Source organism: Ruegeria sp. F5 (genome assembly GCF_056533845.1).
Map to the genome: position 1 here is coordinate 1 of NZ_JBQFOU010000009.1, position 112022 is coordinate 112022.

114 protein-coding genes and 1 tRNA gene (1 of these 115 running past the window's edge) are annotated in these 112022 nt (G+C 61.5%); 68 read left to right on the top strand and 47 right to left on the bottom strand.

All coding sequences use genetic code 11. The annotated features are described in order from the left end of the window. Positions 1-41: 41 nt before the first annotated feature. Positions 42-118 (top strand) — tRNA-Met (locus ACR0K1_RS14555). Positions 119-333: 215 nt separating this feature from the next. Here ACR0K1_RS14555 and ACR0K1_RS14560 read toward each other — a convergent pair. The 3 genes from ACR0K1_RS14560 to ACR0K1_RS14570 all read right to left on the bottom strand — a co-directional run bounded on the left by ACR0K1_RS14560 (position 334) and on the right by ACR0K1_RS14570 (position 3594). After that, positions 334-597 (bottom strand): hypothetical protein, encoded by a 264-nt coding sequence (locus ACR0K1_RS14560; protein WP_480615233.1) that lies wholly within the window; start codon positions 595-597, stop codon positions 334-336. Further along, positions 594-1961, bottom strand: coding sequence for an arylsulfotransferase family protein (locus ACR0K1_RS14565; protein WP_480851141.1), 1368 nt, complete (start codon positions 1959-1961; stop codon positions 594-596). Before ACR0K1_RS14565 ends, ACR0K1_RS14560 begins: the two co-directional genes overlap by 4 nt. Positions 1962-2505: 544 nt before the next feature. Further along, positions 2506-3594 (bottom strand): hypothetical protein, encoded by a 1089-nt coding sequence (locus ACR0K1_RS14570; RefSeq protein ID WP_480615229.1) that lies wholly within the window; start codon positions 3592-3594, stop codon positions 2506-2508. Between the two features lie 182 nt (positions 3595-3776). On the opposite strand from ACR0K1_RS14570, the gene ACR0K1_RS14575 reads away from it, so the two are divergent. The 3 genes from ACR0K1_RS14575 to ACR0K1_RS14585 are packed head-to-tail and all read left to right on the top strand — an operon-like array spanning position 3777 to position 6473. Then, complete coding sequence (locus tag ACR0K1_RS14575) at positions 3777-4433, top strand: PepSY domain-containing protein (protein ID WP_480615227.1); 657 nt, start codon at positions 3777-3779, stop codon at positions 4431-4433. Positions 4434-4467: 34 nt separating this feature from the next. Then, positions 4468-5127 (top strand): response regulator transcription factor, encoded by a 660-nt coding sequence (locus ACR0K1_RS14580; RefSeq protein WP_480851142.1) that lies wholly within the window; start codon positions 4468-4470, stop codon positions 5125-5127. After that, positions 5127-6473 (top strand): ATP-binding protein, encoded by a 1347-nt coding sequence (locus ACR0K1_RS14585; protein ID WP_480851143.1) that lies wholly within the window; start codon positions 5127-5129, stop codon positions 6471-6473. The genes ACR0K1_RS14580 and ACR0K1_RS14585 overlap by 1 nt, the downstream gene beginning before the upstream one ends. A 17-nt stretch (positions 6474-6490) precedes the next feature. Here ACR0K1_RS14585 and ACR0K1_RS14590 read toward each other — a convergent pair whose 3' ends face one another. From ACR0K1_RS14590 to ACR0K1_RS14625, 8 genes are all read right to left on the bottom strand, one after another. Continuing rightward, a complete protein-coding gene (locus tag ACR0K1_RS14590; protein ID WP_480615221.1) occupies positions 6491-8227 on the bottom strand; it encodes a Mur ligase family protein in 1737 nt (578 codons plus the stop codon). A gap of 14 nt (positions 8228-8241) precedes the next feature. Beyond that, the gene (cphA, locus tag ACR0K1_RS14595) at positions 8242-11046 is read right to left on the bottom strand and encodes a cyanophycin synthetase (RefSeq protein WP_480851144.1); all 2805 of its coding nucleotides are present in this window, start codon (positions 11044-11046) and stop codon (positions 8242-8244) included. A gap of 23 nt (positions 11047-11069) precedes the next feature. Continuing rightward, positions 11070-11957: a cyanophycinase gene (locus ACR0K1_RS14600; protein WP_480851145.1), complete on the bottom strand. Its 888-nt coding sequence runs from the start codon at positions 11955-11957 to the stop codon at positions 11070-11072. A 236-nt stretch (positions 11958-12193) separates the two neighbouring features. Next, positions 12194-13204, bottom strand: a complete 1011-nt coding sequence (locus tag ACR0K1_RS14605; RefSeq protein WP_480615217.1) for an Ldh family oxidoreductase — start codon at positions 13202-13204, stop codon at positions 12194-12196. 11 nt (positions 13205-13215) lie between these two features. Further along, positions 13216-13845 (bottom strand): DUF3726 domain-containing protein, encoded by a 630-nt coding sequence (locus ACR0K1_RS14610; protein ID WP_480615215.1) that lies wholly within the window; start codon positions 13843-13845, stop codon positions 13216-13218. Further along, complete coding sequence (locus ACR0K1_RS14615; protein WP_480851146.1) at positions 13842-15527, bottom strand: hypothetical protein; 1686 nt, start codon at positions 15525-15527, stop codon at positions 13842-13844. The genes ACR0K1_RS14610 and ACR0K1_RS14615 overlap by 4 nt, the downstream gene beginning before the upstream one ends. Continuing rightward, positions 15524-16501: a membrane dipeptidase gene (locus ACR0K1_RS14620; protein ID WP_480851147.1), complete on the bottom strand. Its 978-nt coding sequence runs from the start codon at positions 16499-16501 to the stop codon at positions 15524-15526. Before ACR0K1_RS14620 ends, ACR0K1_RS14615 begins: the two co-directional genes overlap by 4 nt. Continuing rightward, the gene (locus ACR0K1_RS14625; protein WP_480851148.1) at positions 16501-17946 is read right to left on the bottom strand and encodes an aldehyde dehydrogenase family protein; all 1446 of its coding nucleotides are present in this window, start codon (positions 17944-17946) and stop codon (positions 16501-16503) included. Before ACR0K1_RS14625 ends, ACR0K1_RS14620 begins: the two co-directional genes overlap by 1 nt. Before the next feature lie 102 nt (positions 17947-18048). On the opposite strand from ACR0K1_RS14625, the gene ACR0K1_RS14630 reads away from it, so the two are divergent. The 11 genes from ACR0K1_RS14630 (at position 18049) to ACR0K1_RS14680 (ending at position 30203) form a co-directional block, all read left to right on the top strand. Further along, positions 18049-18951, top strand: a complete 903-nt coding sequence (locus ACR0K1_RS14630; protein ID WP_480851149.1) for a LysR family transcriptional regulator — start codon at positions 18049-18051, stop codon at positions 18949-18951. 115 nt (positions 18952-19066) lie between these two features. Next, positions 19067-19582, top strand: a complete 516-nt coding sequence (napF, locus tag ACR0K1_RS14635; protein WP_480851150.1) for a ferredoxin-type protein NapF — start codon at positions 19067-19069, stop codon at positions 19580-19582. Next, complete coding sequence (locus ACR0K1_RS14640; RefSeq protein WP_480615203.1) at positions 19579-19869, top strand: chaperone NapD; 291 nt, start codon at positions 19579-19581, stop codon at positions 19867-19869. Before napF ends, ACR0K1_RS14640 begins: the two co-directional genes overlap by 4 nt. Beyond that, positions 19869-22361, top strand: coding sequence for a nitrate reductase catalytic subunit NapA (napA, locus tag ACR0K1_RS14645; protein WP_480615201.1), 2493 nt, complete (start codon positions 19869-19871; stop codon positions 22359-22361). The genes ACR0K1_RS14640 and napA overlap by 1 nt, the downstream gene beginning before the upstream one ends. Positions 22362-22388: 27 nt before the next feature. Next, positions 22389-23210, top strand: coding sequence for a ferredoxin-type protein NapG (gene napG / locus ACR0K1_RS14650; RefSeq protein ID WP_480615199.1), 822 nt, complete (start codon positions 22389-22391; stop codon positions 23208-23210). Continuing rightward, the gene (gene napH / locus ACR0K1_RS14655) at positions 23207-24124 is read left to right on the top strand and encodes a quinol dehydrogenase ferredoxin subunit NapH (protein WP_480615197.1); all 918 of its coding nucleotides are present in this window, start codon (positions 23207-23209) and stop codon (positions 24122-24124) included. The genes napG and napH overlap by 4 nt, the downstream gene beginning before the upstream one ends. Positions 24125-24136: 12 nt before the next feature. Then, positions 24137-24574, top strand: coding sequence for a nitrate reductase cytochrome c-type subunit (locus ACR0K1_RS14660; RefSeq protein WP_480615195.1), 438 nt, complete (start codon positions 24137-24139; stop codon positions 24572-24574). A gap of 29 nt (positions 24575-24603) precedes the next feature. Continuing rightward, complete coding sequence (locus ACR0K1_RS14665; protein WP_480615193.1) at positions 24604-25305, top strand: NapC/NirT family cytochrome c; 702 nt, start codon at positions 24604-24606, stop codon at positions 25303-25305. A gap of 13 nt (positions 25306-25318) precedes the next feature. Next, positions 25319-25576 carry a hypothetical protein gene (locus tag ACR0K1_RS14670; protein WP_480615192.1) on the top strand — a complete coding sequence of 86 codons (258 nt, stop codon included), beginning with the start codon at positions 25319-25321 and terminating at the stop codon, positions 25574-25576. A gap of 159 nt (positions 25577-25735) precedes the next feature. Then, positions 25736-29011 (top strand): adenylate/guanylate cyclase domain-containing protein, encoded by a 3276-nt coding sequence (locus tag ACR0K1_RS14675; protein ID WP_480615190.1) that lies wholly within the window; start codon positions 25736-25738, stop codon positions 29009-29011. Positions 29012-29030: 19 nt separating this feature from the next. Continuing rightward, entirely contained in the window at positions 29031-30203 is a 1173-nt protein-coding gene (locus tag ACR0K1_RS14680; RefSeq protein ID WP_480615188.1) for a hypothetical protein, read from the top strand. Here the strand turns inward: ACR0K1_RS14680 and ACR0K1_RS14685 are convergent. Beyond that, complete coding sequence (locus ACR0K1_RS14685) at positions 30200-33847, bottom strand: flavoprotein (protein WP_480851151.1); 3648 nt, start codon at positions 33845-33847, stop codon at positions 30200-30202. The two genes, ACR0K1_RS14680 and ACR0K1_RS14685, sit on opposite strands and share 4 nt — an antisense overlap. 390 nt (positions 33848-34237) lie before the next feature. Between ACR0K1_RS14685 and ACR0K1_RS14690 the strand changes: the two genes are divergently transcribed. Both ACR0K1_RS14690 and amaB read left to right on the top strand, forming a co-directional pair. Next, complete coding sequence (locus ACR0K1_RS14690) at positions 34238-35344, top strand: saccharopine dehydrogenase family protein (protein WP_480615184.1); 1107 nt, start codon at positions 34238-34240, stop codon at positions 35342-35344. Positions 35345-35362: 18 nt separating this feature from the next. Further along, entirely contained in the window at positions 35363-36859 is a 1497-nt protein-coding gene (amaB, locus tag ACR0K1_RS14695; protein ID WP_480615244.1) for an L-piperidine-6-carboxylate dehydrogenase, read from the top strand. 32 nt (positions 36860-36891) lie between these two features. Here the strand turns inward: amaB and ACR0K1_RS14700 are convergent, their stop codons facing one another. Next, a complete protein-coding gene (locus ACR0K1_RS14700) occupies positions 36892-38469 on the bottom strand; it encodes a DUF5928 domain-containing protein (RefSeq protein ID WP_480851152.1) in 1578 nt (525 codons plus the stop codon). 143 nt (positions 38470-38612) lie between these two features. Here ACR0K1_RS14700 and ACR0K1_RS14705 point away from each other — a divergent pair, with 143 nt between their 5' ends. Together ACR0K1_RS14705 and ACR0K1_RS14710 are read left to right on the top strand one after the other, a co-directional pair. Beyond that, positions 38613-39431 (top strand): sulfotransferase family protein, encoded by an 819-nt coding sequence (locus ACR0K1_RS14705; RefSeq protein WP_480851153.1) that lies wholly within the window; start codon positions 38613-38615, stop codon positions 39429-39431. Between the two features lie 154 nt (positions 39432-39585). Then, the gene (locus ACR0K1_RS14710; RefSeq protein ID WP_480615178.1) at positions 39586-39981 is read left to right on the top strand and encodes a hypothetical protein; all 396 of its coding nucleotides are present in this window, start codon (positions 39586-39588) and stop codon (positions 39979-39981) included. 134 nt (positions 39982-40115) lie between these two features. On the opposite strand, the gene ilvD is transcribed toward ACR0K1_RS14710, so the two are convergent. Beyond that, entirely contained in the window at positions 40116-41948 is a 1833-nt protein-coding gene (ilvD, locus tag ACR0K1_RS14715) for a dihydroxy-acid dehydratase (protein ID WP_480615176.1), read from the bottom strand. Between the two features lie 106 nt (positions 41949-42054). Between ilvD and ACR0K1_RS14720 the strand changes: the two genes are divergently transcribed. The 4 genes from ACR0K1_RS14720 to ACR0K1_RS14735 all read left to right on the top strand — a co-directional run bounded on the left by ACR0K1_RS14720 (position 42055) and on the right by ACR0K1_RS14735 (position 45030). After that, a complete protein-coding gene (locus ACR0K1_RS14720) occupies positions 42055-42609 on the top strand; it encodes a helix-turn-helix domain-containing protein (protein ID WP_480851154.1) in 555 nt (184 codons plus the stop codon). 33 nt (positions 42610-42642) lie between these two features. Further along, the gene (locus ACR0K1_RS14725; RefSeq protein ID WP_480615172.1) at positions 42643-42912 is read left to right on the top strand and encodes a CBU_0592 family membrane protein; all 270 of its coding nucleotides are present in this window, start codon (positions 42643-42645) and stop codon (positions 42910-42912) included. A gap of 79 nt (positions 42913-42991) precedes the next feature. Further along, positions 42992-43846 (top strand): 3-mercaptopyruvate sulfurtransferase, encoded by an 855-nt coding sequence (gene sseA, locus ACR0K1_RS14730; protein ID WP_480851155.1) that lies wholly within the window; start codon positions 42992-42994, stop codon positions 43844-43846. Beyond that, positions 43846-45030: an amino acid aminotransferase gene (locus tag ACR0K1_RS14735; protein WP_480851156.1), complete on the top strand. Its 1185-nt coding sequence runs from the start codon at positions 43846-43848 to the stop codon at positions 45028-45030. Before sseA ends, ACR0K1_RS14735 begins: the two co-directional genes overlap by 1 nt. Positions 45031-45088: 58 nt before the next feature. Here the strand turns inward: ACR0K1_RS14735 and ACR0K1_RS14740 are convergent, their stop codons facing one another. The 4 genes from ACR0K1_RS14740 to ACR0K1_RS14755 form a co-directional block, all read right to left on the bottom strand. Then, on the bottom strand, positions 45089-45475 hold the full coding sequence (locus ACR0K1_RS14740) for a type II toxin-antitoxin system death-on-curing family toxin (protein WP_480851157.1): 387 nt from the start codon (positions 45473-45475) through the stop codon (positions 45089-45091). Further along, positions 45472-45696, bottom strand: a complete 225-nt coding sequence (locus tag ACR0K1_RS14745; RefSeq protein WP_480615164.1) for an AbrB/MazE/SpoVT family DNA-binding domain-containing protein — start codon at positions 45694-45696, stop codon at positions 45472-45474. Before ACR0K1_RS14745 ends, ACR0K1_RS14740 begins: the two co-directional genes overlap by 4 nt. 117 nt (positions 45697-45813) lie before the next feature. Next, positions 45814-47130: an ammonium transporter gene (locus ACR0K1_RS14750; RefSeq protein ID WP_480851158.1), complete on the bottom strand. Its 1317-nt coding sequence runs from the start codon at positions 47128-47130 to the stop codon at positions 45814-45816. A gap of 31 nt (positions 47131-47161) precedes the next feature. Continuing rightward, positions 47162-47500, bottom strand: coding sequence for a P-II family nitrogen regulator (locus tag ACR0K1_RS14755; RefSeq protein WP_170336579.1), 339 nt, complete (start codon positions 47498-47500; stop codon positions 47162-47164). Between the two features lie 260 nt (positions 47501-47760). Here ACR0K1_RS14755 and ACR0K1_RS14760 point away from each other — a divergent pair, with 260 nt between their 5' ends. Continuing rightward, on the top strand, positions 47761-49947 hold the full coding sequence (locus tag ACR0K1_RS14760) for a transglycosylase domain-containing protein (RefSeq protein ID WP_480615159.1): 2187 nt from the start codon (positions 47761-47763) through the stop codon (positions 49945-49947). A gap of 45 nt (positions 49948-49992) precedes the next feature. Here the strand turns inward: ACR0K1_RS14760 and leuB are convergent, their stop codons facing one another. After that, complete coding sequence (gene leuB, locus ACR0K1_RS14765; protein ID WP_480615157.1) at positions 49993-51096, bottom strand: 3-isopropylmalate dehydrogenase; 1104 nt, start codon at positions 51094-51096, stop codon at positions 49993-49995. Between the two features lie 90 nt (positions 51097-51186). Here leuB and ACR0K1_RS14770 point away from each other — a divergent pair, with 90 nt between their 5' ends. After that, positions 51187-51714: a redoxin domain-containing protein gene (locus ACR0K1_RS14770; protein ID WP_480615155.1), complete on the top strand. Its 528-nt coding sequence runs from the start codon at positions 51187-51189 to the stop codon at positions 51712-51714. Positions 51715-51727: 13 nt separating this feature from the next. Here the strand turns inward: ACR0K1_RS14770 and ACR0K1_RS14775 are convergent, their stop codons facing one another. From ACR0K1_RS14775 to ACR0K1_RS14800, 6 genes are all read right to left on the bottom strand, one after another. Next, positions 51728-52759, bottom strand: coding sequence for an endonuclease/exonuclease/phosphatase family protein (locus ACR0K1_RS14775; protein ID WP_480851159.1), 1032 nt, complete (start codon positions 52757-52759; stop codon positions 51728-51730). After that, positions 52756-53586 carry a hypothetical protein gene (locus ACR0K1_RS14780; RefSeq protein ID WP_480615151.1) on the bottom strand — a complete coding sequence of 277 codons (831 nt, stop codon included), beginning with the start codon at positions 53584-53586 and terminating at the stop codon, positions 52756-52758. Before ACR0K1_RS14780 ends, ACR0K1_RS14775 begins: the two co-directional genes overlap by 4 nt. Before the next feature lie 332 nt (positions 53587-53918). Continuing rightward, entirely contained in the window at positions 53919-54524 is a 606-nt protein-coding gene (gene leuD / locus ACR0K1_RS14785; RefSeq protein ID WP_480615150.1) for a 3-isopropylmalate dehydratase small subunit, read from the bottom strand. A 42-nt stretch (positions 54525-54566) separates the two neighbouring features. Further along, entirely contained in the window at positions 54567-55121 is a 555-nt protein-coding gene (locus ACR0K1_RS14790) for an HdeD family acid-resistance protein (RefSeq protein ID WP_480851160.1), read from the bottom strand. A gap of 36 nt (positions 55122-55157) precedes the next feature. Further along, positions 55158-56561 carry a 3-isopropylmalate dehydratase large subunit gene (gene leuC, locus ACR0K1_RS14795; protein ID WP_480615146.1) on the bottom strand — a complete coding sequence of 468 codons (1404 nt, stop codon included), beginning with the start codon at positions 56559-56561 and terminating at the stop codon, positions 55158-55160. A 52-nt stretch (positions 56562-56613) separates the two neighbouring features. Further along, on the bottom strand, positions 56614-56712 hold the full coding sequence (locus ACR0K1_RS14800; protein ID WP_170455888.1) for an isopropylmalate isomerase: 99 nt from the start codon (positions 56710-56712) through the stop codon (positions 56614-56616). Between the two features lie 228 nt (positions 56713-56940). Between ACR0K1_RS14800 and rsfS the strand changes: the two genes are divergently transcribed. From rsfS to ACR0K1_RS14815, 3 genes are read left to right on the top strand one after another with little or no spacing between them, the layout of a single operon-like run. Next, positions 56941-57303 carry a ribosome silencing factor gene (gene rsfS, locus ACR0K1_RS14805; protein WP_171097805.1) on the top strand — a complete coding sequence of 121 codons (363 nt, stop codon included), beginning with the start codon at positions 56941-56943 and terminating at the stop codon, positions 57301-57303. 44 nt (positions 57304-57347) lie between these two features. Next, the gene (rlmH, locus tag ACR0K1_RS14810; protein ID WP_480615144.1) at positions 57348-57818 is read left to right on the top strand and encodes a 23S rRNA (pseudouridine(1915)-N(3))-methyltransferase RlmH; all 471 of its coding nucleotides are present in this window, start codon (positions 57348-57350) and stop codon (positions 57816-57818) included. A gap of 12 nt (positions 57819-57830) precedes the next feature. Beyond that, positions 57831-58316: a flavodoxin family protein gene (locus ACR0K1_RS14815; RefSeq protein ID WP_480615142.1), complete on the top strand. Its 486-nt coding sequence runs from the start codon at positions 57831-57833 to the stop codon at positions 58314-58316. Positions 58317-58318: 2 nt separating this feature from the next. Here the strand turns inward: ACR0K1_RS14815 and ACR0K1_RS14820 are convergent, their stop codons facing one another. Next, complete coding sequence (locus ACR0K1_RS14820) at positions 58319-58666, bottom strand: hypothetical protein (RefSeq protein ID WP_480615140.1); 348 nt, start codon at positions 58664-58666, stop codon at positions 58319-58321. Between the two features lie 35 nt (positions 58667-58701). After that, on the bottom strand, positions 58702-59412 hold the full coding sequence (locus ACR0K1_RS14825) for a DUF599 domain-containing protein (RefSeq protein ID WP_480615138.1): 711 nt from the start codon (positions 59410-59412) through the stop codon (positions 58702-58704). 82 nt (positions 59413-59494) lie between these two features. Between ACR0K1_RS14825 and ACR0K1_RS14830 the strand changes: the two genes are divergently transcribed. From ACR0K1_RS14830 to ACR0K1_RS14855, 6 genes are all read left to right on the top strand, one after another. Beyond that, positions 59495-60934, top strand: a complete 1440-nt coding sequence (locus ACR0K1_RS14830) for an FAD-linked oxidase C-terminal domain-containing protein (protein WP_480615136.1) — start codon at positions 59495-59497, stop codon at positions 60932-60934. A 64-nt stretch (positions 60935-60998) separates the two neighbouring features. Beyond that, positions 60999-62099: a glycolate oxidase subunit GlcE gene (glcE, locus tag ACR0K1_RS14835; protein WP_480851161.1), complete on the top strand. Its 1101-nt coding sequence runs from the start codon at positions 60999-61001 to the stop codon at positions 62097-62099. A 4-nt stretch (positions 62100-62103) separates the two neighbouring features. Further along, positions 62104-63426: a glycolate oxidase subunit GlcF gene (gene glcF / locus ACR0K1_RS14840; RefSeq protein ID WP_480615133.1), complete on the top strand. Its 1323-nt coding sequence runs from the start codon at positions 62104-62106 to the stop codon at positions 63424-63426. A gap of 110 nt (positions 63427-63536) precedes the next feature. Beyond that, a complete protein-coding gene (locus tag ACR0K1_RS14845) occupies positions 63537-64328 on the top strand; it encodes a trypsin-like serine peptidase (RefSeq protein WP_480615132.1) in 792 nt (263 codons plus the stop codon). Next, positions 64325-65140 carry a trypsin-like serine peptidase gene (locus tag ACR0K1_RS14850; RefSeq protein ID WP_480615130.1) on the top strand — a complete coding sequence of 272 codons (816 nt, stop codon included), beginning with the start codon at positions 64325-64327 and terminating at the stop codon, positions 65138-65140. Before ACR0K1_RS14845 ends, ACR0K1_RS14850 begins: the two co-directional genes overlap by 4 nt. Before the next feature lie 124 nt (positions 65141-65264). Continuing rightward, the gene (locus ACR0K1_RS14855; RefSeq protein WP_480615128.1) at positions 65265-65732 is read left to right on the top strand and encodes an Hsp20 family protein; all 468 of its coding nucleotides are present in this window, start codon (positions 65265-65267) and stop codon (positions 65730-65732) included. Between the two features lie 148 nt (positions 65733-65880). On the opposite strand, the gene ACR0K1_RS14860 is transcribed toward ACR0K1_RS14855, so the two are convergent. Both ACR0K1_RS14860 and ACR0K1_RS14865 read right to left on the bottom strand, forming a co-directional pair. Continuing rightward, complete coding sequence (locus tag ACR0K1_RS14860; RefSeq protein ID WP_480615126.1) at positions 65881-67044, bottom strand: SGNH/GDSL hydrolase family protein; 1164 nt, start codon at positions 67042-67044, stop codon at positions 65881-65883. Between the two features lie 301 nt (positions 67045-67345). After that, entirely contained in the window at positions 67346-69529 is a 2184-nt protein-coding gene (locus tag ACR0K1_RS14865) for an esterase-like activity of phytase family protein (RefSeq protein WP_480615124.1), read from the bottom strand. Positions 69530-69796: 267 nt separating this feature from the next. Between ACR0K1_RS14865 and ACR0K1_RS14870 the strand changes: the two genes are divergently transcribed. The 8 genes from ACR0K1_RS14870 to ACR0K1_RS14905 all read left to right on the top strand — a co-directional run bounded on the left by ACR0K1_RS14870 (position 69797) and on the right by ACR0K1_RS14905 (position 77366). Beyond that, on the top strand, positions 69797-70876 hold the full coding sequence (locus ACR0K1_RS14870) for a hypothetical protein (RefSeq protein WP_480851162.1): 1080 nt from the start codon (positions 69797-69799) through the stop codon (positions 70874-70876). After that, positions 70876-71217, top strand: a complete 342-nt coding sequence (locus ACR0K1_RS14875) for a hypothetical protein (RefSeq protein WP_480615120.1) — start codon at positions 70876-70878, stop codon at positions 71215-71217. Before ACR0K1_RS14870 ends, ACR0K1_RS14875 begins: the two co-directional genes overlap by 1 nt. Then, positions 71214-72332 carry a hypothetical protein gene (locus tag ACR0K1_RS14880; protein ID WP_480851163.1) on the top strand — a complete coding sequence of 373 codons (1119 nt, stop codon included), beginning with the start codon at positions 71214-71216 and terminating at the stop codon, positions 72330-72332. Before ACR0K1_RS14875 ends, ACR0K1_RS14880 begins: the two co-directional genes overlap by 4 nt. A 56-nt stretch (positions 72333-72388) precedes the next feature. Continuing rightward, a complete protein-coding gene (locus ACR0K1_RS14885) occupies positions 72389-74323 on the top strand; it encodes an AAA family ATPase (protein WP_480615116.1) in 1935 nt (644 codons plus the stop codon). 417 nt (positions 74324-74740) lie between these two features. Continuing rightward, entirely contained in the window at positions 74741-75109 is a 369-nt protein-coding gene (locus tag ACR0K1_RS14890; protein ID WP_480615114.1) for a hypothetical protein, read from the top strand. Further along, entirely contained in the window at positions 75106-76443 is a 1338-nt protein-coding gene (locus ACR0K1_RS14895) for a DUF6638 family protein (RefSeq protein WP_480851164.1), read from the top strand. Before ACR0K1_RS14890 ends, ACR0K1_RS14895 begins: the two co-directional genes overlap by 4 nt. 1 nt (position 76444) lies before the next feature. Further along, positions 76445-76711: a hypothetical protein gene (locus ACR0K1_RS14900; RefSeq protein ID WP_480851165.1), complete on the top strand. Its 267-nt coding sequence runs from the start codon at positions 76445-76447 to the stop codon at positions 76709-76711. A gap of 10 nt (positions 76712-76721) precedes the next feature. Continuing rightward, positions 76722-77366 carry a DUF1523 family protein gene (locus ACR0K1_RS14905; protein ID WP_480615108.1) on the top strand — a complete coding sequence of 215 codons (645 nt, stop codon included), beginning with the start codon at positions 76722-76724 and terminating at the stop codon, positions 77364-77366. Between the two features lie 33 nt (positions 77367-77399). Here the strand turns inward: ACR0K1_RS14905 and ACR0K1_RS14910 are convergent, their stop codons facing one another. The 6 genes from ACR0K1_RS14910 to ACR0K1_RS14935 form a co-directional block, all read right to left on the bottom strand. Continuing rightward, the gene (locus ACR0K1_RS14910) at positions 77400-78494 is read right to left on the bottom strand and encodes a flagellar basal body P-ring protein FlgI (RefSeq protein ID WP_480851166.1); all 1095 of its coding nucleotides are present in this window, start codon (positions 78492-78494) and stop codon (positions 77400-77402) included. Then, positions 78491-79498, bottom strand: coding sequence for a flagellin (locus tag ACR0K1_RS14915; protein WP_480851167.1), 1008 nt, complete (start codon positions 79496-79498; stop codon positions 78491-78493). The genes ACR0K1_RS14910 and ACR0K1_RS14915 overlap by 4 nt, the downstream gene beginning before the upstream one ends. 2 nt (positions 79499-79500) lie before the next feature. Then, positions 79501-80952, bottom strand: a complete 1452-nt coding sequence (gene flgK / locus ACR0K1_RS14920; protein WP_480851168.1) for a flagellar hook-associated protein FlgK — start codon at positions 80950-80952, stop codon at positions 79501-79503. Positions 80953-80985: 33 nt separating this feature from the next. Further along, positions 80986-82281: a flagellar hook protein FlgE gene (locus ACR0K1_RS14925; protein WP_480615100.1), complete on the bottom strand. Its 1296-nt coding sequence runs from the start codon at positions 82279-82281 to the stop codon at positions 80986-80988. Between the two features lie 91 nt (positions 82282-82372). Continuing rightward, positions 82373-83212, bottom strand: a complete 840-nt coding sequence (locus ACR0K1_RS14930) for a flagellar motor protein MotB (RefSeq protein WP_480615098.1) — start codon at positions 83210-83212, stop codon at positions 82373-82375. Positions 83213-83299: 87 nt separating this feature from the next. Then, entirely contained in the window at positions 83300-84619 is a 1320-nt protein-coding gene (locus ACR0K1_RS14935) for a FliI/YscN family ATPase (RefSeq protein WP_480615242.1), read from the bottom strand. Between the two features lie 106 nt (positions 84620-84725). On the opposite strand from ACR0K1_RS14935, the gene ACR0K1_RS14940 reads away from it, so the two are divergent. Genes ACR0K1_RS14940 through ACR0K1_RS14980 form a run of 9 tightly spaced genes read left to right on the top strand, consistent with a single transcriptional unit; the run spans position 84726 to position 89237 of the window. Further along, entirely contained in the window at positions 84726-85109 is a 384-nt protein-coding gene (locus ACR0K1_RS14940) for a FlgB family protein (RefSeq protein WP_480615096.1), read from the top strand. Next, positions 85109-85495 (top strand): flagellar basal body rod protein FlgC, encoded by a 387-nt coding sequence (gene flgC, locus ACR0K1_RS14945; RefSeq protein ID WP_480615094.1) that lies wholly within the window; start codon positions 85109-85111, stop codon positions 85493-85495. Before ACR0K1_RS14940 ends, flgC begins: the two co-directional genes overlap by 1 nt. A 12-nt stretch (positions 85496-85507) precedes the next feature. After that, on the top strand, positions 85508-85798 hold the full coding sequence (gene fliE / locus ACR0K1_RS14950) for a flagellar hook-basal body complex protein FliE (protein ID WP_480615092.1): 291 nt from the start codon (positions 85508-85510) through the stop codon (positions 85796-85798). A gap of 4 nt (positions 85799-85802) precedes the next feature. Beyond that, a complete protein-coding gene (locus tag ACR0K1_RS14955) occupies positions 85803-86075 on the top strand; it encodes a flagellar biosynthetic protein FliQ (RefSeq protein WP_480818970.1) in 273 nt (90 codons plus the stop codon). Beyond that, positions 86075-86785: a flagellar hook-basal body complex protein gene (locus tag ACR0K1_RS14960; RefSeq protein ID WP_480615088.1), complete on the top strand. Its 711-nt coding sequence runs from the start codon at positions 86075-86077 to the stop codon at positions 86783-86785. Before ACR0K1_RS14955 ends, ACR0K1_RS14960 begins: the two co-directional genes overlap by 1 nt. Before the next feature lie 24 nt (positions 86786-86809). Further along, the gene (gene flgG, locus ACR0K1_RS14965) at positions 86810-87595 is read left to right on the top strand and encodes a flagellar basal-body rod protein FlgG (RefSeq protein ID WP_480851169.1); all 786 of its coding nucleotides are present in this window, start codon (positions 86810-86812) and stop codon (positions 87593-87595) included. Continuing rightward, the gene (flgA, locus tag ACR0K1_RS14970) at positions 87595-88011 is read left to right on the top strand and encodes a flagellar basal body P-ring formation chaperone FlgA (RefSeq protein ID WP_480615084.1); all 417 of its coding nucleotides are present in this window, start codon (positions 87595-87597) and stop codon (positions 88009-88011) included. The genes flgG and flgA overlap by 1 nt, the downstream gene beginning before the upstream one ends. Then, a complete protein-coding gene (gene flgH / locus ACR0K1_RS14975) occupies positions 88011-88742 on the top strand; it encodes a flagellar basal body L-ring protein FlgH (protein WP_480851170.1) in 732 nt (243 codons plus the stop codon). Before flgA ends, flgH begins: the two co-directional genes overlap by 1 nt. Positions 88743-88751: 9 nt before the next feature. After that, positions 88752-89237 (top strand): flagellar basal body-associated protein FliL, encoded by a 486-nt coding sequence (locus ACR0K1_RS14980; RefSeq protein WP_480615080.1) that lies wholly within the window; start codon positions 88752-88754, stop codon positions 89235-89237. Between the two features lie 23 nt (positions 89238-89260). Here ACR0K1_RS14980 and ACR0K1_RS14985 read toward each other — a convergent pair whose 3' ends face one another. The 8 genes from ACR0K1_RS14985 to ACR0K1_RS15020 all read right to left on the bottom strand — a co-directional run bounded on the left by ACR0K1_RS14985 (position 89261) and on the right by ACR0K1_RS15020 (position 96313). Next, a complete protein-coding gene (locus tag ACR0K1_RS14985) occupies positions 89261-89644 on the bottom strand; it encodes a hypothetical protein (RefSeq protein WP_480851171.1) in 384 nt (127 codons plus the stop codon). After that, on the bottom strand, positions 89641-90729 hold the full coding sequence (flhB, locus tag ACR0K1_RS14990) for a flagellar type III secretion system protein FlhB (protein WP_480615076.1): 1089 nt from the start codon (positions 90727-90729) through the stop codon (positions 89641-89643). The genes ACR0K1_RS14985 and flhB overlap by 4 nt, the downstream gene beginning before the upstream one ends. Then, positions 90729-91499, bottom strand: coding sequence for a flagellar biosynthetic protein FliR (locus ACR0K1_RS14995; protein WP_480615074.1), 771 nt, complete (start codon positions 91497-91499; stop codon positions 90729-90731). The genes flhB and ACR0K1_RS14995 overlap by 1 nt, the downstream gene beginning before the upstream one ends. Continuing rightward, positions 91496-93583, bottom strand: coding sequence for a flagellar biosynthesis protein FlhA (flhA, locus tag ACR0K1_RS15000; protein ID WP_480851172.1), 2088 nt, complete (start codon positions 93581-93583; stop codon positions 91496-91498). The genes ACR0K1_RS14995 and flhA overlap by 4 nt, the downstream gene beginning before the upstream one ends. Positions 93584-93592: 9 nt before the next feature. Further along, positions 93593-94285 carry a transglycosylase SLT domain-containing protein gene (locus tag ACR0K1_RS15005; protein ID WP_480615070.1) on the bottom strand — a complete coding sequence of 231 codons (693 nt, stop codon included), beginning with the start codon at positions 94283-94285 and terminating at the stop codon, positions 93593-93595. Between the two features lie 72 nt (positions 94286-94357). Beyond that, positions 94358-94786 (bottom strand): Lrp/AsnC family transcriptional regulator, encoded by a 429-nt coding sequence (locus ACR0K1_RS15010; RefSeq protein ID WP_480615069.1) that lies wholly within the window; start codon positions 94784-94786, stop codon positions 94358-94360. Between the two features lie 51 nt (positions 94787-94837). Continuing rightward, positions 94838-96058, bottom strand: a complete 1221-nt coding sequence (locus ACR0K1_RS15015) for an MFS transporter (RefSeq protein ID WP_480615067.1) — start codon at positions 96056-96058, stop codon at positions 94838-94840. A gap of 3 nt (positions 96059-96061) precedes the next feature. Continuing rightward, complete coding sequence (locus ACR0K1_RS15020; protein WP_480615065.1) at positions 96062-96313, bottom strand: metal-sensing transcriptional repressor; 252 nt, start codon at positions 96311-96313, stop codon at positions 96062-96064. A 132-nt stretch (positions 96314-96445) separates the two neighbouring features. Here ACR0K1_RS15020 and ACR0K1_RS15025 point away from each other — a divergent pair, with 132 nt between their 5' ends. The 7 genes from ACR0K1_RS15025 to ACR0K1_RS15055 all read left to right on the top strand — a co-directional run bounded on the left by ACR0K1_RS15025 (position 96446) and on the right by ACR0K1_RS15055 (position 101227). Further along, on the top strand, positions 96446-97060 hold the full coding sequence (locus tag ACR0K1_RS15025) for a ribonuclease D (RefSeq protein WP_480615063.1): 615 nt from the start codon (positions 96446-96448) through the stop codon (positions 97058-97060). Next, positions 97057-98019, top strand: a complete 963-nt coding sequence (locus tag ACR0K1_RS15030) for a KpsF/GutQ family sugar-phosphate isomerase (RefSeq protein ID WP_480615061.1) — start codon at positions 97057-97059, stop codon at positions 98017-98019. Before ACR0K1_RS15025 ends, ACR0K1_RS15030 begins: the two co-directional genes overlap by 4 nt. A gap of 14 nt (positions 98020-98033) precedes the next feature. Beyond that, the gene (locus tag ACR0K1_RS15035; protein ID WP_480615059.1) at positions 98034-98633 is read left to right on the top strand and encodes an LPS export ABC transporter periplasmic protein LptC; all 600 of its coding nucleotides are present in this window, start codon (positions 98034-98036) and stop codon (positions 98631-98633) included. A 27-nt stretch (positions 98634-98660) separates the two neighbouring features. Further along, on the top strand, positions 98661-99128 hold the full coding sequence (locus ACR0K1_RS15040) for an LptA/OstA family protein (protein WP_480615057.1): 468 nt from the start codon (positions 98661-98663) through the stop codon (positions 99126-99128). Further along, positions 99128-99886, top strand: a complete 759-nt coding sequence (gene lptB, locus ACR0K1_RS15045; RefSeq protein ID WP_480851173.1) for an LPS export ABC transporter ATP-binding protein — start codon at positions 99128-99130, stop codon at positions 99884-99886. The genes ACR0K1_RS15040 and lptB overlap by 1 nt, the downstream gene beginning before the upstream one ends. A gap of 252 nt (positions 99887-100138) precedes the next feature. Further along, complete coding sequence (gene hpf / locus ACR0K1_RS15050) at positions 100139-100702, top strand: ribosome hibernation-promoting factor, HPF/YfiA family (protein WP_480615053.1); 564 nt, start codon at positions 100139-100141, stop codon at positions 100700-100702. Between the two features lie 60 nt (positions 100703-100762). After that, complete coding sequence (locus ACR0K1_RS15055; RefSeq protein WP_480615051.1) at positions 100763-101227, top strand: PTS sugar transporter subunit IIA; 465 nt, start codon at positions 100763-100765, stop codon at positions 101225-101227. 54 nt (positions 101228-101281) lie between these two features. Here ACR0K1_RS15055 and dalA read toward each other — a convergent pair whose 3' ends face one another. Further along, positions 101282-101797 carry a divisome-associated lipoprotein DalA gene (dalA, locus tag ACR0K1_RS15060; RefSeq protein WP_480615050.1) on the bottom strand — a complete coding sequence of 172 codons (516 nt, stop codon included), beginning with the start codon at positions 101795-101797 and terminating at the stop codon, positions 101282-101284. 169 nt (positions 101798-101966) lie between these two features. Here dalA and ACR0K1_RS15065 point away from each other — a divergent pair, with 169 nt between their 5' ends. Further along, positions 101967-102566, top strand: coding sequence for a L,D-transpeptidase (locus ACR0K1_RS15065; RefSeq protein ID WP_480615048.1), 600 nt, complete (start codon positions 101967-101969; stop codon positions 102564-102566). A 139-nt stretch (positions 102567-102705) separates the two neighbouring features. Next, positions 102706-102888: a hypothetical protein gene (locus ACR0K1_RS15070; protein ID WP_010442520.1), complete on the top strand. Its 183-nt coding sequence runs from the start codon at positions 102706-102708 to the stop codon at positions 102886-102888. Positions 102889-102991: 103 nt separating this feature from the next. Here the strand turns inward: ACR0K1_RS15070 and hemH are convergent, their stop codons facing one another. Beyond that, positions 102992-104041, bottom strand: coding sequence for a ferrochelatase (gene hemH, locus ACR0K1_RS15075; RefSeq protein ID WP_480851174.1), 1050 nt, complete (start codon positions 104039-104041; stop codon positions 102992-102994). 56 nt (positions 104042-104097) lie between these two features. Beyond that, positions 104098-104928, bottom strand: coding sequence for a methyltransferase domain-containing protein (locus ACR0K1_RS15080; RefSeq protein WP_480615044.1), 831 nt, complete (start codon positions 104926-104928; stop codon positions 104098-104100). Between ACR0K1_RS15080 and ACR0K1_RS15085 the strand changes: the two genes are divergently transcribed. From ACR0K1_RS15085 to ACR0K1_RS15100, 4 genes are read left to right on the top strand one after another with little or no spacing between them, the layout of a single operon-like run. After that, the gene (locus ACR0K1_RS15085) at positions 104909-105673 is read left to right on the top strand and encodes a double zinc ribbon domain-containing protein (protein ID WP_480615042.1); all 765 of its coding nucleotides are present in this window, start codon (positions 104909-104911) and stop codon (positions 105671-105673) included. The two genes, ACR0K1_RS15080 and ACR0K1_RS15085, sit on opposite strands and share 20 nt — an antisense overlap. Positions 105674-105710: 37 nt before the next feature. Further along, on the top strand, positions 105711-105968 hold the full coding sequence (gene grxC, locus ACR0K1_RS15090; protein WP_480615040.1) for a glutaredoxin 3: 258 nt from the start codon (positions 105711-105713) through the stop codon (positions 105966-105968). Then, positions 105968-106798: a carbon-nitrogen hydrolase family protein gene (locus ACR0K1_RS15095; RefSeq protein ID WP_480615038.1), complete on the top strand. Its 831-nt coding sequence runs from the start codon at positions 105968-105970 to the stop codon at positions 106796-106798. The genes grxC and ACR0K1_RS15095 overlap by 1 nt, the downstream gene beginning before the upstream one ends. 14 nt (positions 106799-106812) lie before the next feature. Further along, positions 106813-107253, top strand: a complete 441-nt coding sequence (locus ACR0K1_RS15100; RefSeq protein WP_010442526.1) for a MarR family winged helix-turn-helix transcriptional regulator — start codon at positions 106813-106815, stop codon at positions 107251-107253. Positions 107254-107255: 2 nt separating this feature from the next. Here the strand turns inward: ACR0K1_RS15100 and ubiG are convergent, their stop codons facing one another. Continuing rightward, a complete protein-coding gene (gene ubiG, locus ACR0K1_RS15105) occupies positions 107256-108002 on the bottom strand; it encodes a bifunctional 2-polyprenyl-6-hydroxyphenol methylase/3-demethylubiquinol 3-O-methyltransferase UbiG (RefSeq protein WP_480615036.1) in 747 nt (248 codons plus the stop codon). A 49-nt stretch (positions 108003-108051) separates the two neighbouring features. On the opposite strand from ubiG, the gene pip reads away from it, so the two are divergent. The 4 genes from pip to nusA all read left to right on the top strand — a co-directional run. Further along, entirely contained in the window at positions 108052-109029 is a 978-nt protein-coding gene (gene pip, locus ACR0K1_RS15110) for a prolyl aminopeptidase (protein ID WP_480615034.1), read from the top strand. Then, positions 109026-109847, top strand: coding sequence for an ABC transporter substrate-binding protein (locus ACR0K1_RS15115; protein WP_480615032.1), 822 nt, complete (start codon positions 109026-109028; stop codon positions 109845-109847). Before pip ends, ACR0K1_RS15115 begins: the two co-directional genes overlap by 4 nt. A gap of 159 nt (positions 109848-110006) precedes the next feature. Continuing rightward, positions 110007-110597, top strand: a complete 591-nt coding sequence (rimP, locus tag ACR0K1_RS15120; protein WP_480851175.1) for a ribosome maturation factor RimP — start codon at positions 110007-110009, stop codon at positions 110595-110597. After that, on the top strand, positions 110597-112022 hold the 5' portion of the coding sequence (nusA, locus tag ACR0K1_RS15125; RefSeq protein WP_480615030.1) for a transcription termination factor NusA. The gene runs 191 nt beyond the window's last position; 1426 of the gene's 1617 nt are visible here — the first part of the coding sequence; the start codon lies at positions 110597-110599; its stop codon lies beyond the right edge, outside the window. The genes rimP and nusA overlap by 1 nt, the downstream gene beginning before the upstream one ends.

The window sequence follows — 112022 nt, forward strand, 5'->3', positions numbered from 1 at the left end:
CACACAAGCTCTCTAACGATATCGCACTTATTCGACCCTGTCGCGGGATGGAGCAGCCCGGTAGCTCGTCAGGCTCATAACCTGAAGGTCGCAGGTTCAAATCCTGCTCCCGCAACCAAACTTCTCAGCAAGATATCAAACACTTAGCACCCAAAGGGGCGATTCACGTGTTTAGGTCTGCAGCTCTTGGTGCTACACCAGTGCTACGCCACGCAGCAAAGATTAGATACATTGCACGCCCGTACGGACGCCCATGTGACCGGACAATTTCAAAGGTCGGGCATTGCAACGCTTAGCCCGACCTGTCGGGCGCAAAACGACCTTCGTTTTTTGTCAATGCGCCGGGTCGGTCTCGTTCCCCGCGTCAGCCCGGCCTTTCTTGCCGCTCAGCAGCCGCTTGAGCGGAAACCAGACCAGTCCGACCAGAAGGAAAAGACCGCCCAGCACCACGGCAATCGTGACCGCTATCGCGCCCAGCCCGGCACCGGGGCCGATATAGGCGTGTGCCGGGTTTGCCAGTGTCAGAAATGGCACCCCTGCGAGCAGCCACAGCGCCATCACACGTCCCGCCACCCGGGCTTTCATGAGCCATTTCATTGCGTGCATTCCTTCCAATCGGTTTCAAAATAGGTCAGGGGGTAGAGCTTCGCATTGGTGATCTCACCCACAAACGCATCGTCGTATTTATTGACAAACTCCCAGACCACATTGCCGGTGCGATCCACTTCCAGCACCCGTCCGGCGTCGAATTCGGTGATCAGAATGCCGCCGTCGTCCAGTATCTCGTGCTGTCCCCGGATAACCGAGAGCATTTCCTGACCGGGCTTGCTGCCGAAAACAACCTCGGTCTGCCGGCTGACCGGGTCGATGGTGATAATGTTGGTATCCCGGGCCGCATCCAGCCGGGTTTTGTCGCTCCGTGTGTAGGAGGTTAGATACGCGTTGTTGTTGAAGACAGAGATTTTGCCATCCGGGCGAAACTCGGGGTCGTGTTGCCGGATCCAGGGGCCGGTCTGATGCCATTTCACTTTCCGGGTGGCGGGGTCCACCACGATGACCAGATTCAGCCCCCGCATTGAAATAACCCAATCCCCGGCCTCGAACAGGGGAAACCTGTCGGCCAGGTGCGATGGCAGCTCATCGATCTTGTTGGCGTGAAGTAATTCGCTGCGGACGACCCCCTTCGTTTCGAAGTCCTGATTGTTGGCGGTCAGCAGCGCGGTCAGGCCGCTGCCGATGATCATGTCGGGGATCGATATCCGTTCCAGAACCTGACCCTGATCATCAAGCCTTAATACCACGTCTTCCCAGATCGGCTGGTCCTTGGCCGCTGTGAAAAACGGCGGGAAGCGGTCGACAACCTCGGCGGCGGTCCAGCTGTCGCGGCCCACGGTCAGATACCCGCCCCGTTCGGATGCAACCATCGAATGATGGGAATTTTCATCAAGCGTCCAGAGCAGGCTGGAACACTGATCCAGCTTGGCCGCCCCACAGTATTCGTAGCTGAACACAAGCTCGCCCTTCGGTGTGAGCAGCGCCCCGTGCACATCTGTTTCTAACGGGGTGACAAGATTGCTGCAGGGGCGTGTCTGAGCGTCGGGGTAATGGTCGAAGTAGTTCAACGACCATTTGCGGATCACACTGCCGTCACGGTTAACCAACCGGGCCTGGTTTTCCCCGTCAAAGAACCCCATCAGCAGGATGGCGTCCTTGCGGTCAGGCCTGTCGTTGATCATGACGCCGTCACCTTGCCCGCGCGCGGGCTGGAGGTGCTTGTGATAGGCCGCGCCTGTCAGGGACTGATCGACAAATATCGCCCTGTAGGCCATTCGAAACTGCGGGGCCGGTGGCCACTGTTTCGTTTGCGCTAGAATTCCGTAAAGGACCGATGCGCAAATGATGGTCAGAAACAGGCAAATCCAGAACAGCCGCTCGGGCAGGTTCTCAAGGGAACGCTTCATTCTTCACTCGTTGAACTCTTTAACACAAAACTAAAAACTACCCTTTCAAATTAAGGGTCTAAGTGGAGGTTCCTGGCTTGAGACAGCTGTTTGTTCCTAAAAATGCTGATGAGCGCTGTTTCGATAGGGGGAAAGCGATTTCCATCCGGTTGCGCGGTGCGCGGCAGCTGGCAGGATGCTGCGGAACCCGATGGCTTTGCCCCTTCTGAACTGTTTCGACGTGCAACCAACGTGGTGGTCTGGTTCATGCCTTTCCCCTTCGGTTTGATCGAACAAAAGTCTTGTTACCCGAAATCTCGACCTTCAGTATGCCCCAGCGTCGTTGAATGCTGAGAGAATGTGCCGTTCACTTTCGGTTAATCTTGTTCTTTGCCGGTGAAACCGGACGCCGCGGAGATTGCACCGGCAGGACACAAGCCAGGCTCAACGCGTATGCGGGCGGAAACAAAAAAGCCCGCTCCCTGGGGGAGCGGACCCGCCCGGACATGAGGGTAGAATCAAGCCGGGCTTGCACCGCCGTAAGTGGTGGCTTCGGTGCTCTTGATCAGTACAGACCCAAAAGCGCTTTGACGGTCGCTTCAACCTCGTCCGTCACCGGTTTGTTCGCCGCATTCTCAAGCGCCTCGCGTTCGGTGAGCGCCTGATCTTCGACCTGGTCTTCCAGATCGGCGACTTCCGTAAGCGCGTCTTCGTATTCGACAGCCTCGCGCCGTTCATCGGCCAGAGCTTCGGCCTCTTCGACCGAGTCCTGCAGATCGGATCTGGCGGCATCCAGTTCAGCCTCGATATCCGGGTCGGTGCCGCCGATATCTTCCAGCGCCTCTTCAAGTTCGGTGACACGGTCCTGGTTGGTCTGAACATCCGACAGGGCGTTTTCAAGATCGGCGTCGATTTCACTTACAGGCCGGTCCGGCCGGTTCAGACCTTCGAGCCGTTCCTTGGCGTCTTCAAAGTCTTCCCGCAGCGCATCCCCGGCCAGAACCGTATCACGATAGGTTGCGATGCGGCCGACCCGGGAATTGGGTGATGCATTCTGCAGCGCGGTTTCGCTGGCATTGGCGGCGTTCAGCGCACCCAGTTCAGACGGGTGAGCGCCCAGAAGCGCGGCGATTTTGTTGCCTTTCGTCCGGGCTGTGGGCCGAACAGATTCCGTTACGTGGGCGGATTTCGTGGATTTGCGCGTCGTAGTTTGGGTTTTGTGCCGCGTTTTCGCGGTTTGGGTGCGGGTCTTTTTGCCACCAAACAGGCCTTTCAGCGAAAACCCTTTGCCTTTCGAAGCCCCGGCCCGCGCGCCGCCGGATTTCGAGCTGCGGCTGCCGGACTTGCCGGCGCGGGACTTGCCTGCGGATTTCTGGCCGTCGTCCTTGGCAGCGGCTGATCCGCCGCCCTTGCTGTTTCCTTTGCCATTGCCGCCGCCATTGCCCTTGCCGTTCCCACCACCTTTGCCGCCATCATTTCCCTTACCGCCGCCGTTCCCGTTCCCGCCGCCATTTCCATTGCCGCCGCCGTTGCCCTTACCTTCTTTCGCGTAGGCGAAATCAGGAACGACGACGGTCGCGACAAATGCGGCGGACCCGAGCAGGGCGATTGCGATGGCAGAGGTTTTCAGAAGGCCGGTTTTCTGGGGTTTCATAACGGTTCTCGCAGATCAAAGGCTGGTTTCATTGACTGGGTTCAAATGGCTTGCATTGCGCTTACACAGCGTCTCTATTTCACCGCATCTTGGTTGAACTCACGCGGAACCGGTTGTTCATCGTCAGTTCATATAGAAATAGGTAGGCTTGTAAGAGGTTTGTGCGGTTCAGAGTGACAGAAATGTGGAAGCTCCTGACGATGGTGATGGTGGCAGGCCTTCTTCTGATCGGAGAAGGGCAGGCTGCCACGCGCGAACTGAACCAATCCGAGCTGCGCAAGGCCACGACCTCAGGCGATGCCATTCGGCTGAACCGGGTGATCCGGGGCGTTGAAAAGGTCTTTGGCGGCACCCCAGTCGATGCGCGCGCGTTCCAGAATGACAAGGTTTACTACCGTATTCTGGTGAAGAAACCGAACGGCAAGATCGTCAGCGTCATCGTCAATGCTCAGACCGGTGTTGTTGTTCCGAACCGGTCCAGTGTTGGCCGTCAGATCACCGAGGCCGCCCGTTCGAAACCGGGCAATTCTTCCAGTTCCAGCTCCCAGGGAAACAGCGCTTCCAAGAGCAACAACAGTAGCAACAGCAACCGCGGTGGGAACGGCGGCGGCAATAGTGGCGGCAATGGCAACAGTGGCGGCAATAGTGGCGGCAACGGGAACGGTGGCGGCAATGGTGGCGGCAACGGAAACAGTGGCGGCAATGGCGGTGGCAACGGGAACAGTGGTGGCAATGGCGGCGGCAACGGAAACAGCGGCGGCAATGGCGGCGGCAACGGGAACGGCGGTGGCAATGGAAATGGCGGCGGGAATGGGAACGGCGGTGGCAAAAATAAGTGATGAACCAACGCCCGAACGCCTGTAGTTTCAAACCATGAGAATACTGCTGGCAGAAGACGAGCCGCACCTGTGCGAGCAGATCAAGAAGCTGTTGAATGCCGAAGGGCGGGTTGTGGATGTCGTCCATAGCGGGGTGGACGCCTTGCATCTGGGATCGACCGAGCCTTACGACATGATCATCCTCGATATCGGCCTGCCGGAACGCGACGGCATTTCCGTTCTGCGTGAATGGCGCAGCGCGGGTGTAAAGACGCCAGTGCTGATCCTCACCGCCCGCGACGGCTGGAGCGAGCGGGTCGATGGGCTGGATGCCGGGGCCGACGACTACATGACCAAGCCTTTTCACATGCCGGAACTTGCCGCGCGCGTACGCGCGAATCTGCGGCGGCAAAGCGGCCAGATGAATACGGTGATCGAGATGGGCAGCGTGGTTCTGGATACCAGAAACGGGCGCGTCACCTCGGACGGCGTTCCGGTCGATCTGACCGCGCAGGAAATCGCCGTGCTGACCTATCTGGCCCATAATCCCGGACGGCTGATTTCACGCACGGAACTGTCCGACCACATCTACGAATATGACGGCGACCGGGATTCGAACACGATTGCCGTTTTCATAGCCCGCCTGCGTAAGAAACTGGGTCCCGATCTGATCACAACGGTGCGGGGCCGCGGATACATGATCGATTCAAACTGATGCTGTCACTCCGACAACGGGCATTGCTGGGGGGGATCGCATCCGGGGCAGTGTCCGTGGCTGTCGGCACGCTTGCGGTTTTTTCCTATATCGATTCCCGCGTATCGGACCGGTTCGACAACACGCTGCGCGACCGTCACACGCAGCTTGTCGTGGGGCTGAGCGTCACCACCGACACCCCCGAGGCGCTGCGTGATCTGATCTTCGATCCGGCCTATGGAACGCCGTATTCCGGGCGATACTGGCAAGTGACCAACAGTGATGGTGAGATTTTCACCTCGGCCTCGCTGTTCGACGAAACGCTGGCCGAGCCAGACGGATCCCCCGATACCCCGACATTCTGGAACACAAGGGGCCCGGAAAACGACCGGGTGCGCAGCATTTTCCAGAAAATCACCTATGAAGACGGGTCTGTCTGGGGCATCAGCGTGGCCGAAAGCCGGGCGCAATTGGTCGGCGAACGGCGCGCGGCGCAGCGAAGCCTGTTGCCGGTCTTCGCGCTGGTCGGGGTGATCGGTGTCGGCGGCTCGCTGCTGCTGATGTCCGCCATCCTGGGCCCGCTGCGAAAGCTGCGATCGGATGTTGCCCATCGATGGGACCGGGACGAGGATCTGAAACCCTCGGACTACCCGGAAGAGGTGGCGCCGCTGGTCGAAGACCTGAATCGGCTTTTAAGCCGAAACCGGGACATCATAGCCGGGTCGCGCCGACAGGCGGCGGATCTGGCCCATGCCCTGAAAACGCCGACCGCCGTTCTGCGAAACGAGCTGACCAGCCTGGCCGCAACCGACGCGGCGACTGAGGCCGCACAGGACGCGCTTGATCGGATCGACGTGCAGATCAGCCGCTCGCTGGCCCGGATGCGGGCCATGAACACCGCAGAACTGACCCATTCCCGGACTGACCTGTCAAACTCCATCGACCGGCTGGCGCGGCTTTTTTCCAACATGTCCGAGCGGGAAGGCAAGTCCTTGACCGTGACACGGGATCCGGGCCTTTGGGTTCGCATGGATGCACAGGATATCGAAGAGGTTCTGGGAAACCTTCTGGACAACGCACTGAAATGGAGCCGCAGGACCGTCACCCTGACGGCCGGCCTCTGGGGTGACGCAATCGAAATCTGCGTCGAGGATGACGGGCCGGGCGTCCCGGAAGACGCGCGTCGCGAGGCGTTGCGATCCGGGGGGCGGCTGGACACCTCGGTCGCGGGCAGCGGATTGGGGCTGACGATTGCCGTCGATCTGCTGACGGCCTATGGCGCAACGCTGGATCTGGGGGCGTCGGAGGCGCTTGGCGGCTTGAAATGCCGGGTCGTGATCCCGCCTGTATCCGGCGCAGACGGCTAGGGCGCCCGACTTGGCCGTCACCCGTCGAGCATGGCGAGCACCGCGTCACGCTCGGAAAGTACCAACAGCAGGGCAAGATCACCGGGCTGCAGCCGTTGCAATATCATCGATGCCGCCTCAGAGGGTGAAGACGCTCTGAGCGCCTGTTGCGGGTCATAGCCCCGATCCGACACCGTTTTTTCGATCAGATCGGGGATTTCTCCCAAAGCGCGGCCCCTCAGATAGCCTTCCAGTTCGGCGGCGACGATGAAGTCGGGTTGGAAATTCAATGCGGTTGCAGTGACGTCTCGGATGTCCTGATCGGACCGGTCGCCGGCATGGCTGAGCATGATGAACCGCCGCTTTGCCGGCAGGCCGGACAGCGCGTCGCAGACTGCCGCAATCGAATGCGGGTTATGGGCGAAATCGACAAAAACCCGCGCGCCGTTATGGCTGAACTCGTTGCACCGGCCCGGATTGTCCTTGGCGTCGGGTTTGAACCCGGCCAGACCAGCGCGAACCGCCTGCTGGGGCAAATCCAGCGCCAGCGCAAGGCACAGGGCTGCCAGCGCGTTCTGGATGTTGTATTTCGCGGCCCCGCCCATGGTCAGGGGTACGTCGGCGACAGGCAGGATCACCTGCTCAGCCGTGCCGTCGAAAAAGACGATATTGCCCTGCTGCACATAGGCGCAGCACCTGCCCGCGTCGCGCGCCTGACAGATCAGATCGTTCTGCGCATCCAGCGAGAACCACCAGATGTTTGCCTCTGTGCGTTCCGCCTCGGCCCGGACATAGGCGTCATCGGCGTTCAGGGCCAGCACGCCGCCCTTGGCCAGCGTGCGGTAGACGGCGAACTTGGCCTGCGCCAGTTCCGGCACCGTGTTGACGCCGAACTGGCCCAGATGATCATTCGCCACGTTGGTCACCGCCGCAGCCGTCGCGGCCCGGGTCGGCAGGCCACGGCGCAGGATGCCGCCACGGGCCACTTCCAGACAGGCGACCTCGAGCCGTTTGTCGCGCAGCAGCATCCGCCCGCCGCCGGGGCCTGAATAGTCGCCCCGGTCCAGAATGTCGTCGCCGACCCGCACAAACTCGGTCGAGGTCAGCCCCGCCACCTTGCCCGAGGCGCGGGCGATTGCTTCAAGCAACCGGGTCGTCGTGGTTTTGCCATTGGTGCCGGTGATGAAGGCGACCGGGATATTGTGAAGGCTGGGCCAGTCCACATCTGCCGGGGCGGGCAGGGCATCGACCGGCCAGACCTGACTGCCGGTGCCGTGCCCGATTGAAATCTCGTCATCATCACACAGGATATCGACGCCATGCGCTTCGGCGGCCGCAATCAGGGCGATCAGAGGGGGGTTGGCCTCTTTGGCCATGACACTTTTGACATCTGCCACCATCTGATCGAAATCGCCGGGGGTGGCCCCCAACAGTTCGGCGGCGCAGAAATGCCAGGCGGTCTGCGCTGCGAAAATCGCGGAATAGAGCTGATCCATCGGGGCCGAGATTGCCAGATTGACGCCGCCGGTGAAGGTGCGGTGGGTCAGGTTCTGATCCTGCCAGCCAAGCGCATCCAGCACCCGGCGGGCATGCACCTGCCACAGTCCGGTAACCTGCGCTGCGTCGATATCGGTGAAAAACACATCCATTACCGCGCCGGGCCTGTCCCATAGCAGGCCGGGGCCGGTCAGGCGTCTGGCATCGCCCACGCGGATATGATCGGCGGTCGCGCTTTCGATGGGCAGCGAGGTTTCAAGCTCTTCGATCCGGTCCATTCCGGTGCCTCCGCCTAGTCCGCGTCTTCGCTGATGTCACGGGCCAGACGCACGCCGCGTTCGTCCCGGATCAGGGTCTGGTCGCTCTCGATCATATCCTCGAACGAGGTCTCGGCCGGGCGGGCCGCTGGTGTCGGCTCGGCCTTTGGGGCGTCGCCTTCCGAGTTGAAATAGATGATCTGTTTCCAGCACCGCGCGGTGTCGTCGCCGAAAATCACCAGCAGATCGCCGGGCGCGGCCATGTTCAGCACGGCGTTCACCGCCTCGACCTCATCGGGAATGATCGAGATCCTGTCTTCGGGCGTGCCATTGTCGATCAGCGACTGGCGCAGCATTTGCGGAACCTCGTCATGCCCGCGTCCGCGGCGGCGGTCATCGGCCTTGCAGATGAAATGGTCGAAATGCCCGGCCAGCGCGGCGGCGGCGTCGGCAATATCCTCGTCCCGCCGGTCGCCGGGCATCGAGGCCACGCACAGCCTGCGGCCTGCGACCTCCATCTGATCGGCCAGAGACGCCAGCGCCTTGAGCGCGGCGGGGTTGTGGCCATAATCCAGGATCACCTTGAAAGGATGTTCGTCATAGACATTCATCCGCCCCGGCGCCTGGAAATAGCTGGTGTCAAAGGTCCGCAACCCGTGGCGGATATTGTCCAGATCCACCCCGAAACTATAGGCCATCGCGGCGGCGAACATGGCGTTCTGCACATTGAAGACCGCCTTGCCCTCAAGCGCGGCGGGGATGAGATGCGACCACAGAACCGGGATATGCAGCCCGTGATCATAGATCGTCAGCATGTCGCCATTCATGCCCTTTTCCAGCACGATGGCCTTGCCGCCCGCCTTGATATGCTCTTTCACCAGGCTGTGGCCGGGGTTTGTCGTGACATAGAAAATCTGATCGGCCCCGGCGTAATCGGCCATTTTCAGACAATTGATATCATCGGCATTCAGCACCGCCGTATCCGTCGCGCTTTCGACGACGACGCGCTTGACCACGGCCAGTTCCTCGACCGTGTTGATGCCGCCAAGGCCCAGATGATCCGCCGAGACATTCAGACAGGCCGCCACGTTCGAGCGCTGATAGCCCAGCCCCGAGCGCACCAGCCCGCCGCGCGCGGTTTCCATCACCGCGAAATCGACCATCGGATCGCGCAGCACGATCTGGGCCGACTTGGGCCCGGTCATGTCGCCCTTGACGCTCAGCTTGCCATCCACATAGACGCCGTCGGTCGAAGTCATGCCAACGGTCTTGCCGCTGGTCTTCATGATATGGCCCAGCATCCGCGAGGTTGTGGTCTTGCCATTGGTCCCGGTGATCGCGGCAATCGGGATGCGGGTTTCTTCATTGGCGGGGAACAGCATGTCGATCACCCTGCCCGCCACATCGCGCGGTTCCCCTTCGGACGGGGCCACGTGCATCCGGAAACCGGGGGCGGCGTTCACCTCGACAATCGCGCCGCCGATATCCTTGTAGGATTTGGTGATGTCATCGATCAGGAAATCGACACCGCCCACATCCAGCCCGACGGCCATGATGGCACGCTCGGCCATGTCGCGGTTGTCGGGGTGGACCACATCCGTCAGGTCGATGGCGGTGCCGCCGGTCGACAGGTTTGCCGTGGAGCGCAGATAGAACACCTCTCCATCCGGCAGAACGGTCTGGTCGGTCACGCCTGCATTTTCCATCAGGCGCCTGGCCTGGTTGTCGATCTCGAGCATGGTCAGCACTTTTTCATGTCCGATCCCCCGCCGGGGGTCTTCGTTCACGATGGCGACCAGTTCGGCAATCGTGTGCATACCGTCACCGACCACATGGCCCGGCACCCGTTTGGCCACCGCGACCAGCTTGTTGTCCACAACCAGCATGCGGTGATCGAAGCCGGTGATGAAGCTTTCCACCAGAATGGCCCGGCTGCGGGAGTGTTCCCGGGCTTCAGCGAAACCGGCCTCGACCTCGGAGGCCGAATTCAGGTTGATCGAAACGCCGCGCCCATGATTGGCGTTGAGCGGCTTGACCACGACCGGAAACCCGATGCGCCCGGCCGCCTGAACCGCTTCGCGTTCGGTGTAGACCATGCGCTGCTGCGGCACCGGAAGGCCCAGATCGTTCAGCAGGTTGTGGGTGTCTTCCTTGTCGCATGAAATCTCGACCGAGATATGCTTGGTTTCCGAGGTTATGGTCGCCTGAATGCGCTTTTGAAACTTGCCGTGCCCGAACTGCACCAGCGAGCCGGAATTCAGCCGGATCCACGGGATATCGCGCTCCTGCGCCGCCTTGACCAGCGATCCGGTCGAGGGGCCGAATTCCTTGCGCTGCGCCCGCAGGACAAAGCTGCGCAGCTCGTGGTCCCAGTTGAACTCGGGGTCGAACTCGTAATCATCCACCTGATCTTTCAGGGATTGCGGCAGCAGATGCATCAGCAGCCGCAGCGCCAGCTTGCCCGCCGCCAGACCGACATCGCGCTGGCGGTATTCATAGACCATGTTGTACTGGCCGGGTTCACCCGTGCCACGGGTCCGGCCAAAGGTCACATCGGTGCCCGCCACATTCTGTATCTCGATGGCGCAATGTTCCAGCACGTGGCCCAGCCAGGTGCCGTCATCCTCGCGCAGGCGGCGAATGAAGCCGCCAGGTTCGCGATAGGAACAGCCATGTTCCGCCAGTCCGGGAAGCGCCTCGATCAGTGCGTCGACAAACTCGGAACCAATTCTTGCCGAGGGCCATTCTTCCAATACGCCCAGATCGATGACGTGGCGGATGACCGGAAAACTTGCCCAGACATTCGGGCCGACAAAGACATTGGTCGAGATGATTTTCATGAGGCTCCCCGTTGGTTAGCGTGTTATCCCCTCCCGCCGGCGGTCCCGTCGCCGGATAAATTCGGCAACGTGCAGAACGCCAGATGCTCATCCGGCGGAAAAGCCTGGCGAGCCGTCAGATCATAACGGCACCCTTCGCCCAGAACGTCAAGCCGAAGTCCCAGAAGGCTCAGCGCTTCGCCACGGCGGGCATCCCACATCGACGAATGGGTCAGGTTGCTGGCATCGACCACCGTGACCGAACCGCTGCCGACAACTTCGAAGACATTGTCGGGCCCGATGAAGGCAGCGGTGTCCTCGTCAATGCCCAGACCGATCAGAAAAGGGTTGAAAGACGATGCGGTTAGCAGTCGGCCCAGCCGGTTGCGCTGGGTAAAATGCTGGTCGATGATGACCGCGTTGGTCAGACCCATGCCCGGGGCCAGCGTGATGTTGCCTTCCGCCGGGGCGGAGTTGCTGCTGCCCCCGGCCACCATGTGCTCCGACATGATCGAAGCCCCCGCCGAGGTTCCGGCAACCGGCACGCCCGCCGCGTTCCGGCGGCGGATTTTCTGCGCGACGAGAGTGCCGCCCAGAATCGCCGACAGGCGCAACTGGTTCCCGCCGGTCATGAAAATCCCGGTGGCGCGATCCAGCACGTCGGCATAATCGGGGTTGTCGCAATCGGCCCGCCGCGAGATGGGCAGAAACTCGACCTTGCCCGCGCCGAGCTCCGAGAAGATGCGGTTATAGTCCGGCCCGGTTTCTTCCAGCATCGAGGCCGTCGGGATCACCACGATATCGGCATCCGCGCCGCCGGACAGTTCCACGAATTTGCGGTGAATCTGCATTTCCTTGACACGGTCTTCACCGCCGCCGATCGGAATGATGAACCCGCGCGGGGTCTCTGCATCAACGGGTGCAGGGCACATATCTCAACTACCTTCCGGTGCTAAAGCGGGCAGCCACCGGGGGCCGCGCGGACGTTTGAACCTGATCTGACATGCCGCGCCGCGCCAACTGGCCTTCGCAGACATGCCATTCCCCCCAAGGGCACTCACATGCCGCACAGCAGGGTTTTCGTCAAGAACCGAGGGATCGGCGAGGGTTGGGGGGGGGGACCCGGATTGGCGAGGAAGGGCACGACCATGGGCGGCCCGCCGAACCCTCACCCCAACAGGGCTTCGATTTTCTCCAGCGTTGCCGCGTTGACCTCAACGCCGTTTTCCCCTGCCGACACGCGCTGCAAGCGGCGGCCATCGCCGGGCAGGTGGGCCCCCTCCTGAGATCGCACCGCCGCGACAAGCGAGGCGATCCCGCCCGGGTAGCCGCCCGAGGATGTCGCCTCGGGGTCAATGGCGATAAAGAACTGGCCGGTTTTGGGCGGGCCACCGGCAGTTCCGGAAAACGGTGAGGCGTAAACGCCCAGCGTCGCCCCGGTCAGTGTTGCCGCCATGATTTCCGTCAACAGTGCTACGCCGACGCCTTTGTAGCCACCGGACGGGGCCATGCTGCCCCTAAGCGCGACATTCGGGTCCGTCGTCGGGTTGCCATCGGGGTCAAGCGCCCAACCAACCGGTATCGCCTTGCCCTCGCGCGCATGTTTCATCACTTCGCTTTTGGCAATCGTGCTGGCGCTTTGATCGATCAGCACCGCCGGCTGCCCGTCATCCCCCGGGGCGGCGATGGAAAACGGGTTGGTTCCGACCACGGGTTTCGAACCCCCGGACGGCGCAATCGACGCCGGCGCGTTGGTAAATCCGATGCCGACCAGCCCGGCCTGCGCCAGACGGTAGGTGTGATAGCCCAGCACGCCGCAATTGTAGCTGTTGGTGATCGCCAGCGCCGCAATGCCTTGCGCACGGGCGGCGGGGATCAGGGCGTCGAACCCCAGATCGATCGCGGAATGGGCAAACCCGGTTGCCGCATCGACGCGGAGAACGCCGGGCCTTGGCACCTCGAGGGTCGGAACCGCCTGCCCGTCGACCTTTCCGCACTGCACGTGTTCGCAGTAGATCGGGATATAGGCCAGGCCGTGGCTGGCAACCCCATCCGCCTCGGTCGCCGCTGTCGCAACGGCCAGCGGGCGGGCGTTGGCTTCGCTTGTTCCTGCGGCGATCAATGCCCGGAACGCCAGGTCTTCGATCTGTGCCAGCGAGAGTCTGCGCCTTTCAACCATCTTGGTCCCCTTCATTCATTGTCGGACAGCCCCGACCCGGCCCCGAGCCTGCGGGATTCCTCGGTTGCGGGCGCATAGGTGCGGTGGGCAAAGCCGGTAAGGATGCGCCAGCTTTCCCCGTCTGGCGTGGCGCGCGTTGCCTGAGGTCGCGGATCGCCCGGTCCCGGACCCGTAGCGACGCGGACGTGGCTGGACTGGGTGGGATGGCCGTGCGGCAGGGACAGCGAAACCCCATCCGTTGCCGCGACGCAATCGTCGAACGTGACGGTCAGGCTTGCATTCAGACGCCGGGCGACATTGGCGGCAAAGGGAAGCAACAGCGCCGGGGCGGCGACATTCCGGATCAGAACCGGCCCGGTTTGCAGGGTGGCTGCATGATCCGACAGCGCTGCTCCGGTCATCAGCGGGCAAAGATCACCGTCGCCCCGCCAATCCCCGTCTACAACCCTTGGGATGTGCCGGGTCAGCGCGTCGGCATAGCCCCGGTCCAGAACTGCAGCCAGTTCTGCCGCTCCGTCCAGACCCTGCGCGCACAGCCAGCGCGTGGCTTTCGCCGCCTCTTCCGAAAGACCCCATGTGTACCCGGCACCGCGCGTGGCGCGCTTGGCAGTGGCTTCGATCTCGTTCAGGGAAAAGCTCATGGCGTGACCTCGGGATAGACCCAGAGATCGGCGTTATCGAGGGTCAGTTCCTCGGGGTAAGGCGCGCCGGAATACATGCAGATACGCACCCAGCGATCTGACCGGGGATCAAAATGCGTTGCGCCAAAGAAGGACAGTTTGGCGCGCAGCATGTCGATGGGCAGAACGGTGGCGCTGATCGTGTTGTCGCGCACCTCGCCATAGGGGGCGAAGGGGGTCATCTGCGCGCGGCGGACCGTGTGGCGGTGTTCGGGGTGGCGCAGCAGGAACCTGGCAACCGGTTCCGTGTTGTCCCATCCGGCCAGACATCTGTGGGCCAGCGCCGCATCCCGCGCCGGGGCCAGAGGTTGTTCGTATTCCGCAATCGGTTCCTCGAACCGTTCCCCCAGTCTGGGTTCCAGCTTTTCTTCCGAGACATACCACGCCCGGGCGCAGTTCTCGGGGGCGTCCCAGTCCAGATCCAGCGCCCAGTCAAAGCTTTGCCGGATCAGCGCCCGCAAGTCCGAGATCGCCATCGCGCCATCGATCACCTGCGCGCCGGAATGGGTGTCGGCCATGCAGCTTGCCAGACCATCCACAAGATCGGGATAGGGCTCGAGGATCAGCGAGGCGATCAGCTCCTGCCCCTCGGGGCTCAGCGCGGTTTCGGACCAGCGTACCAGCCGGTCCCAGGGGTTGTTTTCGGTCAGGTTGTCTTTTTCGAGATAATCCGAGATTGCCGACAGATCAGCCTTCAGCGCTGCCAGCTTCTCGATCTGAACCGGATGCTCGGACTGCCACCATGAGATCGACAATCTGCTGCGCTCGAAAATGGTCCGAAAGGCACGGGCCGCGGCCACAGATGCCGTTTCGACCGACCGCACGCGCGAGATCGCCTCTTCCCGCGCCATGATCCAGTTGTTGAACAGGACCGGGTGGTTGACGATAAAGGGCGCCATGCCCAAGCCGGTGGAATTGCCGATCCCCAGCCAGCGGGCGATGTCGGGGGCCAGGTCTGCGGTTTTCTCGCCACCCTTGGCGCGGGCCATATGCTGTACCAGATCGCGAACGAAGGTGCGGGTCAGGTAGACCGACAGCATCTCGGCCTGAAACGGGGCGCTGGTTTCCGTGCGGTCCGCGATCTTTTCGCGATCCGCTGCCCCGAACTTGCCCGAGCCGTATACGGCGGTGGTCCGCATCAGGTATCCGACCTTGTAAATCTGCTGCAGATCCGGCTGTTGGCCCGCCGCCAGCCTGTCCACCACATGCGCCCATAACCGGACCGAGCGGTTGGCGCGCGACAGAGACAGCTCGCGTTCGCTGACGCGGCCCGCCTCTTGCAGCGGCACGTTTTGCGACAGCCGGTCGATATCTTCGGCCGTCGGCACACCGTCGAACAGGGCAAAGGTCGCATCCCACGCTTCGGCAATCACCCGGTCCGAGCGCTGTTCGGGCGGCAGGTCATGGGCAAAAGCAACCAGCGAATAGGCGCGTTCCGGCCCTTGCGCCGTATAGACGGCATGGCCGACGCCGCTGTCGTCAATCTCGAAGACCGGGCGCGAGAAGGTCCAACGCTCGTTGGCCATGCGCCGGGTCAGTTGCCGCATGAAGCTGAGCCTGCATTGATGCAGCGACCCCAGCCGCGACAGGCGCATCACCTGCGCGGGATCGCGCCGGGGAATATGCGCGCCGCTGCGGGTCATTCCGCCTGCGGTCCGAAGTTTTCGGCGAAGAAGCGATACCAGTTGCCGCCCATGATGCCCGCGACCTCATCGGTGCTCATGCCCACCGCGCGCAGACCGTCCTCGATATTGCCAAAATCGCGGTTGTCCTGAAACCAGCCGGGCATCGGCGGGAAACCGGGGGCCGAGGCTGAGCCTTCGCCATAGTCAATCTCTTTGGTCCAGCGCCCCACGCGCATCCATTCCACCACGCTGTCGGGCTGGTCCTGACACAGATCGGTGCCGATCCCCAGATGCTGTGCGCCATATTTATCAGCCGTCCGGGCGATCATTTCGCAGAAACTCTCCAGCGTGCAGGCGGATTTGTCCTTCAGGTGATGAGGGTAGACCGAAAAGCCCAGCATCCCACCCCGTTCCGTAACCGCCCGGATCACCGCATCGCGCTTGTTGCGCAGCGCAGGGGCCCAGTCATGCGGATTCGCGTGGGTGATGGCAATGGGCCGCTCAGACAGGTCGGCGGCCTCGATAGTCGAGCGGTCGGCGGAATGGCTCATGTCGATGACAAGGCCGACACGGTTCATTTCGCGGATCACCTGTTTGCCCATACGGGTGATGCCGGTATCTTCGGCCTCATAGCAACCGGTCGCCAGCAGGGACTGGTTGTTATAGGTCAGTTGCATGAACCGCGCGCCCAGATCGTGCAGGATTTCCACCAGCCCGATATCGTCTTCGATGGGTGAGGGGTTCTGGAACCCGAAGAACACCGCCGTCCGCCCGGTTTCCCGCGCAATGTCGATATCGCTGGCCCAGCGGCCTTTTATGATCAGGTCCGGGTATTGCTCGAACCAGCGGTTCCACTTCTCAAAATTCAGGACGGTTTCGCGGAAATTCTCATGATAGGCGATGGTGACATGGATCGCGTCCACGCCGCCCTCGCGCAGTTGGCGAAAAATCTTCTCGGACCAGTTGGCGTATTGCAGCCCGTCGATACGCATCAGACCGGTGTCCCGGCGCTGATATAGGCGGTTTTTACCGTTGTGTAGAACTCGGCCGCCGCCTTGCCCTGCTCGCGCGGGCCATAGGAACTGTCGCCGCGTCCACCGAAGGGCACGTGATAGTCGGTGCCTGCGGTCGGCAGGTTAACGGTGACAACGCCGGTACGGGCGTTGCGGCGGAAATGGGTGGCGCGGGCAAGGTTCTGCGTGACGATGCCCGAGGTCAGGCCGAAATTGGTGTCGTTCACCACGCTTAGCGCTTCGTCATAGCTGTCGACCCAGATGACGCTGGTCAGCGGCGCGAACATCTCTTCGCGGTTGATGCGCATATCGTTGGTGGTGTTCAGGAACACACCGGGGGACATGTAGAACCCGTCATGCGGCATCTCCAGCCGTTGTCCGCCGCAGGCCAGTTCCGCGCCCTCAGACTGGCCCAGATCGACATAGGCCAGGTTCTCGTGCAATTGCTGTTCGCTGACAACCGGCCCCATCTGGGTGCCGTCCTCAAGCGCATGCCCGACCTGCATCGCCTGCGCGCCCGCGACCAGCTTTTCGACAAAGGCATCGTGAATGCCCGCATGCACCACAAGGCGCGAGGAGGCGGTGCATTTCTGACCTGTCCCGCCAAACGCGCCGCCCAAAGCCAGCGAAACCGCCAGATCCAGATCGGCATCGTCCATCACGGCCAGTGCGTTCTTCGACCCCATCTCCATCTGCACCTTGGTCAGGTTCTGGATCGCTGCCCCTGCGATGCCCTTGCCCACTGGAACCGAGCCGGTGAAGGAAATCGCGTTGACCGATGGGCTTTCGACCAGACGCTGCCCGATGCTGCGCCCCGAGCCCATCACAAGGCTGAACAGACCTTTGGGGATGTCCTGCCGTTCGATGATCTTGGTCAGCGCCACGGCCGAGGCCGGGGTCAAGTTCGCAGGTTTCCACACCACCGCGTTGCCGTAGCAAAGCGCCGGTGCAATCTTCCATGATGCGGTCGCGGTGGGGAAATTCCACGGGCTGATGATGGCAACTACGCCCACGGGTTCGCGGCGCACGTCGATCTCGACACCGGGGCGGACGCTGTCGGCGTTTTCGCCGATCTGGCGCAGGCATTCGGCGGCGTAATAGGTGAAGAACTGACCGGCGCGATAGACCTCGCCCTTGCCTTCGGCCAGCGGCTTGCCCTCTTCCCGGCTCAGCAGCATTCCTAGCTCTTCGGCACGGGCCATCAATTCGGTGCCGATATTCATCAGGACCGCCTGCTTGCGCTCGGGCAAGTACGCGGCCCATTCGGCCTGCGCAATCCGCGCCTGATCCAGCGCCGCGTCCAGTTGCTCGGCGCTGGCTTGTGCGAACAGGCCAACCAGATCGCTCAGATCCGAGGGGTTGCGGTTTTCAATCTCGGAGTCGCCCGCCAGCCATTCGCCGGCGATCAGGTTCAGTTTGGTCACGTCAGGCCCCAAATGCACAGGTTCAGTTGGGAACAGGATGGATTTTGTTCGTTACATCAGTCAAACTCAAATAACTTTAACCCAGTTCAGGAAATCTGAAGCATGGCCATCAAGATCGAAATGCTGCGCTGCTTCTGCACCGTCGCACAGACCGGCAATCTGGCCGAGGCTGCGGACCGTCTGGGCCGCACCCAGTCCGCCGTGTCCATGACGCTGAAACAGCTTGAGGATCATCTGGGCAGGAAACTGTTTGAAGGGGAACGAAAAAACCAGCTGTCGCCGCTGGGACAGCAGGTGTTCGATCTGGCGCTGCGGCAGGTGCGCGAGTTTGATCAGACCGTCCAAAACATCGAAACGGCGGCTCTCGCCGAACATGGGTTGATCCGAATCGTCGCGGTGCCGTCGGTTGGGGCGGTGCTGTTCCCATCGCTGCTGGAGCATATGACGACGCGGTTTCCGGGCCTCAAGGTCGATCTGCGCGATGCGGATACGCAGCAGGTTCTGGACGCCGTGGCCGGGGACAGCGCCGATATCGGGCTTGCGTCCGGTCATCACCCGCTGAATGGGGTTCAGGCCGTTCCCTTGTTCGAAGACCGCTTTGGCCTTGTTGCCGCGTCGGATCACCCGCTGATCGCGCGGGCCGGGCCGCCGAAAATCGTGGACCTTGCGGGCATCGCGTTTCTGCGAAACCCGCTATGCGATTCCATAACCTCGGACGCGTTTCAGGACGTGCTGAAAGCGTCCGGGGTCACGATCCACAATACGCATTCGCTGATCACGATGGTGCGCACCGGGCGCTTCGCCACGGTATTGCCGCAGACGGTGGCGCAGTTTCTTCCCGACAACGTGGTATTTCGCCCGATTGCAGACGTATCGGAAATGCGCAGAGTTTACCTTTATGCCCGCGAAAGGGCGCGTTTCAATGAGATCATTGACGCCTGCCGGTCGTTTATTCTGACGAACACACCGCCCCGCGACCGCGCCGGGCGGCAGCGATCTAATTAATTTGCCTAAAGACCAGGCGTCTGCCACATTGACCTGTATCAAATCTGAGCATCTAAAAAGCTGCTACGACGGCGAAATCACAGTATGATGTTGCCAGAGGATTGGTCGCCAGCGCATGAGCCAGTTGACCACAAGACGCGCGTTTCTAAGCGCCCGCATGCTCCGCGACGATGCTGATGCGGTGCGCCCGCCCGGTGCGGCCGAGGCGGGGTTTTCCGATCTGTGCACGGCCTGCGGGGATTGCGTAAGCGCGTGCCCCGAAGGCATCATCGCCGTCGATGATGGCGGTTTGCCCGTGGTGCAGCTGAACACCGGCGCCTGCACCTTTTGTGGCGAATGTGCCCGGTCCTGTGCCACCGATGCCCTCGATCCCGAGCGGGTGCCGGACTGGCCATGGCGGGCGGCGGTTCAGGGTGCGGATTGCCTGTCGATGAACGGTGTCAGCTGCCGCCTGTGTCAGGACAGCTGCGATCAGAACGCCATCGGGTTCAGGCTGCAACTTGCGGGTCGCGCCGACCCGGTCCTGGACCTGGACAGTTGCATCGGATGCGGCGCATGCGCCGCTGCCTGCCCTGTCGGTGCGGTGTCCTTTGAACGCGCCACCACCCCTCAAACGGAAGTGATCCAATGAATATCTGCGGTTGCCTTGTCCATGTCGCCCCGGACCGCACCGACGCGGCCCGCGCCGAGATGACCGGCGTTCCGGGCGTGGAAGTGCATGCCGAGGCCGAAGACGGCCGTTTTGTTGTTGTCGTCGAAGATACGCCCGACCGTCTGGCGTCGGAAATCATCATGGATCTGCACCAGATCCCGGGGGTGATCTCGCTCTCGCTGACCTATCACCATTTCGAAGAACTCGCGGGGCCCGCTCCGCAAACCAACGCTCCAAGCCAACCGCCCAGCAGGAGGCCCGTATAATGACTGTTTCTGAATCCCGCCGCACCTTCCTCAAGGCGTCTGCGGCTGCCGCAACCGCCTCGGCCGCAGGCATCCCGATGGCCGCAGGTCAGGCCAACGCACAAGTCGGCAACCCCGACATCCGCTGGGACAAGGCGGCCTGCCGGTTCTGCGGCACCGGCTGTTCGGTTCTGGTCGGCACCAAGGATGGCCGCGTGGTCGCCACGCAGGGCGACCCGGATGCGCCGGTCAACCGGGGCCTGAACTGCATCAAGGGCTATTTCCTGTCCAAGATCATGTACGGCAAGGACCGCCTGACCACGCCGCTGCTGCGCAAGACCAATGGCGAATATGACAAGAACGGTGAGTTCGAACCCGTCAGCTGGGACGAAGCCTTTGACGTCATGGCCGCCAAGTGGAAAGAGGCGCTGGCCAAGAAAGGTCCGACCAGTGTCGGCATGTTCGGCTCGGGGCAGTGGACCGTCTGGGAGGGCTATGCGGCGTCCAAGCTGATGAAAGCGGGCTTCCGGTCCAACAATATCGACCCCAACGCGCGCCACTGCATGGCCTCGGCTGTGGTGGGGTTCATCCGCACCTTCGGCATTGACGAGCCGATGGGCTGCTATGACGATCTGGAACACGCCGATACCTTCGTGCTCTGGGGCTCGAACATGGCCGAGATGCACCCGATCCTGTGGTCGCGCCTGACCGATACCCGCCTGACCAAGCCGGGCTGCGAGGTGCATGTGCTGTCGACCTTCGAACACCGCTCGTTCGAGCTGGCCGATAATGGCATGGTCTTTGCGCCGCAGACCGATCTGGCGATCCTGAACTATATCGCCAACTACATCATCCAGACCGGCGCGGTGAACCAAGAGTTCGTCAACAACCACGTCAACATCACCAAGACCGCCACCGATATCGGCTATGGCCTGCGCGACACCAACGCGTTGCAGCAAGAGGCCGCGAACCCGAACTCGGGCAAGATGGAACCGATCAGCTTTGACGAATACGCCGAAGCGGTCGCACCCTACACGCTGGAATACACCGCCGAACTGTCGGGCGTTCCGGCGGACAAGCTTGAGAAACTGGCCAAGCAATATGCCGACCCCAACCGCAAGGTCATGAGCCTGTGGACCATGGGCTTCAACCAGCACACGCGCGGGTCCTGGGTGAACTCGCTGATGTACAACGTGCATTTGCTGGTGGGTAAGATTTCGGAACCCGGCAACTCGCCGTTTTCGCTGACCGGTCAGCCCTCGGCCTGTGGCACGGCGCGCGAGGTCGGCACCTTTGCCCACCGTCTGCCCGCCGACATGGTGGTGGCAAACGACAAGCACCGCGAGATTTGCGAAACCGCCTGGAAGATACCCGCAGGCACCATCCCGCCCAAGCCCGGTTTTCACGCCGTGCTGCAGCACCGCAAGCTGAAAGACGGCGATCTGAACGCCTATTGGGTGCAGTGCAACAACAACATGCAGGCCGCGCCCAACATCAACGAAGAAGGTTATCCCGGCTATCGCAACCCCGATAACTTCATCACGGTCTCTGATCCTTATCCGACGGTCACCGCCGTGTCTGCCGACCTGATCCTGCCCACCGCCATGTGGGTCGAGAAAGAGGGCGCCTATGGCAATGCCGAACGCCGCACCCAGTTCTGGCGGCAGCAGGTACAGGCCCCGGGCGAAGCGAAGTCCGACCTGTGGCAGCTGATGGAGTTTTCCAAACGCTTCACCGTCGAAGAGGTCTGGGGCGAGGAACTGCTGGCCAAGATGCCCGAACATCGCGGCAAGACCATGTTCGACGTGCTCTATGCCAACGGTCAGGTCGACAAGTTCCCGCTGTCGGAAACGGCAGAAGGCTTCCACAATGACGATGCCGAGCATTTCGGGTTCTACGTCCAGAAAGGCCTGTTCGAGGAATATGCCGAGTTCGGGCGCGGTCACGCGCATGATCTGGCACCCTTCGAGATGTACCATCAGGCGCGCGGCATGCGCTGGCCGGTCGTGGACGGCAAGGAAACGCTCTATCGCTTCCGCGAAGGCTATGACCCCTATGTGCCCGAAGGGGCGGGCGTGAAGTTCTATGGCAAGAAGGATGGCAAGGCCAATATCATCTTTGCCCCCTATGAACCCGCCGCCGAAGAGCCGGATGAAGAATACGATCTGTGGCTGTCCACGGGTCGCGTGCTGGAACACTGGCATTCGGGCTCGATGACGCGCCGCGTGCCGGAACTGCACCGGGCGTATCCCTCGGCTGTGGTCTACATGCACCCCGAGGACGCGCGTGATCGCGGTCTGCGCCGCGGGCAGGAGATCGTCCTGTCCACCCGCCGGGGCGAGGTCACCAGCCGGGTCGAAACCCGTGGGCGCAACAAGGTGCCGCGCGGTCTGGTATTCATGCCATGGTTCGACGAGCATCAGCTGACCAACAAGCTGACGCTGGATGCCACCTGCCCGCTGTCGAAAGAGACCGACTTCAAGAAATGCGCCTGCAAGGTCGAGCGCGCGTAACCGGCAAGGATCGCAAAGGTCGTCCCCATGTCCCCCCTTGCCGACAAACCCCTTTCGCCGCAACGGCGCCGTTTCCTGCAGGATTCGGCGCGGGCAGCGGGCGGCTGCGCGGTCGCCGGGTCGCTGCTGGCCTGGCTGGCCCGCGACGCGCGCGCGCTGCCGGCCGAGGCCCTGCGCCCGCCCGGTGCGCTGCCGGAAAAGGAGTTTCTGTCGGCCTGCATCCGCTGCGGGCTGTGCGTGCGGGACTGTCCTTATGACACGTTGAAACTGGCCGAACTGGGCGTGGATGCGGTGGCGACCGGCACGCCCTATTTCACCGCCCGCGATGTGCCGTGTGAGATGTGCGACGACATTCCTTGCGTCGCCGCCTGTCCCACCGGGGCGCTGGACCCCGGACTGGATGATATCGACGAAGCCGAAATGGGCGTCGCCGTACTGGTCGATCAGGAAAACTGCCTGAATTTCCTCGGGCTGCGCTGCGATGTCTGCTACCGGGTCTGCCCGGTGATTGACGAAGCGATCACGCTTGAAACCGCGCATAACGCCCGCTCGGGCCATCACGCGCTGTTCATCCCGACCGTGCATGCCGACCGCTGCACCGGCTGCGGCATGTGCGAAAAAAGTTGCGTTCTTCCTGAAGCCGCGATCAAGGTTCTGCCCGCCCGTCTGGCCCGAGGCTCCGGCGCCGATCACTATCGCAAAGGCTGGGAAGAGAAAGAGGCCAGGGGCGCGCCGCTGGTCGAAGGCGTCATCGACCTGCCGGACCGCCTGCCGGGACCGGGCATCGACAATCTGGCCGCGCCGGGCGGTTTTGAACCGGGGTATGGCTTGCCGGGGGTAGGACAATGAGCGCCCGCACCCATATGCCCGTGGGTCAGGAGGCTATTGAGGCCAAAGGCTGGCTCGGGGCTCATAAATACCTGCTGCTGCGCCGCGCCAGCCAGCTGTTCTTTCTGGCCCTGTTCCTGCTGGGGCCGTGGTTTGGCATCTGGATCGTTCAGGGCACGCTGGCCGGGTCTCTGATTCTGGGCGTGCTGCCGCTGACGGACCCGTTGGTTCTGTCGCAAAGCGTGATCGCCGGGCACTGGCCTGAGCTGACGGCGCTGATCGGCGGGCTGATCGTTCTGTTGGCCTATGCGTTGATCGGCGGGCGGGTCTATTGTTCCTGGGTCTGCCCGATCAACCCGGTGACCGATGCCGCCAACTGGCTGCACCGCAAGCTGGACCTGCCGAAAGGCTGGCAGCCCAAACGCGGCACCCGCCTGTGGATATTGGCGACGGTTCTGATTGTCTCGGGCCTGACCGGCGTGATTGCGTGGGAGTTGATCAACCCGATCACCATGCTGCACCGCGGGCTGGTCTTTGGCATGGGCTTCGTCTGGGCCATGATCGCCGCGATCTTCGTCTTCGATCTGTTTGTCGCGCGCCACGGCTGGTGCGGGCATCTGTGCCCGGTCGGCGCGTTCTATGGGCTGGTGGGGTCCAAAGCGATGCTGCGCGTCAGTGCCGCCAACCGCTCTGCCTGTGACGACTGCATGGATTGTTATGCCGTCTGTCCCGAAAATCAGGTCATCTCGCCCGCGCTGAAGGGCAAGCCGGGCAGCACGCCGGTCATCCTGTCGCCCGACTGCTCCAATTGCGGCCGCTGCATCGATGTCTGCGCGGTCGACGTGTTCACCTTTACTCACCGGTTCGACGACCATGTCGCCGCACCTTCCGATCCAGTTGCCGCGTCCGATACACGCGCCGCCAGACCTATTTAAGGGAGTGCCAAGATGAAAAAATCAATCGTGACAGGCGGATTTGCCCTGATCCCCGTTTTGCTCCTGAGCGGGTTCGCCCTCGCGCAGTCAGCCCAGGTGCAGACTTTGCGCGGGGCCGAAGTGGACGAGCCGATTCCGCTGGATCAGATTCACGGCAATATCGAAAAGCGGATGCAGCGGAACTATCGCCACCAGCCGCCGCTGATCCCGCATTCGATCGAGCAGTACCAGATCGATATCCGGACCAATCAGTGCCTGTCCTGCCATGACTGGACCAAGGCGGGCGAACGCAATGCGCCGACCCTGTCGATGACCCACTATCTGGACCGCGAAGGCCGCGAGCTGGATCAGATTTCCGGCACCCGGTATTTCTGCAACCAGTGCCACGTGCCGCAGGCCAACGCCCCGGCGCTGGTCGATAACGTCTTTCAGCCGTCCTCCGGCAACTGATCCAACGCAAGATTGAAAGGAGCCGCGATATGGCAGACTCCCCCGAAAAACGCGGTTGGATTGGCCGCCTCTGGACCTGGATCTGGACCCCGGCGGTTGCCTTCAGTTCAGGCTTCCTGATCCTGGCGGGCTTTCTGGCCGGTATCCTGTTCTGGGGCGGATTCCACTGGACGCTGGAACTGACCAATACCGAGGAATTCTGCGTCTCGTGCCACACGATGGAAACCAATCTGGGCGAGTATCGCGAGACCATCCACTACAACAACCATTCGGGCGTCCGTGCGATCTGTTCCGATTGCCACGTGCCGCATGAATGGAACCACAAGATCAAAGCCAAGATCATGGCGGTCAAGGATGTCTATCACGAACTGGCCGGCACCATCAGCACGCCCGAGAAATACGAGGATCACCGGCTGGCGATGGCCTCTGCCGTATGGAAAAAGATGAAGGCGTCGGACAGCCGGGAATGCCGCAACTGCCACAATTTCGACTATATGGACTTTACCATTCAGGAAGCCCGCGCCGCATCCGAACACCAGCGCGCGATTGATGAAAACATGACCTGCATCGACTGCCATCAGGGCATCGCGCACAGCCTACCGCCGAATTATCTGGAGGAATACCAGAACGTTACCGAAGCGCTGAATGGCGAAGCAGACACGCCGCTGGAACAACAGGCGGCGGCAGACAGCGACGAAATCCGGTCATTTCTGGCCACGCGTACGGAATAAGTGAGGGCACAGTATGCTTGATATTCTTGGAACCATCGGCGGCAATGTCATCAGCCTGCCGGGCATTCTGGGTCTGGCGCTGGGCATGATGACCCGCAAGCTGTGGCTGGGTGCCCTGCTGGGCGGGCTGGTCGGCGTGTTCGAGACACTGGTTTTTGCCGGTTTTCAGTTCGCCCATGTCGAAACGCTGGAACTGCTGATCGCCGTCATCGTCGGCGTCTGCGCCGGTAGCCTGGGCACCGCCATTCGCCTGAAAGGGGCGACGGTCTGAACGCGCCTGTCTTCTGAACCTTGACGGAAAGCCCCCGCTTTTGGTGGGCTTTCCGATAATAACCCTGATCAAAAACATTAATTTATTCACTACATGCAGACTCGGCGGGTTTTACTGTGCTAGGTTGCGCCTTGAAGCTGGGGACTTCAGAGGGGCGACATGTCTCAGGACCTTGGGGGATGGCTGAGCGCGCACGGATTGTCTGACTACGCGCAAGCTTTTTTGGATAACAAGATCGATTTTGAAATTCTGCCCGATTTGACGGGCGACGATCTGATCGAAATTGGGGTAACTGCTGTCGGCGACCGCCGGCGATTGCTGCGCGCCATTGCCGAGCTTGAAAAGAGCATCGAGGAAACGGGGGCCACGCCCGAGGCCGCTCTGGAACCGGCGCGGCGGCAGGTCACGGTGATGTTTGCCGATCTGGTGGGGTTCACCAAACTGTCCAGCGAACTGGACGCCGAAGACCTGCACGAGTTGCTGAACGACTTTTTCAGCAAGGTCGACAGCGTGGTCGAAAAATACGGCGGCCGTATCGACAAACATATCGGCGACGCGGTGATGGCGGTGTTCGGCGCGCCGATTTCGCACACCAACGATACCGAACGGGCGGCGCGGGCGGCGCTGGATATTCATGCGGTGCTGCCCTCGCTGAGCCGCCCGCTGTCATGCCATATCGGCATTGCCTCCGGGCAGGTCATCGCCAGCACCACCGGCAGTCAGGCCCATACGGAATACACCGTCACCGGCGACGGGGTGAATCTGGCCTCGCGGCTGACCGATATATGCGATCCGGGTGAAACGCTGGTCTCGCATGACATCCAGCGCGCGCTGGGGCCACTGTTTGTCGGGGAAACCCTTGGAACCAAACCGATCAAGGGGCTGAATGACCCGGTCGAGGTCTGGCGGCTGGCCCGGCTGGCCCGCAACATCCGGACCCGGCGGCACAGGTTCATCGGGCGTGAACGGGAACTATCGCTGTTCTCGGCAACGTTCGAGCGTTGCCAGCGCCATGGCAAGGGCGAGGTTCACATCGTTCTGGGCGAACCCGGCATCGGCAAGACCCATCTGTCGGAACAGGTGGCCGAGATGGCACAAAGCCTGTCTTATTCCACCCACAACGGCGTCGTTATGGATTTCGGCGCGCGCGAGGGGCATTCGGCCATCCAGTCCGTGGCGCGCAGCATTCTTGGGCTGGAACCTTCGGACGATGCGGCGACCGGTGCGGCGGTGGCCAAAGACGCCATCGCCAAGGGCTGGGTCAGCCCCTCGAGCGCGGCGCATCTGAATGCCTTGCTGGAACTGGAACAGGACCCCGGACTGGCCGAGGTCTATGCGGCGATGGACAACAAGGCGCGGCTGCGCGGGCGGCGTCAGGTGGTCGACGAATTGCTGTCCAGCCGCAGCCAGCAGACGCCACTGCTGATCCAGATCGAGGATATCCACTGGGCCTCGGCCGATATCCTGACCGCCTGTTCCCATATCGCCGCCGCCACGCGGGATCTGCCCTGCGTGCTGATGATGACCAGCCGGGTCGAGGGCGATCCGATCAACCGGGACTGGCAGATGGGCACGGATGGCGCGCTGATTTCCAAGCTGGAACTGGCACCGATGGGCGAAGACCAGGCCCGCCGGCTGGTCGAGGAATTCACCGGCGTCGACCCCGAGCTGCTGGACGCCTGTGTCGAACGCGCCGGCGGCAACCCGCTGTTTCTGGAACAGCTTCTGCGCAACATTGATGTGCTGAAACGGGAAAGCGTGCCCGGCAGTATTCAGGGCATCGTGCAATCCCGTCTGGACGCTTTGGATCGCAAAAGCCGCACGGCGATTCAGGCGGCCTCGGTCCTGGGGCAGCGCTTCTCGCCCGAAGTGCTGAATTTCACATTGGGCGAGGGGCATTTGGACACGACCAACCTGATCCGCTCGGCCCTGATCCGCGAAGCGGATGCCGATCTGATGTTTGCCCATGCTCTGATCCGGGACGGGTCTTATGCCACACTGGTCAAATCGGAACGCGCGCGCCTGCACCGGCAGGCGGCGAAGTGGTTCGAGGATCGCGACGCCACCCTGCGGGCGCGGCATCTGGATCGGGCGGGGGCGAACAATGCCGCGCAGGCCTATCTGGAAGCCGCCGAAAACCTGATACAAGCCTTCCAGTTCGACGATGCCAGCACCCTGATCGACCGCGCGTTGGAACTGCCGTCGCCCGCCGGTGTCCGGTTCGACCTGCTTTGCGCGCGCGGCGAAACGCATCGCCTGCAAGGGTTGTCGGACGGGGCGCTGACCGAGTTCAAGGACGCCGCCCAGCATGCCGAGACCGACGAACAGATCAGCCGGGCCCATATCGGGCTGGCGCAGGCTGCGCGGCAGGCGAGCCTGTATCAGGACGCGCTCGAGGCGCTGGATACCGCCGAGGCTGCGGCGGAACGCTGCGGCTCGGAACGGGATGTGGCGCAGATCAATTACGTGCGGGGCAACGTCTACTTCCCGCTGGGCCGCGTCGAAGAGGCGCTGCAGGCCAACGAACGCGCGTTGTCGCTGGCGCGCAAGCTGGAATCGGCCCGGCTGGAAGTGGGCGCGCTCAGCGGTTTTGGCGATGCCAACTTCATGAACGCCACCATGCAGACCGCAACCGGGTTTTATACCCAGGCGGTGGAACGGGCGCGGGAAAAGGGGCTGGTGCGCGATCTGGCGGCCAATCTGCACAACCTCAGCGTGGCGCGGAGCTATACCGGCGATGTGCGGCAGGGCATGGCGGATGCGAATGAATCGATCGAGGTGTCGCAGAAGTATTTTGCTTTCATCCCGGAATGCGTCGCCCAGACCTGTCTGGGGGTTGCGCAGATCTTTTTGGGCGAGGTGGATCAGGCGCTGGACTCGTTCCGGGTCTCTGCCGAGATCGCCAACCGCGTCGGGGCCAAACGGCTTGAGGCGCAGGCGCTGGAACATCTGGCCCGCACACAGGTCTATGCCGGGCAGATGGACGAAGCGCGCAAAACCGGACGGCAAGCGGTTGAGATCGCGCTGGAACATGGCCGCAATTTCGTGGGCCCCAAGGCGCTGTCGGCCTTGGCGATGGCCGAGACCGACCGGGACGAACAGGATCGCCTGCTGAAGCTTGGGGCCGAGATCATTGCCGAGGGCAGCGTCGGCCACAGCCACCTGCATTTCTACCCCGATGCCAGCGCCGTCATGCTGTCGCGTCAGGATTGGGATGCAGCCCTGCACTATGCCGACGGGCTGGCACAGTTCACTGCCGGTGAGCCCTTGCCGATGGTCGATCTGTCGATCCGGCAGGCGCGGCTGCTGGCCGAAAGCGGACAGCAAGACATCGCGCCATCCTCCCACGAAGATTTTGCCGCGTTGCAGGCCGGGTTCGATCAGATGGGCATCACCCAATCCTTGCTGGGGCGTGTGGATTTTCTGATCACCTGATCCGGGGGCCAGCGGGCGCATGAGCGTAGAAAAGAAGGTCTGGCTGATTTCCATCCTCGTCACGCTGGGTCTGGCGGGCCTGCTGTTCAAGCTGTGGGTCGATCTGAACCATTTCGAAGGCGACCCGACGCAATTGCACGATCAGGCTTTGGTGGACCGGTATCTGGCCTCGCTCGACAATCCGCCGGATTACCGGGTCAATACCGGGATATTCATCAAGTCCTTCGGTTTCATCGGGGCCAGCGATATCCGTGTCAGCGGCTATATCTGGCAGCACTACCAGGACGGCGTGCATGACGCGATCAAACCAGCGGTGGGCGAAATCGGCTTTATCCTGCCCGAGGCGGTCGATGCCGCCAATGGCACCATCCAGGAAGTCTACCGGATGCCCCAACCCCAGGGGGAACTGATCGGCTGGTATTTCGAACAGACCCTGCGCCAGAGTTTTGACTACACCAGCTATCCGTTTGACCACAAAACCGTCTGGGTGCGGTTCTGGCCGGCCCCGTTCGATATCGACGTGGCGCTGATCCCGGATTTCGCCGCCTATCCGGCCACCGGGCCAAAGGACATTTTCGGCATCGACAACCAGATCGTCATGGGCACGTGGGAGCGTGAGAATACCTATTTCGACTATAAACTCTCCGATCTGGATACCACGCTGGGGATCAGCCAGAACGACTTCAAAACCGGCACGCCCGAGCTGCATTATAACTTCGTCATCAAGCGCAATTTCGCCAACGCTTTCATCGTGCACATGATCCCGCTGATCGTGGTGACGATGCTGCTGTTCGGAGCGGTGATGACCGTCACCCGCCGCGAAGGGCTGATGGAGCGGCACAATTTCAACACCTCAAGCGTGATCGGCACCTGCTCGGTCCTGTTCTTCGTGATCCTGCTGGCCCATGTGCAGCTGCGCGAAGGCTTCGCGGGCTCACCGGTGATCTACATGGAATCGTTTTTCTTCCTGATGTATTTCCTGCTGCTGGCAGTGTCGGTGAACACCTATCTGTTCGCGTCCGAGGCCGCGCCTGCGCTACGGATCATCCATTACAAGGACAACCTGATCCCCAAAGCCGGATTCTGGCCTTTCGTGCTTTTGTGCATGGTGGCGATCACCGCCTATAACCTGAGCCTGAAGGAAGAACCCGACCACGGGGCCGAGTTCTTAGGCCTTGAGGCGGGCGGCTAGACCTTGGCCTCGCGCCCCTCTTTCAGAGTGCCGGTTGCCATGTCCAGCGTATATTCCTCGACCACCTGCGAGGCACCTTTTTCCCATTCGCCCAAATACTTCTCGGGGTGGGCGATCACATAGGCATAGGCGGGCTTTTTCACATCGCCGATCATCACGTTGATGCGCTTGCGGATATACACGTTGTCCGGCGAATCCGGCCCATGAAACCCTTCGAGCTTGTCCAGCTCTTTCAGGCCCGAGGAGCTAACGCGATAGACCTCGCCCCGGATCTGCTTGCCCCGGCCTTTCTGACCGACCAGCGTGGCCATGCGATGCAGGTAGTCGCAATTGGGGTTGTCGCAATAGGGCTCGTTGGGAACGATCAGCGGCATCGGCTGGCGGGTCGTGGCCTCACCCACGAAATCGCTTAGCACTTCGGCATGGGCCGCGTGGTTCGGGAACCCTTTCTTGAGCGAGCCATAGGTGAAATAGAGGTACGTTTTCTCGCGATCGCGCACCAGATCGACGCCGCTGTCTTCCGGTTCAGGCGGGGGCACCGAATTGGCCTGCGCCCAGGCCTTTAGCCTGTCCTGGATTTCATCCAGTATCCGGATGTTCTCGTCATTCCTGGTGTCTTCGACAAACTGCAGGCAGGACGAGGCATCGATACCGTCGGCGGACAGCAGCAGATCGACCATCCCGGGTGAGTTGTTCATGGCTGCCACATGCAGGGCGGTAAAGCCGTGGTCATTGGTGGCGTTGACGTTGATGCCGCGTTTGATCAGCTCTTTTGCGGCCTGATGATCCGGTTTGCCCAGAATATTGCAGCCTTCCTCGTCATTCTCGTTCAACTCGCCTTCGCCGCCTGCGGCGTAGTGCAACAGCGTGTCGCCGTTCTGATCGTCCACGATGTCAACGCCCGCCACGCCGTTATCCAGCGCATCGAACACCGGCTGCCACTTGTCGAACGTGTCCGAGGCTGCGGCCTCCTGCGCCCAGCGGCAAATGTTGTGTTCGTGATCTTCCAGCTCTTCCAGCGCCTCTTCCAGCACATCCATGATCTGATCGGGCAGGGCCATCATCCCGATTCCCATCATGCCGTTCGACAGCCGCCCCTTGCGGGGCCCGACCAGATCGACCCCCAGCCTGCGCAGCTTTTCGACATTGTTCTGCGTGGTGATATTGTTCCACATGTTGGTATTGCAGGCCGGGCACAGGATCACCGGCTTGTTGCGGTACTGCCAGGCGACAAAGATCGAGGTCAGCAGATTGTCGGCGATCCCGTTGGCGATCTTGCCCATTGTGTTGCAGGTCACCGGTGCCACGATCACGCAATCCGCCCAGTCGCACAGCGCCAGATGCGAGGCGCGCACCGGCATGTCGAACTTCATGTAGCGGAAGTTCCATTCGTCATCGTCGCGGTAATAGTCATTCGGCCCGACCCGCGCGGCGATGCGCTTTTCCCCGAAATCCTTGAAGAACTTCTCGGCCGACACTGACGGAATCAGCTTCACGTTGTGACCGGCATCGGTGATCTTTTCGACCAGCGTCGGGATTTTATCCGCCGCCGAAGACCCGCAGGCGCAGAGCAGGATATTGCGCCGCCCGGTCGGGGCGTCGGTCAGGCCGCCCTTGGGATAGCCGAAGATATTCTTGTCCAGGCTGGGCGATTCCGCGCGCGCGGACACCGCCATATTGGCCTCGCGCATCCGATCCTGCAGGATGCCTTCGTCGACCATGTCCAGAATATCCTGAAGGTCGTCGCGTTTGCTGATGCATTTCTTGTCGAAAAACAGATAAGGAACCGAGCTTTTGCTAGTGGTTGCGACCAGATCGCGCCGCATCTTGCGCGCCGTGGGATCGCGCCCGGCGACGTTTACCAGCACCACATCCGTTGCGCCGATATTGGATATGACGCTTTTGAGCATGTAGGACATCGGGTCCTCATCCTCGTAAAACAGCACCGCCGTGTTGTTCGCGATCAGGGATGCGACATCGTTCGGGTCTTCCGGCGGATCGACCTCTTCAATCACCAGCAGCTCGGGGCTTTCGACGAAACGCAGGCCGCGGAAGATGTTGCCGCGCGGGGCCTGCCACACCTGCGAGGTTGCGGGGCTCATGTCCACGATCGTCACCAGATCGGTGTCTTCGTCATAATCAACGCACAGGCACCAGAATTCCTCGAGCAGCGCGGTTTCCAGAAAGACCTTTTTGGGCCGTTGAATGGCTTTCGAGCCCAGAACGCGGTTGAAGTCGATATTGATCATCAGGTGGCGCTTTTTCGTGCCCTTCAGGTTTGTCTCCTTGTCCTGCAGGCTTTGCAGATGGGATTTGAACCAGTCCTCGGCGGATTGGATCGCCTTGTCTTGCCGGGTCGCAAAGCTGTGGTAGGAACTGCCCAGATGCGTGTCTTCGGCCTGGCTCAGGTATTTGTCCGCCATGTCGTGCATTTCTTCGGCAGTGGCCACCCGGCTGACGGCATCCTGAAAGGACGAACCGGTCAGCCGTAGCAGCTTGTCTTCATCCACCTGATGGTCGCCGTGGATGGCCAGACTTTCGACCAGAACTCCCAGACTGTTCATGTTCGGGCTGGCACGGCGGAACAGGTTGCGCCGCTTCTTGGGGTCTTCGGCCATATAGTGGGTGGGGTCGATGTAGTTGCAGGGCTGATCGAAGGTTTTAAGATGGGTTTTGACCGCCGCGCGGGCCGAAAAACGCAAGATGCCGCGCGACCGCATCGAGGTTCCGTCGCGGTCCGACATCCCCTCCCACAGGCGGGTGGCGGTTGTGACCCACAGCTTGCCGTATTTCTCGGGGTGGACATCCATCATATGCACCAGACCGGTGCTGGGGTTGCACTTGGCGATGATGGCAAAGTGACCGCCGGGCATGTTGTCTTTGCCATGGGCAACGCCGACCTGAAAATTTGCCACCAGAATGTCATTGTCGCCGCCAAAACGGTTGGATTCGTCGATGGCGTCCAGCAGTTTCTGCACGTCGGTCCGGTCTTCATCCATGAAATAGGCCTGAACCTGCACCCGGTCCCGCAGCCCTTGCGAATGGATATAGGTGCAGGCGACATCGAACAGCTCGCCCAGCGAAATCCCGTCATTCACCACAAAGGACGAGGGCAGCGCGCATTCGCGGAAAATATCGTTGACCTCGCAGCTGAACCCCAGCGCCGACATGCTCAGCGCGGCGGCAGTGACGCTGCAGCAATTGATCGGCTGCTGAAACTCATGCAAGTGGACATTGACTAGATCGCCGAACATCGTGCCGATACATGGCTTGCGAATGTCTGTGGGGATCTGCTTCCAGTTCTGGCTCGACAGATAGGCCAGCCGGGTCCCGTCCAGCGCCAGCGCTTCAAGGCTGACGGGGATATCGGAAATCTCAAGATGCTCTTCGTAGAAATAGTCGCCAACATCGGCGCTGGCCAAAGGGGTGCCGTTCTGGCGCAGCTGGACGCTGCCGCGCAGCACCACATACATGCCATGCGCCGGCAATACCGCATTCGCGGTCACTTCGATGAACTCGAACTGCGGCTTGATCGCGCTTGTGTCCACGTCCACGCCTTCGCCGGGTATGACGGCATAAATCAGGCTCAGGTCTGCATCGGTTGGGTTAAAGGCTCTCGACTCGGCGATTTGATCTGTAGACACGACTGATATCCCCCCTGAAGTGTGTCGCAAATATCGTCAATCAACCAGCGCAGCGTGTTGATATCAGGTGCGGAGATGTTCGGGCCAAACAGCAATACAGACCCGTCCGTCGATATGTCTTGCGCTGGTCGGGCCGGATTCCTGCTGCAAATACAGCGAACAAAATGGCCCAATAGCCTGCACAGTATCCCATTCCAAAACAAAAATCACCGATGCAGTTCAGCGGGCCGGGTTTGAACTGCGGGTCAGTTTGAAGTGGGCCTGACCTGTCGTTTTTCCAAAACTTCCATCATAATGACGGCTAAACCGTCTGTTTCGTCAAGATTGGCCCTGCAAAACGACGGAATTTTACCCCATTCTTAATGAAAACCATGAATAAGGAGGCGCGCAATGTCCTGGAATGTTTGCGTTGTTGGGGCTGGCAAGATCGGGCAGATGATCGCCACGCTGCTCAGGGGATCGCCCAATTATCACGTCACGGTCGCGGATCACGACCTGAAAGCGCTGGCCGAGATCGCCCGGATGGGCATCGCGACCATACAGATCGACGCCAGTGACGATACGGGTCTGGCCAAGGGTCTGACCGGGTTCGACGCGGTGATCTCGGCCGCCCCGTTCTTTCTGACCCCCGCCATCGCCGCCGCCGCCAAAGCCGCCGGGGCGCATTATTTTGACCTGACCGAGGATGTCGCCGCGACCAACGCCGTGCGCGAACTGGCGGCAGACAGCGACACCGCCTTTATGCCGCAATGCGGGCTGGCACCGGGCTTTGTCGGCATCGCGGGTGCTTCACTGGCGGCTGAGTTCGACCAGATCGACAGCCTGCATATGCGGGTGGGGGCGCTGCCGCTCTATCCGACCAATGCGCTGAAATACAACCTGACATGGTCCACGGACGGCTTGATCAACGAATACTGCAACCCCTGCGATGCCATCGTGAACGGCGAACGGGTCAAGACCGCGCCGCTGGAAGATTATGAGGTTCTGGGCCATGACGGCGTGGAATATGAATGTTTCAACACCTCGGGCGGTTTGGGCACGTTGCCCGAAACGCTCGAGGGCAAGGCGCGCGCGGTGTCCTACCGCTCGATCCGCTATCCGGGCCATTGCGAGATCCTGAAGCTGCTGCTGCATGATCTGGGGCTGGAACGCCGCCGCGATCTGCTGAAAGAGATTTTCGAAGCCGCCCTGCCGCGCACCGATCAGGATGTGGTGCTGGTCTATTGCACCGCCAAGGGCCTGATCGACGGCACGCTGCGCGAGAAATCCCTGATCAACAAATCCTTCGCGCGCGAGATCAACGGACAGGTCTGGAGCGCCATTCAGGTCACCACCGCAGCGGGTGTTCTGGGCGTCGTCGATCTGATGCGCAGCGGCGCGCTGCCCGCCAAGGGCTTTGTCCGGCAAGAGCAGTTGAAGCTTGCCGATTTCCTGAACACCGAATTTGGCCGGCTCTACCGCGCCGGTGATGTAACCCCACAGAACAAGGCGGCCTGAGACATGAAAGACATCGTGATGACAGCAGAAACCACCCTGGCAAAACTGGACCTGACCGCGGCAGAGCTGACCGGCGGCAGTCTGAAAGTGACCTCACCCATCGATGGCCGCGTGCTGGCCGAGCTGCATGAAACACCCGTGGCCGGGATGGAGGCCATCTTTGCCCGCGCCAAATCGGCCTTCAAGGCGTGGCGGCTTGTTCCCGCGCCGCGCCGGGGCGAACTGATCCGCCTGCTGGGCGAAGAACTGCGCGCCGCCAAGGACGATCTGGGCGCGCTGGTCAGTTGGGAGGCGGGCAAGATCACATCCGAAGGTCTGGGTGAAGTGCAGGAGATGATCGATATCTGCGACTTTGCCGTGGGCCTGTCGCGTCAGCTTTACGGTCTGACCATCGCCTCGGAACGCCCCGGCCACCGGATGATGGAAACCTGGCATCCGGCAGGCCCGGTCGGCGTGATCACCGCTTTCAACTTTCCGGTCGCCGTGTGGTCGTGGAACACGGCGCTTGCGCTGGTCTGCGGCGATCCGGTGATCTGGAAACCGTCCGAGAAGACGCCGCTGACCGCGATGGCCTGCCAGAAGATCTTCGAACGCGCGCTGGCCCGGTTCGGCGACGCGCCCGAAGGCTTGCTGCAAACGCTGATCGGTGGCGCCGCGCTGGGCGAGGCTTTGGTCGCCAGCGAGGACGTCCCGGTCATCTCGGCCACCGGATCGACCCGCATGGGCCGGGCGGTTGCGCCCATCGTCGCGCAACGCTTCGGCAAGTGCATTCTGGAACTGGGCGGCAACAACGCGATGATCGTGGGCCCCTCGGCCGATCTGGAAATGGCGGTGCGCGCCATCGTGTTCTCGGCTGTCGGAACGGCGGGTCAGCGCTGCACCAGCCTGCGCCGCCTAATCGTGCACAATTCGATCCGCGAGGAGCTGGTCGCACGGCTGAAGAAAGCCTATGCCGGTCTGCCCATCGGCGATCCGCTGGCCGAAGGCACCCTGATCGGACCACTGGTGGACGAAGCCGCCGGCGCTGCGATGACCGCTGCGCTCCAGGCAGCAGAAGGCGAAGGCGGCACAGTCTTCGGCGGCAACCGCGTGACCGAGGGCGTGCCCGCAGGCGTCTATATGGAACCCGCCATCGTCGAAATGCCGGACCAGACCGCGACCGTGAAGACCGAGACCTTTGCCCCGATCCTCTATGTCATGGGCTACGATGATTTCGACGATGCGCTGGCGTTGCAGAATGACGTGCCGCAAGGCCTGTCCTCCTGCGTGTTCACGCTGAACATGCGCGAGGCGGAACAGTTCCTGACCGCAGCCGGGTCGGATTGCGGCATTGCCAACGTCAATATCGGCCCCTCGGGCGCCGAGATCGGCGGCGCCTTTGGCGGTGAGAAGGAAACCGGCGGCGGTCGCGAAAGCGGCTCGGACGCGTGGAAGGCCTATATGCGCCGTCAGACCAACACGGTGAACTATTCCGCCGAGCTGCCGCTGGCGCAGGGCGTGAAGTTCGACATTTAAGTTATAGCCCGGCGGTTTTCGGGCCGCCGGGCTTAATCCGAAAACAGGTAGTCCAGCCACATCACGGCCTGCGCCTTTTCCGGCCCGACACCGAGAAACGCGGCCATCGCAGCCTCATTCTCGGCTGCCTCCGCCGTCTGGCGAATGCGCAGATAGCCGTCGATCCCGGCCCCCCGGATCAGTTCCGATTCATGCGCCAGATCGTTGCGAATGGTGGGCAACAGCCGCGCGACGGTGTCCTCGGGGCTGTTTTCGCCCGCCAGCCCGATGCGGCGCGCATGGCCGATCAGATACTCGTCCGAGTATTCGCACTCGATCTCCAGCACCCGCGTCCGGGCCGTGTCGCCACAGAAATCCTGAATGACGTCCAGATTGGCCGGGTCCAGACACAGGACCAGCCTGTCGGTCTCGAAATGCGCAAACAGCATGCCCACCACCGCGCGCCGATGGCGGGAGCGCTTTTTCAGGGTCGTCTCGATGCCGCCCAGATCGGGCAGGGGGGTTTCTTCTTCGTTGAACAGGTATTCGATACAGGGAATATCGGTTTCGCTGGCGATCTGATCGACCAGCCGCTTGGCGACATGCCATTTCTTGCAGACCACCAGAAACAGCTCGCGCTCGGGGCCCAGAGTATTCGCGGCCTCCCAGAACCGCTGGCCGAAGCGGCGGCCGACCCGCCCGCGACCGGTCAGAAAGGCGTGCAGGTTGCGCCCCTCTCCCGAGATCGGAAAGTCGATCCCGTCGCGGGCGTAAAGCGCTCCCAGCCGCTCTTTCAACTCCAGCGCCTCGGGGCTGATTTTGCGGGCGAACAGGTAATCCTGACCCAGCAGCATGTCATAGTGGTCGTTGTAGAAGGTCACCGGCATGCCGTAGTCGGAAAACATCAGAAATGTCAGCGTGCGGTTTTCGATCTCGCGTTTCGGCACAAGATGGCGGACGAGGGTCTGAAAGAAGGTCTCATCCGGGATCCAGGTGGTCGAGAAGAACCGGATCACATCGCGGCGCTGTTGCAGGAAATCCAAGATCATCTCGACCGTGCGGCGGCGCAGGCACCACCACTGGCTGCCGATCATCACCTGAATATCCGCCGGAATCTCGCGGATCAGGCCAAAGCGTTTCTGCATCTCATAGGCGGCATAAAACCGACCGGCCTGCGTGCGTTCGTTGAAATAGTGACGATAGATCAGCCGGTCTTCCTTCATGCCGGTCTTGATCCAGTTGCTGTCAAAGAAGTCGTGGCTTTCGATGAAATCCACGTCGTTTTCATCCAGAAAGCGATGCGCGTATTCCGCCGTTTTGATCGCCATGCAATCGCCCGACAGCATGTAGAAATGCGTGGCGCGCGGAAACGCGTCCACCGCCGCCTGCAACGCGTTCAGTGAGGCCTGAACCAGCGACCACTCGCCCCAGCCGCATTTGATCCGCTTGGCGGCAAAGGTCACGTTCGGGTTGTCCTTGAACGCGGTCCGGATGCGGTCATAGCTTTCCGCCTTGGCGCGCGCGTCGAAGTGAATCGCGATGCAATCCCCGGCGGCGGTCAGTTGCTCGGCCTGCGCGATGATCGCGTCAGGGTCTTTGTGGCACAGCAAAATATAGGCAATCTTTGCCATCGAGGGTACGCAATTTCCGTTTCTGCCCGTTTGCATCCGTGATACTGAGGATGAGCGATTGAATAAACAGAATATTTTTGGTTCTTTGGCACCAGATGCTGGCCTATCACCCTGATATCTGACCAGCGCAGGAGGCACAGCAGATGGGTTTTCCCGGCACCTGGATGACCGAGAGCGAAAGCATGGTGTACCGTGTGGTGCCGAAATGTGCCTGCTCGACCATCGGTCAGATCATGTATTATTCGGATCACGGCCGGTTCTTTGACGGCGACATTCATGATGCCAAGGATGGCATGCATAAATGGGCGTTTGATGGCAGTCAGGGCCAGATTTCCAGCAATGTGCGCAACCATGCCTCGTATTCCTTTACCTGCGTGCGCAATCCCTACACCCGGATTCTGAGCTCATTCTTCGACAAGATCTGCGGCATCCAGCGCAACGGCAAGCGCTATCGCGGCAATCTGGTGCCGACGCTGATCTACAATTACGGGATCGAGGTGGGCGGCGACGATGGCAAGGGCGAGTTCGACCAGATCGCCAGCTTCCGCCGGTTCCTGCTGTTTGCCCGCGACACGATCCGTTGGCGGCGCCCGATGGACCCGGATATTCACTGGTCGGCCATGTCGGGGCATGTGTCCACCTTCATCGTGAATGGCGGGCGGTATGACCGGATTTTCTGGACCGAAGCCTTCAATGACGGCATGCAGGGCGTTCTGGATCACGTGGACACCGCGCATCGGGTGACCTTGTCCGATATCCCGCGCTTCAACGAATCCGAAGGCCATGGCCCCAAGCGGGCGCATCCGGTCGAGGATTACTTCGACGACCTGTCGATGCATCTGGTCTATGAGATCTACAAACAGGATTTCGAACTTTTCAGATACGATTTCGAAAACCCCGCCAACAAGATGCCGGTGGGCGAGATCGATCTGGATGAGGTGCACGCGAAGCTGGGCGATTGACGGGCAATGGATGACCCCGGCAGAGGTGCATCTGCTTGGAACTTGATTTGCAGGTGAGTGACTGCTGCGAGCCCTTCGCAACAAATGCTGCGAACGTAACGAATGGCTGCTATGACGAGTTGGCTAGGATGCAGTATGAGGTTTACCAAATTCAATGTTTGAAAAGGTTCTGTGTCTTTGGGCGTGGGGATCACCTGAAACACCTATGCAGCGATTAGGTGCATTCTTGATGATGTTGGTGTCTGTTTTTGCCGCTGCAATCACATTGGGTGCTGTTTCTCAGGCTTTCGACAAAACTTGGACCGTCTCAGGAGTAGCCGCAAGTGTATTTGGTGTCGGAGTGATGTCGCTCTTACTCCCTACCGGGCTGGCTCACGGTTTTGCGGCGGCTTTTCCTCTGGTTTTTGATCGTTGGAAGCATAAGCGAAACATGCGATTGGGAGACTATGTGATGCTACAGCTGGATGGTCTTAAGTTCTTTTATTCGCTTTTAGGTTGGACTAGCTCAATTGGATTGGTCGCACTTATTGCCTATCTGCTAGTGTCCTAGGTCGCATAGCCCGTCGCGTTTCGTCAAACACTGCAGCCATTTGAGGGTTTGTTCCAAATGACCGCAAAGTCCGCACGGCAGAACAAAAACAGCCCACCGGATAGGTAGACCGTTTTTGTTGAGCGGTTTCTAACTCAGACCTGACGCACAGCCCCTCTGGCTGCGCTGGTGGTCAGCTTGGCATAGGCTTTGAGAGCCGTGGACACTTTCCGTTTGCGCGGCTCCGCCGGGTGCCATCCCTTTTCGTCCTGCTCTTCGCGGCGGGCGGCGAGGTCTTCGTCGGACACGGCCAGATGGATCGTGCGGTTGGGGATGTCGATCTCGATCTTATCGCCGGTTTGCACCAGGCCGATCTCGCCGCCTTCGGCCGCCTCGGGTGAGACGTGACCGATCGACAGCCCCGAGGTGCCGCCCGAGAATCGCCCATCCGTCAGCAGCGCGCAGGCTTTGCCCAGACCTTTGGATTTCAGGTATGAGGTCGGGTACAGCATTTCCTGCATCCCCGGACCGCCGCGCGGGCCTTCGTAGCGGATCACCACCACGTCGCCTTCGACCACCTTGCCGGTCAGAATATCGCTGACCGCCTGATCCTGGCTTTCGCAGACATAGGCCGAGCCGGTGAATTTCAGGATGTTCTCATCGACCCCGGCGGTTTTCACGATACAGCCGTCGCGGGCGATGTTGCCGAACAGAACCGCCAGACCGCCATCCTGACTGAACGCGTGCTCTTTCGACCGGATCACGCCGCCCTCGCGGTCGGTGTCCAGCTCTTTGTACCGGTTCGACTGGCTGAACGCCTGCGTCGTGCGTACGCCGCCCGGCGCGGCCTTGAACAGGTCCTGCGCCCGTGGGTTGTTGGCGATCTTGATGTCCCAGTTGGCAATCGCCTCGCCCATGGTGGCCGAATGCACCGTGTGGCAATCCTCGTGCAGCAGGCCCGCGCGGCTAAGCTCGCCGAGGATCGAGAAGATGCCGCCAGCGCGATGAACATCCTCCATATGCACATTCTCGGTGTTGGGCGCGACCTTGCACAGGCAGGGCACCTTGCGGCTCAGATGGTCCATATGGCTCATGTTGAAATGCACCTCGCCCTCGTGCGCGATGGCCAGAAGGTGCAGCACGGTGTTGGTGGACCCGCCCATCGCAATGTCGAGACTCATGGCGTTCTCGAAGGCTTCAAACGTGGCAATCTCGCGCGGCAGGAAGCCTTTCTCGTCCAGATCGTAGTGCCGTTTGGTGATCTCGACGATGCGGCGACCGGCTTCAAGGAACAGCTCTTTGCGGTCCGAGTGCGTCGCCAGCGTCGACCCGTTGCCCGGCAGCGCCAGACCCAGCGCCTCGGCCAGACAGTTCATCGAGTTGGCGGTGAACATGCCCGAGCACGAGCCGCAGGTGGGGCAGGCGTTCTCTTCGATATGTTTCACCTGCTCGTCGGTGTATTTGTCATCGGCGGCGGCGACCATCGCGTCCACAAGGTCGATCTTTTTCACGTCCAGATCTTCGATGTCGATCTTGCCCGCCTCCATCGGCCCGCCCGAGACAAAGATCGCGGGGATGTTCAGGCGCATCGCAGCCATCAGCATGCCCGGCGTGATCTTGTCGCAGTTCGAAATGCAGACCATCGCATCGGCGCAATGCGCGTTGACCATGTATTCCACCGAATCCGCGATCACCTCGCGCGAGGGCAGGGAATACAGCATTCCGTCATGGCCCATGGCGATGCCGTCATCCACGGCGATGGTGTTGAACTCTTTGGCAACGCCACCAGCCGCCTCGACCTCGCGCGCGACCATCTGGCCCAGATCTTTCAGATGCACGTGGCCCGGCACAAACTGGGTGAACGAGTTGACGATGGCGATGATCGGCTTGCCGAAATCGTCGTCGCCCATACCGGTGGCGCGCCACAGGCCGCGCGCGCCCGCCATGTTGCGGCCATGGGTCGAGGTTCTGGATCGGTAAAGTGGCATGATGCTGTTTCCCTAATGCTCCGGTTGCGGTATCCGGGGTTTGTGCGTTATAGCGCACGTATCACATGTGCGCTATAACGCACAAGAGGATTCGCGGGACGGGGACATGAGCTCGGACGATATTACACTGAAACTGCGGGACGTGCGGGCCGCGTCGGGGCTGAGCCTGTCGAAAGTGTCGGAACTGACCGGCGTCAGCAAAGCCATGCTGGGCCAGATCGAGCGCGGCGAATCCAGCCCGACGATTGCCACGCTGTGGAAGATTGCCAAAGGGTTCCAACTGCCGCTCAGCGCGCTGATCGGCGCGGCGGCGATGCGGACCCCGGCGGATGCGGGCGTGTTCCAGTCCGTGACCTTTCCCGGCAGTCTGCAGGTCAAGATCGTGTTTCCCTTCGATCCGGCGCTGGGGGCCGAGACCTTTCACGTGGAGCTTTCGCCGAACCAGAGCCACGATTCGCCCGCCCATGAAACCGGCATGACCGAAGAGGTGTTCGTTCTGGACGGCACGCTGGACGTGCTGCGGGACGGGGAATGGGTTGCATTGACCGCTGGTCAGGGGTTGCGCTTTGCGGCGGACCTGCCGCATGGGTATCGCGCCGGTGCCAAGGGCGCGCGGTTCCTCAACATGCATCACTACCGGCAACAGGCTGCGGCGGGCTAAGGCCTGTCGGGCCGCGCTGAAACAGGGGCAGATATGGCAGATTTCATCGAAACATTGACGCTGGCCGATGCGGTCGGGTCCTTTGGCGCCTTGCTCGTGGTCGCCGCCTATTTCGCGACGCAGATGCGGATGATGAACTCGGACGATCTGGCCTTTCCGGTCGTCAATCTGCTGGGGTCGGTTCTGATCGTGTATTCCCTGCTCGAGAATTTCAATCTCGCCTCGATGCTGATCGAAGGTTTCTGGATTGCAATCAGCCTGGTCGGCATTGTCCAGTTTTTTCGCCTGCGCCGCGCCCGCTAGGCCCGTTGCGCCCATCCAGCCTTGAACCCGCATGCGCGCGCGTATAGGGAAAACCCAAGCGCGCTTTGGGGAGGCTTTGATGCAGGACGATCCGAAAACCCTCGTTTCTACCGAATGGCTTGCCGCCCATCTCAAGGACCCGGACCTGCGGGTTCTGGACGGATCGTGGTATCTGCCCGCGCAGAACCGCGATGCCAGGGCCGAATACGACGCGGCCCATATTCCCGGCGCGCGGTTCTTCGATATTGACGAGATCTCCGATCACCGCTCGGACCTGCCGCATATGGCCCCGCCGGTCGAGAAATTCATGTCGCGCCTGCGGGCGATGGGCGTCGGCGACGGGCATCAGGTGGTGGTCTATGACGGCGCAGGGCTGTTCTCGGCGGCGCGGATCTGGTGGCTGTTCCGCCTGATGGGGCAGGAAAACGTCGCCGTGCTGGACGGCGGTTTCCCCAAATGGCAGGCCGAAGAGCGCGAGGTCGAGGACCTGCCGCCGATGATCCGCGACCGCCACATGACCGTGCGCGTTCAGAACCATCTGGTGCGCGACGTCACGCAGGTGTCGGCGGCATCGAAGCTGAACGACCACGAGATCATCGACGCGCGGTCGGCCACCCGTTTTGCCGGGGGCGAGCCCGAGCCGCGCGCAGGGTTGCGGGCCGGACACATCCCCGGTGCGCGCAATGTGCCCTTCGGCGGTTTGCTGAACAAGGATGGCACGATGAAATCGCCCGAGGATTGCCGGGCTGTGTTCGAGGCCGCAGGCGTGGACCTGTCGAAACCGGCGATCACATCCTGCGGGTCAGGCGTGACCGCCGCGATCCTCAGCCTTGCGCTGGAGCGCATGGGCAAGAAAGACCACTCGCTTTATGACGGCTCCTGGGCTGAATGGGGTGCCTTCCCCACCCTGCCCGTCGCAACCGGAGAGACCTGATGTTCGAGAACCTCAAACCGCAGCCCGCCGACAAGATTCTGGCGCTGATGCAGATGTACCGCGACGACCCGCGCGATCAGAAGATCGATCTGGGCGTGGGGGTCTACAAAAACGCCGAGGGCGTGACCCCGGTGATGCGCGCGGTGAAAGCGGCGGAAAAGCGCATTCTGGAAGAGCAGGAGAGCAAGGCCTATACCGGACTGGCCGGTGATCCGGCCTATGCGGATGCGATGATCGGTCTGATCCTTGGCACGTCGGTCCCACGCGGCAACATCGCCGCTGTGGCAACCCCCGGCGGCACCGGTGCCTGCCGTCAGGCGTTCGAGATGATCCGCATGGCCAACCCCTCGGCCCGTGTCTTTGTGTCCAACCCGACCTGGCCGAACCACCTGTCGATCCTGAACTATCTGGGGATGGAGATGGTTCCCTATCGCTATTTCGACGGTGAAACCCGTGGCGTCGATTTCGACGGCATGGTCGAGGACCTGAAAACCGCCAAACCGGGCGACGTGGTTCTGCTGCATGGCTGCTGCCACAACCCGACCGGCGCGAACCTGAACCTGGTGCAGTGGCAAGAGGTGGTGAACCTGATCAACGCGCAGGGCCTCGTGGCGATGATCGACATTGCCTATCAGGGTTTTGGCGACGGGCTTGAGGAAGACGCGCAGGCGACCCGTCTGGTGGCCTCGTCGGTCAAGCGCTGCCTGATTGCGGCGTCGTGCTCGAAGAATTTCGGCGTCTATCGTGAACGTACCGGTCTGCTGATGGCAATCAGCGACGATCCGGCGCAAACCGCGCTGAATCAGGCAACCTTGGCGTTCCTGAACCGGCAGAACTATTCCTTCCCGCCGGACCATGGCGCGCGCGTGGTGACCACGATCCTGAACGACGACGCCCTGCGCGCCGACTGGGCGGCGGAACTGGAGGAGGTCCGCTTGTCGATGCTGGGTCTGCGCCGGAATCTGGCCGACGAACTGCAACGCCTGAGCGGGTCCGACCGGTTCGGCTTCATCGCCCAGCACCGCGGCATGTTCTCACGCCTCGGGGCCGCGCCGGAACTGGTCGAGCAACTGCGCAATGATCACGGCATATACATGGTCGGCGACAGCCGGTTGAACATTGCCGGTCTGAACGCCACGACCGTGCCGATCCTGGCCAAGGCGATAGTCGACGTTGGGGTGTGAGCACGCGACGGAACACACGAAAAAGCCGCGCCTCGCAGCGCGGCTTTTTTCTGCCCGATCAAATGGGCTGCGCGCCCGCTTTGAGCCACCCGGCAAACCGGGCTTCGGAAATCTCTCCGGCAGCCAGACCTTCCATCATGTGCACGCCTTCGACCGGGTCGGGTCGGAACGACAGCCCGTTCAGGCGCAGGAAGGTGATCGCGGTCACAAACGCCGTTCGCTTGTTGCCATCGACAAAGGCATGGGCCTTGGCGACGCCAAAGGCATAGGCTGCGGCAATCTCGGTCAGATCCGCCTCGGAATAGGCGGCAAGGTTCATGGCTCTGGCTGCGCCCATCTCGATCAGGGCCTTGTCCCGCAATCCGGGGGCACCCCCGTGGCGGGCGATTTGCCGATCATGAATGATGATGACGGCTGCCAACGGCACCCAGACAACAGCGGTCACGCCAGCGCCTGAAGCAGATCGCGGTTTTCGTCCATCACGATCTCAGCGGCGTCAAGCGCCTCGGCCAGCGATGGATCATGCGCCATGATCTTCAGCGCACCGTCATCGCCGCGCACAACGAACAGGGTATCCCCCTCTTTGGCATCCAGAATGGTCAGCATTTCCGTTGTCAGAGTCATAACAGCCGAATTGCCGACTTTTCGAATTTTGGATGTGATCATCGCCGCGCCTCCGTATGCTCATTAGTATATACACCTTTGAGCCCAAGGAACAACAGGGCGGTTTGCAACAAAAAAACCGGGCGCGAACGCCCGGCTTTGGGTTGGGGTTCTCAGGTCTTAGCCCTTGGAGAATTCCGGATAGGCTTCCATGCCCAGTTCCGCCATGTCCAGACCGTTGATTTCGTCCTCTTCGCTGACACGGATGCCGAGGATTGCTTTCAACACGATCCACAGGATCAGCGCGCCGGCAAAGGTGAAGATGCCGTAGGCGATGATGCCCAGCAGCTGCGTGCCCAGGCTGGCCTCGCCATAGAAGATCACGGCGATGGTGCCCCAAATGCCGGCGAACAGGTGAACCGGGATGGCACCCACGACGTCGTCGATCTTGAACTTGTCCAGCATCGGCACCGCGAAGACCACGATGATGCCGCCAACCGCACCGATCCACAGCGCACCGAACAGGGTCGGGGCCAGCGGTTCGGCGGTGATCGAGACCAGACCGGCCAGCGCGCCGTTCAGCACCATGGTCAGGTCAGGTTTCTTGTACAGGACCTGGGTCATGATCAGCGCAGCAACAGCGCCCGAGGCTGCGGCCATGTTGGTGTTGGCAAAGATGCGCGACACGTCGGATACGTCACCCACGGTGCCCATCGCCAGCTGCGAGCCGCCGTTGAAGCCGAACCAGCCCAGCCACAGGATGAACGTCCCCAGGGTGGCCAGCGCCAGGTTCGAACCGGGCATCGGGTGAACCTTGCCGTCCTTGTACTTGCCGATGCGCGGGCCAAGGATCAGACAGCCCGCCAGAGCCGCCCAGCCGCCGACCGAGTGCACAACGGTCGAACCGGCGAAATCCGAGAAGCCGCGCGCGTCCAGCCAGCCGCCGCCCCATTTCCACGACCCCGAGATCGGGTAAAGGATACCGGTCAGCACGATGACGAAGATCAGGAAGGGCCACAGCTTGATCCGCTCGGCCACGGCGCCGGACACGATCGACGCGGTCGCTGCAACGAAGACCAGCTGGAAGAAGAAGTCCGACCCGATCGAGGCGTAATCCAGCGCCGCATCCGCAGGTGCCACACCCACCGGATCCAGAGTGGTGGTCGAAAAGAGCGGACCCAGCCAGCCTGCGATGGACCAGCTGTCGCCGGGATACATCAGGTTGAAGCCGATCAGCCAGTACATGATCGCGGCAAAGGAAAACAGCGCCACGTTCTTGATCATCTGCATGGCCACGTTCTTGGACCGCACCAGCCCGCCTTCGAGCATGGCAAACCCTGCTGCCATGAAGAAGACCAGAAAGCCCGCCATCAGAAACAGCAGCGTCGTGAAGATATAGCCGACATCTTCCATCGAAGACGGCGGGTCATTTGCGAAAGCCGCCGCAGGAAAGGCGATCAGCACGGCGGCTGTGGGTAGAATTCGGTTCAGTTTCATCTGTTGTCAGTCCTCTTGCGGGTGGCGCTGTTTACAGCGCTTCCTCGTTGGTTTCCCCGGTCCGCACGCGCAGCGCCTGCTCGACATCGAGGACGAAAATCTTGCCGTCGCCGATCTTGCCGGTCTTGGCGGTTTTGGTGATGGTTTCGACGATCTGGTCAGCCATCGTTGCTGGCACCACGATCTCGAGCTTGATCTTGGGCACGAAATTCACTGCATATTCGGCGCCGCGATAAATCTCGGTGTGACCGGATTGCGAGCCGAAGCCCTTGATTTCAGTTACCATCATGCCGCGAACGCCCGCATCGGTCAGTGCCTCGCGCACCTCCTCGAGCTTGAACGGCTTGATTGTCGCTATGATCAGTTTCACGCTAGTCCCCTCTGCTTCCCCGGTCGGACCGGTCTACTTTGCACCTGCAGAAAAAAGCGCGATGAACTGACCAAAGGAACGGTTTCGGGGCGGGAACGGGGGGTCAAATAGGTCTATGTTGCATAATTTTTGCACAAATTGCGCGCAACGGCTAAAAAACAGGCAGAATATTATGGGGCAAATACCGGTATTTCACACCTCAACACCGGCGCGTCGCCACGGTATGGTGACGCAAAAGCACAATCGGGCAGAGTTTGAGCATGACTGAGTCCAAGCGCCGCAAACCGACACTGGTCGCGGATAAAAGATACCCGCCGAAGGGGCGCAAGCCTTCGGCGTCGAAACGTGCTGCAAACCCCGCAGGCAATAAATCCACCGCCCGGAAAAAGGCCACGCGCAAGGCCCCGCGGAAAAAGGCGCGCAGGCGTTCGGGCGGCAGTGGCGGGGGCATCTTCCGCCGCCTGTTCCGCTGGATCTGGCGGCTGATCTGGGGCGTGACCTGGCGCGTCGGCGCGGTGGCCGCGCTGCTGATCGCGCTGGCGGTGGGTGTTGTCTACACCTCTCTGCCGGATGTCGATTCGCTGTTGGACGGGCGGGCGCGGGGGTCGGTCACGCTGCTGGATCGCGACGGCAAGGTCTTTGCCTGGCGCGGCGATCAGTTTGGTGGAGTGATCACGGCGGATACCGTCTCACCCCATCTCAAGAACGCCGTGGTCGCGACCGAGGATAAGCGGTTCTACCGCCATTTCGGCGTCAGCCCGCGCGGTGTCGCCAGTGCGGTGCGCATCAACCTGAGTGAAGGGCGCGGGCCGCTGTCGGGCCATGGCGGGTCGACCATCACCCAGCAGACCGCCAAGCTGCTGTGCCTTGGCGTGCCCTATGTGCCCGAGGAGTGGGATTCCGAGGCTGCGTATGAGGCCGATTGCCGTCAGGGCTCGCTGTGGCGCAAGGCCAAGGAAGCGATCTATGCCATGGCGATGGAGGTCAAGTATTCCAAGGATGAGATCCTGACCATCTATCTGAACCGCGCCTATCTGGGATCGGGCACGCGCGGGTTCGAGGCCGCCAGCCAGCGCTATTTTGGCAAATCTGCGGCCGAGGTTTCGCCGGCTGAGTCGGCGATGATGGCGGGGCTTCTGGTGGCCCCCACGCGCTATGCACCCACGAACAGCCTGCAACGCTCGCAGGACCGGGCGCGGCTGGTGGTCGGGTTGATGGAGGATCAGGGCTATCTGACCCCGGCGCAGGCCAGCGAGGCGCGCAGCCGCCCGGCAGTGTTGTCCGAGGCCGCAGCGGCGCGCGCAGGCGGGTATTTTGCCGATTGGGTCATGGCCAGCGGGCCAGAGTTCTTTACCCGCAACACCACCGAGGACGTGGTGATCCGCACCACGCTGGATCAACGCATCCAGCAATCGGCGGAAGAGGCGCTGCAATTCATCTTTCAGGAAAAGGTGCGCGAAGGGTCCAAGGCACAGGCCGCCATTGTGGTGATGTCGGCAGATGGCGCCGTGCGCGGGATGGTCGGCGGGCGCAAAACGCGGGTGTCGGGCGCCTTCAACCGCGCGACGCAGGCTTTGCGGCAGACCGGGTCGTCGTTCAAACCCTTTGTCTATGCGACGGCGCTGGAGCTGGGCTATTCGCCGCTCGATATTGTGGTGGACGAGCCCTATTGCATTAACATCCCGGGATCGGGCCAGTGGTGCCCCAAGAACTACACCAACAAGTTCTACGGGCGCGTGACTTTGGCGGATGCGCTGAAAAACTCGCTGAACATCCCCGCTGTGAAAGTGGCCGAGATGTCGGGTCTGGACAATGTTCGTACGGTGGCCGCCGGGTTCGGCATCGCCAGCGATCTGGCCGAAGGCCCCGCGCTGGCGCTGGGCGCATCTGAGAGCACGCTGATCGAGATGACCGGGGCTTATGCCGGCATCCTGAACGGTGGCTCGGCGGTGGAACCCTATGGGCTGACCGAATTGAAACTGCTGGGCGATGACGCCCCGCTGATGGTGACGACAACCGGCATCGGCGAGCGGGTCATCAACGACCCCGCAGCCCGGCAACTGACCTGGATGATGGAGCGTGTGGTGTCCGAAGGCACCGGCCAGCGCGCAAAACTGCCGGGCTGGCAGGTCGCGGGCAAGACCGGCACGACGCAGGCCGCGCGGGACGCCTGGTTCATCGGCTTTACGGCAGACTACGTGGCGGGCGTGTGGATGGGCTATGACGACAACACGCCACTCTCGGGTGTGACGGGCGGCGGACTGCCTGCGGAAATCTGGAAGGAAACCATGCTGCGCGTGACCGAGGGGATGACACCCTCGCCCCTGCCCATGGTCGCCCCGGCCCCGCCGGTTCAGGTCGCCCAGCCCAAACGGCAGCAGCGCCGCCGTCAGGGCGGGTTCGAACGGGCGGTGAATCAGCTGATCAAGGATATTTTCGGCAACTGAGGCCGGTCGGTCAGGCGGCGCACGGAACGCCGCCTGATTTCAAATTCAAAGGCTTTCGTCCAGCGCCGCAATGATCGCGTCGCCCATCTCGGTGGTGGACACAGGCTGAACGCCTTCGTCGGCCAGCAGATCGGCGGTGCGGACACCATCGGCCAGCACTTTCTCGATCGCGGCTTCCAGACGGTCGGCCTCTTCCCCCTGATCGAAGCTGTAGCGCAGCGCCATGGCAAAGCTGAGGATACAGGCGATCGGGTTGGCCTTGCCCTGACCCGCGATATCGGGGGCCGAGCCGTGGACCGGTTCGTACATCGCCTTGGGGCGGCCATTGGCCATCGGTGCGCCAAGGCTGGCCGAGGGCAGCATGCCCAGCGACCCGGTCAGCATCGCCGCCGTATCCGACAGGATGTCGCCGAACAGGTTGTCAGTGACGATCACGTCGAACTGTTTCGGTGCGCGGACCAGCTGCATCGCGCCGTTATCGGCATACATGTGGGTCACTTCGACCTCGGGATAATCCTTGGCCACACGGTCCACGACCTCGCGCCACAGGATGCCCGATTCCATCACATTGGCCTTCTCCATCGAGCAGACCTTTTTGTTGCGGCGCATCGCCAGCTCAAAGGCCGAGCGCGCGGCGCGTTCGATCTCGGATTCGGCGTAGCGCTGGGTGTTGATGCCGACGCGCTCGTTGCCTTCTTCGAAGATCCCGCGCGGCTCGCCGAAATAAACGCCCGAGGTCAGCTCGCGCACGATCATGATATCCAGACCGGCGACCACATCCTTTTTCAGCGAAGAAAAATCAGCCAGCGCGTCAAAGCATTGCGCCGGGCGCAGGTTGGAATACAGGTCCATTTCCTTGCGCAGGCGCAGCAACCCGCGTTCGGGCTTTAGGCTGAAATCCAGATCGTCGTATTTCGGGCCGCCCACGGCCCCCAGCAGCACGGCGTCGGCCGCATGTGCCTTTTCCATGGTCTCATCCGACAGCGGCTTGCCATGGGCGTCATAGGCCGCGCCGCCGACCAGATCCTCGCTCACGTCATAGTGAAGACCGCGATTGGTGCCGAACCAATCGATGATTTTGCGCACTTCGGTCATGACTTCTGGGCCAATTCCGTCTCCGGGCAGGATGAGGAGCGAGGGGTTGGACATGAACGGTCTCCTTGCGTTTCGTCGCAAAGGCCCTAGCGTCTGAGCCGCATCGGGTCAATGAGACGAACCCGCCAAATCACGAGGAAACACATGTTGATACCCGGAAACCCCGTCCCCGCGCTGAAAATCGAAACCGTGGCGCATGGCGAATTCGATCTGGACCGCGATGCGGGCGAAAACGGAACGCTGGTGATTCAGTATCGCGGGTTGCATTGCCCGATCTGCGTCAAACAGATGACCGAGGTCGACGCCGCGCTGGACGATTTCGCCGAACTGGGGGTCGAGGTTATCATGATCACCACCGACACGGGCCCGCGCGCGGCAGAGACCGCCGAAAAGGCCGGAGCGTCACGTGTGCGGATCGGCCACAGCTTGCCGCTGTCAGTGGCGCGTGAAGGTTGGGGGCTGAATATCTCAACCGCGCGCGAGGGCAGCGCCGAGCCGGATTTCTTCGCCGAGCCCGGACATTTCTACATCGCGCCGGACCGGACGCTGTATTACGCGTGGCAGCAGACCACCCCGTTTGGCCGCCCCGTAACGTCGGATATCGTTGGTGGTCTGAAATTTACCCTTGGCAACAATTATCCCGCGCGCGGAACCTATACCGGGGCGCTCTGACCCGGCCCGTGCGTCAGTCACCGATCCGAATATCGACCCAGACCAGCCGGTGACGGCTGGCGCGTTCCGCGCTTGGGCGGTGTTCAGACCCGGCGTCGGGCCAGAACACGCCCGACCCGACAACCGGCAAATCCGCCGAGGGCAGCACATAGTCGACGCGCATATCCCCGACCGCTTTCCAGTGAACGGTTGTCACCGAGCCCGCCGCGTCTGCTGGTTGGGGGTCCTGCAGGTTCGGATCGGACAGCAGGGCGTGGATGGCCGCTTTATGCCCCTCGCCCTGCTGCGGGTCCAGATTGGCATCCCCCGCGATCACGAAGGGGCCGGTCGGGGCCGGACCCAACTGGCCGTCCAGCAGCAGCGACCAGAACCGGATTTCGTCCCGGTTGCGCAGCCCGTTCCGATCCTCGGGCCCGTCAAAGACCGGCGGGGCGGCGTGAAAGGTCATCAGGTCCAGTTGCCCGCCCGGGGCCCGGATCGGCACGATCCAATGGGCGGTCGAGGACAGGCGCTGATGGGCCTGCGCCTCAGCCGACGGAAAGGGTGCGCCGTCCTGCGTGGGCAAACTCGCCTCGGGCAGGTCGCGCCACAGCAGTGCGGTATGGTTCTGAACTTCGGGCGTCAGGATTTCGTGGCGCGACAGAACCGCCAGCCCGCCCTGTCCGGTGAACTGCCCCCAGCCTTGCGCATCGCCCGGCCCCTGCGTGCGCTCGTCGCCGTCCAGATCAAGGGTGGTTTCAAGCCCGGAATTGGGCTGCGCGGTATAGCTGTAACGGTAATCCAGCCCCGCGTCGCGCAGCTTGTCTGACAGGGCGGCGACAGCCAGACCGTCATAATCCCAGTCGATGCCCTGCAAGGCGACGATATCGGGCTGCACGGCGGCCAGCACCTCGACCACCGCCTGAACCTGCGCATCGCCGCGCTGGATATCGCGCAGCAGCAGGCCGGGGCCCTTGCGGCTGAGTTCGGTGTTGAATGTGGCAACGCGCAGCACGTCGGCCTGCGCTGCAAAGGGAAGCAGCAGCAGGAAAAGGGTGCGGATCATGCGGTCTGAGTGGACTCGGTTGTGGAGTAGGCCCGGCGCTTTTCGACGATCAGGTTCGCGATCCGCAGGGTCGCCATGCCGCGCATGATCATGCTGGCGGGCAGGAAGGCCCAGGCGCTCATGGCCCAGATCAGGGTTTGCGGATTGTTCAGCGAGATCGGAACGAACACGCTGGCCAGCAGTTTCGTCACCGCCGGGATCAGAAACGGGATGAGGATCCCGATGCAGATATTCAACCGCCCGTCCCGCTGCAGGCGTGCCACAACATCGCCGCCCTTGGTCGGGTCGAACAGCGGCAGGTTGGTCCAGACATTGAACGCGCCGTTGCCGGTCGGCCAGCCGCGCAGCTTCACCGCATAGGCAAAGGTGGCGATTGTCACCAGGGCCGCGACATAGGCGACGCTGGCGGAAATCCGCACCAGTTCGACTAGCGGCGGGCTGGCATCCGCAGGCAGCATCAGCACGATCAGGCGGATCGGCGAATAGGGGAAATCGGCCAGATTCGCGACACCCAGACCCATCGCATAAAACATGGCGGTCAGGTTCGACGGCTCATAGACGTTTTTGCAGATCAGTGTCAGGAAGGTGATCATCGACATCAGACCGACAAAGCGCAGGCGGTTTACCGGTGGCGCGTCGCGGAATTCGATGAAGCTGGGGAAGGCAGAGTTGTATTCGGCAAAGGTCAGGATAAACGCAAAGATCGCGAGGAAGACCACGATCTCGGTCCCGTTCGTCGATGTTACCGGCAGGTACAACGCAGGGGTCAACACCATCAGTGCAACCAGTATTCCGCGTATCGCCGCCCCAGTTGTGCGCGCAATCACTATCCGAACCCTTTTCAAACCGGAGCGGCCGGTTCTGTGCCGACTCGCTTCCAACCTGTGCCCGCCGTGTCTTTTCGTGTGACGGTTGCCTCTGTTACCGCCAAGATGGACGATAAGCGGCATTTCGCTCAAGCCGGGGTGCAGAAAACACGGGATTTCGGGCAAAATGATGGCGCAACTGGTGCGAGATTGCATCATTTTGGACGCAAATTCGACGTGTATCTCAAAATGATACCCAGATGTTGTGGTTTTTAAAAAATCAACCCCAAGAATGCGAACGGGGCCGGAAGGCCGACCCCGTTAGGTTGAGTATCCACAGATTCGTTTGAGAATCACACCCACGGACGGGCTTGACTTGCGTGATCCTCGAACTTGTCGATGTGATGGTCTTTTTCCATCGTCAGCCCGATATCGTCCAGACCGTTCAGCAGGCAGTGCTTGCGATGGGGGTCGATGTCGAACCCGATCACCACTCCATCAGAAGTTGTAATCTGCTGATCTTCCAGATGCACGGTCATGCGGGCGTTTTCGCCCTTGTGCGCGTCTTCCATCAGGATCGTGTGATGTTCTTCTTCAACCACGATGGGCAGGATGCCGTTCTTGAAGCAGTTGTTGAAGAAGATGTCGGCGAAGCTGGTCGAGATAACCACCTTGATGCCGAAATCCTTGATCGCCCAGGGCGCATGTTCGCGCGACGAGCCGCAGCCGAAATTGTCGCCTGCCACCAGAATCTCGGTGTTTCGGTAGGCAGGCTTGTTCAGAACGAAATCCTCGTTCTCGCCGCCATGGTCGTGATAGCGCATCTCGTCAAACAGCACGACGCCAAGGCCGGACCGCTTGATGGTTTTCAGATGCACTTTCGGAATGATCATATCGGTGTCGATATTGATCAGCGGCATCGGGGCAGCCACCCCGTGGACTTTTTCAAACTTTTCCATGTCTACACTCCTGCAGGAGAGGGCTGCGCCCGTGTCCCGCGTTTAAGCCTCTTTGGCCTCTGTTGTTTCGTCCTTGGGTGCGTTCTTGATGAAGAACGCCATGAAGACCAGCCCGAACCCGTTGAACAGCATCTCGATGCCCAGCAGGATACCCAGCAGCTGCAAAAGAACCGCTTTCTCCTCTGCCGCGTAGCTCCAGATGATGCCTGCGAGAATGATCGACAAGATGCCCGAGATCAGCGTGGGCCAGAAGAACTGAGTTCCCCGCATTTGGAACGACAGGATGACCCGCGCAATGCCGCCTGCCATGAACAGGATCAGCATCACAATCGCCAAAGTGATGGTGCCTTCCAAAGGCTGAGACCAGAAGTTCCAGCCCAGGAACAGCATCACCGCACCCATGATCAGTGACAGGACCTTGTTGCCGATGCCTTCAATCGTGAAGCCACCGACGACCTGAAATGAACCCGCGATCAGCAGCAACATACCGGTCACCAGTGTCACCGCAAGCGATGCCGCGATGGCATTGCCAAGCGCAAACACACCAAATGCTATGGACAGAAGCCCCAGCAGCAGCCATTTGACCCAGTCACTCATGTCTTTATCCCTCAAATATCTAGATATGAGGGGAGCTTACATCAATTCACGGACGTCTGTCAGCCGTCCTGTGATTGCCGCTGCGGCAGCCATGGCCGGGCTCAGCAGATGGGTGCGCCCGCCCCGGCCCTGACGGCCCTCGAAGTTGCGGTTCGAGGTCGCGGCACAGCGCTCGCCCGGTTGCAACTGGTCGGGGTTCATCGCCAGACACATCGAACATCCCGCCAGACGCCATTCGAACCCGGCCGCTTTGAAGATATCCGCCAGACCTTCTTCCTCGGCCTGAGCGCGGACCAGACCGGAACCGGGCACGACCATGGCGCGCATGCCGTCCTTGATCTTCTTGCCCTTCAGAATCTCAGCCGCAGCGCGCAGGTCTTCGATCCGGCCATTGGTGCAGGAGCCGATGAAGACGGTGTCAATCTCAACGTCACTCAGCTTCTGACCAGCTTCCAGCCCCATATATTCGATCGAGCGGCGGGCCGCGTCGACCTTTCCGCCTTCGAAGTCTTCGGGGTGGGGCACGGAAGCGGTGATCGGCAGCACATCCTCGGGGCTGGTGCCCCATGTCACGACCGGCGCGATGTCTTCGCCGCGCAGGGTGACGACCTTGTCGAAATGCGCGCCCTCATCGGTATAGAGCGTCTTCCACCAGTCCATCGCGGCCTCCCACTGGGCACCTTTCGGTGCATGGGGGCGGCCTTTGACATATTCGAACGTGGTTTCATCCGGTGCAATCAGACCGGCACGGGCACCGCCCTCGATGGCCATATTGCAGACGGTCATGCGGCCTTCCATCGACAGATCCCGGATCGCTTCGCCGCAATATTCGATGACATAGCCGGTGCCGCCAGCGGTGCCGGTCTCACCAATCACGGCCAGAGTGATATCCTTGGCGGTCACGCCCGGCTGCAATTTGCCGGTGATCTCGACCTTCATGTTTTTGGATTTCTTCTGGATCAGGGTCTGCGTTGCCAGAACGTGCTCGACCTCGGACGTACCAATGCCGTGGGCCAGCGCGCCAAACGCGCCGTGGGTGGCGGTGTGGCTGTCGCCGCAAACCACGGTCATGCCGGGCAGGGTCCAGCCCTGTTCGGGGCCGACAATATGAACGATGCCCTGACGGACGTCATGCACCGGATAGTAATGAATGCCAAAATCCTTGGCGTTTTTGTCCAGCGCTTCGACCTGAATGCGCGATTCGGGGTTTTCGATCCCGTGCACCCGGTCGTCGGTGGTGGGCACGTTGTGGTCCGGCACCGCGATGGTCTTTTCCGGCGCGCGCACCTTGCGGCCCGCCATGCGCAGGCCTTCGAACGCCTGCGGGCTGGTCACTTCGTGGACCAGATGGCGGTCGATATACAGCAGGCAGGTGCCATCGTCGGCTTCATGCGCGACATGAGCATCCCAGATCTTGTCATAGAGTGTTTTGGGGGACATTGGTCCTCTCCCGTATCAAATGAGAAATAGCTGGCGAGTGGCTGGACGCCGCTTATAGGCGGGCCAGAACCGTGCGGGCAGCCCCAAAGAACCGTTCGCGCAGGCGCGCGCGGTCTTGCAGGTCGATATTCGGGGCCGTATGAGGTCTCATAACCGGTCAGATATAGATACTGACCGAGTCTATCAAGGTCCTGTGCGCCCCCGCAGATGCCGTCAGGGCACATTCCTGCGAGCGCTTGGGGGCCTTCATTGAAATGTCATGGGGTGCTTGTTACCTTATAAGTATCCCTGCGCCGGGGATTTGCGGCGCGCAACAAAGGAGGACTATGTCCTGTCTCTACATACCCAGGCGGGTTTGCCCGCCGATGACGGGGCCAAAATGATGGCCCACTCTCAGTCAATCAGCGACAAGCTGCTTGAACGTATCCTTTCCTCACTTTCCGATGACAAGGCCGAAGACGTCGTGCAGATCAACCTGCAGGGCAAATCCTCGGTTGCGGATCACATGGTGATTGCCTCGGGTCGGTCGACCCGTCAGGTCTCGGCCATGGCGGAAAAGCTGACGGATCGAATCAAGCAGGAATTCGGTTTCACCTCGAAGGTCGAAGGCAAGGATGCCGGCGACTGGGTGCTGATCGATACGGGCGACGTGATCGTCCATATCTTCCGCCCCGAAGTGCGCGAATTCTACCAGCTGGAAAAGATGTGGCTGCCTGCGGGCGGCAGCGCCTCGGCGAACTGAGGCACCATCCCGGCCCGTATTGAAGGGCCGGAGGCGAGAGAAATATGCGTATCAGCATAGTTGCGGTCGGGCGATTGCGCGCCGGACCGGAGAAATCCCTGCTTGACGATTACCTGACCCGATTTGACCGGACCGGCCGCGCGCTGGGCCTTGGTCCCGCGCGGGTGATCGAGGTCGAAGACAAGAAAAACGCAGGGATGGGGGCCGAGGCCACGTTGCTGCGCAAGGCGCTGCCCAAGGGGGCTGTTATCTGTACGCTGGATGAGCGCGGGCGGGTGATGTCCTCGCCCGATTTTGCGCAGAAGCTGGGCGGCTGGCGCGATGCGGGGCGGCAGGATCTGGCGCTTATCATCGGAGGGGCGGACGGGATCGACCCTGCTCTGCGGGCCGAGGCGGATTTTTCCATCTCATTCGGATCGATGGTCTGGCCCCATATGCTGGTCCGTGTGATGCTGGCCGAGCAACTCTATCGGGCCGCGACCATCCTGTCGGGTGGCCCTTATCACCGGGTCTGAAACGGGTTTGATATGGCGCAGCTTCTGATCGTTTACCATTCGCGCACCGGCGGGTCCCGGCAGATGGCCGAAGCCGCGGCCGAGGCTGCGCGGGGTGAAACGGAAACGGTTCTGAAGACGGCTGACCAAGCAGGTCCCGACGATCTGCTGGCCGCCGATGGCTATATATTCTGCGCGCCGGAAAACCTTGCGGCGATTTCCGGGGTCATGAAGGATTTCTTCGACCGCAGCTATTACCCCGTGCTGGGCCGGATCGAGGGCCGCCCCTATGCGCAGATGGTCTGCGCCGGGTCCGACGGTGAAAACGCCGCCCGCCAGACCGCGCGGATCGCAACCGGCTGGCGGCTGAAAGAGGTACAGCCGCCGCTGATCCTCTGCACTCATGCGCAAACGCCCGAGGCGATTCTGGCCGCAAAGACCATTCCCGCCGACCAGTTGGAGGCGTGCCGCGAAATCGGGCAGGCGCTGGCCGCCGGGTTGGAACTGGGTGTCTTCTGAGGTCAGTTCAGGGGGACTACAAAGGTCTCTTTGGCCCAGCCATCCGCGTTGGTCCGGGCCTGAACCTGCACCTGAGTTGTACCCGCCGGGATCGCGACGCCACTGAGTGACCGGGTAAAGGGCTGTTCGTTCTCATGCGGGTGATGCAGCACGCGCATCCCCAGTTCCGTCCCATCCATATCCAGCACCCGCCAGCCATCGGCATAGTCGTCCCAACCGGTTTCAGGATGCGAGACCGTCACGTCGAACCGCCACGTATCGCCGCTTTGCCGGGCGGTGACGTTTTCGATCACAGGGTCATCGGCAAGGGCGGGGCTGGCCAGAAGGGCGGCAAGAATCACATATCGCATCTGCCAACCATAGGGGGCGAGGCCGGGGCCCGTCATCACGTGTCTGTGTCGGGCGGCAGGTCCAGCAGCACCGTGCGGGAATGTGAGGCAAATTCGCGCCGATAGAGAACTCCGACGGTGATCGCCGTGCCCAGAAGCAGGGCGACCGGCCCCAATATCCAGCTCAGCGAGGCCAGGGCGAAATAGGTGGCGCGCAAACCGCGATTGAAATTGCGGGCGGCGGTGACGCATATTTCGGCGGCTTGCTTGGCCCGGGGATAGGCCTGCGGATCCTCGGGGTCGTTGGGGACGGCGGCCATCAGCACGGCGCAATAGCCGAACAGGCGATGGGCCCAGACATATTTCAGAAAGGCATTGGCCAGAAACAGGATCACGACCAGTATCTTGACCTCCCACACCAGCGCAGGCGCGCTGCCGATGGCCAGATCGCTGGCCACACCCGCCAGCCGTTCCGTATTTCCCAGCAAGGCAAGCCCGCCGCCGATGGCGATCATCGTGGTCGAGGCGAAGAAGGTGCTGCCCTGCCGCATCGCCGCCACCACCTGCGCGTCGAACATGCGCGGCTGGCGCGTCACCATCTCGCGCATCCAGCTGCGCCGGAAGGCGTCCATCATCATCGCGACGGATTGTCTGCCCGGCGACGGATGTTCGATCTTCCAGCCGATCCCCTGCCAGGCTGCGATCAGCAGCAACAGGGCAGCATAATCCATCGTAGAAAACAGCAGGGCGCGGTCGATCCAGGTCATGGGCCGAACACTAGGGTTAGGAATGGAAACTTGCCAGATCGGAAAATTGGTAATATTATTTTACCAAATTGGAGGATCGATGATGGAAATGCCCCGTCCAAACCCCGCCGTGCTGTCCCGCAAGCACAGCGTGCTGGCGCGCTTGCTGCAGGTTCTGCCCGAAGACGCCGTTATCCACGATCCGGCGGAAACCCGCGCCTATGAATGCGATGCGCTGACGGCCTATCGCTGCCCGCCGATGCTGGCGGTTCTGCCCGCGACCACGCAGGAGGTCTCGGACGTTTTGCGCATCTGCCATGAGGAAGGCGTGCCGGTTGTCCCGCGCGGGTCGGGCACGTCGCTGGCGGGCGGGGCGCTGCCGACGGCGGATTGCGTCATTCTGGGCGTCGCGCGGATGAATGAGGTGCTGGAGGTCGATTACGACAACCGATTCATCCGCGTTCAGACGGGCCGCACCAACCTGAGCGTCACCGGTGCGGTCGAGGAAGAGGATTTCTTTTACGCGCCTGACCCCTCGTCTCAGCTTGCCTGTGCGATTGCGGGCAATATCGCGATGAACTCGGGCGGTGCGCATTGTCTGAAATACGGGGTGACGACCAACAATCTGCTGGGCGTCAAAATGGTCCTGATGGACGGCAGCGTGGTGGATATCGGCGGCGCGCATCTGGATGCGGGCGGGCTGGATCTGCTGGGCGTGATCTGCGGCTCCGAAGGGCAGTTGGGCGTCGTGACCGAGGCCACCCTGCGCATCCTGCGCAAGCCCGAAGGCGCGCGGCCCGTTCTGATGGGGTTCGATGACAACGAGGTCGCGGGGCAATGCGTGTCGGACATCATCAAATCGGGCATTCTGCCGGTGGCGATCGAGTTCATGGATACGCTCTGCATCAGGGCCTGCGAGAACTTTGCCCATGCGGGTTATCCGGACTGCCACGCTTTGTTGATTGTCGAGGTCGAAGGCTCTGAGGCCGAGATCGACGATCAGTTGGCGAAAATCATCGAGATTGCCAAACGCCACAATCCGGTCGAACTGCGCGAAAGCCAGTCCGCCGAGGAAAGCGCGAAAATCTGGCTGGGGCGGAAATCGGCCTTTGGCGCGATGGGGCAGATGAACGATTACATGTGTCTGGACGGTACGATTCCGGTGTCCTCGCTGCCCGAAGTGCTGCGCCGGATCGGTGAGTTGAGTGCCGAGTACGGCCTGCCGGTGGGCAATGTGTTCCACGCGGGCGACGGCAACATGCACCCGCTGATCCTGTTCGATGCCAACAAACCCGGCGATCTTGAGAAATGCGAGGCGTTCGGGGCGGATATCCTGAAGCTCTGCGTCGATGTGGGCGGCTGTCTGACCGGCGAGCATGGGGTGGGCATCGAAAAGCGGGATCTGATGTCGCATCAGTACACGCCTGCCGATCTGGAGGCGCAGATGGCGGTGAAGGATGTGTTCGACCCCAAATGGCTGCTGAACCCGGCCAAGGTGTTTCCGCTGGATGTGTCCGAGACACGCAGGGTCGCGGCAGAATAGGGGCGCTGCCCCCGTCGCGTCGGGGCGCGACTCCCCCGGAGTATTTAGGAAAAGATGAAGCGAGATGAGACCTGAGACTGAGGCCGAACTGGCCGAGATCGTGGCCGGGCTGACCGGACCTGTGCGTATTGTTGGTGGTGGGACGCGGGGCGTGACCGGGCCGGGCGCGGCGCTTGAGACCACCGGGTTGAGCGGCATAAGGCTTTATGAGCCCGGTGCGCTGACCCTGGTGGCGCGGGCGGGTACCCCGGTGGCTGAGATCGAAGCTGCGCTGGTGGCAGAAGGCCAGCAGCTTGCGTTTGAGCCTGCGGATTATCGGGCGCTGCTGGGCACGTCCGGCGAGCCGACCATCGGCGGGGTTGTGGCGGCCAATATCTCGGGTCCACGCCGCATTCAGGCCGGGGCGTGCCGCGATTTTCTGCTGGGCGTGCGCTTTGTCGATGGGCGCGGGCAGGTGGTCAGAAACGGGGGGCGGGTGATGAAAAACGTCACCGGGTACGATCTGGTCAAGCTGATGGCCGGGTCCTGGGGCACGCTGGGAGTGTTGTCGGAAGTGTCTTTGAAAGTGCTGCCCAGGCCTGAGGCGGTGGCGACGCTGGGCATTGCGGTTACACAAGCGGCAAAGGCTGTTCAGGTGCTGTCGGCAGCGCTCCGGTCGCCATTTGAGGTCAGCGGTGCTGCATATGATGCCGGGGCGGGGCAAGCGTTTTTGCGGCTTGAAGGATTTGCGGACTCGGTCGCCTATCGTGTTGGGCAATTGCGGGAGGAACTGGCGGGGTTTGGTGAGGTTTCGGAAATCGACGATCCGAATACGCTGTGGTCGTCCATTCGCGACGTGGGTGGTTTTCAGGGGCGCGATGGGGATGTCTGGCGTATTTCGGTCAAACCCGGTGATGCCCCGGAAATCGCTGCGCGGTTGGAAGCGGAAAAGCTTGTTTTCGATTGGGGCGGTGGTTTGATCTGGGCTCTGGTTTCCAAGGGTTCGGATGTGCGGGCGCGGCTGGGCGCTTTCGCGGGGCACGCGACACTGGTGCGGGGAGAGGCAGAGACGGTTCAGGCGCATGGCCGGTTTCACCCGGAACCCGAGGCGATTTCCGCATTGACGCGAGGCGTGCGGCAAAAGTTCGATCCGCGCGGGCTCTTCAATCCGGGACTGATGGGGTAGGGCGATGCAAACCACATTCACCGAAAAGCAGTTGCAGAACCCGGCGATCCAGCGCTCGAATGACATCCTGCGCAGCTGCGTGCATTGCGGGTTCTGTACCGCGACCTGCCCGACCTATCAGGTGCTGGGGGACGAGCTGGACAGCCCGCGCGGGCGTATCTATCTGATCAAGGACATGCTGGAAAACGAGCGTGTGCCGGATGAGAAAACCGTCAAACATATCGACCGTTGCCTGTCCTGTCTGGCCTGCATGACCACTTGCCCCTCGGGCGTGCATTACATGCATCTGGTCGATCATGCGCGGGAATACATCGAAGAGAAATACAGGCGTCCCTTCTCGGACCGCGCGCTGCGGTGGGTTCTGGCGCAGATCCTGCCCTATCCGATGCGGTTCCGCTGGGCCCTGATCGGAGCCCGGCTGGGCCGCCCGTTCCGGTTTCTGATGCCCGATGCGCGGTTGCGGGCGATGCTGGATATGGCGCCGAAACATATCCCTCCGGTCAGTCGCAATGACGACCCGCAGAGCTTTGCGCCCGCGATCCCCCGCAAGAAACGCGTGGCGCTGATGACCGGCTGCGCGCAAAAGGCGCTGAACACCGATATCAACGATGCCACGATCCGGCTGCTGACCCGGTTGGGGTGCGAGGTTGTGGTGGCCGAAGGGGCGGGATGCTGCGGTGCGCTAACGCATCACATGGGCAAAAGCCGTGACAGCCATGCCGCAGCGGCGGCCAATATCCGGGCCTGGACGCGCGAGATGCAGGGCGAGGGGCTGGATGCCATCGTCATCAACACATCGGGCTGCGGCACGACCGTCAAGGATTACGGGCATATGTTCCGCAACGATGCGCTGGCAGATGATGCCGCGCGGGTGTCGGCAATTGCCATGGATATCAGCGAAGTGCTGATGCAACTGGACCTGCCGGAACAGACGGATCAGGGCCTGACCGTCGCCTATCACGCGGCCTGTTCCCTGCAACATGGCCAGCAGATCAAGACCTTTCCCAAGGACCTGCTGAAACGCGCCGGTTTCAAAGTTGTCGAACCTGCCGACAGTCATCTGTGCTGCGGCAGTGCCGGCACCTACAACCTGATGCAGCCCGAGATTTCGGGGAAGCTGAAACAGCGCAAGGTCCGAACGCTTGAGGCGAAACAGCCCGACATCATAGCGGCCGGGAATATCGGGTGCATGATGCAGATCGGCTCGGCCACGAAGATCCCGATTCTGCACACGGTCGAAATGCTGGACTGGGCCACCGGCGGCCCCGAACCGCGCGCGTTGCGGCAGGGTGGCGGGCACGATCCGCAGGTTCCGATCCTGCGCTGATGCGGGCGGGCATCAGGTGCCGCTAATTTCGGGCGGCGCCTTGCCTGCCCTATTTTTGCCGCAGGCGGCGCATAAGGCTGGTGTCTCGGATTGAACACCGGAGAAACCGCGTGCGCCACTGGATCATGGCTGTCGCGCTGAGCGTGCTGCCCCTGGCGGCCACAGCGCAGGATACCGGGCTGGAAAGCCTGGACACCACCGATTCCGGCCGAGACTGGATGGCCGTCGGGCGGCTGGATATCGAAGGTGACGCGTTTTGTACCGGTACTCTGGTCTCGCCCACGCTGGTTCTGACCGCAGCCCATTGCCTGTTCAACAGGGCGACCGGCAAGCCTGTGGACCCGGCGGAAATCGAGTTTCTGGCGGGCTGGCGTCTGGGGCGTGCCCTTGCCTATCGCACCGCGCGGCAGGCGGTCATTCACCCGGATTACCGGTTCAGCGCCACGGCGACCCCCGACGTTGTCAGCAGCGATGTGGCCCTGATCGAGCTGTGGCAGCCGATCCGGAACACATCTGTTGTGCCTTTTGAAACCGGAGATCAGCCGACGCGCGGCGAAGATGTGGGCGTCGTGTCCTACGCCCATGACCGGGCCGAGGCGCCGTCGCTGCAGCAGGTCTGCTCGGTCATGAACCGCTATCCCGGCGTTCTGGTGATGTCCTGCAATGTCGATTTCGGCTCGTCCGGCGCGCCGGTGTTTTCCTTTGACGGATCGCGCCCGCGCATTGTGTCGGTCGTGTCGGCCAAGGCCAGTCTGGACGGGCAGAGCGTGGCCATCGGGACGGTGGCCGACAACTCGCTGCAATTGCTGCGGGCCGAGCTGGATGCAGGGCGCGGGTTCGGCGCGTCTTCGGGCGGGCAAAGGGCAGGCAAAAACGTAGGTGCAAGGTTCATTCGGCCATGACGAGATTATTCCTTGGCCTGCTGCTGGGCCTGTCCATCGCCGCAACCGCCGTTCATGCCCAGGCCGGAAAGCGCAAGCTGACCGACCGCGAGGATCTGTACGGGTGGGAAGCCATCGGGCGGCTGGATGTGGGCAACCGGTCCTTCTGCACCGGCACCCTGATCGCGCAGGATATCGTTCTGACCGCCGCCCATTGCGCCGTCGACAAAGGAACCGGGAAACCTTACCCGCCCGGCGATGTCACCTTTCGCGCCGGACTCAGCAACGGCACCGCGCTGGCCGAGCGCAAGGTCGTCCAGATTGCGGCGCATCCGAAATACGGGGCCAACGATCCGCTATCGCCCGCAAGCATCCGGGTCGATGTCGCCCTGATGCGGCTGGAAGAGCCGATCCCCTATTCCATCGCCAATCCCTTTGCCCTGCACAGCGGCCGGGTTTCGGGGACGGAAATCAGCCTTGCCTCATACGGGCGCGGGCGGTCCGAGGCGATCACGCGCGAACGGTCCTGCCGCATTCTGAACCGGCGGCTGGGTCTGATCATTTTCGACTGCGATATCACCTTCGGCTCGTCCGGCTCGGCCATTCTGGCCAAAAACGGCCCGCGCTGGCAGATTCTGTCGGTGGTCTCGGCAGTTGCGGTGCACGAAGGCATAAAGGTCGGATTCGGAATGGAATTGTCCAATGTGGTGTCCGAACTGAAAGCCATTCTGCGCCGAGATGCCCCCCAGCCCAAGGCCGCGATCCGCCGGTTGCAGGTGGGGACGGGCAAGTCCAGCTCGGGCGCGAAATTCATCGGTGCCGGCGGGTCTTGAACTAGGCCAATTCGTTCCCCATGTCAGATTTACCGGATCGCCACGAACGGGGTCCGGTATTGATCACCGCCCGTCCATTTGGAGGGCACATATCGTAAATCGCTCAAGCATGAGGATACGACACATGCGTACTTTTGACTTTGCACCGCTGCACCGCGCCACCATTGGGTTCGACCAGATCGCCGACATGATGGATCGGGTTCTGACCAACGACGTGGCCCAGCCCAGCTACCCGCCCTACAACATCGAAAAAACCGACGCCGATACTTATCGCATCTCGGTCGCCGTCGCCGGATTTTCCGAGGCCGACCTGTCCGTCGAAGTGAAGGAAAACGCCCTGATCGTCGCCGGTAAGAAAGCCGCCGAGGACAAGGACCGCTCCTATCTGCACCGTGGCATCGCCACCCGCGCGTTCGAGCGCCGCTTTGCTCTGGCCGACCACGTGCGCGTCACTGGTGCCAGCCACGAAAACGGCATGCTGAACATCGACCTGAAGCGCGAAGTGCCCGAGGCCCTGAAACCGCGCCGGATCGAGATTTCCTCGGCCAATGCCATCGAAAAGGATGTGGTTGATGCCAAAGCCGTGAACTGAGGCTTTTGACCAACAAGCGACAATCCTCTCCTCCCTGGATTGTCGCACCAAACGCCCCGCGTTCCTCCAGACGCGGGGCGTTGTGTTCTTTGGAAGCAGCCCAGATTGTTTGCGGCGCGAAGTGACTTCGCCGCACGTATTTCGCGGACTAACGGCTGCTTACTTCATCCCAAAACTCGTGGGCTTTCAGCGCTTCAAGCAACAATCTGGCACGTTCCCCGTTTCCTTCGGCGTCGAAGTGGACATCGTCGAGGAACAGCTCCGGCCTCGAGTTCATATCCGCAAGTTCAACGACAAGAACTCCGAACTTTTTTCCCAGTTCGCGGACGACCTGATTGTTTTCTTCGACTTGTGAGGCAAGTGCCTCGGAGAATGCGGCCCGATCTTCGGGCGTTTTTGCGATAACGTGTGCCCGCAGAATACCGCTGTCGAACTTCTCGGGTTGGAAAGCCATTGTTGCCAAAACCACCCTGGCACCGTTTGCCTGCGCCATAGCGATCATTGACGCCGTATTGGCGCGAAAGGTTTCAGTGTTCGCGGGATCCTTCAGGTTGGTAATCAGTTCTTCCAGATTTGGCACGTTTTCGTACCGGTTCTGACCATAGCCAGGATGCTCTTCATAACGTTTCCACCCAAATGACTTTGGCCGTATGGAAACCACAAGCAATGCCAGTCTGGACATTTTGAAGATGCGCTTCAGTTCGGTATTGGTATGAAGAAAACTGTAGTTTGACGTTCGAAGATGCGAATAGTCAGGTTTGAAATTGTTGAACGCTTGTGCAAACAGCTCATTTCTGCCGTGAAACAGAATGATTATGTCAGGGTCCAGCGGAAGAACGCGGGTCTGAAGATTGATCAGGTGTTCGGTTGAAACCCAGCCGGGAACACCTGCATTTACAACCTCGAATCTCTGGTCTTCGGCGTTCAGCAGAGCTTCGAGTTGCGCCGGATACGACTGGGTATAATCGTTGACATGAGAACCGTAGGTCGTGGACCCTCCAATCGCCGCGATTCTCGTAACGCCGGTCGGTTTCTCTATGTCGATTTCCTCACCCCTGAACCCAAGAGAATTGTGGCGGTTCGTATCGGTCACGTAGTCAGGTGCAGGGCGATACGGCAAATAGGTGTGACTGGCCAATCGTCCGCGAATCTCGCCGCTATCCATAAAGTAGGACTTCTTTTCTTCGGACCAGAAGTTACTTACATACAGGCGCGCAAAGACTTCCAGGATCAATAGACAGATCAGGCACAGGGCCAGCAGTTGTAAGAGTTTAACTCCTAATGCATTGGCCCGTTTGTTTTGAAACTTCATGCGACATCCTCCGGACGTCGTTCATTTCACTGGGTAGAGAACAACAAACGTAACGAGCCCAGTTTAATGAAAAAACCCTGTTGCGGCAAACGGATGTACTTCCAATGCAAGCGCAGCAAGCCGGGTAATTTGGTTTTGACAGCGTGCAGCCCGCTCCAATTCGTTGACGCACATTCACGTCAACGTGCTTGCGATACGACCTTAAAATGAAAAAATGTGGTTGGCCCGCTATACATTTAAGGCTCAAATGTCTGGCTCCGCGCGTGTCCGCACGGAGCCATTTTTTGAGGTTTGGTTTTGATCAATTCCCAGCCGAAACCGACCCGATCGACCAGAACATCGTCTCTCCTGACGCGTCATCGACGCCGTCATTATCGGTCATCACAAACGCCTCGCCCGAGGGCAGGATCGCCAGACCTTCGATCTTGTCCAGAACGTAGCCGCCGGTCGCGGTCAGGTCGGGCAGCAGGTCGCGAACCTCTTGCTTGCTGACCACGGGCAGATCGCCACCCAGCGGGGCCGGGGTCATGTCTGACAGCGGAATGCGGTAGATCTTTTTGGTCACGGCACGGTGGTCATGCTGGTTGTCGCGTTCGATGACATAGACATGGTCGCCGAAAGCCACGATTTCCGACAGGCCAACCCAGCCTGTGTCCGGGTCTGCCTTGGGATAGAGTACGGCGCCCCATTCCTTGGTCTCCAGATTGTAGGCAACCAGTTTCACGTGGTTTTCCGGGTCGTCCTTCCATTCGCGCTGAACCGCTATCCACAGGGTGTCGCCGACCTTGGTGATGCCTTCGAAACCAAAGCGCTTTTCGACCGCCATCAGTTCCGGCGGCAGGCCGATCTCGCCCTTGCGGTCCTTGATCAGACCATCCGCCGAGACGTGGTAGATCGCATGCGGGATGACGCGGTCAGTGCGACCTTCCGAGGCGACGTAGAAGCCGCCCTTGCCGTCCAGCGTGATGCCCTCAAGGTCCAGTTTCTGGGCCGGGTTGCCATCCTGACGGTGGATGCGGATCACGTCGACGATGCGGGCGGGCTGCTGGCTGGGGTCGATCTTGAAGATCGAGGGCTGGAAACCGTAGAAGCTGTCATTGACCGCATAGATCATGCCATCTTCATCCGCGACCAGACCGGAGAGGGCACCCCATCCGATCAACTCATCCGCGCCTGCGGAGGTCAGATGCGGGTAAGCGGCGGGGGCGTTCTGATATTCAAAGATCGAGACATGCGCCCGCGGGCCGCCATCTTCGATCAGGTCTTTTTCGTTGGCCGAGATCAGCAGATTGCGCTCGGGGATGGCAACATAACCTTCGGGGCCAACACCCGAGGGCAGCAGTTGCTTCAGCACCGGGTTCGCCGGGTCGGTGGCGTCATAGACCCCGACGACCGAGGCGCGCTCGGCCCCGACAAAGATCATCGGCGTGCCGCCAAAACTGGCTGCGGTCACGCTTTCCGGTTCAACCCCTTTGGCATCCGAGCGTTTGTCGGGATAATGCCCGATCTGGATGATGGCTTTCTCGAAATCGGTGCCGTTTTCGTAAACAACGGTGCCGTCCTTATGGAAGATGGTCCAGCCACGCGACCCGCCCTGATAGTCGCCTTCATTGGCGGTGGCGAAGTGGGTGTCGTCGATCCATTTCACCGCGTCCGGCTCGCGCAGGCGGCCCGGCTGGCTTTCGGTGAAGATCAGCGCGCCGCGCTCGTCGGTGCCATCAATGCCTTCCAGGTCCACGCTGCCTGCCGAGAAATGGCTGATCACATTGCCGTCCTTGTCCACAACCGCGATGTGGTTGTTTTCCTGCAGGGTGATGACGGTTTCGCCAAGCGCGTTGATGTCCACGAATTCAGGCTCGGGGTCGGTCGGTGCAACCTCGGCCAGACCGGTCAGCGACGCCATTGTCATGCCCGCGCAATCCAGCGCGCCACCTTTCAGCGGCACCAGCGCCAGCGACCCGGCAGGCAGTTGCGGGATGATGCCGTCATTCAGGTCTTCGTCGCGTTCATTTTCGATGGCCACGGCGACAAAGCTGCCATCGGGGGCGATGGCGACGCTGTCGGGCTGACCGCCCAGATCACAGGCACCGGTTTCCGCCTTGCCCGCGATATCGACCGAGATCAGCTTGCCCGAAGGCGCGGTGTAGCTTTCCGAGGTGTTCACACCCACAAAAGCCGTCGCGCCGACGATTCCAACCGAGGTCGGCTCACCGCCCACCTCCATCGCACCCAAGGGCGCGGGTTTCGCGGGGTCGGTGATGTCGACCATGCCGATCACGCCCAGCGGGCTGTCGGTATAGACCAGCGTCATGCCATCCGCGGTCGCCGCAATGATCTCGGGCGAGGTTTCGCGGCTGGTATCCGCCCCCTCGGCCATGTTTTTCACGACGGGGAAAGACGCAATTCGGTTGAAATTCATCTCTGCCACGGCCTGACCGGCGGTCAGGGCAACGGCAGATGTCAGGCAGACACAGCGCAATGACATCGGGATTATCCTCTCCTGTTTGGACGCAAGTGGGATGGACCGGCTTTGTTGCGGGACTGTGACGGTTTTGATTCAGTTTGGTGACAAACATCGCCGGGCGTTGCCGCGAAACCGCGCCCGTCCGAAACCACTCGCCACGTGGTTGTTGCCGCTATCTTTTACCGGGTGAATTTGCCAGTCTTTGCGGGAATTTAGCCCCCGAGGGGATGTAAATAGGCGTAACATTACCTATCTTATTGGGTAGATAAAACAAAAAAGGGATAGCAGATGTCGAACCAGCAATTTGAGGCTTTGATTCAGGAAACGCAGACCAAGGTGCGTGAAAGCCAGTCGCAAATCGAAGGGCTGACCTCGCGGATCGAAGCGGCGCGGGCCAAGATCGGCACGGCTGAGGCCGATATCGACATCGAAAACGCCACGCTCGAGGACGTGCACGCCCATACCGAGGTGATGAATGCCAATATCGCCGAGCTGATCATGGGGCTGGACGACGTGACCAACGCGTTTTCCAAGGATTTCGACGAGATGCGCTCGAAAACCGGGTGGGAGAGCTTTGTGGGCGTCTTCTCGAAAGGCAAATCCGAGTCGATGCGGCAGGAACGCATGCGCACCGCCAATATCGACGACAAGCTGCAGGATCTGATCGCCAAATCCGACGTGATCGTGAAGCTGCTGCAAGGGCAGTTGTCGGTGCTGGAAGAACAGCGCGTCAAAGTCGAGGACAACCTGACCGTCACGCTGGACGACCGCGAGGCGACTGTGGCCGAACTGGAGGCTTTGCGGTCCGAGATTCAGGGCATCGATCCGGCGATCATCACGCTGGAAAACAAGATCAGCGTCGAACAGGATGCCGCCGCGCGGACGCAGTTGGAAACCGAACTGGCCGAGCTGAACAAGCAATACAACGCCAAGGTTCAGGAAGAACAGGTCAAGCTGGCCAAGTCTCAGACGCTGGAGCGCTACATCGAAAAGGGCAAAACCTGGGTCGATTCACTGCAAAACCAGGCGGCGACGCAGATGGTGCTGATCAACAAGCTGCAGACAGACACCCAGCAGCGCGTGGTGCTGTATGACGCCCTGACCAAATCGCTGAAAACCGCGCAGCAGCAGGACGTTGCCCACCGCATCAACGAGATCGGCGTGCAGACGGATCAAGAGGCGCAAACCGCCATGGCCGCCATCGGCACCGCGACCAACCAGAAAATGGCCGACATGCTTGAGGCGCATGAGGACCACATGGTCTTCGCCCGCGACGTGCTGGAGAAAAAGGCCAAGGCGGATGAACGCTTTGCGCGCCGGTTTGCCTCGATTGTCGAGAAGCATGATAAGAATTTGTATGGTGGGTGATGCAATTCGGTATCAAGAACTTCTATCGGCCTACAAAAATCAAAAGCCTGAAAGAGCTTGAGCCTGAATTTGTGCCAAAATGGTTCAAGTATTGCCTACGCGCCGTCTTGGTGTGTTTCGCTTCCTTGGTGTTGATCGCAGTAGCGCAGCTTTTAGAAGTAGAAGTTTTGTTCGTTATTGGTGCGCTAGGTGTTCTGCTGGGCATGATTTCATTCTTCTTGATCTTTCTGATCCCCGCTTTGCTTTCATTTGGTGGGTTCTTTTGGCCTTGGTTGGGTAAAAAATCGGCACTTCTAGATAAGTGGTTGGAGCGCGATCTAGACTGGGGGTTCCGTAAGTGACTAGCCCAACCCAAGACCATGTCGGCCTGACCGACACTTTCGCCTCGCGCCGCTATTTCCGCAAATTCGAGGTGATCACCGTCCACCTACTGCGCGTGGCTGCGACGATGGAGGCCGAGGGCGCGATCAGCAAGCAAGAGGTGCGGATCGTGTCGCGCTACCTCTCGGGGCTGCTCTACACCTTCCGCGCGCTTTCAATGAAGTACCTGCTGGTCGGGCGCGATACGGGGCGGTTCTTTGGCAGCCTCGCCATGGACAAGCGCGACAGTGGGTTTCCTGTAGCGGCCGAGCTGCTGACCATGGCCAATGACGCGCAGCAGGCGCAGGTGCATCTGGCCAATATGCCGTCAGAGGATGATCTGAAAACCGACATGGTCCGCACCATCATTGGCGATCAGGAAATTCCCACCAAACTGCAGTTCGCGCTGTCACAAAGGCTCTATTACGAGGAATTGCTGAAGGGTCAGCTGTTTTGGGCCCGCAATGATCCCGAATGCCACTGGATCGGGAATGAGGGCGAACGGCGCAAGTTCCTGATCCACTGGGCGGTCTATGACAGCCAGATCAACCTGCCGGTCATCTATCTGATGCAGTTGGAGGACAGCGGCAAAACGGCCTTGCCCAAGGATCAACGCCGCTGGCCCGAAGTGCAGGCGCATCTGATGGCGCAGTCTTTGGGCGGGCTGAAACTGGTGACCATTGCCAAAGGCTTCGATCAGGATTTCGACGACCTGCATCCCAAGCACCTTCGCCGCATTCATGTGGGGCCGATGTATTCCTCGGCCTATACCGAGCAATCCGGCCCTTTGCGGCAGGTATTGGAGGACGCACAAGCGCCCGAGGGGCAGGACTGGGCGCTGGCCTGGACCACGGAAGAGCTGGAAAGCGAAGAGGTGATCGAAGAGCGTGCCGGGTGGTTTTCCACCGTCGAGCGCGAGGTCTTTGCGCTGGACCCGTTCGGCGGGCAGGGGGCCGAGACCGGGGCCACGCGCACCCAGCGGTCGATCATCCTGCCGCAGCGTCCGTTTCAGGTATTGGCCGAGCGCAATCCGCCGGGTTTTGGGGATGTGCGCAAGTTTGTGGTCAGCAAGGCGGGGCAGGTGTTGCGCTATTAGTATTTTCGCCTCCGGCGGAAGTATTTTTGAACAGAAGAAGCAAGGGCGATTGTGATATGAGTTTGACGTCAGATCAGATGGAATTGCGCGAAGACGACATTCGCAAGCATTATCCGGCGGCAACCGCTTTGCTGAACGGGTTCGAGCACGCGCCGCGGGTTGCGAAACCGGCTGATGCGGTGGTTGAGCGGTCACCCGGTGTATCGACGGGACGGCGGTTCCGGTCGACGACGCCGGGTTTGGTAACGCGCCGAACTGCGCGGGCAGATGGCGTGCATCTGGTTGAACGGATTGAGGCGTCGGATGATGGGGATACGCTGGTTTCGCCACCGCAGGCCACTACACAGCAGGCCATTCGCCGCGCCATCGCCATCGCTCTGGCCGTGGCTGAGGCATATGCGGAACAGACCCCGCTGGCCGATCTGAAACGCGCCAATCTGGCGGGGGATTTGCCTGCCGCGCGCAAGACCGAGTTTTCCGGGTTGCTGACGGCGGAGGCGCTGATTTCCCTGCATGTCTTTGGCAATGCACTGGCCTATCTGATGTCCTCGCATCTGAGCGAAACGACGGTTGATCTTGGCGAGATCGAGGAGGTTCTGACCGACAATGGCCAGCTTGCCCTGCACGGCGCGCTGTGGGAGCTGGATCAGGTGCTGGCCAAACATGCCCCGGACGATGCCAACCTGATCGCGGCCACCAGCGCCTATGCTGAACAACTGATGGACAAGGCCGCCCTGCGCGCAGGGTCCGCAGGCCATCTCGCCCCGTTCCAGACCGCCGCCTGGCATATCGAGGCTGACGATCTGACGATCCGGGGGTTCGAACCGGCGTCCAAGGCGAAATCCACCACCCTGACCATGACGTTCAAGAAACCGAACGAGGTGGTCGGCAACCATATCGCCAAGTATCAGGCGATGAAGCTGGCCAAGATGGTCATGGCCTACGACTTCGACCGCCGCCTGAACCCGTTTGCGGAACTCGGCGGGTTCATCTTTACCTTCATGGGCGACGGCAAACCGGGCACCGGCAAGACCACCCTGATCCAGATGATGGCCGGGCTGATCAACGACTATTGCCAGAACGCGGGCTATCCGTTTCGCTATCAGAACCTGAGCACCGACAATATCGACAGCTATCAGGGCAAATCCGGCCAGAACGCCAAGGCCTTTATCAACACGATCATCGACCCCTCAGTCATCGGTTTCGGCACCATCGACGATATCGACCAACTGGCGGGCAAACGAGGCGACCGGCAGTCCAGCGCCGGGCAGCTAGAAATCACCGCGGTGCTGATGGAGAGCTTTGCGGGCGCCAACACTGTCGTGCGCGGCAATTGCACCTTTGGCATGTTCTCGAACTACCCCGAGAATGTGGACGACGCCCTGCGCCAACGCGCGGGTGCACGGTTTCTGGTGGACGGGCCGCAAACGCGCGAGGATTACATCGACATCCTGCACCTGCTGATGGGCCGCAACCACGACATACCCTTGGGCGAACACGACGCCTATGCCGCGCAGGAGATCAAAAAGGCCGTCGCCGCCAGTTTCGAAAGCCACTCCCGCCCGCATGAGGACGCGCTGCTGCAGGTCTATGACCGGGTGTCCGGCGAGATCGGCCAGATGGACACGATCGCCAAGCTGGGCACCTACCTCAAGGCGATCCAACAGGCCGATGAGCGCTTCACGGGCCGCGCCATCAAGAACATCACCGACGCGGTCAAGGTCCGCGCGATGGATTTCGAACTGCCGGATGAGTGGATGGAAAACCCCGACCTGTTCCTGTTCCGCGACTACGACACCAAGAAGGCGATGATCGAGGACCTGCGCCAGCCGATCACGGTGGAGATGGTGATGCAAGAGATCAACCGCTACGCCGACAGCGAGTTCCGCTATGCCGACAAGAGCGACGAGGTCGCCATCGAAAACGCGGTGCGAGAGATGGGTCGGATGGAAGAGGCCAAGCGGCGGTATCTGGAGGGGAAGGGGTCGTGATTGCTAACTTTGTAATCTTTGCGCTTCCCGCCAGTTTGAGTTTGTCTGCATGTTACGTGGTCATTCTAAAGGCACCGCGTTCATCTCTTTGTCTTCGTTTTCTGGCGGCGTGGGTAGTGGCGTTGTTGGTATCAGCGCTCTGCCTTTCTCTGATCGGGATATTGTTCGATATGGGTCTTGGGCATCTGTTGCGTGTCCATGATCGAACGAGCTACGCAGCAGCAGGCTGGGCGTCGATTGCGCTGAGCATTTGCTTTTCAACGATTGTCATAGCCTTGTTCGCGGGTCTCTTGGCCAAACGGCGGTATCCGGAGGGGAATGGGTGACGAACAGCGGAGGAATACACCACAAGATAATTGGCGACCTTAGAACACGAGGTTTGGCCAATTGATTTCAGGTTTGTTGATTGCTGGATTCATGGCGGACTATTCCTGCGGGGTAGGTGTTGAAGTGCATGTCGCTTTGGCAATCACTTTGATTGCTATTGGCGCATTTGCAGCCGTCTTTCTCCGAAACGCAACAACACGAACTTTCTGGTCAGTCGTTTTACTATCTTCCATCGGTTTGTTCGTTGCCAGTGCGGTTTCCTACTGGGCAATATACACTTGCGCAGATTTGCATGACGCCGCTCCTTGGACCAGTGGACTTGGCGACAATAAACTTGACTACGTGGTCTTCAGGAGTGCCTTGTTACTTCCCTGCTGGGCTATACCGCTGGTACTTATCTGTGGATATCTGAGAGCAAATGGCGGGGGACTAGAAATTCCGAAAGACCCAAGAATATGATCCGCCTCATCGAAAAAGGCCTGATGTTTGGCAACCTCGTCCACATCTCCAGCCCGGCTCTGGTCGAGCGGTATAACCGTGCGCTGCTGCATCTGGCGGGCAAGACCACTCAGCTTTCGGATTTCCATGTCGATATCTCGGGCTATTCGCCGGAGGTGGGGATTGAGCTGGACGATCCGCTCTACCTCAACCCCAACGGGGTCAACCGGCAGTTCATCCTGCTGACGACCGAACAGAAACGCGCGCCTTTGCTGAACGTCAAATTCTCGACCTCGCGCGATATCCTGCGCGAGTTCATCGAGATGAACGAGGCGCAGCTGTTCGCCCTGACCGCCACCGATGCGGTGGCCGGAGAGCTGGTGAACTCGGTCTTCAAACTCACTACGCCCGCCGACCTGCTGAACCTGCGCAAGATCGAGATTGAGGCCGATACCGTCGGCGGCACCCTGCGCAAGGCCAACCAACTGGCGGGCATGGTCGAGCGGTTCAAAACCGAAGAGGACGCCTGGTTCGACGACGTGCTGATCGCGAAGATGATCGAAACCGCCAAAGACACCGGTGACGTGACGCGCAATCCGGTCCACCTGCGCCACACCGCGTTCGAACAGCCGAATTTCTGGACGGCGCATTTCGGCGGGCTGTATCTGTTTCCCGACCTCGATCACCCGGCGGCGATTTGCATGGGCGACACGCCCGACGATCTGCCGATGGAGTTCGTCTTCCACAAATCGCAGCGCAACCGGATCGCCAAGTTTCTGGACTACAATGGTCTGGTCGAAACCATCATTGAAGCGCGCGGTGTGGATTCCGCCGCGATCCTGCAGCAGAAGATGGATTTTCTGACCGTCTCTGCCGCTGCGGATGCCGATATCGACCTGACCACGCTGGATCGCAGCGACATGCGGCGTCTGGCGCGCAACCACGCGGATCGCCTGCCCGACGCCTTTCACGGGTTGGCGGACCTGTTGCGCTGGGCGCGGGATGGCGGGCCGTGGCCGCGGATCACCTCGGACCATCCGGCCTATTTCTACACTCTGCGCGCGGCGGATACGCCGCACCGGGATCTGGTGAACATGCTGCTGGCCGAGCTTGCGCCGCTGGACCCGCGCCAGATGTTCATCTGCCATAAAGAGCTGTTCTACAGCACCTACGCCACATGGCCCGAGGCCAAGAAAGCCTATGTTGCCGACTTCCTCGCGCGCGAGTATCAGGTGGACAAGGCCGGGGCCCGCGCGGCGCTGTTCGGGCACGAACCGGATATGAGCGGCGAGGATCGGGTCAGCGATGCGGTGATTGCCCGCGTCGGCCCCTGGGGCGCGGTTGGAAAGGGTTGATATGATCGGAGCACTGCGCCTTATTCTGATCCTGCTGTTTCTCCAGACCGTCGCCTATTTTGCGCTGTCGATCTATTCGCGCGGGGTGCGGCGCCGCAAGCTTGAGGACTGGTGGGACGAAAAGGGCAAACGGGGCGATAAGGACGCATTTGTCGCACGCGGATTGCATGTCTACGACAATTCGTTCCGGCGCAAACTGATCCTGGGTGTCTATATTGTACCCTGGGTGGCGATTGGCGCGCTGATCTATTTTGTGAATTATATGTGAGGACGACAGCATGGCCTATGTGAAATGGGCGTTCATTATCATCTTCTGGGGCACGATTGCCGTGGTGCTGCAGTATTCCCTGCCGCAGCGCGACATCGTGCGGATCGTCAACACCTATGAAGAACGTCAGGACCTGAACGACTGGACCCGTATCTTCTGGTCCGAGCCCGAGGATCAGTCGGCCAGCCTGTCGAACCGCGATGTGCAGTTCATTCAGGCGGTCCGCGCCAATGGCAAACCGATTGTCTATCGCAACGAGGATACCGGCTGGGGCTGGCCCCCCTATTTCAAGTTCGACACCGCCAACCTTTATACCGAGGCGAACGACGCCAAATCGACCAAGGATGACCCGGACTGGGTTGCTGTCACTCATTACGGGTGGCGCAATGAGTTCATGTCGATCTTTCCCAATGCGGTTCTGATCAAACATGTCGAGGGGCCCGATGTTCGGCTGATCCCGTGGTTCAACATCATCTTCCTGACGGTCTTTGCAGCCTTGATCTGGGCGCTTTGGGTGCGCTGGCGGCGATTCCGGCAGCGCCGGATCGATCCCATGCTCGAAAATGTCGAGGACGGGCTCTATGCGGCGGGTGACGCGATTGAGGAAAAGCGAAACGGGTTCCGCCGGTGGATCGATAGCTGGAAGTCGAAATAGTCCCGGCATTGCCTGAGTCCTAAAGGGCCGGGTTCATCTGACGATGAACTCGGCATGCAATGCGCCCGCCGCCTTGATCGTTTTGAGAATATCGATCATGTCACGCAGCGATACCCCCAGCGCGTTCAGCCCCGCCACCACCTCGGACAGGGTGGTTGCTTCGGGGATTTCGGCCAGACCGGTGCCTTCCTCTTCCTCGATATTCGCAAGCGTTCTTGGCACGACGACGGTTTCGCCTTGCGCGAACGGGTTGGGCTGCACGGCAATCGGGGCTTCCTCAACCGTCAGGGTCAGGTTGCCCTGTGAGACTGCGACGCGCGAGATACGCACCTCTTGCCCCATGACGATTGTACCTGACCGTTGATCGACCACGACACGGGCTTTAGTTTCCGGTTCAACAAGGATATTTTCGATCCGGCCAATGGCATGGGCGGTCGACACGGATTGCGTAGCCTCGATGTTCAACTGAACCGTGCCGGAATCGCGCATGATCGCGACGGCGCGGTTGAATTCGGTGTTGATGGCCCGCTCGATCCGGCTGGCGGTGGTGAAGTCCGGCTCGCGCAGGGCCAGCCGCATCTGGGTCAGGGTCGACAGGTCAAAGTCGATTTCCTTTTCCACCCGCGCGCCCGAGGGGATGACCCCGGACGTGGGCACCCCGCGCACGACCGAGGCGGCCTCGCCCTCGGCCACCGCGCCGCCGGCCAGAACGGTGCCCTGGGCCACCGCGTAGATCTGGCCATCGGCGGCGTTCAGCGGCGTCATGATCAGGGTGCCGCCCAGCAGGCTGCCGGAATCCCCGATGGCCGAAACCGTCACGTCGATCTGGCCGCCGACCCGCGCAAAGGGGGGCAGGCTGGCCGTGACCAGAACCGCCGCGACGTTTTTGGGCCGGAAGTCCTCACCCGTGACATTGACGCCCAGCCGTTCGAGGATGTTCGACATGATCTCTTCGGTGAATGGCGAATTCCGCAACCCGTCGCCGGTTCCGTTCAGGCCGACAACAAGGCCGTAACCGACCAGATCGTTGCCGCGAACCCCGTCGAAATTCACCAGATCCTTGAGCCGGATCGCCCCAGCCGAGGCCAGACCGGGCAGCAGCATCAGAAGAAAAACCAGAACCCTCATCTCAGGAAATTCACCAGCGACAGGCTCGCGTTCCGCACGGTGACGGAATACAGGCTTTCCAGTTGGAACTGGACGGTTTGCAAACTGGCCGCCGTTTCATAAGGGTCCGCTGCGACCAGCGTGTTGCGGCTGTGTTCAAGGCTGGTCCGCGCGGCCGCGTTGCGGATGGCCGCCTGTTCGACGCGCGCCTCAGCAGCCCCGACCTGTGCCCGCAGGTTCACCGTGTCGTTCCGCGTATTGGCCAGATCGACGCCCAGTTGCGTGAACAGGGTTGCCCTTTGGCCCGGCGGCAGGGCCAGCGCAGTGTCCGAGGCCAGCGCGGCCAGCGCCACATCCCTGAGCGCGGCTTTGAATGTCGGGTCGGTTGCGGTGATGGGCACGTCGATCCGCTCATTTTCCGAGATGTTCATCGGGGCCAGCGGCGCGTTTGACCCTTGATAAATCACCGTGTCAAACCCTGCGGGATTGTTGAACCAGGCCTCGGCGGCAGTGCGAATGTCTGTCACCGTTGTCAGGCCGGTCAGTTCCGTCTGCAACGCCGTCAGAAGCGTGTCCGCGGACGGCAGCGGAGAGACATCCGTTGCCACACCCGCAAACAGGCTGCGCCCGCCCGCCCGCGTGTTCAGGGCGGACATCATCGTATCAAGCTCATTGCGGGCCTGGACCGAGGCCTGTTCATGTGTGACCGTGTGGATCGACATTCCGAACGACAGCAAAGAGGCGGTGATTTCGCCCAGCGAGCCGTCAAAGGTCGTCAGGCTTTGCTGCATGGCGTCGGTGAACAGACCGGCCTCGGCGGTGGCGATCCGGAACGCGTCGAGTCGGGCAAGGCTGTGGTCCAGATCCAGCAGTTGCGAATAGTCGCCGCCCAGATGGCCGGATACATCCTGCACTTTGCCGGTCGACATCTCATAAGACAGGGTTTCGATCTGGGTTTTGATCTCGGTGGCGCGGGTCCGAAGGGTCATGCCCCGGGCCAGATCGCCAATGGCATTCAAGTTCATGGTCACAACCTCAGCAGGGTTTGCAGCAGTTCATCGACGACGGTGATGACCCGGGCATTCGCGGCATAGGCCTGTTCGATCTGCATCAGGCTTTGCAGTTCCTGATCGGTATCCACGCCCTGTTCAGCCTCGATCTGGGCCATGTGCACCTGCGCCGTGTTGGCGAAGGTTTTGCGCTGCGCGGCGACATGGGCGTTGGCGCCCGCTTTCGATTGCAGCGCCTCGGTCAGTTCGGCGGCGCGCAAATTGCCGGTGCCGAACAGCGCGCCCGGGACAGGGCGGGCGTCGTTCAGAATCGCACCAAAGGCCTGCAGTTGGGTTGCGTCCCCCGGGTTTCCCGGCGTTGCCGCGCCAAGGCCCGCACGCAGTTTCCAACTGTCACCCCCGGCGTCGGGGTCGACCACCGGATTGAGCGCGATGCGGGAAGCAATCCCGGTCATGGTCGCCGGATCGAACCGGTTTCCGGCATCCGTGAACAACCCCGGATCGGTTGCGCCAGCGGTTGGGTCCAGTCCGGGGGTTTCAAACCGCTCGACAAGATCGCGGGCCACGGTGTCCAGTTGGTCCTGCGCGGCAATTGCCAATTCGTCACGAATGGTGAACTGCGCGGCCAGCGCTCCGCCCCTGATCTGGGCGGTGTCGCCACTGGTGCGGACCGGCTTGCCGTTCATCTCCAGCCCCGACAGCAGCCCGTTGGCGACTGTCATGTGTGGTTTGGTCTCGCCGGTGGTCGAAAAGGTGAACTCTGCAGCCTTGCCCTCCAACAGGATCAGCCCGCCATCGGAATAGAGCGAGACCTGATCGTTGCTACGCGCCACGACATTGACCGGAATCAGCTCGTTGACCTGATCAATCAGAACCTGCCGCTGATCCAGCAAAGCGCCGGTGTCGCCGCCAGAATTGCGAATGGCGGGGATCTTGGCGTTCAACGCCTCGATATCCTGCAGCGTCTGGTTCAGGCGGTCGATCTGTGTGCCGATTGTGCGGTCGGCATCCGACCGTGCCTGCCGCAAACCCTCGGACGCGGTGTTCAGGCCGGTTGCAAGATCCGCGCCTGCGCGGGCCACCTGAGTCAGACGTTCGGCGGAATCGGGCAGGCTGGCGGCGGTGATCAGACTGCCCTCAAACGCGGACAGCCGCGCCGTCAGCGATGTGGGGTCATCGGCAGAACCGACCAGTCCTTCGAACCCTGTATGAAAGTCGGACAGCGCCGTCTGCCGCGCCAGATCGGCATCGGTCATGCGCCTGTTGGCGGTCAGGACAGGGTCCTGATGCCGGATCACGCCGACGGTGCGCACCCCGTTGCCCGAGATCGGGCTGGTGGCCAGTTCAAGAGACCGGCGTGCATAGCCCGGTGTCAGGGCGTTGGCGATATTCCCTGACACCACTGCCGCCCCGCGGCTGGCGGCGGTCAGCCCGCCCAAGGCGTTGTTCAAGGCCGTCGACATGTTCATGATACCGCTCCTTTCCCGCGTTCAAGACCCGGATTACCGTTTGATATTCGTGGTTTCCTGCAACATCTCATCCACCGTCTTGATGACCGTGGCACTGGACGAATAGGCGCGCTGCGTCTGGATCAGCGAGGTCAGCTCGGTCGCGACATCAGTGGTCGATTCCTCGCGCGCGAATGAAACGAGGTCTCCGGTCGGGCCTTCCCCTGCATTCCACAGAAAAAACGTGCCGCTTTCCCGTGAGGGCGCATAGGTCTGGCTGTCGAGCGCGGTCAGGCCGTTGGGGTTTGGCACATCCGCCAGCGGAATCTGGTACATGCGGCGGCTGATGCCGGTATCGTAGAAGGCGTAGACATATCCGTTTTCATCCACCTGCACGCTGGTCATTGTGCCCACGGCGGAACCGTCGCGAGTGATCGAGACCGGCGCGAACGTGTCGGAGAGCTGTGTGATGCCGTCCGCGTCGCCGATCAGGCCGATGTTTACCTCCATCGGGCCGCCTGCGACGTTGACCACGACGCTGCCGGTGGCCGGGTCATAGGCGCCGCCGGATACAGGCGTGACGCTGGCCAGAGTGCCCCCGGCGGTGCGGCTGTCGGTGAAAGTCAGCGTGTATTCCCCGATCGCTGCACCGCCCGATGCGGAATCGCGCAGGATCATTGTCCATTCATTGCTGGACCCGGTCGCGGGGACTGTCGGAACCAGTTCGATGTCGACACTTTCGGATTTGCCCAGATTGTCGAAATACTCGACCGAGAGCGGCTGCATGTCGCCGGGTGCACCTGCGTCGGTCGCGGTTGCGGGCAGGTTCATCCGCAGGTTCATCTGCGTGGTGGGCGCGCCGGACAGTTGATTGACACTCAGCTGAATGGGCTCCAGCGCGGCGGGGGTGTCGCGCGACACGGCAGGGATCGACCCGTCCGCCGCCGCGCGCCATCCCAGCAGGACAAGGCCGGATTCGGTGACAAGATACCCCTCATCATTGGTGCGGAACGAGCCCGTGGTGGTCAGCAGCATCTCGTTCGAGCCGCCCGCGATTTGCGAGCTTGGGCGCACCGGCAGCATCCCGCGCCCGCGCACCGCCAAATCGGTAGAATTGTTGGTGGTCACCAGCGATCCGCGCTGGTCGATCAGGCGCTGGCTGGTTGTCCGGACGCCGCCCGCCGAATAGCTGCCGCCCTGACCGGACGTGACCATGGAATGAAAATCCGTCTCGACCCGTTTGTAGCCGAAGGTGGAGGAATTCGCGATGTTGTCCGAGATCGTGGCCAGCCTGTTGGCATTGGCCTTCAACGCCGCCACACCTGCATTCAGCGAAGAGGAAATTGTCATCGGCACGCCCTTCTGTTGCGTCAATCGTTGATGCAACAGGTAACGCGCCGGGCCTTAACAGCGCGCTAACAGGTAAAATGCGTTCTACTCTTCATGGGGCGCGCAGGAAAATGACCTCGATCCTGTTGTTGCGCACATCCATCGGGTTTTGGCTGGACAGGTCGCGGTCGGCATGGCCGGTCACGCGGTCGAACCGCTTTGCTGCAACGCCCTTGTCCTGCAGCAGTCGGCGCACCACCCGCGCGCGGTCGGTGGACAAGACCCAGGCCGGGTTGCGGGCCAGCACGACCGGAGAAGCGCTGACATGCCCTTCGACCGACACCGGATTTGTCACCAGATCCGAGGCGCGGGCCACGAACAAAGCCAGCGCGCGCATCATCGGCGTGGGCTTGTCCGAACCCGATTCAAACAGCGGCTGGTCGTCGGTATCGAACAGCTCGACCACCAGCCCTTCGTCGGTGACGCGCGTGACGATATGTTTGAGGATCTTGTCAGAGACCTCGCTTTCTCCGGTGCGACCAAGCAGTTCCGCCTGAAGCGTTGCGAAATCTTCTGCCGGCCCGTCGCTGCCGTCTTTCGCGGCCACGCCGGTCGCACCGCGCGCACGCTTGGCTTCAGTCGGGTAGCGGCTGATGGCACCGGTGCCGTTTTTGACCAGCACCTCTTCCGAAAACATGCTGTCGCCGCCAAAAACGCCATCGCCGCCACCCGAATTCGGGCTGAGCGGTATTGTCGGCGAAAAGTAATCCGCCAGACCCTTGCGTTGTTTTTCCGTCGTTGCGTTCAGCAGCCACATCAACATGAAGAAGGCCATCATGGCCGTTACAAAGTCCGCATACGCGACCTTCCACGCGCCGCCATGGTGGCCATCGCCCCCTGACACACGCTTCTTCTTGATGATGATTGGCGCCGCATTGGATTGCGCACCCATCTCCACCACCTTTTTATCACCCGATTACAGGCGTAGCAGCGGAGGCGTTAAGGCAGGCTTAACACTTAAAACTGTCGCGACTTTAGCCTAGCGCGGCAAACCGGCTGAGGCGCGGCGCAGGATCAGAGACAGGCGGTTGAAACTGTTTTCGATCCCTTCAGAATCTGGTTTACCAAAGAAGGTGTCCAGTTCCTCATGCACGCGCACCGCCTGATCCAGAAGCGGGTCCGCGCCTTCGGAATAGAGCCCGGCCTTGATCATCACTTCGGATTGCTCGTAACTGCCGACCAGTTTGCGCGCCTCGGCGATCATCTGGTTCTCGGCCTCGGTCGCCGCCCCCGGCAGGCTGCGCGAAACCGACCGGCTGAGGTCGATTGCCGGGAACCGGCCCCGTTCGGCAATCTCGCGGCTGAGGACGATATGCCCGTCCAGCACCCCGCGCAGAATATCTGCGATAGGTTCATCCATGTCCGATCCTGCGACCAGCACGCTGAACACCGCGGTGATGTCGCCCTGATCCTGCGTTCCGGGCCCGGCCCGTTCGCACAGATTGGCGATTAACGGAGTGACCGAGGGCGGAAACCCCCTTAGCGACGGCGATTCGCCCATCGCCACGGCGATTTCGCGATGCGCCTCGGCAAACCGGGTGACCGAATCGGCCAGAAACAGGACGTTCAGCCCCTGATCGCGCAGATATTCGGCCACCGACATGGCCGACCAGGCGCACCGCCTGCGCGACAGAGCCGACTGATCCGACGTAGCAGCCACGACAACCGAGCGTTTCATCGCCTCGGGTCCGATGGCCTGTGCCACGAACTCATTCACCTCGCGCCCGCGTTCGCCGATCAGGGCCACCACAACAGCGTCCGCCTGCATCGACCGGGCCAGCGTGGCTAGCAGGGTGGACTTGCCGACACCCGATCCGGCAAACAGCCCCACCCGCTGCCCGCGCACAATGGGCAGCATGGTATTGAGCACGGACAGCCCGGTAGGACTGCGCTGGCCCAGAGCTTTGCGCTGAACCGCGGGCGGCGGGGGTTGCATGATATCCCGGTCCTGCACCCCGCCCAGCAGGGGCTTGCCGTCCAGGGGCTGTCCGAACGGGTCGATCACGCGGCCCAGCCAGTGCATCCCCGGCGCAAATCCGGGCGTTGGGGTCAGGGTCACACAATCGCCAAGACTGACCCCGTCCGGGGCCGCGCCGGGCAACATATGGATGTGATCAGCGCCTACATGCAGCACCTCACCCGCCAGATCGGGACCCGCGCGGCGCTGCAGCGACAGCAGATCACCGATTCGCGCCTGTCCGGTCAGGCCGCTGACCTCGATCACGCCATGGGCGACGCCGGACACAAGCCCGACATGCCGGATCGCGGACAACCGGTCGAATTCGCATTTCAGACGCATCGGGTCGAGATCGGACATCGTGGGTTCTCCAACTGAGTTTCTGAAAACGCTTTCTAAAGGAATCGGAGTTAAGCCTTGATTGAAATTGATCGAGGGAGAAGCCCCGATGTTCTATGACCTGAACGTCTTTAAAACAGCGTACGCCATGGCAACCCATGCCGGGCAACGGCAGGCCGTCATCGCGCGCAACATGGCCAATGCGGATACGCCGGGCTATCAGCCCCGCGATCTCGAACCCTTTCAGACCGCTTTCGAAAATGCAGGCCCTGCGACCGGCATGACAGCCACCCGGCAGGGGCATCTGAACGGCGATACCGCGGCGCGCTGGGCGGAACAGGCTGCGGCCCCTTCGGGGGACCCCAACGGCAATGGTGTCTCGCTTGAGGAGGAGATGCTGAAAGCGGTCGATGTGAAACGCCAATATGACCGCGCTCTGACCATCTACCGCTCGTCCATCGGCATTTTGCGCACCAGCCTGGGTCGCGGGTGATGAGCGACTTTTCCCATTCCCTCACTGCCTCGGCCAGCGGTTTGCGCGCGCAGGCGGCGCGGTTGCGCCATGTGTCCGAGAATATCTCAAACGCCGATACGCCCGGATACCGGCGCAAGACCGTGCCGTTTGAAACGATCCAGAAGGATGGCAAATCAGTGGTTCAGGCAGGTCGCGTGCAGCTTGACCGGCGCGCGTTGTCGCGCATCCACGACCCCAGCCATCCGATGGCGGATGAAAGCGGGCACTACCTCGGCTCGAATGTCGATCTGATGATCGAGATCGCCGACGCGCGCGAGGCCCAGCGCAGTTATGAGGCCAACCTCAAAATGTTCGACCAGACCCGGCAGATGTCGTCGTCGCTGATGGATTTACTTCGCAAATAAAGGACAGCCAGAATGGATATCCGATCACTTACCGCCGCGCAGAACTACGCGGTCGCCCGCCCGGCCACGCAGGCCGACCCGGATCACGCCGGACTTGGACAGGGGCTGCGGTCCACGTTTCAGGATTTCGCCGCCACCCTGAAACACAGCGAGCAGATGGCCCAGACCGCGATGACCGGTCAAGCCGATCCGCATGCTTTGGTGCAGGCGCTGGCGCAGACCGAACTGGCGGTGGAAACCGCAGTGATCGTCCGCAACAAGGTGGTCGAGGCCTATCAGGAAATCCTGCGGATGCCGGTCTGACCCGATGCTGAGCGAAGGTCTGTTCTACGACATCGTGCGCCAGGCGCTGTGGGTCGCGGTTATCACCTCGGTCCCGATCCTGGCGGTGGCGCTGATCTCGGGCCTGATTGTGGGTCTGTTCCAGGCGCTGACCTCGGTGCAGGAAATGACGCTGACCTTTGTGCCCAAGCTGATCGCCATCGTCATCGTGTTCTGGATTTCGATGGGCTTCATGACCCAGACCTTGGTTACGTTTTTTACAGGAACGTTGGTTCCATTGATCGCAGGAGGCCGCTGATGGACACCGCCTATGTCACCCTGTCCCGCCAGTCCGGACTGATGAATGAAATGCGGTTGGTGGCGAACAATATCGCCAATGCCAGCACCACCGGATACCGGCAGCAGGGGCTGGTGTTTTCCGAGTTCATTCAGGACATGCCGAACACGCCGTCCCTGTCGATGAGCCGGGCCGAGGTGCGCAACACCTCGATGCAGCAAGGCGTGCTGACCGAGACCGGAGGCCAGTTCGACTTTGCCATCGAGGGCGACGGGTTCTTCATGGTCGAAACCCCGGAGGGCAACCGCCTGACGCGCGCGGGCCGCTTTACCCCCAACGCGCAGGGCGATCTTGTGGCGATGGACGGAGCGCGTGTGCTGGACAGCAACGGTGCCCCGGTGTTCATCCCGCCCGATGCCGCGTCGATTGATGTGGGCAGCGACGGCACGCTCAGCGTGAACGGGCAGGCGCTGGGCCAGATCGGCGTCTACCGCGTTACTGAGCCGGGGGAATTGGTGCGCGAAGGCAATACGCGGTTTCGTCCCGGCGGCGATGTCGAGCCGGTTCCGGAATCGGTCGTCGTACACCGGTTTCTGGAAGGCTCGAACGTGAATGCCATCGGGCAGGTATCGCGGCTGATCGAGATTCAGCGGGCCTATGAACTGGGTCAAAGCTTTCTTGAAACCGAAGACGAACGGGTTCGGGCCGCTGTCAAGGCGCTGATCCGCTGATCTGCCGAAACAGGAGAATTTCACATGCGTGCATTGAAAATCGCAGCGACGGGCATGACCGCGCAGCAACTGCGGGTCGAGACGATCTCGAACAACCTCGCCAACATGAACACCACCGGCTACAACGCCCGCCGGGCCGAGTTTGCCGATCTGCACTATCAGCAGATGGCGCGGGCGGGGACGGTGAACGCCTCGGATGGGACGGTTCTGCCGACCGGCATTCAACTGGGCCTTGGCGTGCGTCCGTCTGCGGTGACGGTGCAACTGGCGCAGGGCGGGCTGTCGGCGACCGGCAGCGATCTGGACGTCGCCATCGAAGGGCGGGGCTATCTGGAGGTGACGCTGCCCGGCGGCCAGTCGGCCTTTACGCGGGATGGCAGCCTGAAACGGTCGGCTGAGGGGCTGATCGTCACTTCGGACGGCTTTGCGGTTGCACCCGCGATCACCATCCCCGACGATGCGCGATCCATTTCGATCAACGCCTCGGGTGAGGTGTATGCCTATTTCGACGACACCCCCGAAGGGCAGTTGCTGGGTGAATTCACACTGGCCAGCTTCTCGAATGCCAAGGGGCTCGAGGCGATTGGCAGCAACCTGTTCAAGGAAACCGAAGCCTCTGGCGCGCCGGTTCCGGGTGTGCCGGGTGAAGATGGGTTGGGAACGCTGCGGCAGGGCTACCTCGAGGACAGCTCGGTCGATGCCGTGCGCGAAGTGACCGAACTGATCGAGGCGCAGCGGGGATATGAAATGAACGCCCGCGTCATCTCGGCCGTCGATCAGATGATGAGCGCAACGACACAGGTGCGCTGATGCGGTTGACGGTAGTGTTCCTGACTTTGATTGCGCCCGCGATGACCTTTGCCGACATCGTGGTGCCAACACGGACCATTCGAGCGAAAGAGGTCATCCTGGCCGCCGATCTGGAAACCAAACCCGAGGATTTCCCGGGGGTCGTGACCGAACCAGATAGGTTGATCGGGCAGGAAGCGCGTGTGGCCCTGTATCCCGGCCGCCCCATTCGTGACGCAGATGTCGGGCCGCCAGCCATCGTGGACCGCAACGATCTGGTTCTTCTCGTTTTCAATCGCCAGCCCCTGTCGATCACCACCGATGGCCGGGCCTTGGGGCGCGGAGCCGCCGGGGACAGGATCCGCGTGATGAACCTGTCCTCTCGCACAACTGTCACCGGGCGCATCCGGCCCGACGGAAAGATCGAGGTAAAGTAATGTCCGGACTGTCAAAAACCCTGTTGTTAACCGCTTTGGCCGTATCCGCCTGTGGCCGGTTCGATCACCTTGGAAAGCCCCCCAGCCTGACGCCCAACGATCAGTCGCCCGAGCAGGTTGCCATGTTGTGGCCGGGCTTGCCTCTGCACACGCAACCGCAGCGGACCGTTGACGGATCGTCGCTCTGGAGCGGCGGCCAGCAGTCGCTGCTGGGGGATCAGCGGGCGATCAAAAAAGGCGACATCCTGACGGTTGTGATCGAACTGGATGAAAAGGCCGAGATTTCCAACAACACCAACCGGTCCCGGTCCGCCTCTGAAAGCCTTGAGGTTCCCAGCCTGTTCGGCCTGCCGCAACGGCTTCAGGACAAGCTGCCCGAGGGCGCGTCGCTGGATGAAGCGGTCTCGGTTGAATCGGACGCGTCGACCGCGGGGCGCGGATCGGTCCGGCGCAATGAAAAATTGACCTTGCGGGTGGCGGCAACCGTGCTGGATGTGTTGCCAAACGGGGTTCTGTCGATTTCCGGCTCGCAGGAGTTGCGGGTCAATTTCGAACTGAGGGAGCTGCTGGTCGCCGGCTATGTCCGCCCGCAGGATATCTCGCGCCAGAACGAGATTACCTATGACAAGATCGCGTCGGCGCGGGTGTCGTATGGCGGGCGCGGGCAGATCACGGATGTGCAGCAGCCGCGATACGGCCAGCAGATTCTCGATTCCCTTCTGCCGTTCTGAGGTGCCGACATGTTGAAGATCGTGATGCCTGTCGTGTTTCTGTGCGCCGGACTGGGCGTTGGTGTGGGTGCCGGGGTTTTCCTGGCCCCTTCGGACACGCCCGAGGCGAAGGAGAAGCCTAAGGGCAAAGAGGCAAGCGTAGAGCCCAAGGTCAAGAAAGACGGCGAGGGGGAGTACGAATATCTCAAGCTGACCAAGCAATTCGTCATCCCCGTGGTCGAGGACGATCAGATTTCGGCCATGGTCACCGTGTCGCTGAGTCTGGCGGTGAAACCCGCCGCGACCGAGAGGTTCTATGCCATCGAACCCAAACTGCGCGACAGTTTCCTGCAGGTTCTTTTTGACCATGCAAACACCGGCGGGTTCGACGGCGCTTTCACCCAATCCGGCAATCTGAATGTCCTGCGCAAAAGCCTGTTTGAGGTGGCGCATAAGGATCTGGGCGATGATGTGTCTCAGGTGCTGATCATGAGTATCAATCGTCAGGACACCTGAACCCCCGCGTCCCGCCCCAGCCGTCACCCTGTCTGCTTCTTGATTAGCGCGCGCCGGAGGTCCTGTTTTTGCGTCTCCAGCAGGCCCTCGACGGCCTGTTTGCGGCCAAACGCGTGCCGCAGCTCTGCAAGCGCCTCGTTCTTGCGGGCCCGCAGCCGGGCGAGATCGGTGTTAAGGTGCCGGCGCGTTGCGGATTCCCACCCGTTCCAAAGGATATCTGTGCCTGTGACCCGGTAACCCTCGGCCCCGGCACCGTTGGCGCGCGCCATTTGAACCTGTGCGTCCAGCCGGGCCAGATCTTGCTGCAGTTTGGCTTCGGCCTCGAGCACTGGGCGAAGGGCCTGGTGTTTTTGCTGAAACACGGCCTCGGTCGTCATCGCGAGATTTGCCAATCTGGTTCGGTTCATCGGATTTGCCCTTTGACCCGTTTTTGCATCGCCTCGGCGAACCGGATCGCCGCGGCGACCGGGCGGTAGAGGTTTTCGGGTACCTCCTGCCCGATCTCGACCGTTGCATGCAGTGCCCGTGCGGTCGGGGGATCGGAATGGATCGGAACGTCGGCCCCCACGGCAGCGGACCGGATCGCCGCCGCCACTTCGTCCACACCCTTGGCGACGCAGACCGGGGCGGTACCGGCAGCGCGTGACCATTTCAGGGCAACGGCAAAATGGGTCGGGTTCACGATCACCACATCCGCCTTCGGAACATCAGCCATCATCTGATTGGTCGCGATGTCCTGCGCCCGTTGCCGCCTCTGCTGTTTCACATGCGGATCGCCCTCGGCATCCTTGGTCTCATCCTGGATTTCCTTGCGCGACATCCGGTTCTTGCGCACGTGCTCGGCCTGTTGCCAGAGGTAATCGACCACGCCGATGGCCAGCGCGACGGCGATCACGATGAAGAGAAAGCGAAACAGCAGGTTCATCATCAACAGGATCGATGAGCCGGCGGGTGCCGCGCTGGCCGACAGGATTTCGGTCAGGTTGGCGTGCAGAAACAGCGCAAGGCAGGTGCCGTAGATCACGAGTTTGAAAAAGCTTTTGGCAAATTCGAACAGGCCGCCGCGCCCGAATTTGTTCTTTGCGTTGGACACGATGGAGATGCGCGACAGTTTTGGTTTCAGCTTGCCGGGCGCAAAGATCAGGGCGCGCTGGGCGATCAGGCTCAGCAAAACGGCGGCCATCGGCAGGGCAAACAGAATAACCGCAGGCACCAGAGCGCCGGTCAGCATACCGGCGACCGGAGCGGCGGCAGGCCCCGAAGATACCAGTTGCGCAATGGCATCGGATTGATCGATCAGCACAACGAACAGGGTGCCAAGGCGATCCGCCACATAGTTTCCGGCGGCCAGCAGGGCGATCAGAAGGCCGGAATAGGCGGCCACGGCGGACAGGTCGTTGGACTTTGCGACCTCACCCTTTTCGCGCGCTTTCAGCAGCTTCTGAGGGGTCGGCTCAAAGGATTTGTCGCTGTCGTCTTCCGTGGCGCTCATCATCGCCCCCCGGTCGGGTTCAGGATGAAGGCAAACAGGGCGTCCGACCAGACCGACAGGATCAGCGGCGTTCCGGCGAACAGCAGAAACAAGCCCGCGAAGGTGATCGCAGGGGCGCCGACAAAGGCCACCATCAGTTGCGGCATGGCCCGGTTGATCACCCCGAGCGCCAGATTATAGATCAGCGAGGCGATGACAAACGGGGTCGCAAGCGCAAAGGCCAGCCCGAAGCTGTACGAAATCCGCTGCACACCCCATTGCGACAGATCCGCCGCTGCCGGGGCCAGCCCCATGGGAAACAATGTGTAGCTGTGGATCAGGAACTGCGCCGCGCGGATGTGCAGCCCCATCAGCGCGGCCAGCGCCAGCCCCGCGATCGTCAGCAGATATCCCATCGCCGGAACCGGATCGACCGCCGCGCCGCCCAGAATCTGCGAGAGCGAGGTCGATTGCGCGGCGATGGACCCCGCCGTCTGCAGCGCAAGCACAAACAACCGCAAGCCCATGCCCAGGGCCATCCCGATCAGCACCTCGGTTATAACGAGACGCACCATGTGCAGCACTCCGGGCGCGAGTGCCGGGGGCGGAACTGCCGGGATCACGATCAAGGTGAACGCCACGGCAATTCCAAGTTTGACCCGCACCGGGATGCTGCGCTCACCAAAGGCGGGCAGCAGGGACACCAGCGCCGACACCCTCAGAAACACAGCGAAGGCTTGCCAGAGCCCCGCGCCCAGTTGCGACAGCAATTCGGGCGGCAGGGCGATCACGCGGGTACCGTTCCGACAAGGGCCGGTCGCGCCTCGAGCCCGATTTCTTCAAAAGACAGGACCGGATTTGCAACGCCGCGCGCCTGCATGATCGTGCGCAGCATGCGGCGGCGGCGGGTCGAGGTGACGACCGCCGGAAACAGCCCGTGATCGGCCGAGCGGCTGACGCTTTCAACCATGCCGTCCGCCAGCTTGTTGAACAGGTTCGGGGGCAGGGCCACGTCGACCCCGGCGGTCTGGGTGTCGATCTGGTAGGTGGCAAACGTATCCTCCCACTCAGGCGCAAGCTGGATCAGGGGGATCGACCCGTCCTCGCGTTTCATGTCGGCAACAAGTTGAAAACCCAGTCGCTGCCGGACCAGTTCGCAGATGCCTTCGGGCTGGGTGGTGGTCAGCCGCGCCTCGGCCACGCTTTCCAGGATCAGCGCCATGTTGCGGATCGAGACACGTTCGTCCAGCAACAGGCGCAGCACGGCGTGCAGCGTGTCGATGGGAACCTTGTCGGGGATCAGCTCGTCCAGCAGCTTGCGGTTCGCCTCGGCCCGGACCGGATCGCTGAGCCGGGTCATCTCCGACAACAACCGGCGCAGGGATTTCAGGGTCAGCAGGCGCGAGAAGTTCTGTTTGATAATCTCAAGCAGATGGGTCGCAAGAATTTCCGGCGGCGACACGATGGTTGCGCCGTTCAGCGTCGCCTCCTCCTGATCCTTGGGCAGAATCCAGCGCGCGGGCGCGCCGTAGACGGGTTCGGTGACGTCATTGCCGTCGGGCAGCAGGTCCGCGCCGTCCTGAACCAGCGCCAGCACAAGATCCGGGTTCAGAACGCCGCGTGCCTGTTCGACGCCCTGCACCTTGACTACGTAAGTGCCGGTGGGCAGGTCTGCGCGGTCGGTCAGTCGGATCTCGGGCAGGATCAGGCCGAAGGTTGAGGCGACATAGGTGCGCATATTGGCGATCCGCGCGTCCAGACCGGTGCCGGGGTTCAGCACCATGCTGACAAGATCGGGGGCAAACTCCAGATGCACATCGTCCAGATCAAGGATGTCGCCGATGGCCTGAGAGACGGGTGCGTCGGTCTGGGCCTCGGGTTTCAGCGCCTCGGCTTGGGCCGTTTTTTGGCTCTGAAACACCGTGTAGGCGGCATAGCCCAGCACGGCGGCCCCCAGAATGAAAGGCAGGAACGGCAGGCCGGGCACCAGTGCGAACAGCACCATCAGCACAGCCACCGTCCCCAGCGCCGCCGGATGCCGCCCGAGTTGCGAGAAGATCGCGCTGTCGGTTGCGCCTTGCGTGCCACCCCGCGCCAGCAGCAAGGCCGAGGCAATTGAGATGATCACCGCCGGAATCTGCGACACCAGCCCGTCGCCCACGGTCAGAATCGCATATGTCTCAAACGCCGAGGCGACGGGCATGCCGTGCACGATCACGCCCATGACCAGACCCATGACAAGGTTCAGCAGGGTGATCAGCAGACCGGCAACCGCATCGCCCTTGACAAACTTTGACGCACCATCGAGCGAGCCGAAAAACGTTGTCTCCTGCTGTTCACGCTCGCGCCGTTCCTTGGCCTGTTGGTGGTCGATGGCCCCGGCGGACATGTCGCTGTCGATGGCAAGCTGTTTGCCCGGCATCCCGTCCAGCGCGAAACGCGCGCCGACCTCGGCCATGCGGGCCGCCCCTTTGGTTATCACCATGAAATTGACGATCAGCAGCACGCCGAACACCACGAGGCCCAGGAAGATGCTGCCGCCCATGACGAAACTGGCAAAGCCTTCGATCACATCCCCGGCGGCGTTTGGCCCGGTATGGCCCTGACCGATGATCAGCTTGGTCGAGGACACGTTCAGCGACAGCCGCAGCATCAGCGAGGCCAGCAGGATTGTCGGGAAGGACGAGAAATCCAGGGGCCGCTCGATGAACAGGGTCAGGGTAAAGATCAGGATCGCCAGCGCGAATGAGGCCGCAAGCCCCACATCCAGCACCCAGGCGGGCATGGGCAGGATCATCATCACGATGACCGTCATCAACGCCAGCGCCAGCAGAACGGTGGGCGAAAACAGGGACCGGGCGTCGATCTTGGGCACGGTAGGCTCCTAGTTGAAGGCGATAAAGGCGATGGCGGTGTCGGCGGCAGGCATCAGAGAGCCCAGCGAACCGCTTCGGGGTTGCGCGGTTTGCAGCGGGATCAGTGGCGCTGCTCCGGTAAAAGGATCGCGCGGCGCAGATGCGGTTTGCCGGGTGGGGTTGTCATCCAACTGCGCCATTACCGCCCGAAACCGACCTTTGTAGGCCTGCGCAAGGCTGTCGGTGCGCGAATGATAGGCCCCGGCGGCAGCGGGCCACGAGCCAAGCTCGGCATGCAGGTCTTTCAGGAAGCGGGCGGCATAGGTGGCGTTTTCATCCGGGTCGAACATGGCGTCGATCGAGCGGAACGCCTTGCCGTGCCAGCGGTAATTGATCTGAAAGCAGCCGATATCGAAACTGCGCTGACCCGCCTTGAAAATCCGGAACAGATAGGATTTGGCCTCGATCTCGGATTTGAACCAATAGCCTTGCCCTTCGACATTGATCGTCCAGGGCCACGGGGTCAGGCGGCCATTCTGCGCCCGCCCGGTTTCCACCCGCGAGATTGCGCGCAACACGTCCAGCGGAACCCCCTCATGAACAGCGGCGCGACGGGCCGCGTGATCGCATATCTCGCCGGTTCGGGCGTCCGGCAGGGCAAACCCGGCCTGTGCGGCAAGCACAAGCATCAGGGATACAAAAACGGTCTTGCGATAGGGCATTCTGCCGGTCCGGGATTCTGATCAATCCGGGCCAAGCTAGTCACTTATGGGTTTACAGAGGGTTAGCGCTGGTTATTTCCGGTCAATCCGCCGGCCAAAAACAACGCTGGTATTGGTGCGCAGCACGCCGGGGATTTTGGCCAGATCGTCGACCAGTATGTCCAGATCCTCGATCCGGGGGGCCTCGGCGGACAGAAGCAGGTCGAACTCGCCATTGATCGACAGGCAGCGTTTGACCTCGGGGTAGGTTTCCAGCCGTTTGATGATGCGGGTGGTTTCCTTTTGCTGCACCTCGAGCAGGACAACGACCTGAACCTTGGGGGCATCCTCGGAACGGTTCAGAATGACCGCATAGCCTGCGATGTCGCCCCGGTCTTCCATCCGTTTGATGCGTTCATGCACCGTGGTCCGGGCCACGCCCAGTTTCGCTGCGATTTTCGTGGTCGACTCGCGGGCGTTGTGTTGCAGGGCGGCGATGATGCGGCGGTCAAGCTGATCCATTAGGTCTCCGGCATGGGGTCGCTCTGGTGTAGAGCAGATGGGTGCCGGGGCTCAAGGCTTGTGCGCGGCCTGTGCCGTTTCCGACCGGGGCCAGAGCGCCAGCGCGGCCACCAGCCCCAGAACCGCAGCACTTGTCATGCCCGCCAGCGCCACGGTTGCGCCGAACCGGGTCATCAGCCATCCGGCCAGCGGGTAGAGCAGCAGCCAGCACGCGTGCGACAGCGTGAACTGGGAGGCAAAGACCGCCGGTCGATCCTCGGGCCTGGCCGAGCGGGTCAGCAGGCGGCCCGATGGCGTGACCGTCGTCGCATAGCCAAACCCCGCACAGGCCCAGAACGCGGTCAGCAGGGGAAGGGACAAGGGGGCAACGCCGCTCAGCAGCGCTGCGGTGGCCATCGTTGCGGTCCCCATCGCCGCCCCGGTGAGCATGACCCGGCGGTCTTCGAACCGGTCCAGCAGCGGCGGCAGGGCAAAGGCCGCCACCATCGACCCGCCGCCGAACCCGGCCAGCGCAATCGCCACGGCGCTTTCGGACAGGCCCAGATTGGCGCGGACAAGGACTACCGTATTGACGATAACCATCGCGCTGAGCGCCGCGGCGGTCCAGTTGAGCGCCAGCAAGCCCCGCAGGCGCGTTGTGGACAGATAAATACGAAGGCCGCGCGTTGTGCGGTCGTACACCCCCCGCCGCACAGTTGCCTTGGGCGATGGCAGGGTGACCGACACAACCAGAACCGCCGAGGCGAGGAAGCCAAGGCCGGTGCCCACAAACAGCGTGTCAAAGCTGACGAACACCAGCAAAGCCGCCGCCAGCATCGGGCTGAGCAGGCTTTCCAGATCATAGGCCAGCCGCGACAGGGACAAGGCGCGGGTATAGTCGTGCTCATCCGTCAGAACATCCGGGATCGTGGCCTGAAACGCGGGTGTAAACCCCGCCGAGGCGGATTGCAGCACGAAGATCAGAACATAGACCTGCCAGATTTCGGTGACGAAGGGCAGGCACAGCGCCACGGCGGCGCGCACCACGTCCAGCACCACCAGCATCCTGCGCCGGTCGATCTGTTCGGCAATGGCAGCCGCCAGCGGCGCAACGCCGACATAAGCCACCATCTTGATGGTCAGCGCTGTGCCCAGCACCATCCCCGCCGCGTCCCCGGCCAGATCATAGGCCAACAGCCCCAAGGCAATCGTGGCCAGACCCGTCCCGGTCATCGCAACCACCTGCGCGGCCAGCAAATGGCGGTAGGTTCGGTTTTGCAGGACGCTCAGCATCGGTCACAGGTATTTGGTGATGGTTTTGAAATCGTCGACGCCCGCCCCGTCCGGCGACAAGCAGTGATCGATATGGTCGTGGATCAGAACGCGCTTGGCGTTGGTGATCGCTTTTTCCACCGCAAACAGTTGCTGGGCAATGTCCGGGCAGGGGGCCTGATCCTCGAGCATGGCGATGACCTTTGCCAGATGCCCATGCGCGCGTTTGAGCCGTGCGGTGATCTGAGGGTGGGATTCGTGGGTGTGGTTGCTCATGGACTATCCCTATCCCCCCCATGAGGATAATGTCAAGCTAAGCACCCCTGCGATGCAGTGCCACAGACAGAGCGTTGAGTTTGGCGGGCAAACCCCCTATCTCGGGGTCGATACCTTACAAAGGACAAATCCGTGGCGAACCACCTGTATAAAAACGACCTGCCGCACGGGCTGGACCTGGGCCCCGTCGTGGCTATCGATTGCGAAACCATGGGGCTGAACCCGCATCGGGACCGTCTATGCGTGATCCAGATGTCGGGCGGCGACGGCAACAGCCATATCGTTCAGGTGGAACAGGGGCAGACCAAGGCCCCGAACCTCTGCGCCATGCTGGAAAATCCGGATGTGCTGAAGCTGTTCCATTTCGGCCGGTTCGACATTGCCGCGATGTATCACACCTTTGGCGCGCTGGCCGCGCCGGTCTATTGCACCAAGATCGCCAGCCGTCTGGTGCGCACCTATACCGACCGGCACGGGCTGAAGAACCTGTGTCAGGAACTGATCGGGGTCGATATCTCGAAACAGCAGCAGATGAGCGACTGGGGCGCGGAATCCCTGACCGACGCGCAACTGGAATACGCGGCGTCGGACGTTCTGTACCTGCACCGCCTGCGCGAGGCTTTGGACGGACGCCTTGCCCGCGAAGGCCGGACCGAGATGGCGCAGGCCTGTTTTGATTTCCTGCCGATGCGTGCGAAGCTGGACCTCGCCGGTTGGCCCGAAACGGATATATTTGCGCACTCATGACCGATACCGAAGCATTCCTGAAAACCGCCCGACAGGTCGTAACCGATGAAGCCCGCGCGCTGGACGTGCTGGCCGAAGGGCTGGACGACCATTTTGCCGAGGCCGTGCAGCTGATCCTGCAGGCCACGGGCCGCATCATCATCAGCGGCATTGGCAAGTCGGGCCATATCGGCCACAAGATCGCGGCGACGCTGGCCAGCACCGGAACGCCTGCTTATTTCGTGCACCCGGCCGAGGCCAGCCATGGCGATCTGGGCATGGTGTCCAAAGGTGACGTGGTGCTGGCGATCTCGAACTCGGGCGAAGCGCCGGAGCTGCTCAACCTGCTGGCCTTTACCCGCCGCTTTGGCATTCCGCTGATCGGCCTGTCCAGCAAGCCCGAAAGCACGCTGATGAAACAGGCCGATGTGCATCTGCTGATCCCGTCGCTGGGCGAGGCCTGCGGCTTTGGCATGGTGCCCTCGATCTCGACCACGCTGACGCTGGCGATGGGGGATGCGCTGGCAATTGCGCTGATGAAACATCGCGACTTCAAGCCGGAAGATTTCCGCGCCTACCACCCCGGCGGCAAGCTGGGGGCGCAGCTGTCCACCGTGCGCGACCTGATGCATCAGGACCTGCCGCTGGTCCCTGCCGGTACCCCGATGAGCGAGGCGCTGCTGGTCATGAGCCAGAAAAGCTTTGGGGTTGTCGGCGTCACCGATGAGGCGGGCCGCCTGCTGGGCATCGTGACCGATGGCGACCTGCGCCGGAACATGGATGGCCTGCTGGAAAAACGCACCGAAGATGTGATGACCGAGAACCCTCTGACCATCGCGCCCAATGCCATGGCGGAAGAGGCGGTGGCGATCATGAATGACCGCAAGATCACCTCGCTGTTTGTCGTCGACCCTGAAACGCAGGGTCCGGCACAGGGCTTGCTGCACATCCACGACTGCCTGCGCGTCGGTCTGGGCTGAGGGGAGGGCCGCCGGTGGACCGCCATTCCCGATGGGTGCAGTTCCTGAAAGTGGTGTTGCCTCTGGCCGCCATTCTGCTGCTGTCCACCGTCTTCCTGCTGTCGCGCAGCATCGAAACCAACGTCTCGGTGCCCTTCACGCAAACGGACATCAATGAGCGTCTGGCCGAACAGGTGGTCACGCAGCCGAATTATCGCGGCACCACGCGCAAGGGCGAAGATGTGCGGATCGAGGCCGTGCAGGCGACCCAGGGCGCCAGCGGGTCGATTCCCACGGCCTCGGAATTCCGGGGGCGGTTCGGGTTGCTCAATGGCGGGGTGATTACGCTGGATTCGAACTCGGGCCTGATCCGGCCCGACAAGGCAACGGCGACCTTTGTGGGCGATGTGGTCATCACCACCACCGATGGCATTCAGGTGACGACCGATTTGCTGAACACCGCGCTGGACGAAATCCGCGGCGATACGCCCGGTCAGGTACAGGGGACCGGGGTGATCGGCAATTTCTCCGCCGGGCGCATGACCTTCGGCACGGAAAAAAAAGATGGCCCGGTCCATATTCTTTTTACAGATGGTGTGAAGCTGGTATATGAGCCAGCAAAAGCAGAAAGATAACCTGTGTTTGATTTTCGATGTGTCCTTTTGTGTATCGCCCTGACAGCGGGTTCCGTTTCTGCAAACGCGCAGGAAGCGCAGGTCGCGTTCGGCTCGGTCAAGGCAGATCCCAGCCTGCCGGTCGAGGTGACATCGGACACGCTGAACGTGAATCAGGAAGACGGGTCCGCTGAATTTGTCGGCAACGTGCTGGTCGTGCAGGGCGAAATGCGCCTGACCGCCGCGCGGGTGCTGGTGATCTACAATCAGGAACGCTCGGCCATCGAACGGATGGAAGCGACCGAAGATGTGGTTCTGGTCAGCCCACCCGACGCGGCCGAAGGCGACTGGGCCGAATACACCATCGATTCCGGCGTGATCGTGATGCGGGGCAACGTGCTGCTGACGCAAGGCCCCAGCGTGATCAGCGGCGATCAGCTGAACGCCAACCTGACAACCGGCACCGCGACCATGACGGGCCGGGTCAAGACGATCCTGCAGCAGGGCAACAACTGATGGCGCGCCCCAACCTGTCTGTTGCCGAAGGCGACTCGGGCCTCAGGATCGAAAAGCTGCGGAAGTCTTACAAGAAAAAGACGGTGATCCGCGACGTTTCGATGACGCTGAACCGGTCCGAGGTGGTGGCCCTGCTGGGGCCGAACGGATCGGGCAAGACCACGACCTTTTATTCCGTGGCCGGTCTGGTGTTCCCAGAGGCGGGCACGGTCACGATCGACGGGCAGAAGGTCACGACCCTGCCGATGTACCGCCGCGCGCGGCTTGGCATCGGTTATCTGCCGCAGGAAATGTCGATTTTCCGGGGCATGAGCGTCGAAGACAACATCTCGGCCGTTCTGGACATCACGGTAAGCCACGTTCACCGCCGCAAAGAGCGTCTGGAAGAACTGCTGTCGGATTTCTCGATCGAGCACCTGCGCCGCGCCCCCGCGCTGGCTTTGTCGGGCGGTGAGCGGCGGCGGGTGGAAATCGCCCGCTGTCTGGCGGCAGACCCGAAATACCTGTTGCTGGACGAACCTTTTGCCGGTGTCGATCCGATCAGCGTGGGCGATATCCGCCATCTGGTGGCCGATCTGAAGAAACGCGGCATCGGCGTTCTGATCACCGATCACAACGTGCGGGAAACGCTGGAAATTGTCGACCGGGCCTATATCCTGCATGACGGGCAGGTTCTGATGTCCGGGACGCCGGACGAAGTGGTCGAAAACGAAAACGTGCGTCGGGTTTATCTGGGCGAAAACTTCCGGATTTCATAAGGTTGCGCGGAAATGCGCCAGCGTCATGGCGGAAATCGCGTATATACACACCTGTTTTGATTGACTCTGCCGCCGTCTCTTGCCTCAATTGAGTCATGGCGTTTCTTCGGTTCCAGTCTGGATCTCGATGTCCCTTCTTCGAAGGGCCGGGTCAGGGGCAATCGCGGATCGCGCCACTATCCCCCACCCGATAAAAACACGTATGTTGCGCGACGCAACGTCAGAATGGGTGTGAATTGTGAAGGAGATCACATGCGTTACCAAATCAGCGGAAAACAGATCGACATCGGCGCGGCCCTGCAGACCCACGTGCAGACCGAGCTGGGCGAGGTCGTGGGCAAATATGCCCAGCGGCCGACAGACGCCAACGTCGTCTTTTCCCGTTCAGCGCATGAATATGTATGCGAAACCACCGTGCATCTTTCCACCGGCCTGACGGCGCAGGCCAAGGCCCATGCGGTCGAAATCTATGCAGCGTTCGAGGCATGCTGCGACAAGATGGAAACACAACTGCGGCGGTACAAGCGCCGTCTGAAGGACCACCACAAGGATCGGTCCGAGCCGGTTGAACTTTTCGGGGCGTCCTCCTATATCCTCGCCTCCGACGAATCGGACACGGCAGCCGAACCTGAATCGCTGCAGCCCATGATTGTGGCTGAGATGGAAACAAAGATCCCATCCCTCAGCGTCGGTGAGGCCGTCATGCAAATGGAACTTGCCGGTGCCCCGGTGCTGGTGTTCAGAAATGAGAACAAAGACGGGTTGAATGTCGTTTATCGTCGGGATGACGGTAATATCGGATGGATTGATCCGTAACAGGCAAGGATAGCAAGACGGGTCCCGGCTGATGCCGGGACGTCGTCATGGAGCGTGATGATGGAGCTGTCGAGCATACTCAAGCCCGAAGCAGTGCGTGTACTGTCCGCTGCTTCCAGCAAGAAGCGGCTGTTTCAGGAAATCGGCGACGTGGCCGCGGCGACCCTTGGTCTGGCGCCGCAATCCGTGGTCGACAACCTGTTGGAGCGCGAAAGCCTGGGCCCCACCGGCGTTGGCCATGGCGTGGCGCTGCCCCATGCGCGGCTGACCGAGATCGAAGTGGTTTCGGGCGTGTTCGTGATGCTGGAAAAGCCGATCGATTTTGGATCGGTTGATCGCCAGCCCGTGGACATTGCCTTTGCCCTGTTTGCCCCGGAAGAGGCAGGCGTGGACCATCTGAAAGCGCTGGCACTGGTGTCGCGGACGCTGCGCGACACGACGGTGTGCTCGAAGCTGCGTGCGAACCCCGATCCGGTCAAGCTTTACGCGATTCTGACCGAAGCACAGTCGATGCAGGCGGCGTAAACAAAAAAAGCCCCCGAAAAGCGGGGGCTTTGAACTTTGGCGAACTTGGGCGGATCAGCCGCCGGTTCCCATCTCCAGCGTCCACCAGATTTTCCCGCCGCCTTCCTGATGCCAGGCAAAGCCCATCTGCGTGGCCTTGGGGTCCATTATCACCGAGCGCGGTCCCGGTTCCTGCATCCAGGCGGCCAGGGTTTCGGTCTCGGTCTCGTAGGTTTCCGAGATGGCCTCGCCAATATATGTCCCGAAATATCCGACGCGCTGGGCGCGTTCTGGCGGTGACGATCCGTCGGACCCGAAATGCCAGGGGCGGTTCTGCCGGGCCATATCCTTGGAATGGGTGGCTGCCGCCGCATTCAGCTGTGAATTCAACTGCACCGGCTGCAGGCCCTGCGCCTGCCGCAGCGCGTTGACCGAATCAAGCATGCGGAACTGCAGCTTTTCCGGGTTGCCGCGAATTTTGTAGACCGTCGGCAGCGGGCGGCCATCTGCCCCCAGTGACGTGGGCCGGGTATCGGTGCATGCCGCCAGGGCGACAAGGCAAGCAAACAGTAAAGAAACGAGACGCGTCATGATCGACCTGATTATTGTATCGCAACCGGGCATAGCGTGCCTGACGGTTCTGAGCAAACGCACAATGGCCACAGCCCGCGTGAATCTGCCGGTTTGATTTGCGACTGAAGCATTCTGGCAATAATATGCCCTAGATTTTTAAGTTCGCCATAGCAAAGGACCGGTTGTCATGGTCAAGAAACGCATTCCTGCATCGACCCGCCGTGGATTTCTGGCTGGCGCGTCGGCTATGCTGGCCTCGCCCGCGATTGCGCAATACATCCCGGGCGACCCCCTGCGCCCCGCGCCCGAGCCCGAGCCGCCGGTGCGCCGCAATGTATCGGGCTTCCGTGCGCAGGACTGGCGGCCCTACTTCTCGAACACCAATAACGGGGCCATTCTGGTCGATACCGTCTCGCGCGCGCTGCATTATTGGTCAGATGATCAAACAATCTACAAACTTTACCCCTCATCGGTGCCTCTGACCGAGGAAATGACCCGCCGCGGACGCACCAGCGTCATCCGCAAGGTCGAAGGGCCAAGCTGGTCGCCGACGCCTTCGATGAAGAAACGAAATCCCGAATGGCCGGATTATATTCCGCCGGGTCCCGATAACCCCTTGGGAACGCACGCTTTGTACCTGAGCTGGAAGTATTATCGCATCCACGGCACCCATGATACGCGCAAAATCGGGCGCCGGTCGTCAAACGGCTGCATCGGCCTGTTTAATGAGGACATCCAAGAGCTGTTCTCGATGGCGAAGGTTGGCACGCAAGTGTTGCTAATATGACGACATTTTCGCGCGCGAACCCGCTTAGCGGCGAAGTTGCAATTGCAATCCCGCCGCATTGCTGCTTAGAAAAAGTCACGAGGTAAGTCTTAGATGTGTGGTTCCGGGAATTGGAACTGCGCAAATTCTGGAGGTTAATATGAAAAAACTCGTTCTCGCCGCTGCACTGACCGCTGCTGCTTCGACCGCATATGCGGGCAACCTGGAAGAGCCGGTTGTTGAGGCACCTGTTGTTGTTGAAGAAACTCAGGGTTCCTCGCAGGGCATCATCCTGCCGCTGATCCTGCTGGTCGTTGTTGCCGCAGCTGTTGCAGCAAGCTAATTCGACGAGATTTATCCAGGAAAAAGGCGGTGGAGTTTTCCACCGCCTTTTTTCATGCCTGATCGGCAGCGCAATTCGACAGGTCTGGCCCGGCTAACAAGCCTTAGTCCAGCCAGCCGCGCAGATTGTCTTCGATCACCTTGCCCAGTGCGGCGATGTGCGAATCATCGTCGTTCAGACAGGGAATGTAGGTAAAGCTTTCGCCGCCTGCCTCTTCGAAGCTTTCGTTGATCTCTTCGTTGATCTCTTCCAGCGTTTCGATGCAATCGGCGGAAAAGGCCGGTGCGATCACGGCGATGTTCTTTTTCCCCTGCCGCGCCAGATCGGCCACGTGATCGACGGTATAGGGTTTCAGCCATTCCTCGGGGCCAAAACGGGACTGGAAGGTTGAAACAAGCTGGTCGTTCGACCAGCCTAGGCGATCCTTCAGCAAGCGGGTCGTTTTCGCGCATTGGCAGTGATAGGGGTCTCCCTGCTGCAGATAGCGCTCGGGCATCCCGTGGTAGGAGCAGACAAGAATGTCCGGCTTCGTCTCCATCGCCGCATAGGCGTTTTGCACCGACCCGGCCAGCGCGTCGATATAGGCGGGCTCATCGAAATAGGCCGGAACGGTGCGGGCCGCGGGTTGCCAGGTTTCCTCCATCAGCGCGCGGAAGAACTGATCGTTGGCCGTTGCGGTCGTGGCCCCGGCGTATTGCGGGTAGAGCGGGAAGAACAGCAGGCGGTCACAGCCCTCGCCCACCATCTGCCGCACTTTCGATTTGGTCGAGGGATTGCCGTAGCGCATGCAGAAATCGACCATCACCCGGTCGCCATAGCGCGCCTGCATCGCCTCGCGCAGTTTGGCGGTCTGATCCTTGGTGATCGTCATCAGCGGGCTTTCGCCCTTGTCGTGGTTCCAGATCGACTTGTAGGCCTCGCCCGAGCTGAAGGGGCGTTTCGAAAGGATGATGCCCTGCAGAATCGGTTGCCATTTCCATTTCGGATAGTCGATCACCCGCTGGTCCGACAGAAACTCATTCAGATAGCGCCGCATCGGCCAGTAAGAGTAATCGTCCGGCGTGCCCAGATTGGCCAGCAGGATACCGACGCGTCCCATTTTCACTTTGGGATGGTCGGCGGGCGCATGTGCTGGGCGGGTGGCGTCAAACATGTGGGCTGTCCTGATGTTAGCTGTTCCGGCCTGAGATAACGGGAAATGCCCGGTCGTCAATCGGGCAGTTTGCCCTCATCCGTGCCAAGGGCTTCCGCAAGGCGCATCCGGGCCGATCCGGGGCGCAGCGGTTTCGGCTGGCTGTCATCGGGAGACCAGCCCGTCAGGCAGATCAACTCGAACGTGGCGGGCAGCCGCCCCTCGGGTGTTGCGAAGTGATTGCTGTAAATTTGCTGCGCGCGGTCGAACACATGGCGGCGGGTCGGTGTTTTCAGGCGGTTTTCCAGCGCGTTGGTTTCCGCCATGGCGCGCAGATCGTGCATCAGGTGGAAGATGTCGCGATACTCCGCTGTCACCGGCAGGGCATCCGCCACGGGCAGGGTCAGCCCGGCCCGTTGCAGCAACCCGCCCAGATCGCGCAGCTCGCCCATCGGCGCGATGCGGGGGCTGAGCCCGCCTGTGACCTCGATCTCGGCCTGACCGAGTGCTGCGCGCAACTGATGCAGAGTCTCACCACCCAGACAGACCGCCAGCATCAGCCCGTCCGGTTTCAGCGCGCGGCGACATTGGATCAACTGGCCCACCGGGTCGTTGGCCCAGTGCAGCGCCATGGCGTGAATCACCAGATCATGCGCGCCTTCGGTCAGGGGCAGCGTGTCGTCATCACCTACGATGGCCGCGTCAGGCAGCACCCCCTGCCAGATCCGCGGAAAGGGGGTCACAATCGCAGGTGCTGTAAAGGGTCTGTTAACCAGCGACAGCCGATCCTGCACCTCGTCAACGGCGGCGCGGTGCAGGAACAGCGCCTCATCTTTCGCGCGGGCGCGGCGGCGGCTCAGGGCCGCGCGGTCAAACAGAGAGGGTGCAGTGGGTTCAGGCAGTTTCATAGGCCGCAACTACCGCATTTGGCGGCGCGTTCAAAGCGCTGTCGAACTGATCTATCCGCCAAGATGTCTAAGCTGCGGCGAACTGACCGAGTCTGACTTTGGCCTGTGCGGTCCCTGCTGGCGCGACACGCCCTTTATCGGCGGTACCGTATGCGACAGTTGCGGCATGCCCGTACCGGGCGAGGCGGATGGCCACCGGATCGAATGTGACGACTGCCTCAAGACCCTGCGCCCCTGGCGCGACGGGCGCGCGGCGCTGCTGTATCAGGGGCGCGCCAGATCGCTGGTCCTGGCGCTGAAACACGCGGACCGGCCCGAACTGGCCCGCCCCGCCGCACGCTGGATGGCGCAGACGGGGCGCGCGCTGATTCGACCGGGCATGCTGATCGCGCCGGTGCCGCTGCATTGGTCGCGCCTGATCAAGCGGCGGTACAATCAATCGGCGCTGCTGGCGCACCACCTTAGCCGCGAAACCGGCCTGCAGACCTGCCCCGACCTTCTGGTCCGGCGGGCGCGAACGCCCGTGCTGGACGGCAAGACGGCGGCCGAGCGCACGCAGACGCTGGCGGGGGTGATCCACCCCCATCCCAAACGGGTGGACCGGCTGCGGGGGCGGGATGTTCTGCTGGTGGACGACGTCATGACCTCGGGCGCGACTTTGTCTGCCTGCGCGCGGGCCTGCGCGGATGCAGGGGCAAATCATATTTTCGTGTTGGTACTGGCACGCGTTGCCAAGGATGCCTAATTCGCGGAAGATTACGCGAAGCCCGAAGGGACGGAATATGAAACCGGTAGAAATCTACACCTCTCCGCTATGCGGATACTGCCATGCGGCCAAACGGCTGCTGAAGCAGAAGGGCGTCGAATTCAAGGAAATTGACGTGTTTCTGCACCCCAAACGCAAACCCGAAATGATCCAGCGCGCAGGCGGCAAACGCACCGTGCCGCAAATCTTCATCGGCCCGGACCACGTCGGCGGCTGCGACGATCTTTATGAACTGGACCGTCAGGGCAAACTAGATCGCCTGCTGGCGGCCTGATGAAAACGGCGCTGCTGCAGATCACCTCGTCCGATGATCCGGCTGAAAATCTGAGCATGGTGCGCGCCCTGATGGCCGATGCGGCGCATCAGGGCGCGCGGTTCATTCTGACGCCCGAGGTGACGAATTGCGTCTCGACCTCGACCACGCGGCAGCGCGTGGTTCTGCAGCACGAAGAAGACGACATCACGCTGGCGGGCCTGCGCGAACAGGCGGCGGCGCTGGGCGTCTGGCTGTTGATCGGCTCGCTGGCGATCAAAACCCACGATGCCGACGGGCGCTTTGCCAACCGGTCCTTCATGATCGACCCGACCGGTCAGATCGTGGCGCGCTATGACAAGATCCACATGTTCGACGTGCAGGTCACGGAGACCGAGACATTCAGCGAATCGAAGAACTACCGTCCCGGCGACCGGGCGGTCATCGCGCAGACCGATTTCGGCAAGGTGGGCCTGTCGGTCTGTTATGACCTCCGGTTCCCGCATCTTTATGCCGCGCTGGCGCAGGCGGGTGCGCGCATCCTGACGGTTCCGTCGGCGTTTTCGCCAGTGACGGGGGCGGCCCATTGGGCGTCACTGCTGCGGGCGCGGGCGATTGAGACCGGTTGCTGGGTACTCGCCCCGGCCCAGAGTGGCGAGCACCCGAAAACGCGCGGCAAAACGCGGTATACCTACGGTCACAGCATGGTTGTCGCCCCGTGGGGAGAGGTGCTGATCGACGCAGGCACCGATCCGGGCATTCACATTTTCGATTTGGATGATAGTTCTGTGACAGAGGCGCGCCGCCGCGTGCCCTCCCTGACGCACCTGCGGCCCTTCGAGGGGCCCTGATCCAGAACCGGACCATGACGGACGAAAAAAATGCCCTTGCGGTCACGCTGTTCAGCGAGATCCTGACCGCTGACCAACTGCTGCGCAACCGGCTGAGCCGGGTGCTTCCAAAGGGCATGGAAATCTCGCATTTCTCGGTGCTGAACCATCTGGTGTTCGTGGGCGACGAGCGTAGCCCGGCGCAGCTGGCCAACACGTTTCACGTGACCCGGGGGGCGATGACCAACACTTTGGCCAAGCTGGAATGGGCCGGATACATCCACATCCGCCCCGACTGGGATGACGCCCGCCGCAAGATGGTCGCCATCAGCCCCGCCGGTCGCCGCGCCCGCGATCAGGCGATTTCGTCGATTGCGCCGCTGATCAACCGTGTGGTCGGAGAACTGGGGCTGGAGCGGGTCCGCAGCACGTTGCCGGTGCTGCGGGATTTGCGGTTGCAGTTGGAGGGGGAATAAAATCACCCCGGCTTCACACTCGCCGTCACATAGTTCACGCTCAAATCCCGGTCCGAGATCGACCAGCTCCACAGGATCGGGTTGAAGACAAACCCCTTGCGGTCCACCGGGTCCAGACCGGCCTGGCGCAGCAGGTCGAACAGTTCATCGGGGGTGATGAACTTGTTCCATTCATGGGTGCCGCGCGGCAGCCAGCGCATGACGACCTCGGCCCCGAAGATGGCCATGGCATAGGATTTCGGATTGCGGTTGATGGTGGAGCAAATCTGCAGCCCGCCGGGTTTCAGCAGGTCCTGCGTGGCGGTCAGGTAGGACAGCGGGTCGGCCACATGCTCGACCACTTCCATGTTCAGCACCACGTCGAACTGTTCACCTGCGGCGGCCATGGCCTCGGCGGTGGTGTGGCGATAGTCGATCTGCAGCCCCGATTGTTCGGCGTGGATGCGGGCGACGGGCAGGTTGCCCTCGGCGGCATCTGCCCCCACGACGTCAGCCCCCAAACGGGCCATGGGTTCGCTCAGCAAACCTCCGCCGCAGCCGATATCCAGCAGGCGCAGGCCTTCGAATGGGCGCGAAGCGGTCAGATCACGGTCAAATTCCCCGGCTATCTGCTGGGTGATATAATCCAGACGGCAGGGGTTCAGCATATGCAGAGGCTTGAATTTCCCGTGAGGATCCCACCATTCGGCGGCCATCGCCTCGAATTTTGCGATCTCGGACGGGTCCACCGTGTTCGGATGCGCTTGCATTCCTGTCTCCGTATGCTCTTTTACGTTTTAAGGACTATATAGGGCCATAATGGACAAGTACCCGGACCAAAAGCGCGCAGTTCAATATCTTTACCCGCCGATCGACCCGTTCGATCAGCGCATGGTGGATGTGGGCGACGGGCATCGCATCTATATGGAACAATGCGGCAATCCCGACGGGGTGCCCGTGGTGATCCTGCATGGCGGCCCGGGCGGCGGCTGCAGCCCCGCGATGCGGCGCTATTTCGACCCCGACATCTACCGGGTGATTCTGTTCGACCAGCGGGGATGCGGCAGATCGCGGCCGCACGCTGCGGTCGAAAACAACACGACGTGGCATCTGGTCGCGGATATCGAACGGCTGCGGACCGTGCTGGATATCGAGGACTGGATCGTTTTCGGCGGCAGTTGGGGCGCGACGCTGGCGCTGATCTACGCGCAGACCCATCCAGACCGCGTCAACCGTCTGGTTCTGCGCGGCGTCTTTCTGATGACACAGGCCGAACTGGATTGGTTCTATGGTGGGGGCGCGGGCAAGTTCTGGCCCGAGCAATGGTCGAAATTCACCGCGCTGCTGACCGAGGATGAGCTGTCCGACACCATCCGCGCCTATAACAAACGCCTGTTCTCGGGGGATCGCGCGACCGAGATCCTCTATGCGCGGGCGTGGTCCAGTTGGGAAAACGCGCTGGCCTCGATCCATTCCGGCGGCTCGACCGGGGAAAGCCCCGGCGAATACGCGCGGGCCTTTGCGCGGCTCGAGAATCACTATTTCATCAACAGCGGGTTTTTGAAGAAAGACGGCCAGATTCTGGATCAGATGGACAGGATCGCGCATATCCCCGGCCATATCGTGCAGGGTCGCTATGACATGATCTGCCCGCCGCAGGCCGCTTGGGCCTTGTCGGAACGCTGGCCCAATGCCGAACTGAAAATGGTGCGCAATGCGGGCCACGCCCTGTCCGAACCGGGCATCAGCGCCGAACTGGTGCGGATCATGGACCGCGTGGCCGAGGGGGTGGCATGACACGTATCGACCGTCGCGCTCTGTTTGCCTCGGGTGCCGCCGCCGCGCTGCTGGCGGCGACGGGGGCGTCGCTGGCCGACACTCCGAAAACCGGCGGCACTTTGCGTCTGGCGGTGCCGCGCGATGACAGCCTGGAACAGGTCGCGCGCGGCGCGGTATTCGATACGCTGACCGAGATTGCCCCCGACGGGACCTTGCGCGGCGAACTGGCCACTGGCTGGCAAACCGATGCCACCGCGCGAGTCTGGACATTCGATCTGCACCCCGACGCCGTGTTCCACGATGGTTCCGCGCTGGATGTGCAGGATGTTCTCGCCGTGCTGTCCGGTTTTGGCCGGGCCGAGGCGCTGGGCCCGGAACGCCTGCGTCTGGACCTGGCGCAGGCCAATCCGGGCCTGCCGTTCCTGCTGGCCGACAGCCGCTTTGTCATCACACGCGACGGGCAGGGCGTGACGCCCCTGAACGCCGCGAACGGCACCGGCTGTTACAAGGTCGAGCGCGCCGAAGATAACCGGCATTTTCTGGGGCGGCGCGCGCCGGATCACTACAAGACCGGTCAGGCGGGCTGGGTCGATGCGATCGAGATCATCGTGATCCCGGATGCGCATGTCCGGGCCGAAGCGCTGCGCGACGGCTATGTGGATGTCGCCGCGTTGCCGAACCCCGACGACATGCGCCGTATCCGCGGCTTGCGCTATCACCCGTCCGAGGCCGAGATGTCGCTGGCGGTTGCGCCTCAGGTGGGGATGCCGCGCCAGATCGGACGGGGCCGTGCGCTGGATGACGGGCGGATCGCCGAACGGTGGTGGATCGCCTGAGTCCGATCACGATTTGCGCTGGGGGTTGCAGACTCGGGAAACCCTGCGTATATGCATTTCCAACAGCGGCGCGTTGAACCTCTGGTTCAAGGCTCCACCGGAAGTTTCCACGGGCCGCGCGCCCGTTTTTTTGTGCCCGACGACAGGGTAGAGAACCTGATGACAAACGACCTGATAGCCAAAGCGGCGATTGACCGGCGACTGGCCGAGATCATCACCCCCGTGATCGAGGATCTGGGGTACGAACTCGTCCGCATCCGCCTGATGAGTGGCAAGCAGACCACGCTGCAGATCATGGCCGACAAGCCCGATGGCGGTATCGAAGTGGACGATTGCGCCGAAATCTCGAACGCGGTCAGCGCCACGCTGGATGTCGAGGACCCGATCCTTGACGCCTATACGCTGGAAGTCTCGAGCCCCGGTATCGACCGGCCCCTGACCCGCCTCAAGGATTTTGAGACCTTCGAGGGCTATGAGGCCAAGATCGAAACCGCCGAGCTGATCGACGGCCGCCGCCGCTTCAAGGGCGAACTGGCCGGGATCGAGGGCGATGAGGTTCTGATCAACATCCCCGAAGGGTCCGAGACGATCACCATCGGTCTGCAATTTGACTGGCTGAGCGATGCCAAGCTGGTTCTGACCGATGATCTGATCAAGGAAATGCTGCGCCAGCGCAAGGATGCCGGTGCCCTGAACGCAAACGCTTTCGACGAGATAGAGACCGAAGGGTCCGAAAAGGAGACGAACTGATGGCAATCACCTCTGCCAACCAGCTTGAGCTGTTGCAAACCGCCGAGGCCGTGGCCCGCGAAAAGATGATCGACCCCGGTCTGGTTGTCGAAGCGATGGAGGAATCGCTCGCCCGCGCCGCCAAGAGCCGTTACGGCGCGGAAATGGACATCCGCGTGTCCATCGACCGCAAGACCGGCAAGGCGACCTTTACCCGCGTGCGCACCGTGGTCGAGGATGAAGAGCTTGAGAACTACCAGGCCGAGATGACTGTCGAGCAGGCGAAACAGTACATGGAATCGCCCGAGGTGGGTGACGTCTTTGTCGAAGAAGTGCCCCCCGTTGAAATGGGCCGCATCGCGGCACAATCCGCCAAACAGGTGATCCTGCAGAAGGTCCGCGAAGCCGAGCGGGATCGTCAGTACGAAGAATTCAAGGATCGCGCGGGCACCATCATCAACGGTGCGGTCAAGCGCGAAGAGTTCGGCAATGTCATCGTCGATCTGGGCGGGGCCGAGGCCGTTCTGCGCCGCAACGACAAGATCGGCCGCGAAAGCTATCGCCCGAACGACCGCGTGCGCGCCTATATCAAGGAAGTGCGTCGTGAGGTGCGTGGCCACCAGATCTTCCTGTCGCGTACCGCGCCGGAATTCATGGCCGAGCTGTTCAAGATGGAAGTGCCGGAAATCTATGACGGCATCATCGAGGTCAAGGCCGTGGCCCGTGACCCCGGCTCGCGCGCCAAGATTGCCGTGATTTCCTATGACGGCTCGATTGATCCCGTCGGCGCTTGTGTCGGTATGCGCGGCAGCCGTGTGCAGGCGGTTGTGAATGAATTGCAGGGTGAGAAAATCGACATCATCCCGTGGAACGAAGACCAGCCGACCTTCCTTGTGAACGCGCTGCAGCCCGCCGAAGTGTCGAAGGTGGTTCTGGACGAAGAAGCCGGCAAGATCGAAGTTGTGGTGCCCGAGGAGCAGTTGAGCCTCGCCATCGGCCGCCGTGGTCAGAACGTGCGTCTGGCCAGCCAGCTGACCGGTCTGGACATCGACATCATGACCGAGGCCGAGGAATCGGCGCGCCGTCAGAAGGAATTCGAGGCGCGGACGCAGCTGTTCATGGAAAGCCTGGATCTGGACGAGTTCTTTGCCCAGCTCCTGGTCTCGGAAGGCTTCACCAACCTCGAAGAGGTGGCCTATGTCGAGATCGACGAACTGCTGGTCATTGATGGCGTCGACGAAGGCACCGCGCAGGAACTTCAGGCGCGGGCGCGTGATTTCCTCGAGGCACAGGCCAAGGCGGCGCTGGATGCGGCGCGCGCGCTGGGTGCCGAGGACAGCCTTATTGAATTCGAAGGCCTGACACCCCAGATGGTAGAGGCACTGGCCAAAGACGACGTGAAGACGTTGGAAGATTTTGCCACCTGTGCCGACTGGGAACTGGCCG

Excerpts from the sequence above, each read along its gene's own strand:
- ACR0K1_RS14560 (WP_480615233.1), bottom strand. The coding sequence starts at position 597 with ATGAAATGGCTCATGAAAGCCCGGGTGGCGGGACGTGTGATGGCGCTG.
- ACR0K1_RS14565 (WP_480851141.1), bottom strand. The coding sequence starts at position 1,961 with ATGAAGCGTTCCCTTGAGAACCTGCCCGAGCGGCTGTTCTGGATTTGC.
- ACR0K1_RS14570 (WP_480615229.1), bottom strand. The coding sequence starts at position 3,594 with ATGAAACCCCAGAAAACCGGCCTTCTGAAAACCTCTGCCATCGCAATC.
- ACR0K1_RS14575 (WP_480615227.1), top strand. The coding sequence starts at position 3,777 with ATGTGGAAGCTCCTGACGATGGTGATGGTGGCAGGCCTTCTTCTGATC.
- ACR0K1_RS14580 (WP_480851142.1), top strand. The coding sequence starts at position 4,468 with ATGAGAATACTGCTGGCAGAAGACGAGCCGCACCTGTGCGAGCAGATC.
- ACR0K1_RS14585 (WP_480851143.1), top strand. The coding sequence starts at position 5,127 with ATGCTGTCACTCCGACAACGGGCATTGCTGGGGGGGATCGCATCCGGG.
- ACR0K1_RS14590 (WP_480615221.1), bottom strand. The coding sequence starts at position 8,227 with ATGGACCGGATCGAAGAGCTTGAAACCTCGCTGCCCATCGAAAGCGCG.
- cphA (WP_480851144.1), bottom strand. The coding sequence starts at position 11,046 with ATGAAAATCATCTCGACCAATGTCTTTGTCGGCCCGAATGTCTGGGCA.
- ACR0K1_RS14600 (WP_480851145.1), bottom strand. The coding sequence starts at position 11,957 with ATGTGCCCTGCACCCGTTGATGCAGAGACCCCGCGCGGGTTCATCATT.
- ACR0K1_RS14605 (WP_480615217.1), bottom strand. The coding sequence starts at position 13,204 with ATGGTTGAAAGGCGCAGACTCTCGCTGGCACAGATCGAAGACCTGGCG.
- ACR0K1_RS14610 (WP_480615215.1), bottom strand. The coding sequence starts at position 13,845 with ATGAGCTTTTCCCTGAACGAGATCGAAGCCACTGCCAAGCGCGCCACG.
- ACR0K1_RS14615 (WP_480851146.1), bottom strand. The coding sequence starts at position 15,527 with ATGACCCGCAGCGGCGCGCATATTCCCCGGCGCGATCCCGCGCAGGTG.
- ACR0K1_RS14620 (WP_480851147.1), bottom strand. The coding sequence starts at position 16,501 with ATGCGTATCGACGGGCTGCAATACGCCAACTGGTCCGAGAAGATTTTT.
- ACR0K1_RS14630 (WP_480851149.1), top strand. The coding sequence starts at position 18,049 with ATGGCCATCAAGATCGAAATGCTGCGCTGCTTCTGCACCGTCGCACAG.
- napF (WP_480851150.1), top strand. The coding sequence starts at position 19,067 with ATGAGCCAGTTGACCACAAGACGCGCGTTTCTAAGCGCCCGCATGCTC.
- ACR0K1_RS14640 (WP_480615203.1), top strand. The coding sequence starts at position 19,579 with ATGAATATCTGCGGTTGCCTTGTCCATGTCGCCCCGGACCGCACCGAC.
- napA (WP_480615201.1), top strand. The coding sequence starts at position 19,869 with ATGACTGTTTCTGAATCCCGCCGCACCTTCCTCAAGGCGTCTGCGGCT.
- napG (WP_480615199.1), top strand. The coding sequence starts at position 22,389 with ATGTCCCCCCTTGCCGACAAACCCCTTTCGCCGCAACGGCGCCGTTTC.
- napH (WP_480615197.1), top strand. The coding sequence starts at position 23,207 with ATGAGCGCCCGCACCCATATGCCCGTGGGTCAGGAGGCTATTGAGGCC.
- ACR0K1_RS14660 (WP_480615195.1), top strand. The coding sequence starts at position 24,137 with ATGAAAAAATCAATCGTGACAGGCGGATTTGCCCTGATCCCCGTTTTG.
- ACR0K1_RS14665 (WP_480615193.1), top strand. The coding sequence starts at position 24,604 with ATGGCAGACTCCCCCGAAAAACGCGGTTGGATTGGCCGCCTCTGGACC.
- ACR0K1_RS14670 (WP_480615192.1), top strand. The coding sequence starts at position 25,319 with ATGCTTGATATTCTTGGAACCATCGGCGGCAATGTCATCAGCCTGCCG.
- ACR0K1_RS14675 (WP_480615190.1), top strand. The coding sequence starts at position 25,736 with ATGTCTCAGGACCTTGGGGGATGGCTGAGCGCGCACGGATTGTCTGAC.
- ACR0K1_RS14680 (WP_480615188.1), top strand. The coding sequence starts at position 29,031 with ATGAGCGTAGAAAAGAAGGTCTGGCTGATTTCCATCCTCGTCACGCTG.
- ACR0K1_RS14690 (WP_480615184.1), top strand. The coding sequence starts at position 34,238 with ATGTCCTGGAATGTTTGCGTTGTTGGGGCTGGCAAGATCGGGCAGATG.
- amaB (WP_480615244.1), top strand. The coding sequence starts at position 35,363 with ATGACAGCAGAAACCACCCTGGCAAAACTGGACCTGACCGCGGCAGAG.
- ACR0K1_RS14700 (WP_480851152.1), bottom strand. The coding sequence starts at position 38,469 with ATGGCAAAGATTGCCTATATTTTGCTGTGCCACAAAGACCCTGACGCG.
- ACR0K1_RS14705 (WP_480851153.1), top strand. The coding sequence starts at position 38,613 with ATGGGTTTTCCCGGCACCTGGATGACCGAGAGCGAAAGCATGGTGTAC.
- ACR0K1_RS14710 (WP_480615178.1), top strand. The coding sequence starts at position 39,586 with ATGTTTGAAAAGGTTCTGTGTCTTTGGGCGTGGGGATCACCTGAAACA.
- ilvD (WP_480615176.1), bottom strand. The coding sequence starts at position 41,948 with ATGCCACTTTACCGATCCAGAACCTCGACCCATGGCCGCAACATGGCG.
- ACR0K1_RS14720 (WP_480851154.1), top strand. The coding sequence starts at position 42,055 with ATGAGCTCGGACGATATTACACTGAAACTGCGGGACGTGCGGGCCGCG.
- ACR0K1_RS14725 (WP_480615172.1), top strand. The coding sequence starts at position 42,643 with ATGGCAGATTTCATCGAAACATTGACGCTGGCCGATGCGGTCGGGTCC.
- sseA (WP_480851155.1), top strand. The coding sequence starts at position 42,992 with ATGCAGGACGATCCGAAAACCCTCGTTTCTACCGAATGGCTTGCCGCC.
- ACR0K1_RS14735 (WP_480851156.1), top strand. The coding sequence starts at position 43,846 with ATGTTCGAGAACCTCAAACCGCAGCCCGCCGACAAGATTCTGGCGCTG.
- ACR0K1_RS14745 (WP_480615164.1), bottom strand. The coding sequence starts at position 45,696 with ATGATCACATCCAAAATTCGAAAAGTCGGCAATTCGGCTGTTATGACT.
- ACR0K1_RS14750 (WP_480851158.1), bottom strand. The coding sequence starts at position 47,130 with ATGAAACTGAACCGAATTCTACCCACAGCCGCCGTGCTGATCGCCTTT.
- ACR0K1_RS14760 (WP_480615159.1), top strand. The coding sequence starts at position 47,761 with ATGACTGAGTCCAAGCGCCGCAAACCGACACTGGTCGCGGATAAAAGA.
- leuB (WP_480615157.1), bottom strand. The coding sequence starts at position 51,096 with ATGTCCAACCCCTCGCTCCTCATCCTGCCCGGAGACGGAATTGGCCCA.
- ACR0K1_RS14770 (WP_480615155.1), top strand. The coding sequence starts at position 51,187 with ATGTTGATACCCGGAAACCCCGTCCCCGCGCTGAAAATCGAAACCGTG.
- ACR0K1_RS14775 (WP_480851159.1), bottom strand. The coding sequence starts at position 52,759 with ATGATCCGCACCCTTTTCCTGCTGCTGCTTCCCTTTGCAGCGCAGGCC.
- leuD (WP_480615150.1), bottom strand. The coding sequence starts at position 54,524 with ATGGAAAAGTTTGAAAAAGTCCACGGGGTGGCTGCCCCGATGCCGCTG.
- ACR0K1_RS14790 (WP_480851160.1), bottom strand. The coding sequence starts at position 55,121 with ATGAGTGACTGGGTCAAATGGCTGCTGCTGGGGCTTCTGTCCATAGCA.
- leuC (WP_480615146.1), bottom strand. The coding sequence starts at position 56,561 with ATGTCCCCCAAAACACTCTATGACAAGATCTGGGATGCTCATGTCGCG.
- ACR0K1_RS14800 (WP_170455888.1), bottom strand. The coding sequence starts at position 56,712 with ATGAGACCTCATACGGCCCCGAATATCGACCTGCAAGACCGCGCGCGC.
- rsfS (WP_171097805.1), top strand. The coding sequence starts at position 56,941 with ATGATGGCCCACTCTCAGTCAATCAGCGACAAGCTGCTTGAACGTATC.
- rlmH (WP_480615144.1), top strand. The coding sequence starts at position 57,348 with ATGCGTATCAGCATAGTTGCGGTCGGGCGATTGCGCGCCGGACCGGAG.
- ACR0K1_RS14815 (WP_480615142.1), top strand. The coding sequence starts at position 57,831 with ATGGCGCAGCTTCTGATCGTTTACCATTCGCGCACCGGCGGGTCCCGG.
- ACR0K1_RS14820 (WP_480615140.1), bottom strand. The coding sequence starts at position 58,666 with ATGCGATATGTGATTCTTGCCGCCCTTCTGGCCAGCCCCGCCCTTGCC.
- ACR0K1_RS14825 (WP_480615138.1), bottom strand. The coding sequence starts at position 59,412 with ATGACCTGGATCGACCGCGCCCTGCTGTTTTCTACGATGGATTATGCT.
- ACR0K1_RS14830 (WP_480615136.1), top strand. The coding sequence starts at position 59,495 with ATGGAAATGCCCCGTCCAAACCCCGCCGTGCTGTCCCGCAAGCACAGC.
- glcE (WP_480851161.1), top strand. The coding sequence starts at position 60,999 with ATGAGACCTGAGACTGAGGCCGAACTGGCCGAGATCGTGGCCGGGCTG.
- glcF (WP_480615133.1), top strand. The coding sequence starts at position 62,104 with ATGCAAACCACATTCACCGAAAAGCAGTTGCAGAACCCGGCGATCCAG.
- ACR0K1_RS14850 (WP_480615130.1), top strand. The coding sequence starts at position 64,325 with ATGACGAGATTATTCCTTGGCCTGCTGCTGGGCCTGTCCATCGCCGCA.
- ACR0K1_RS14855 (WP_480615128.1), top strand. The coding sequence starts at position 65,265 with ATGCGTACTTTTGACTTTGCACCGCTGCACCGCGCCACCATTGGGTTC.
- ACR0K1_RS14860 (WP_480615126.1), bottom strand. The coding sequence starts at position 67,044 with ATGAAGTTTCAAAACAAACGGGCCAATGCATTAGGAGTTAAACTCTTA.
- ACR0K1_RS14865 (WP_480615124.1), bottom strand. The coding sequence starts at position 69,529 with ATGTCATTGCGCTGTGTCTGCCTGACATCTGCCGTTGCCCTGACCGCC.
- ACR0K1_RS14870 (WP_480851162.1), top strand. The coding sequence starts at position 69,797 with ATGTCGAACCAGCAATTTGAGGCTTTGATTCAGGAAACGCAGACCAAG.
- ACR0K1_RS14875 (WP_480615120.1), top strand. The coding sequence starts at position 70,876 with ATGCAATTCGGTATCAAGAACTTCTATCGGCCTACAAAAATCAAAAGC.
- ACR0K1_RS14885 (WP_480615116.1), top strand. The coding sequence starts at position 72,389 with ATGAGTTTGACGTCAGATCAGATGGAATTGCGCGAAGACGACATTCGC.
- ACR0K1_RS14890 (WP_480615114.1), top strand. The coding sequence starts at position 74,741 with ATGGCGGACTATTCCTGCGGGGTAGGTGTTGAAGTGCATGTCGCTTTG.
- ACR0K1_RS14895 (WP_480851164.1), top strand. The coding sequence starts at position 75,106 with ATGATCCGCCTCATCGAAAAAGGCCTGATGTTTGGCAACCTCGTCCAC.
- ACR0K1_RS14900 (WP_480851165.1), top strand. The coding sequence starts at position 76,445 with ATGATCGGAGCACTGCGCCTTATTCTGATCCTGCTGTTTCTCCAGACC.
- ACR0K1_RS14905 (WP_480615108.1), top strand. The coding sequence starts at position 76,722 with ATGGCCTATGTGAAATGGGCGTTCATTATCATCTTCTGGGGCACGATT.
- ACR0K1_RS14910 (WP_480851166.1), bottom strand. The coding sequence starts at position 78,494 with ATGAGGGTTCTGGTTTTTCTTCTGATGCTGCTGCCCGGTCTGGCCTCG.
- ACR0K1_RS14915 (WP_480851167.1), bottom strand. The coding sequence starts at position 79,498 with ATGAACTTGAATGCCATTGGCGATCTGGCCCGGGGCATGACCCTTCGG.
- flgK (WP_480851168.1), bottom strand. The coding sequence starts at position 80,952 with ATGAACATGTCGACGGCCTTGAACAACGCCTTGGGCGGGCTGACCGCC.
- ACR0K1_RS14925 (WP_480615100.1), bottom strand. The coding sequence starts at position 82,281 with ATGACAATTTCCTCTTCGCTGAATGCAGGTGTGGCGGCGTTGAAGGCC.
- ACR0K1_RS14930 (WP_480615098.1), bottom strand. The coding sequence starts at position 83,212 with ATGGGTGCGCAATCCAATGCGGCGCCAATCATCATCAAGAAGAAGCGT.
- ACR0K1_RS14935 (WP_480615242.1), bottom strand. The coding sequence starts at position 84,619 with ATGCGTCTGAAATGCGAATTCGACCGGTTGTCCGCGATCCGGCATGTC.
- ACR0K1_RS14940 (WP_480615096.1), top strand. The coding sequence starts at position 84,726 with ATGTTCTATGACCTGAACGTCTTTAAAACAGCGTACGCCATGGCAACC.
- flgC (WP_480615094.1), top strand. The coding sequence starts at position 85,109 with ATGAGCGACTTTTCCCATTCCCTCACTGCCTCGGCCAGCGGTTTGCGC.
- fliE (WP_480615092.1), top strand. The coding sequence starts at position 85,508 with ATGGATATCCGATCACTTACCGCCGCGCAGAACTACGCGGTCGCCCGC.
- ACR0K1_RS14955 (WP_480818970.1), top strand. The coding sequence starts at position 85,803 with ATGCTGAGCGAAGGTCTGTTCTACGACATCGTGCGCCAGGCGCTGTGG.
- ACR0K1_RS14960 (WP_480615088.1), top strand. The coding sequence starts at position 86,075 with ATGGACACCGCCTATGTCACCCTGTCCCGCCAGTCCGGACTGATGAAT.
- flgG (WP_480851169.1), top strand. The coding sequence starts at position 86,810 with ATGCGTGCATTGAAAATCGCAGCGACGGGCATGACCGCGCAGCAACTG.
- flgA (WP_480615084.1), top strand. The coding sequence starts at position 87,595 with ATGCGGTTGACGGTAGTGTTCCTGACTTTGATTGCGCCCGCGATGACC.
- flgH (WP_480851170.1), top strand. The coding sequence starts at position 88,011 with ATGTCCGGACTGTCAAAAACCCTGTTGTTAACCGCTTTGGCCGTATCC.
- ACR0K1_RS14980 (WP_480615080.1), top strand. The coding sequence starts at position 88,752 with ATGTTGAAGATCGTGATGCCTGTCGTGTTTCTGTGCGCCGGACTGGGC.
- ACR0K1_RS14985 (WP_480851171.1), bottom strand. The coding sequence starts at position 89,644 with ATGAACCGAACCAGATTGGCAAATCTCGCGATGACGACCGAGGCCGTG.
- flhB (WP_480615076.1), bottom strand. The coding sequence starts at position 90,729 with ATGAGCGCCACGGAAGACGACAGCGACAAATCCTTTGAGCCGACCCCT.
- ACR0K1_RS15005 (WP_480615070.1), bottom strand. The coding sequence starts at position 94,285 with ATGCCCTATCGCAAGACCGTTTTTGTATCCCTGATGCTTGTGCTTGCC.
- ACR0K1_RS15010 (WP_480615069.1), bottom strand. The coding sequence starts at position 94,786 with ATGGATCAGCTTGACCGCCGCATCATCGCCGCCCTGCAACACAACGCC.
- ACR0K1_RS15015 (WP_480615067.1), bottom strand. The coding sequence starts at position 96,058 with ATGCTGAGCGTCCTGCAAAACCGAACCTACCGCCATTTGCTGGCCGCG.
- ACR0K1_RS15020 (WP_480615065.1), bottom strand. The coding sequence starts at position 96,313 with ATGAGCAACCACACCCACGAATCCCACCCTCAGATCACCGCACGGCTC.
- ACR0K1_RS15030 (WP_480615061.1), top strand. The coding sequence starts at position 97,057 with ATGACCGATACCGAAGCATTCCTGAAAACCGCCCGACAGGTCGTAACC.
- lptB (WP_480851173.1), top strand. The coding sequence starts at position 99,128 with ATGGCGCGCCCCAACCTGTCTGTTGCCGAAGGCGACTCGGGCCTCAGG.
- hpf (WP_480615053.1), top strand. The coding sequence starts at position 100,139 with ATGCGTTACCAAATCAGCGGAAAACAGATCGACATCGGCGCGGCCCTG.
- ACR0K1_RS15055 (WP_480615051.1), top strand. The coding sequence starts at position 100,763 with ATGGAGCTGTCGAGCATACTCAAGCCCGAAGCAGTGCGTGTACTGTCC.
- dalA (WP_480615050.1), bottom strand. The coding sequence starts at position 101,797 with ATGACGCGTCTCGTTTCTTTACTGTTTGCTTGCCTTGTCGCCCTGGCG.
- ACR0K1_RS15065 (WP_480615048.1), top strand. The coding sequence starts at position 101,967 with ATGGTCAAGAAACGCATTCCTGCATCGACCCGCCGTGGATTTCTGGCT.
- ACR0K1_RS15070 (WP_010442520.1), top strand. The coding sequence starts at position 102,706 with ATGAAAAAACTCGTTCTCGCCGCTGCACTGACCGCTGCTGCTTCGACC.
- hemH (WP_480851174.1), bottom strand. The coding sequence starts at position 104,041 with ATGTTTGACGCCACCCGCCCAGCACATGCGCCCGCCGACCATCCCAAA.
- ACR0K1_RS15080 (WP_480615044.1), bottom strand. The coding sequence starts at position 104,928 with ATGAAACTGCCTGAACCCACTGCACCCTCTCTGTTTGACCGCGCGGCC.
- grxC (WP_480615040.1), top strand. The coding sequence starts at position 105,711 with ATGAAACCGGTAGAAATCTACACCTCTCCGCTATGCGGATACTGCCAT.
- ACR0K1_RS15095 (WP_480615038.1), top strand. The coding sequence starts at position 105,968 with ATGAAAACGGCGCTGCTGCAGATCACCTCGTCCGATGATCCGGCTGAA.
- ACR0K1_RS15100 (WP_010442526.1), top strand. The coding sequence starts at position 106,813 with ATGACGGACGAAAAAAATGCCCTTGCGGTCACGCTGTTCAGCGAGATC.
- ubiG (WP_480615036.1), bottom strand. The coding sequence starts at position 108,002 with ATGCAAGCGCATCCGAACACGGTGGACCCGTCCGAGATCGCAAAATTC.
- pip (WP_480615034.1), top strand. The coding sequence starts at position 108,052 with ATGGACAAGTACCCGGACCAAAAGCGCGCAGTTCAATATCTTTACCCG.
- ACR0K1_RS15115 (WP_480615032.1), top strand. The coding sequence starts at position 109,026 with ATGACACGTATCGACCGTCGCGCTCTGTTTGCCTCGGGTGCCGCCGCC.
- rimP (WP_480851175.1), top strand. The coding sequence starts at position 110,007 with ATGACAAACGACCTGATAGCCAAAGCGGCGATTGACCGGCGACTGGCC.